General features: G+C 58.6%; 124 protein-coding genes, 2 tRNA genes and 2 pseudogenes (1 of these 128 cut by a window edge). 51 read left to right on the top strand and 77 right to left on the bottom strand.

Features of this window, described 5'->3' with window-relative positions; translation table 11 throughout:
• The 4 genes from KRR23_RS18340 to KRR23_RS18325 form a co-directional block, all read left to right on the top strand.
• Positions 1–656, top strand: the 3' portion of a protein-coding gene (locus KRR23_RS18340) for a transporter substrate-binding domain-containing protein (protein WP_253912161.1). Its footprint begins 202 nt before the window's first position; only the last 656 of its 858 coding nucleotides appear in the window; the start codon falls outside the window, past its left edge; its stop codon occupies positions 654–656.
• Positions 657–723: 67 nt separating this feature from the next.
• On the top strand, positions 724–1440 hold the full coding sequence (locus tag KRR23_RS18335) for an ABC transporter permease (protein ID WP_216743645.1): 717 nt from the start codon (positions 724–726) through the stop codon (positions 1438–1440).
• A gap of 21 nt (positions 1441–1461) precedes the next feature.
• Positions 1462–2199: an ABC transporter permease gene (locus KRR23_RS18330; RefSeq protein WP_216743644.1), complete on the top strand. Its 738-nt coding sequence runs from the start codon at positions 1462–1464 to the stop codon at positions 2197–2199.
• 18 nt (positions 2200–2217) lie between these two features.
• A complete protein-coding gene (locus KRR23_RS18325) occupies positions 2218–3009 on the top strand; it encodes an ABC transporter ATP-binding protein (RefSeq protein ID WP_054596118.1) in 792 nt (263 codons plus the stop codon).
• A 103-nt stretch (positions 3010–3112) separates the two neighbouring features.
• Here the strand turns inward: KRR23_RS18325 and KRR23_RS18320 are convergent, their stop codons facing one another.
• Positions 3113–4666 (bottom strand): PLP-dependent aminotransferase family protein, encoded by a 1554-nt coding sequence (locus KRR23_RS18320; protein ID WP_216743643.1) that lies wholly within the window; start codon positions 4664–4666, stop codon positions 3113–3115.
• Positions 4667–4855: 189 nt separating this feature from the next.
• Here KRR23_RS18320 and KRR23_RS18315 point away from each other — a divergent pair, with 189 nt between their 5' ends.
• Positions 4856–6073 (top strand): multidrug effflux MFS transporter, encoded by a 1218-nt coding sequence (locus KRR23_RS18315; protein ID WP_216743642.1) that lies wholly within the window; start codon positions 4856–4858, stop codon positions 6071–6073.
• A gap of 374 nt (positions 6074–6447) precedes the next feature.
• Here KRR23_RS18315 and KRR23_RS18310 read toward each other — a convergent pair whose 3' ends face one another.
• Both KRR23_RS18310 and KRR23_RS18305 read right to left on the bottom strand, forming a co-directional pair.
• On the bottom strand, positions 6448–6819 hold the full coding sequence (locus tag KRR23_RS18310; RefSeq protein ID WP_253912160.1) for a hypothetical protein: 372 nt from the start codon (positions 6817–6819) through the stop codon (positions 6448–6450).
• 175 nt (positions 6820–6994) lie between these two features.
• Entirely contained in the window at positions 6995–8785 is a 1791-nt protein-coding gene (locus tag KRR23_RS18305) for a reverse transcriptase domain-containing protein (protein ID WP_216743641.1), read from the bottom strand.
• Positions 8786–9234: 449 nt separating this feature from the next.
• Here KRR23_RS18305 and KRR23_RS18300 point away from each other — a divergent pair, with 449 nt between their 5' ends.
• The 3 genes from KRR23_RS18300 to KRR23_RS18290 all read left to right on the top strand — a co-directional run bounded on the left by KRR23_RS18300 (position 9235) and on the right by KRR23_RS18290 (position 11114).
• On the top strand, positions 9235–10263 hold the full coding sequence (locus tag KRR23_RS18300) for a DUF4238 domain-containing protein (RefSeq protein WP_216743640.1): 1029 nt from the start codon (positions 9235–9237) through the stop codon (positions 10261–10263).
• A 233-nt stretch (positions 10264–10496) separates the two neighbouring features.
• The gene (locus KRR23_RS18295) at positions 10497–10727 is read left to right on the top strand and encodes a hypothetical protein (protein ID WP_216743639.1); all 231 of its coding nucleotides are present in this window, start codon (positions 10497–10499) and stop codon (positions 10725–10727) included.
• Between the two features lie 135 nt (positions 10728–10862).
• Positions 10863–11114, top strand: coding sequence for a hypothetical protein (locus KRR23_RS18290; RefSeq protein WP_216743638.1), 252 nt, complete (start codon positions 10863–10865; stop codon positions 11112–11114).
• Between the two features lie 173 nt (positions 11115–11287).
• Here the strand turns inward: KRR23_RS18290 and KRR23_RS18285 are convergent, their stop codons facing one another.
• The 33 genes from KRR23_RS18285 to KRR23_RS18125 all read right to left on the bottom strand — a co-directional run bounded on the left by KRR23_RS18285 (position 11288) and on the right by KRR23_RS18125 (position 39380).
• Positions 11288–12082 carry a DNA adenine methylase gene (locus KRR23_RS18285; protein WP_216743637.1) on the bottom strand — a complete coding sequence of 265 codons (795 nt, stop codon included), beginning with the start codon at positions 12080–12082 and terminating at the stop codon, positions 11288–11290.
• A 150-nt stretch (positions 12083–12232) separates the two neighbouring features.
• Positions 12233–12778 carry a lysis system i-spanin subunit Rz gene (locus KRR23_RS18280; RefSeq protein WP_216743636.1) on the bottom strand — a complete coding sequence of 182 codons (546 nt, stop codon included), beginning with the start codon at positions 12776–12778 and terminating at the stop codon, positions 12233–12235.
• Entirely contained in the window at positions 12760–13419 is a 660-nt protein-coding gene (locus KRR23_RS18275) for a glycoside hydrolase family 19 protein (RefSeq protein ID WP_216743635.1), read from the bottom strand. The genes KRR23_RS18280 and KRR23_RS18275 overlap by 19 nt, the downstream gene beginning before the upstream one ends.
• Before the next feature lie 49 nt (positions 13420–13468).
• Positions 13469–14515 (bottom strand): phage late control D family protein, encoded by a 1047-nt coding sequence (locus KRR23_RS18270; protein ID WP_216743634.1) that lies wholly within the window; start codon positions 14513–14515, stop codon positions 13469–13471.
• 96 nt (positions 14516–14611) lie between these two features.
• Positions 14612–14818 carry a tail protein X gene (locus KRR23_RS18265; RefSeq protein ID WP_216743633.1) on the bottom strand — a complete coding sequence of 69 codons (207 nt, stop codon included), beginning with the start codon at positions 14816–14818 and terminating at the stop codon, positions 14612–14614.
• Entirely contained in the window at positions 14793–15638 is an 846-nt protein-coding gene (locus KRR23_RS18260) for a phage tail protein (RefSeq protein ID WP_216743632.1), read from the bottom strand. Before KRR23_RS18260 ends, KRR23_RS18265 begins: the two co-directional genes overlap by 26 nt.
• A gap of 9 nt (positions 15639–15647) precedes the next feature.
• On the bottom strand, positions 15648–18512 hold the full coding sequence (locus tag KRR23_RS18255; RefSeq protein WP_216743631.1) for a phage tail tape measure protein: 2865 nt from the start codon (positions 18510–18512) through the stop codon (positions 15648–15650).
• Between the two features lie 150 nt (positions 18513–18662).
• Entirely contained in the window at positions 18663–19262 is a 600-nt protein-coding gene (locus tag KRR23_RS29435) for a phage tail assembly protein (protein WP_216743630.1), read from the bottom strand.
• A 14-nt stretch (positions 19263–19276) separates the two neighbouring features.
• Complete coding sequence (locus KRR23_RS18245) at positions 19277–19780, bottom strand: phage major tail tube protein (RefSeq protein ID WP_216743629.1); 504 nt, start codon at positions 19778–19780, stop codon at positions 19277–19279.
• A gap of 12 nt (positions 19781–19792) precedes the next feature.
• Positions 19793–20959: a phage tail sheath family protein gene (locus tag KRR23_RS18240; protein ID WP_216743628.1), complete on the bottom strand. Its 1167-nt coding sequence runs from the start codon at positions 20957–20959 to the stop codon at positions 19793–19795.
• 104 nt (positions 20960–21063) lie between these two features.
• Complete coding sequence (locus tag KRR23_RS18235) at positions 21064–21504, bottom strand: phage tail assembly chaperone (protein ID WP_216743627.1); 441 nt, start codon at positions 21502–21504, stop codon at positions 21064–21066.
• Between the two features lie 2 nt (positions 21505–21506).
• Positions 21507–23102 carry a phage tail protein gene (locus tag KRR23_RS18230; protein ID WP_216743626.1) on the bottom strand — a complete coding sequence of 532 codons (1596 nt, stop codon included), beginning with the start codon at positions 23100–23102 and terminating at the stop codon, positions 21507–21509.
• Positions 23095–23703: a phage tail protein I gene (locus tag KRR23_RS18225; RefSeq protein ID WP_216743625.1), complete on the bottom strand. Its 609-nt coding sequence runs from the start codon at positions 23701–23703 to the stop codon at positions 23095–23097. The genes KRR23_RS18230 and KRR23_RS18225 overlap by 8 nt, the downstream gene beginning before the upstream one ends.
• Position 23704: 1 nt before the next feature.
• Complete coding sequence (locus KRR23_RS18220; RefSeq protein WP_216743624.1) at positions 23705–24586, bottom strand: baseplate J/gp47 family protein; 882 nt, start codon at positions 24584–24586, stop codon at positions 23705–23707.
• Positions 24583–24909, bottom strand: a complete 327-nt coding sequence (locus tag KRR23_RS18215) for a GPW/gp25 family protein (protein ID WP_216743623.1) — start codon at positions 24907–24909, stop codon at positions 24583–24585. The genes KRR23_RS18220 and KRR23_RS18215 overlap by 4 nt, the downstream gene beginning before the upstream one ends.
• Before the next feature lie 5 nt (positions 24910–24914).
• Complete coding sequence (locus KRR23_RS18210) at positions 24915–25166, bottom strand: hypothetical protein (protein WP_216743622.1); 252 nt, start codon at positions 25164–25166, stop codon at positions 24915–24917.
• Between the two features lie 54 nt (positions 25167–25220).
• Entirely contained in the window at positions 25221–25784 is a 564-nt protein-coding gene (locus KRR23_RS18205) for a phage baseplate assembly protein V (RefSeq protein ID WP_216743621.1), read from the bottom strand.
• Positions 25781–26293, bottom strand: a complete 513-nt coding sequence (locus KRR23_RS18200) for a hypothetical protein (RefSeq protein ID WP_216743620.1) — start codon at positions 26291–26293, stop codon at positions 25781–25783. The genes KRR23_RS18205 and KRR23_RS18200 overlap by 4 nt, the downstream gene beginning before the upstream one ends.
• The gene (locus KRR23_RS18195; protein WP_216743619.1) at positions 26286–26951 is read right to left on the bottom strand and encodes a hypothetical protein; all 666 of its coding nucleotides are present in this window, start codon (positions 26949–26951) and stop codon (positions 26286–26288) included. The genes KRR23_RS18200 and KRR23_RS18195 overlap by 8 nt, the downstream gene beginning before the upstream one ends.
• On the bottom strand, positions 26948–27268 hold the full coding sequence (locus KRR23_RS18190) for a hypothetical protein (RefSeq protein WP_216743618.1): 321 nt from the start codon (positions 27266–27268) through the stop codon (positions 26948–26950). Before KRR23_RS18190 ends, KRR23_RS18195 begins: the two co-directional genes overlap by 4 nt.
• Before the next feature lie 2 nt (positions 27269–27270).
• Positions 27271–28266: a major capsid protein gene (locus KRR23_RS18185; protein WP_216743617.1), complete on the bottom strand. Its 996-nt coding sequence runs from the start codon at positions 28264–28266 to the stop codon at positions 27271–27273.
• 62 nt (positions 28267–28328) lie between these two features.
• A complete protein-coding gene (locus KRR23_RS18180) occupies positions 28329–28673 on the bottom strand; it encodes a head decoration protein (RefSeq protein WP_216743616.1) in 345 nt (114 codons plus the stop codon).
• Positions 28670–29824 carry a head maturation protease, ClpP-related gene (locus tag KRR23_RS18175; protein WP_216743615.1) on the bottom strand — a complete coding sequence of 385 codons (1155 nt, stop codon included), beginning with the start codon at positions 29822–29824 and terminating at the stop codon, positions 28670–28672. The genes KRR23_RS18180 and KRR23_RS18175 overlap by 4 nt, the downstream gene beginning before the upstream one ends.
• Positions 29821–31299, bottom strand: a complete 1479-nt coding sequence (locus tag KRR23_RS18170; RefSeq protein WP_216743614.1) for a phage portal protein — start codon at positions 31297–31299, stop codon at positions 29821–29823. The genes KRR23_RS18175 and KRR23_RS18170 overlap by 4 nt, the downstream gene beginning before the upstream one ends.
• Positions 31299–31505 carry a phage head-tail joining protein gene (locus tag KRR23_RS18165; RefSeq protein WP_216743613.1) on the bottom strand — a complete coding sequence of 69 codons (207 nt, stop codon included), beginning with the start codon at positions 31503–31505 and terminating at the stop codon, positions 31299–31301. Before KRR23_RS18165 ends, KRR23_RS18170 begins: the two co-directional genes overlap by 1 nt.
• A gap of 1 nt (position 31506) precedes the next feature.
• Complete coding sequence (locus tag KRR23_RS18160; RefSeq protein ID WP_216743612.1) at positions 31507–33531, bottom strand: phage terminase large subunit family protein; 2025 nt, start codon at positions 33529–33531, stop codon at positions 31507–31509.
• A 4-nt stretch (positions 33532–33535) separates the two neighbouring features.
• On the bottom strand, positions 33536–34138 hold the full coding sequence (locus tag KRR23_RS18155; RefSeq protein WP_216743611.1) for a terminase small subunit: 603 nt from the start codon (positions 34136–34138) through the stop codon (positions 33536–33538).
• Between the two features lie 166 nt (positions 34139–34304).
• A complete protein-coding gene (locus KRR23_RS18150; RefSeq protein WP_216743610.1) occupies positions 34305–34649 on the bottom strand; it encodes a phage holin family protein in 345 nt (114 codons plus the stop codon).
• Positions 34650–34840: 191 nt separating this feature from the next.
• Complete coding sequence (locus KRR23_RS18145; RefSeq protein ID WP_216743609.1) at positions 34841–35323, bottom strand: hypothetical protein; 483 nt, start codon at positions 35321–35323, stop codon at positions 34841–34843.
• Positions 35324–35651: 328 nt separating this feature from the next.
• Entirely contained in the window at positions 35652–38348 is a 2697-nt protein-coding gene (locus tag KRR23_RS18140; RefSeq protein WP_216743608.1) for a bifunctional DNA primase/polymerase, read from the bottom strand.
• Positions 38345–38548: a TraR/DksA C4-type zinc finger protein gene (locus tag KRR23_RS18135; RefSeq protein ID WP_216743607.1), complete on the bottom strand. Its 204-nt coding sequence runs from the start codon at positions 38546–38548 to the stop codon at positions 38345–38347. Before KRR23_RS18135 ends, KRR23_RS18140 begins: the two co-directional genes overlap by 4 nt.
• On the bottom strand, positions 38541–39029 hold the full coding sequence (locus tag KRR23_RS18130; protein ID WP_216743606.1) for a phage regulatory CII family protein: 489 nt from the start codon (positions 39027–39029) through the stop codon (positions 38541–38543). Before KRR23_RS18130 ends, KRR23_RS18135 begins: the two co-directional genes overlap by 8 nt.
• A gap of 141 nt (positions 39030–39170) precedes the next feature.
• Positions 39171–39380, bottom strand: coding sequence for a Cro/Cl family transcriptional regulator (locus KRR23_RS18125; protein WP_216743605.1), 210 nt, complete (start codon positions 39378–39380; stop codon positions 39171–39173).
• 116 nt (positions 39381–39496) lie between these two features.
• On the opposite strand from KRR23_RS18125, the gene KRR23_RS18120 reads away from it, so the two are divergent.
• From KRR23_RS18120 to KRR23_RS18070, 11 genes are all read left to right on the top strand, one after another.
• Complete coding sequence (locus KRR23_RS18120; RefSeq protein WP_253912159.1) at positions 39497–40219, top strand: XRE family transcriptional regulator; 723 nt, start codon at positions 39497–39499, stop codon at positions 40217–40219.
• A gap of 158 nt (positions 40220–40377) precedes the next feature.
• The gene (locus KRR23_RS18115) at positions 40378–40578 is read left to right on the top strand and encodes a hypothetical protein (RefSeq protein WP_216743604.1); all 201 of its coding nucleotides are present in this window, start codon (positions 40378–40380) and stop codon (positions 40576–40578) included.
• Positions 40575–41147: a deoxynucleotide monophosphate kinase gene (locus KRR23_RS18110; protein ID WP_216743603.1), complete on the top strand. Its 573-nt coding sequence runs from the start codon at positions 40575–40577 to the stop codon at positions 41145–41147. Before KRR23_RS18115 ends, KRR23_RS18110 begins: the two co-directional genes overlap by 4 nt.
• Before the next feature lie 10 nt (positions 41148–41157).
• Positions 41158–41433: a phage antirepressor KilAC domain-containing protein gene (locus tag KRR23_RS18105; protein WP_216743602.1), complete on the top strand. Its 276-nt coding sequence runs from the start codon at positions 41158–41160 to the stop codon at positions 41431–41433.
• A complete protein-coding gene (locus tag KRR23_RS18100; protein ID WP_216743601.1) occupies positions 41430–41813 on the top strand; it encodes a hypothetical protein in 384 nt (127 codons plus the stop codon). Before KRR23_RS18105 ends, KRR23_RS18100 begins: the two co-directional genes overlap by 4 nt.
• On the top strand, positions 41810–42052 hold the full coding sequence (locus tag KRR23_RS18095; RefSeq protein ID WP_216743600.1) for a pyocin activator PrtN family protein: 243 nt from the start codon (positions 41810–41812) through the stop codon (positions 42050–42052). The genes KRR23_RS18100 and KRR23_RS18095 overlap by 4 nt, the downstream gene beginning before the upstream one ends.
• Positions 42053–42110: 58 nt before the next feature.
• Entirely contained in the window at positions 42111–42455 is a 345-nt protein-coding gene (locus KRR23_RS18090; protein WP_216743599.1) for a hypothetical protein, read from the top strand.
• 51 nt (positions 42456–42506) lie between these two features.
• Entirely contained in the window at positions 42507–43328 is an 822-nt protein-coding gene (locus KRR23_RS18085) for a YfdQ family protein (RefSeq protein WP_216743598.1), read from the top strand.
• 77 nt (positions 43329–43405) lie between these two features.
• On the top strand, positions 43406–43825 hold the full coding sequence (locus KRR23_RS18080) for a hypothetical protein (RefSeq protein ID WP_216743597.1): 420 nt from the start codon (positions 43406–43408) through the stop codon (positions 43823–43825).
• A 166-nt stretch (positions 43826–43991) separates the two neighbouring features.
• A complete protein-coding gene (xisR, locus tag KRR23_RS18075; RefSeq protein ID WP_008036021.1) occupies positions 43992–44207 on the top strand; it encodes an excisionase family protein in 216 nt (71 codons plus the stop codon).
• Positions 44204–45418, top strand: coding sequence for a DUF3596 domain-containing protein (locus tag KRR23_RS18070; RefSeq protein ID WP_216743596.1), 1215 nt, complete (start codon positions 44204–44206; stop codon positions 45416–45418). Before xisR ends, KRR23_RS18070 begins: the two co-directional genes overlap by 4 nt.
• 46 nt (positions 45419–45464) lie before the next feature.
• On the opposite strand, the gene KRR23_RS18065 is transcribed toward KRR23_RS18070, so the two are convergent.
• The 7 genes from KRR23_RS18065 to dapA all read right to left on the bottom strand — a co-directional run bounded on the left by KRR23_RS18065 (position 45465) and on the right by dapA (position 51087).
• Positions 45465–46235, bottom strand: coding sequence for an HIRAN domain-containing protein (locus KRR23_RS18065; RefSeq protein ID WP_216743595.1), 771 nt, complete (start codon positions 46233–46235; stop codon positions 45465–45467).
• On the bottom strand, positions 46235–47140 hold the full coding sequence (locus KRR23_RS18060) for a HipA domain-containing protein (RefSeq protein ID WP_216743594.1): 906 nt from the start codon (positions 47138–47140) through the stop codon (positions 46235–46237). Before KRR23_RS18060 ends, KRR23_RS18065 begins: the two co-directional genes overlap by 1 nt.
• A gap of 259 nt (positions 47141–47399) precedes the next feature.
• Positions 47400–47489, bottom strand: a tRNA-Ser gene (locus KRR23_RS18055).
• Between the two features lie 84 nt (positions 47490–47573).
• On the bottom strand, positions 47574–48284 hold the full coding sequence (gene purC, locus KRR23_RS18050; RefSeq protein ID WP_019692525.1) for a phosphoribosylaminoimidazolesuccinocarboxamide synthase: 711 nt from the start codon (positions 48282–48284) through the stop codon (positions 47574–47576).
• A gap of 28 nt (positions 48285–48312) precedes the next feature.
• Positions 48313–49071, bottom strand: a complete 759-nt coding sequence (locus KRR23_RS18045; RefSeq protein ID WP_123582164.1) for an MBL fold metallo-hydrolase — start codon at positions 49069–49071, stop codon at positions 48313–48315.
• Positions 49072–49075: 4 nt separating this feature from the next.
• Entirely contained in the window at positions 49076–50191 is a 1116-nt protein-coding gene (gene bamC / locus KRR23_RS18040) for an outer membrane protein assembly factor BamC (RefSeq protein ID WP_103319985.1), read from the bottom strand.
• Between the two features lie 17 nt (positions 50192–50208).
• Positions 50209–51087 carry a 4-hydroxy-tetrahydrodipicolinate synthase gene (gene dapA / locus KRR23_RS18035; protein ID WP_054596114.1) on the bottom strand — a complete coding sequence of 293 codons (879 nt, stop codon included), beginning with the start codon at positions 51085–51087 and terminating at the stop codon, positions 50209–50211.
• A gap of 330 nt (positions 51088–51417) precedes the next feature.
• On the opposite strand from dapA, the gene KRR23_RS18030 reads away from it, so the two are divergent.
• Together KRR23_RS18030 and KRR23_RS18025 are read left to right on the top strand one after the other, a co-directional pair.
• Positions 51418–51978, top strand: coding sequence for a glycine cleavage system protein R (locus KRR23_RS18030; RefSeq protein WP_019692529.1), 561 nt, complete (start codon positions 51418–51420; stop codon positions 51976–51978).
• 10 nt (positions 51979–51988) lie between these two features.
• Complete coding sequence (locus KRR23_RS18025) at positions 51989–52462, top strand: peroxiredoxin (protein WP_216743593.1); 474 nt, start codon at positions 51989–51991, stop codon at positions 52460–52462.
• A gap of 107 nt (positions 52463–52569) precedes the next feature.
• Here the strand turns inward: KRR23_RS18025 and KRR23_RS18020 are convergent, their stop codons facing one another.
• Together KRR23_RS18020 and KRR23_RS18015 are read right to left on the bottom strand one after the other, a co-directional pair.
• Positions 52570–53640, bottom strand: coding sequence for an AI-2E family transporter (locus tag KRR23_RS18020; RefSeq protein ID WP_216743592.1), 1071 nt, complete (start codon positions 53638–53640; stop codon positions 52570–52572).
• Between the two features lie 31 nt (positions 53641–53671).
• A complete protein-coding gene (locus tag KRR23_RS18015; RefSeq protein ID WP_216743591.1) occupies positions 53672–53911 on the bottom strand; it encodes a sulfurtransferase TusA family protein in 240 nt (79 codons plus the stop codon).
• Positions 53912–54008: 97 nt separating this feature from the next.
• Between KRR23_RS18015 and KRR23_RS18010 the strand changes: the two genes are divergently transcribed.
• Positions 54009–55442 carry a M48 family metalloprotease gene (locus KRR23_RS18010; RefSeq protein WP_216743590.1) on the top strand — a complete coding sequence of 478 codons (1434 nt, stop codon included), beginning with the start codon at positions 54009–54011 and terminating at the stop codon, positions 55440–55442.
• Between the two features lie 65 nt (positions 55443–55507).
• Here KRR23_RS18010 and KRR23_RS18005 read toward each other — a convergent pair whose 3' ends face one another.
• From KRR23_RS18005 to rpoE, 4 genes are all read right to left on the bottom strand, one after another.
• On the bottom strand, positions 55508–56935 hold the full coding sequence (locus tag KRR23_RS18005; protein WP_216743589.1) for a DegQ family serine endoprotease: 1428 nt from the start codon (positions 56933–56935) through the stop codon (positions 55508–55510).
• 247 nt (positions 56936–57182) lie between these two features.
• Entirely contained in the window at positions 57183–58142 is a 960-nt protein-coding gene (locus KRR23_RS18000) for a MucB/RseB C-terminal domain-containing protein (RefSeq protein WP_216743588.1), read from the bottom strand.
• An 8-nt stretch (positions 58143–58150) separates the two neighbouring features.
• Entirely contained in the window at positions 58151–58738 is a 588-nt protein-coding gene (locus KRR23_RS17995; RefSeq protein WP_054596107.1) for a sigma-E factor negative regulatory protein, read from the bottom strand.
• Between the two features lie 31 nt (positions 58739–58769).
• Complete coding sequence (gene rpoE, locus KRR23_RS17990; RefSeq protein WP_019692537.1) at positions 58770–59351, bottom strand: RNA polymerase sigma factor RpoE; 582 nt, start codon at positions 59349–59351, stop codon at positions 58770–58772.
• Positions 59352–59908: 557 nt separating this feature from the next.
• Here rpoE and nadB point away from each other — a divergent pair.
• Positions 59909–61525, top strand: a complete 1617-nt coding sequence (nadB, locus tag KRR23_RS17985) for an L-aspartate oxidase (RefSeq protein ID WP_216743587.1) — start codon at positions 59909–59911, stop codon at positions 61523–61525.
• Here the strand turns inward: nadB and KRR23_RS17980 are convergent.
• Both KRR23_RS17980 and KRR23_RS17975 read right to left on the bottom strand, forming a co-directional pair.
• Positions 61494–61943, bottom strand: coding sequence for a protein YgfX (locus KRR23_RS17980; protein ID WP_216743586.1), 450 nt, complete (start codon positions 61941–61943; stop codon positions 61494–61496). The genes nadB and KRR23_RS17980 overlap by 32 nt on opposite strands.
• 146 nt (positions 61944–62089) lie before the next feature.
• Positions 62090–62344, bottom strand: a complete 255-nt coding sequence (locus KRR23_RS17975) for a succinate dehydrogenase assembly factor 2 (protein WP_007944081.1) — start codon at positions 62342–62344, stop codon at positions 62090–62092.
• 149 nt (positions 62345–62493) lie between these two features.
• Between KRR23_RS17975 and KRR23_RS17970 the strand changes: the two genes are divergently transcribed.
• Both KRR23_RS17970 and KRR23_RS17965 read left to right on the top strand, forming a co-directional pair.
• A complete protein-coding gene (locus KRR23_RS17970) occupies positions 62494–63435 on the top strand; it encodes a folate-binding protein YgfZ (RefSeq protein WP_216743585.1) in 942 nt (313 codons plus the stop codon).
• A gap of 36 nt (positions 63436–63471) precedes the next feature.
• A complete protein-coding gene (locus KRR23_RS17965) occupies positions 63472–64293 on the top strand; it encodes an HDOD domain-containing protein (protein ID WP_216743584.1) in 822 nt (273 codons plus the stop codon).
• Positions 64294–64489: 196 nt separating this feature from the next.
• Here the strand turns inward: KRR23_RS17965 and KRR23_RS17960 are convergent, their stop codons facing one another.
• Positions 64490–65875 carry a sensor histidine kinase gene (locus KRR23_RS17960; protein WP_103319998.1) on the bottom strand — a complete coding sequence of 462 codons (1386 nt, stop codon included), beginning with the start codon at positions 65873–65875 and terminating at the stop codon, positions 64490–64492.
• A complete protein-coding gene (locus tag KRR23_RS17955; protein WP_019692544.1) occupies positions 65868–66539 on the bottom strand; it encodes a response regulator in 672 nt (223 codons plus the stop codon). Before KRR23_RS17955 ends, KRR23_RS17960 begins: the two co-directional genes overlap by 8 nt.
• Before the next feature lie 234 nt (positions 66540–66773).
• On the opposite strand from KRR23_RS17955, the gene KRR23_RS17950 reads away from it, so the two are divergent.
• Genes KRR23_RS17950 through KRR23_RS17930 form a run of 5 tightly spaced genes read left to right on the top strand, consistent with a single transcriptional unit; the run spans position 66774 to position 72173 of the window.
• Positions 66774–68066: an OprD family porin gene (locus KRR23_RS17950; protein ID WP_216743583.1), complete on the top strand. Its 1293-nt coding sequence runs from the start codon at positions 66774–66776 to the stop codon at positions 68064–68066.
• A 54-nt stretch (positions 68067–68120) separates the two neighbouring features.
• Complete coding sequence (locus KRR23_RS17945) at positions 68121–69110, top strand: tripartite tricarboxylate transporter substrate binding protein (RefSeq protein ID WP_216743582.1); 990 nt, start codon at positions 68121–68123, stop codon at positions 69108–69110.
• A gap of 58 nt (positions 69111–69168) precedes the next feature.
• On the top strand, positions 69169–69627 hold the full coding sequence (locus tag KRR23_RS17940; RefSeq protein WP_216743581.1) for a tripartite tricarboxylate transporter TctB family protein: 459 nt from the start codon (positions 69169–69171) through the stop codon (positions 69625–69627).
• A gap of 1 nt (position 69628) precedes the next feature.
• Positions 69629–71143 carry a tripartite tricarboxylate transporter permease gene (locus tag KRR23_RS17935; RefSeq protein WP_103320006.1) on the top strand — a complete coding sequence of 505 codons (1515 nt, stop codon included), beginning with the start codon at positions 69629–69631 and terminating at the stop codon, positions 71141–71143.
• Positions 71136–72173 (top strand): AbrB family transcriptional regulator, encoded by a 1038-nt coding sequence (locus tag KRR23_RS17930; protein WP_216743580.1) that lies wholly within the window; start codon positions 71136–71138, stop codon positions 72171–72173. Before KRR23_RS17935 ends, KRR23_RS17930 begins: the two co-directional genes overlap by 8 nt.
• 188 nt (positions 72174–72361) lie before the next feature.
• Here KRR23_RS17930 and ung read toward each other — a convergent pair whose 3' ends face one another.
• Positions 72362–73054, bottom strand: coding sequence for a uracil-DNA glycosylase (gene ung, locus KRR23_RS17925; protein WP_216743579.1), 693 nt, complete (start codon positions 73052–73054; stop codon positions 72362–72364).
• A gap of 131 nt (positions 73055–73185) precedes the next feature.
• Between ung and KRR23_RS17920 the strand changes: the two genes are divergently transcribed.
• Entirely contained in the window at positions 73186–74298 is a 1113-nt protein-coding gene (locus tag KRR23_RS17920; protein WP_216743578.1) for an enoyl-CoA hydratase/isomerase family protein, read from the top strand.
• Between the two features lie 53 nt (positions 74299–74351).
• On the opposite strand, the gene KRR23_RS17915 is transcribed toward KRR23_RS17920, so the two are convergent.
• Together KRR23_RS17915 and KRR23_RS17910 are read right to left on the bottom strand one after the other, a co-directional pair.
• Positions 74352–74768 carry a hypothetical protein gene (locus KRR23_RS17915; RefSeq protein WP_216743577.1) on the bottom strand — a complete coding sequence of 139 codons (417 nt, stop codon included), beginning with the start codon at positions 74766–74768 and terminating at the stop codon, positions 74352–74354.
• A gap of 248 nt (positions 74769–75016) precedes the next feature.
• A complete protein-coding gene (locus KRR23_RS17910) occupies positions 75017–75274 on the bottom strand; it encodes a hypothetical protein (protein ID WP_216743576.1) in 258 nt (85 codons plus the stop codon).
• 239 nt (positions 75275–75513) lie between these two features.
• On the opposite strand from KRR23_RS17910, the gene KRR23_RS17905 reads away from it, so the two are divergent.
• The 4 genes from KRR23_RS17905 (at position 75514) to KRR23_RS17890 (ending at position 77969) form a co-directional block, all read left to right on the top strand.
• Positions 75514–75720: a cysteine-rich CWC family protein gene (locus tag KRR23_RS17905; protein WP_216743575.1), complete on the top strand. Its 207-nt coding sequence runs from the start codon at positions 75514–75516 to the stop codon at positions 75718–75720.
• A 37-nt stretch (positions 75721–75757) separates the two neighbouring features.
• Positions 75758–76450, top strand: coding sequence for a pseudouridine synthase (locus KRR23_RS17900; RefSeq protein ID WP_216743574.1), 693 nt, complete (start codon positions 75758–75760; stop codon positions 76448–76450).
• A 312-nt stretch (positions 76451–76762) separates the two neighbouring features.
• Positions 76763–77647: an alpha/beta fold hydrolase gene (locus tag KRR23_RS17895; protein WP_216743573.1), complete on the top strand. Its 885-nt coding sequence runs from the start codon at positions 76763–76765 to the stop codon at positions 77645–77647.
• A 248-nt stretch (positions 77648–77895) separates the two neighbouring features.
• Positions 77896–77969: transfer RNA gene (locus KRR23_RS17890), tRNA-Gly, on the top strand.
• 252 nt (positions 77970–78221) lie between these two features.
• On the opposite strand, the gene KRR23_RS17885 is transcribed toward KRR23_RS17890, so the two are convergent.
• From KRR23_RS17885 to KRR23_RS17860, 6 genes are read right to left on the bottom strand one after another with little or no spacing between them, the layout of a single operon-like run.
• Positions 78222–79193: a fatty acid desaturase family protein gene (locus KRR23_RS17885; protein WP_253912158.1), complete on the bottom strand. Its 972-nt coding sequence runs from the start codon at positions 79191–79193 to the stop codon at positions 78222–78224.
• Positions 79174–79797 carry a phosphatase PAP2 family protein gene (locus KRR23_RS17880; protein ID WP_216743571.1) on the bottom strand — a complete coding sequence of 208 codons (624 nt, stop codon included), beginning with the start codon at positions 79795–79797 and terminating at the stop codon, positions 79174–79176. Before KRR23_RS17880 ends, KRR23_RS17885 begins: the two co-directional genes overlap by 20 nt.
• A 51-nt stretch (positions 79798–79848) precedes the next feature.
• Entirely contained in the window at positions 79849–80943 is a 1095-nt protein-coding gene (locus KRR23_RS17875) for a hypothetical protein (protein WP_216743570.1), read from the bottom strand.
• Positions 80940–81674, bottom strand: coding sequence for a diiron oxygenase (locus KRR23_RS17870; protein WP_216743569.1), 735 nt, complete (start codon positions 81672–81674; stop codon positions 80940–80942). The genes KRR23_RS17875 and KRR23_RS17870 overlap by 4 nt, the downstream gene beginning before the upstream one ends.
• A complete protein-coding gene (locus KRR23_RS17865; protein ID WP_216743568.1) occupies positions 81671–82705 on the bottom strand; it encodes a hypothetical protein in 1035 nt (344 codons plus the stop codon). Before KRR23_RS17865 ends, KRR23_RS17870 begins: the two co-directional genes overlap by 4 nt.
• Positions 82706–82758: 53 nt before the next feature.
• The gene (locus tag KRR23_RS17860) at positions 82759–83820 is read right to left on the bottom strand and encodes a glycosyltransferase family 2 protein (protein WP_216743567.1); all 1062 of its coding nucleotides are present in this window, start codon (positions 83818–83820) and stop codon (positions 82759–82761) included.
• 401 nt (positions 83821–84221) lie between these two features.
• Here KRR23_RS17860 and KRR23_RS17855 point away from each other — a divergent pair, with 401 nt between their 5' ends.
• Both KRR23_RS17855 and KRR23_RS17850 read left to right on the top strand, forming a co-directional pair.
• On the top strand, positions 84222–85136 hold the full coding sequence (locus KRR23_RS17855) for a hypothetical protein (RefSeq protein ID WP_216743566.1): 915 nt from the start codon (positions 84222–84224) through the stop codon (positions 85134–85136).
• Entirely contained in the window at positions 85117–85692 is a 576-nt protein-coding gene (locus KRR23_RS17850; RefSeq protein ID WP_216743565.1) for a hypothetical protein, read from the top strand. The genes KRR23_RS17855 and KRR23_RS17850 overlap by 20 nt, the downstream gene beginning before the upstream one ends.
• 61 nt (positions 85693–85753) lie before the next feature.
• On the opposite strand, the gene KRR23_RS17845 is transcribed toward KRR23_RS17850, so the two are convergent.
• Positions 85754–86698 (bottom strand): hypothetical protein, encoded by a 945-nt coding sequence (locus tag KRR23_RS17845; protein ID WP_216743722.1) that lies wholly within the window; start codon positions 86696–86698, stop codon positions 85754–85756.
• 374 nt (positions 86699–87072) lie between these two features.
• Here KRR23_RS17845 and KRR23_RS17840 point away from each other — a divergent pair, with 374 nt between their 5' ends.
• Both KRR23_RS17840 and KRR23_RS17835 read left to right on the top strand, forming a co-directional pair.
• Positions 87073–87342 (top strand): hypothetical protein, encoded by a 270-nt coding sequence (locus tag KRR23_RS17840; RefSeq protein ID WP_054596089.1) that lies wholly within the window; start codon positions 87073–87075, stop codon positions 87340–87342.
• Between the two features lie 310 nt (positions 87343–87652).
• A complete protein-coding gene (locus KRR23_RS17835) occupies positions 87653–88213 on the top strand; it encodes a magnesium transporter (protein WP_216743564.1) in 561 nt (186 codons plus the stop codon).
• Between the two features lie 44 nt (positions 88214–88257).
• Here KRR23_RS17835 and KRR23_RS17830 read toward each other — a convergent pair whose 3' ends face one another.
• From KRR23_RS17830 to KRR23_RS17810, 5 genes are read right to left on the bottom strand one after another with little or no spacing between them, the layout of a single operon-like run.
• Positions 88258–88575 carry a cytochrome C oxidase subunit IV family protein gene (locus KRR23_RS17830; protein WP_216743721.1) on the bottom strand — a complete coding sequence of 106 codons (318 nt, stop codon included), beginning with the start codon at positions 88573–88575 and terminating at the stop codon, positions 88258–88260.
• 33 nt (positions 88576–88608) lie between these two features.
• A complete protein-coding gene (locus KRR23_RS17825) occupies positions 88609–89322 on the bottom strand; it encodes a heme-copper oxidase subunit III family protein (protein ID WP_216743563.1) in 714 nt (237 codons plus the stop codon).
• Positions 89323–89328: 6 nt separating this feature from the next.
• Entirely contained in the window at positions 89329–90021 is a 693-nt protein-coding gene (locus KRR23_RS17820; protein ID WP_216743562.1) for a cytochrome c oxidase subunit 3, read from the bottom strand.
• Entirely contained in the window at positions 90018–91793 is a 1776-nt protein-coding gene (ctaD, locus tag KRR23_RS17815; RefSeq protein ID WP_216743720.1) for a cytochrome c oxidase subunit I, read from the bottom strand. The genes KRR23_RS17820 and ctaD overlap by 4 nt, the downstream gene beginning before the upstream one ends.
• A 48-nt stretch (positions 91794–91841) precedes the next feature.
• Positions 91842–93299, bottom strand: coding sequence for a cytochrome c oxidase subunit II (locus KRR23_RS17810; RefSeq protein ID WP_216743561.1), 1458 nt, complete (start codon positions 93297–93299; stop codon positions 91842–91844).
• Between the two features lie 448 nt (positions 93300–93747).
• On the opposite strand from KRR23_RS17810, the gene KRR23_RS17805 reads away from it, so the two are divergent.
• The 3 genes from KRR23_RS17805 (at position 93748) to KRR23_RS17795 (ending at position 95032) form a co-directional block, all read left to right on the top strand.
• Positions 93748–94086, top strand: coding sequence for a hypothetical protein (locus tag KRR23_RS17805; protein ID WP_216743560.1), 339 nt, complete (start codon positions 93748–93750; stop codon positions 94084–94086).
• A 324-nt stretch (positions 94087–94410) separates the two neighbouring features.
• On the top strand, positions 94411–94593 hold the full coding sequence (locus KRR23_RS17800) for a type II toxin-antitoxin system HicA family toxin (protein WP_095082823.1): 183 nt from the start codon (positions 94411–94413) through the stop codon (positions 94591–94593).
• Positions 94594–94624: 31 nt separating this feature from the next.
• The gene (locus KRR23_RS17795; protein WP_071551463.1) at positions 94625–95032 is read left to right on the top strand and encodes a type II toxin-antitoxin system HicB family antitoxin; all 408 of its coding nucleotides are present in this window, start codon (positions 94625–94627) and stop codon (positions 95030–95032) included.
• A gap of 35 nt (positions 95033–95067) precedes the next feature.
• Here the strand turns inward: KRR23_RS17795 and tam are convergent, their stop codons facing one another.
• Both tam and KRR23_RS17785 read right to left on the bottom strand, forming a co-directional pair.
• Positions 95068–95838, bottom strand: a complete 771-nt coding sequence (gene tam, locus KRR23_RS17790) for a trans-aconitate 2-methyltransferase (protein ID WP_216743559.1) — start codon at positions 95836–95838, stop codon at positions 95068–95070.
• Positions 95839–96171: 333 nt separating this feature from the next.
• The gene (locus tag KRR23_RS17785) at positions 96172–96501 is read right to left on the bottom strand and encodes a YXWGXW repeat-containing protein (RefSeq protein WP_145021012.1); all 330 of its coding nucleotides are present in this window, start codon (positions 96499–96501) and stop codon (positions 96172–96174) included.
• Between the two features lie 306 nt (positions 96502–96807).
• Between KRR23_RS17785 and KRR23_RS17780 the strand changes: the two genes are divergently transcribed.
• From KRR23_RS17780 to KRR23_RS17760, 5 genes are all read left to right on the top strand, one after another.
• On the top strand, positions 96808–98340 hold the full coding sequence (locus KRR23_RS17780; RefSeq protein ID WP_216743558.1) for a DUF1800 domain-containing protein: 1533 nt from the start codon (positions 96808–96810) through the stop codon (positions 98338–98340).
• Between the two features lie 21 nt (positions 98341–98361).
• On the top strand, positions 98362–99558 hold the full coding sequence (locus KRR23_RS17775; RefSeq protein WP_216743557.1) for a DUF1501 domain-containing protein: 1197 nt from the start codon (positions 98362–98364) through the stop codon (positions 99556–99558).
• Positions 99559–99572: 14 nt separating this feature from the next.
• The gene (locus KRR23_RS17770; protein WP_216743556.1) at positions 99573–99755 is read left to right on the top strand and encodes a hypothetical protein; all 183 of its coding nucleotides are present in this window, start codon (positions 99573–99575) and stop codon (positions 99753–99755) included.
• Between the two features lie 315 nt (positions 99756–100070).
• Positions 100071–100574, top strand: a complete 504-nt coding sequence (locus KRR23_RS17765) for an inclusion body family protein (protein ID WP_054596081.1) — start codon at positions 100071–100073, stop codon at positions 100572–100574.
• Between the two features lie 122 nt (positions 100575–100696).
• Entirely contained in the window at positions 100697–101236 is a 540-nt protein-coding gene (locus KRR23_RS17760; protein ID WP_216743555.1) for an AidA/PixA family protein, read from the top strand.
• Between the two features lie 73 nt (positions 101237–101309).
• On the opposite strand, the gene KRR23_RS17755 is transcribed toward KRR23_RS17760, so the two are convergent.
• The 4 genes and pseudogenes from KRR23_RS17755 to fos form a co-directional block, all read right to left on the bottom strand.
• A complete protein-coding gene (locus KRR23_RS17755) occupies positions 101310–101834 on the bottom strand; it encodes a DUF4142 domain-containing protein (RefSeq protein WP_216743554.1) in 525 nt (174 codons plus the stop codon).
• Between the two features lie 129 nt (positions 101835–101963).
• Entirely contained in the window at positions 101964–103307 is a 1344-nt protein-coding gene (locus KRR23_RS17750; RefSeq protein ID WP_216743553.1) for a sensor domain-containing diguanylate cyclase, read from the bottom strand.
• A gap of 105 nt (positions 103308–103412) precedes the next feature.
• Positions 103413–103613 (bottom strand): annotated as a pseudogene (locus KRR23_RS17745) (LysE family translocator); the annotation flags it as partial.
• Between the two features lie 21 nt (positions 103614–103634).
• Complete coding sequence (gene fos, locus KRR23_RS17740) at positions 103635–104048, bottom strand: fosfomycin resistance glutathione transferase (protein WP_216743552.1); 414 nt, start codon at positions 104046–104048, stop codon at positions 103635–103637.
• A gap of 126 nt (positions 104049–104174) precedes the next feature.
• Here fos and KRR23_RS17735 point away from each other — a divergent pair, with 126 nt between their 5' ends.
• A complete protein-coding gene (locus KRR23_RS17735; protein WP_054596077.1) occupies positions 104175–104414 on the top strand; it encodes a CopG family ribbon-helix-helix protein in 240 nt (79 codons plus the stop codon).
• Entirely contained in the window at positions 104404–104688 is a 285-nt protein-coding gene (locus tag KRR23_RS17730) for a type II toxin-antitoxin system RelE/ParE family toxin (protein WP_081013749.1), read from the top strand. The genes KRR23_RS17735 and KRR23_RS17730 overlap by 11 nt, the downstream gene beginning before the upstream one ends.
• Before the next feature lie 13 nt (positions 104689–104701).
• On the opposite strand, the gene KRR23_RS17725 is transcribed toward KRR23_RS17730, so the two are convergent.
• Positions 104702–105442: a hypothetical protein gene (locus tag KRR23_RS17725; protein WP_216743551.1), complete on the bottom strand. Its 741-nt coding sequence runs from the start codon at positions 105440–105442 to the stop codon at positions 104702–104704.
• Positions 105443–105774: 332 nt separating this feature from the next.
• On the opposite strand from KRR23_RS17725, the gene KRR23_RS17720 reads away from it, so the two are divergent.
• Positions 105775–106956 (top strand): multidrug effflux MFS transporter, encoded by a 1182-nt coding sequence (locus KRR23_RS17720; RefSeq protein ID WP_216743550.1) that lies wholly within the window; start codon positions 105775–105777, stop codon positions 106954–106956.
• Positions 106957–106965: 9 nt separating this feature from the next.
• On the opposite strand, the gene yiaY is transcribed toward KRR23_RS17720, so the two are convergent.
• On the bottom strand, positions 106966–108114 hold the full coding sequence (gene yiaY / locus KRR23_RS17715) for an L-threonine dehydrogenase (protein ID WP_216743549.1): 1149 nt from the start codon (positions 108112–108114) through the stop codon (positions 106966–106968).
• Positions 108115–108269: 155 nt separating this feature from the next.
• On the opposite strand from yiaY, the gene KRR23_RS17710 reads away from it, so the two are divergent.
• Positions 108270–109289: a DUF4917 family protein gene (locus tag KRR23_RS17710; RefSeq protein ID WP_216743548.1), complete on the top strand. Its 1020-nt coding sequence runs from the start codon at positions 108270–108272 to the stop codon at positions 109287–109289.
• 173 nt (positions 109290–109462) lie between these two features.
• Here KRR23_RS17710 and KRR23_RS17705 read toward each other — a convergent pair.
• Positions 109463–109705, bottom strand: a pseudogene (locus KRR23_RS17705) (cupin domain-containing protein); the annotation flags it as partial.
• Between the last annotated feature and the right edge of the window lie 228 nt (positions 109706–109933).

Genomic DNA, 109933 nt, shown 5'->3' with positions numbered 1-109933 from the left:
AGCTCAAGTGCAACATTGTCGTACAGAACTGGGACGGGATGATCGCCAGCCTCAATGCCGGTAAATTTGACATGCTGATGGACGCCATTGTCATCAACGAAGAGCGCCAAAAGGTAATGGCCTTCTCGATTCCTTACGCCCAGACACCTGCCAGTTTCGTCTCGTTGAAAGCCGATCTGTTGCCGGGCAAAACCGGTGCCGAAGCCGCCATCACTCTGGGTACCGATGCCAAGGAAGTACGCGCCGGCGTTGAAGAGCTGCGCAAGGCACTCAAGGGCAAGACCATTGGTATCGCCTCCGGCACCATTTACACGTCATTCATTGATCAGAACTTCAAGGATGTCGCGACCATCCGTGAATACGGCAGCTCGGCCGAAGCCATTCTCGACCTGCTGGCCGGCCGCATTGACGTCGCGTTCGATGACGTGACCTTTTTCAATTCGGTGATGGACAAGCCGGAGAACAAACCGCTGGCCTTTACCGGCCCGGTCATCAAAGGCCCGATCTGGGGTGAAGGGGAAGCTCTAGGCTTCCGCCAGACAGACCCTGAGCTCAAAGCCAAGTTCGACGCAGCTCTCAAGGAAGCCATGGCTGACGGCACGATCAAGACACTTAGCGAGAAGTGGTTCAAAGTAGACCTCACACCTAAGTCTTGACCCCTGAATTGCCCGGCACCGTGAAGGTTGCCGGGCTGCTTAAACCTTCTCAAGAATGGGAGCCTCTATGAACCTCTTGCAGCTACTCAGTTTTGGTGACTCAGGCTGGGGAATGGCGCTGCTCAAGGCAGCGGGCATGACCGTGATATTGACCCTGGCAGCGCTGCTGGTGGGTGCGGTATTTGGCAGCCTGGTCGCGGCTGCCAAGCTATCCCGTCGACGCAGTTTGCGCTGGCTGGGAGATCTGTATTCGATACTGTTCAGGGGGATCCCCGAGTTGCTGGTGATCTACCTGTTCTACTTTGGCGGAGCCAGTGTGGTGACGGCGGTTGGCCACTGGTTCGGGGGTGAAGGCTACATCGACGTGCCACCTTTTCTAGTCGGCGCGTTGGCAGTCGGGCTGATTTCCGGCTCCTATCAGGCTGAAGTCTACCGTGGCGCTTTTCTCGCGGTATCGCGGGGCGAACTGGAAGCCGGCCTGGCCATAGGCATGTCCCGCGCGATGCGCTTCAAACGTATTCTGGTCCCCCAGGTGCTGCGATTTGCGCTGCCCGGGCTGGGAAATGTTTGGCAAATGAGCCTGAAAGACTCGGCGCTGATTTCAGTCATCGGCCTGGTGGAATTGATGCGTGCCAGCCAGGTCGCGGCCGGTTCCACTCGTCAATATTTCACGTTCTACATCATCGGGGGCGTCGTGTACCTCATTCTAACCGGCTTGTCCGGTCGGCTTTTCAATATGGCTGAGGCTCGCGTGCGTCGCACGCGGCAGCGCAGTCCAGTCTAGTTCGAGTCGGGAGCGCTACGTATGATCGATTTTCCGTTCCTCGCTGACACCATGCTCAAGCTTTTGGCAGCGCTGCCCACAACACTGACGCTGTTTTTCAGCTCATTGGTGATCGGCCTTACCCTGTCTGTCGGCATTGTCAGCCTGCGGGTCAGCCGCTGGTGGTTTTTCAGCTATCCGGCGCGGTTCTACATCATGTTGTTTCGCGGTACGCCGCTGCTGATTCAAATGTTCCTGATTTACTACGGGTTGGGCCAGTTCCCGGCCATTCGCGATAGCTTCGCCTGGGTACTGCTCAAATCACCCTATGGCTGCGCAGTGGTTTCACTGGCCTTGTGTACCGCCGGTTACACCGCCGAAATTATTCGCGGTGGGCTGCTTAGCGTGCCACAGGGGCAGATCGAGGCGGGCAAGGCCGTGGGCATGTCGCCCTGGGAACTGCTACTCCGGATCATTGCTCCGGTCACCCTGCGCCAGGCCCTGCCGGCCTACTCCACCGAAGCCATTTTGCTGGTCAAGTCCACGGCTCTGGCTAGCCTGGTGACTGTGTGGGACGTCACTGGCGTCGCGCAACAGATCATCCAGCGTACCTATCGCACGATGGAAGTGTTCATTTGCGCGGCCCTGATCTATCTGGTGCTGAATTTCCTGGTCGTCCGCGCTGTCGCCTGGCTCGAGTATCGCCTCTCGCCGCACTTGCGTGAGCGGCCAGTTGACGCCATCAAAAAAGCCAGCCCCTCGCTGCCTTCCCATTCCTGATTTGATACGGAGCATGCCATGAGCACTCAGCCCGCTTCAGCCTTGTCGGTAACTAACATTCAGAAGTCCTTCGGCAGCGCACATGTCCTCAAGGGCATTTCCCTGGAAGCCCACAAGGGCGACGTGATCTCGATCCTCGGTGCAAGTGGATCAGGTAAAAGTACCTTCCTGCGTTGCATCAACCTCCTGGAAACACCCGATCAAGGCATCATCAGCGTCAATGGTGAAGTGATCGAAATGAAGCAGCATGCCGACGGCCGCCAGACACCAAGCAACAGCCGCCAGGTCGAGCGCATGCGCAGTTGCCTGGGTATGGTGTTCCAGAGCTTCAACCTCTGGTCGCACATGACGGTGCTGCAAAACGTCATTGAAGGCCCGATGCGGGTTCTCAAACGTTCCCGTGCCGAATGCGTTGAGGAAGCAGAAGCCCTGCTGCACAAGGTCGGCCTGTACGATCGCCGCGACTATTACCCGGCGCACCTGTCCGGTGGCCAGCAGCAACGCGTAGCGATAGCCCGCGCACTGGCGATGAATCCACAAGTCATGTTGTTCGACGAACCGACCTCGGCACTTGACCCTGAACTGGTTGGAGAGGTGTTACGCGTAATGCGCTCTCTGGCTGAAGAAGGCCGCACCATGCTGGTGGTCACGCACGAAATGGGCTTTGCCCGACACGTGTCAAATCGGGTGGTGTTCATGCATGGCGGCCTGATCGATGTGCAGGGTACACCGACGGAACTATTCGAAGGCTTGCCCACCGAACGCTTTCGGCAATTCGTCTCCAGCCATCATGAGAGAAGTGCCGAATAAGCACGGCCCGCGGAAAGCGCGCCAAGCCATAAACCCAAAAACGAAAAAGCCCCGTAGCGTGTTCAGCTACGGGGCTTTCATGTATTGCGTACAGCATGATTTGTCATACGCCGAAGCGCTGGAAACCTTCAGTAGCACGCAAGCAGCCAGAATCCACGACGCCTGAGCCTGATGCGAGAAATACCGCCTGCCCGGCCAACAGCTGCCCGAGCTTGCGGCCGCTGAACCGGATCTGCGACAGGCTCAGCGCAGTGAACCCAATCATCACCGCCGCCGGCCGTCGCACCTCCTGACAGAATTCGCTGACCGGTTGCAAGACCAGCCCGATGGCGCTGGCACGGCGACAGAAGTCGAATTCATCGCTGCCCGCCGGCAACTCCAGGACGAAGTGCAGACCGGCATGGTGCCCGGAAACCGAGTAACCTCCCGGCGCCTGTTCCGCCAGACAGGCCAGCAGCGCGTCACGGCGTTCCTGATAGGCCTGGCGCGCCGAGCGCAGGTAACGCACGAACGCCCCACTCCTCATGTATTCCGCCAGCGCCGCCTGCTCGGTGACCCCAACGGAGCGGCCGGTGGCCTGCAGGGTCGCCAGCAGGCCATTACGCAACGCCCCGGGAACCAACATGAAACCGACGCGCAGCCCGGCGAACAAGGTCTTATTGAAGCTGCCGCAATAGATCACTCGGTCATCGCGGTCCAGGGCCTTGAGGGCCGCCAGTGGCGCGCTGTTGTAGTTGAATTCGCTGTCGTAGTCGTCCTCCACCACCCAGGCTTCGGTCCGGCTGGCCCAGTCCAGCAGGGCCAGGCGCCGCGACACCGAGAGGGTCACCCCGAGCGGCGACTGGTGCGCGGGCGTGACATAGACCAACCGGGCATCGCCGTGCTGGCGCAGTGCTCCATCGTCGATGCCATCTTCGAGGACCGGGATATACACCAACCGCGCTCCAGCCATGGAAAAGATCCTTTTCGCCGACAGGTAGCCCGGATCTTCGACACACACCTTGTCACCCTGCGTCACCAGGCTGCGGGCCACCAGGTCCAGGGAGTGGCGAATGCCCGTGGTCACGATCAGGTCATCCGGCTTGCAGCGGATGCCACGGTACTTGGCCAGGTAATCGGCAATCTGTTCGCGCAGGACCAACATGCCACCGGGGTCTGGCGAACAGAGCAACTGCGCCGAGGCTTCGGCCATGGCCTTGGCCACCGCCCGCGACCAGACGCGAATGGGGAACAGCGTCGGGTCCGCCAGGCGCGCCACAAAGGGCAGCCCCACCCTGACCGCGGTTTCCAGCGTCGGCGGCGAAGCCACTGACGCCTGCTGCTCTCGCGCATGGAGGGTCGCCTGAACCTGCGGCGCGCGGATAAAGAGATCGGGGACCACCGCACTGACCCGAGTCCCCGAACCCGACACCCGGGTCACGTAACCTTCGCTGCGCAAGCGGTCGAAGACCATTTCCACGGTCCCCCGAGACAGCGACCAGCGCTGCGCCAGGGTTCGCGTAGAGGGTAACTGGCTACCGGCGGGCAGGAGTTTTTCCAGAATCGCGCCGCGCAATGCCTCATAGGCGCTTTCCTGTTTGGTCAACACCCGGCTGCCATCGCTCAGGCTGCCGGGCTGAGGCAGATCAAGGGGAACGGAAACCTTTCCTCGGCTCATAGTGGTCCAGTCGAAATACTAATTAACGGCTCTCGGAATTAAACCACAAAGCGCTTAACGTCACGGCCCTGTAACGGATACCCAAGAGCGCAACGGCTTCTACACCCTCCCCGAATTCACCCTCGCAACCATTGGCGGCCCGAGCCTGACTTGCCACTGGATGTCATGCTCGCCCCTACGGAATAACCCATGCCTGTAAAATCTAACCTGGCGCCCTGGATCTGGTCCGCGCTGTTGCTGGTGGTCGTCTGCCTGCCACGCGTCACCATCGACATCTACCTGCCCTCGTTGCCGGCGATGGCCGATGCCCTGCGTGCCAGCGATGCCCAACTGCAACTGACCCTCACCCTGTACATGGTCGGGTACGCCTTTTCGATGCTGATTGGCGGCCCGCTCTGCGATCGTTTTGGCCGGCGGCCGGTGCTGATCGGCGGCACGGCGCTGTACCTGGCGGCGACCCTTATGTGTGTGCTCGCCCGCGATGTCGAGGTGCTGATCGCCGCCCGAATGCTCCAGGCCCTCGGTGGCTGCTGCGGCACGGTGATCGGCAGGGTCATGGTCCGCGACCGTTTCGACCGCCATGAGCAGACCCGCCTGCTTAGCCGGATCTCCATGGGCATGGCCATTTCGCCGATGGTGGCCCCCATTATCGGCAGCCTTATCGAAACCGCCTTCGGCTGGCGTGGGGTGTTTGTGGTCCTGAGCGTGATTGCCGCGCTAACGCTGATCCTGATCAGCCTGCTGCTGCCGGAAACCCGTCCGTCCACCCGGCCCGATACGCGCCAGCAAGGCACTCTGCATATTTATGCGCGACTGCTGCGCGACCGCTATTTCCTGCGCTACTCCCTGGCCATAGGCTGCGTGTACTGCACCTATTTTCCGTTTATCGCCGAGTCCTCGACCCTGCTGCAACGCACCCTGCACCTGTCCTCGATGGAATATGCCCAAGTGTTCGCCGTCACCGTGGCCGGTTATGTGCTGGGTTCCAATCTGTTCCGCCGCCTGTCCGTCAGACACGATGCCGATACCCTGATCGGCTACGCCATCGCCCTGAACCTGGTGGGCTCGTCGCTACTGATCATGGCTACCCGGCTCTGGCCCGAGGCGCTGCTGTCGATCGTCTGCCCGATGCTGCTGATCATGCTCTCGGTAGGGATCGCCATCCCAGCCTGCCAACTGGCGGTACTGCAACCCTTCTCGGCCATTGCCGGCACCGCTTCGGGACTGTTTTTCTTTATCCAGATGGCCATGACCGCGGTGTGCGGCTTCGTCACCGGCAAACTCTCGGATGGCAGCGTCTACCCGATGATGATCATGACCTCGATCTACAGCATCAGCTTCTGTCTGGTCTGGCTGCTGTTCAAATCAGAGACTGCCCCGCTGGAGGAGGCGCTGGGCGAACGCTGAAGCGGCGCACCAGGAACGGCTTTTTGCGGCGCGCCGCAGCCTGAACCGGCACTTTGCGTGTGGCAAACAAAACGCCAGAAACGAAAAAGCCCCCGTAACTTTTCAGCTACGGGGGCTTTTTCTATGTAATGGCGGAGAGATAGGGATTCGAACCCCTTCTGTCGTCACACTAGGCCGCTTCTGGCCATGGAATACGGGCACTTCGTCGTCAGCCATTGGCATGAGGCGGCCTATTGCGGCCCTCTATTTGCCCTAAATTTGCCCTAAGCGGGCTTGTGCGATCATCCCAGAAACCCTCCTCTCGGGCGTCCCCTATCGGCCAGAAGTAGTCATTCGATGTGTCTATGAAAACTCAGGGCAATTCACCGGGCGAGTCAAGTGCGTACCAACTCTGGGTCAAGCCAAACGTCTTCAAAATTATTGCCGTCGATGTAAAAACGATAGCCTGGCGGCAAATCGAGATATCCGACAACTTCCGGTAGATAGTCCGTGATGTGCCCTACATGCAGGGGTGAAAAAAAATCGTCAGCCTCAGACCACTCCATACCGCACCACAGGTACCAACCGTTCGTACCGTTTTCCGGATTAACCCTTAACCCATTTATGGGCTGAAGCCCCAGGGTCCCCAACGCTATTCCGATTTTTGACCCAGATTGTGGTCGATCTGGGGTAACCCCCTGCCATTCACAAATGCTTTGCTCCTTCCTTACTCGCACGGCGATTTTCTCCACAAATTTGGGTGCCATACAGTTCGCACTCTCATGGCTGGGGTCTACCTGTCACGACTGGCCCGAGTGGGTCGATGTCGGTCAATCATAACAGGCAGAAATCGGCCAATAGCTGCCTTTCGCTAAGACTGCAAAAGGCTAAGAACAGTCTACAATTATGTCAGTTTTGGAATTGCAGAACAGTCAACACCGCCTACTCCTGCAGCCGAGCCGTTACTCGCTCAATTCTCTGATGATGAATCTCAGTGAAAACTCCGTCGCCACTACGTTTTGGTAAAGCCTTAAGAAGGCAGCCCCCTAATAAATCATGTAATTTTTTATAAAAAACAAAATCTTTTCTAATAATGAATGTATTTAAACTTTCCAATGGAATGAATCCAAATAGTGCTGATTCGATATTGTTTTTAGCTCCCCTTGCTGCAACGCCAATGACCTCCATGGAGTCGTTGAAGAAGGGGCCGCCACTATTCCCTTCAAAGAGAGTAAAGTCTACTAGCCAAAGATCTAGATCAACTTGTCTACGACGCTGAGTTGTATGCCCTCTAGCAATATAGTGTGCGGCTCCATCTCTATGCCTAGGAAATCCAATTGATAGAACTGACTCCATCGGTCGGATTATTGATCTCTCGGCTCTCCGTAGAGAAGGGATGCTACGAAATTCCGCGTTTGGATGAAATATAGCCAAGTCTGCTTTTTTATCAGAAAGGATAAGTTCTGCGGTGTACTCTTTCTCTTCGTTAGCTCGCTGGAAGGAAATCATATGAGGCGCCATGGATTTTGATACGCCGCGTACAACGTGCTCGTTGGTAACGATTCCAACTCCATCCAGCAGGAATGCGGTTCCCTGGCTGTCATCAGTCATATTGTTAACTACGAATATCGAGTTCCCCAAAACTTCTTCAGGAGTCTTTTTGAACTCTGGGTTTGCTTTGCCGATAGCGACGGTAAAGTCGTAGGCTAGCCGGCGATAAACCTTGTCTCCACGCCCGCGGATCATTTGAATGTAATTAAGACGGCCTTTCACAACCTTGATGAAAAAATCGCCCGCATTATCTTTTGTTCTAATGATCTGTCGTGGCTGTAAGGGATGGCTTTCTCCCTTCAAAAGCTCCAAGTATTTAGCTTCTGCCAACTCACATCCATGTCGCTTGAGAGCATTAATCATTGAGCTTGTAAGGCGAACGAATTCTCTAGTAACGTTCGGCCTTTCATTCACGATAAGGCCGGTCACCATTTGGCGTTGAGATCGATGTTGGAGTCGTGTTTTTTCAGGATTAATCATGAAGCCATTGGCTTTGATGATTTCCTCCAATTCTCGCCCTGGGATAGCCCTACGGTCTTCAGAAACCTCGATTATATCTTTTGGTAGGTATTTTAACGGGGTAGTAAAAGAAAAAGTTATATCATCTGCATAGCGTGTGAAATGGCATTTTCCTGTTTTCGCTAAAGCTTGAAGCTGCGCATCAAGTTTGCGGCAGATCATGTTGGATATTAATGGAGAGGTTGGCGATCCTTGCGCTAGCCGACCATCACTACAACAGATATGTGCAATCACGGTTGCTACGTTCCGTGGTGCATTGAACGGTTGGGCCATGAATAAATTTCGTACCCGGCCAAAGTGAATACTTCCAAAGAAATCTTTTAAGTCGATATTGAATACGTACTTTTTCCCCGAATGGATTTGAGCATTGGTTTTAATGCTTCGACCTTCAACAAATCCATGGGTGGAGGATTTTGGTGTGTAAAATTTTTCGAGATGTTCTAAGAGCTCGCGCTGAAGTCTCTTCAATACGCGCTTAGGAGCCACGATAGCCCGCGGCGTACCATTTCTCTTAGGGATGGAAAAACTTACATAGTGACTTGAGTTCTTTTTGTACAAAAAACTGAGTAGTTTCTTTTGGTCAACTTTTAAAAGCCGGCACAGGTTGTCAAGGTCGCTGAATCCTGGACGAAATAAATTTTTAAAAATCTCTTCGATATTCATGGTGATAACCGGGTCTCGGGGTCATTTTCTCTTTTACACATCGCCAACGTTAACAACATCGTTAAGCGCGAATAGGCAAAGCTACCCTTGCATTGGCCACCGCATATAGTCAGTGGAAAGTTAAATCGTACCCCGAGCCCGGAGGCAAATTGATATCATATGGCTATAGCGTAGTCAAGGCGGTTTTACAGCTAGCTAAAACGTTCATACTGTTGGACACAACCTAATGGTGACCTTTAGGAAAATGAACTGCCGTTTGTGAACTGCTCGCACTAACTAGTGCACCTGTTCCCGCCACTGCCCCTTCTGGGCAGCTAACGCTATGCTTCTGTCGCTTTCTACGAGTTCTCGTTCACACTGGAGTGGTTCATTTGGCATCGGACATCGGGTATCTGACACACCCTGAATAGGGCTGTCTCATGACAGATTAATGAGGATGAAGCGCCACGATGGAAGGCATCAAAAAAGAAAACCACTATGTACCGCAGGCCTACCTGAGGCAATGGGTGATCAATGGCAAAATTCTCACTTACAGGCTCCTAGTGCCGCATGAGAAGTGCGAGCATTGGAAGCCTCATTCCCCCAAAGGTATTGCTAAACACCAGCACCTTTATACCTATTTCTCGGGCTCTAAAGACAGCGATGAGATTGAGCGCTGGCTTGATCGTGAATTTGAACGGCCTGCATCGGTGTCGATAGCAAAGGTAGTTAATGAGACTCAATTGAGTGTCAAGGATTGGAACAATTTGTTCCGCTTCGCCGTAGCGCAATCGATCAGGACGCCTACAGGCATGCAGAGCTTCATGAAGCGCCAGAACGAAACGCTTGAGGCTTTTTTGTCTGAGTCGATGGAGGGATCGGTTGCCAAAGTTGAAGCAGCTTTGGCGTCTGGTATCAAACTTGAGCCCGCATCAGCTGTAGACCCGTACAGCAAGCTGCCCCTTAAGCTCCATCGCGTGAAAAATCAGGATGGCTCAGAAGGTATCGAAGCACGGGTACTGAATGGGCGGAAGTTTTGGATTTGGCAACTCGAACACATCCTCAAAAACACAATCCATCGTATGCCAACTCATCGATGGACCATCCTGCACGCCCCCACTGGAGTCACTTGGCCAACAACAGATAATCCGTTCACAAGGCTGGGAGTGGGGGCGAACGGAGAGCTGAGCCTTGAAGGCGGCTGGGGGGTACAAGGAACAAGACTTTTCCTTCCTCTCAGCCCCAAGCACCTCCTATTCGCTTGTGTCGGCCAGCGCCCCCCTCCACGAGGCAGTACGGTAAGCCTCTCCGACGCGGCATTTTTTCGTACGATGATCATCAATGGCGCCAGCCGCTACATATTTGCGACGGATACACAGGATATCGTTGAGTTCAGGCCACGCACCGTCTCACGTGAGCTATTTGATGCAGAGGCTAAGCTGTGGGCGGATTGGCATGCAAGCCAATCAGAAGAGGAAGCACAGTACCCCAACCTTTAACCTATTTTGCCCCCGAGGCGGTTGATAGCGGGGAGTGAGTTGCCGTGTATGGTCGCGGGATTGCCCTTCGCTAACGGCAGCTATGGGTTGTGGATTGCGGCCCTTCGTGACAGGCAGCAATTGGCCGAATTCTGCCAGTCATTCTAAGAGTTCTGGTTGATCAGGAGCGCCCCCAGGTAGCAGCGTGGGGCGGCCTATACTGCGTTGATCATTAATGGGGGTCGGTGAGTTTGATGAGTAACGACAGCAATCACAGGGAAGGCAAGAGCCTGGTCGACAAGATCAAGGAGGGTGAACCATTGATGGCACGGGCGGTGGATGCGCTGCGGCGGTACCACGAGGCGCAGGGGACGCAATCAGCAGACGAAATCGAGAGACTGCGCCTCGAAGCGGAAGCGCTGTTCACAGCTGTCAACGAGTACCAGCGCCAAGCTCTTGGTGGGGCTCCGCCTCCGTTACATTGAGCGAAACTCCGAGTTGCAACGGCAACAATCAACCCATAGCTGACACTGGCGACTCGCTGAATGTAGTGGTCAAAACAGAGGCCGTTCAAGAAAGAGTGTTTCAGGCCATACGGCGAGAGGGCTATGGCCTCTCTCGTGGACTACTACGACCCCTCCACCTTTCATGGCTCATTTGACGACAAGCGAGCAGTTTTCAATAAGCGGGATGTATATTCCCACCAACGAGAGTACAGATTTGCTATCGACCGGGGAGTAGAGGAAGAGGCCCGCTACACCCTCAATGTTGGGTCACTGCGCGACATCTGTTTGGGCTGCCGTACATCGGACGTCAACAAATTGATCCGCGCATATCTCTACCAGATGAAGGCACAAGGGGTGTTTGGCTAAGCACTGGCGGTCAGCAGAGTAGATGGCCTGCCAGGGGACACAACATCTAGCAAGAGAATTTCAGGAGCCTGCAAGCCCAGCCCCCAAGTCGAGAGCTGGCTGCCAGCTTGGGGCAGAAAATCAAACAACGGCTGTCTTTGATGCGAGCCGAGACTAGTGAAGACGCGCCGGTGTCAGAACAATCCTCCCAAAGCAGCCGGCTCCCAGTTCATGACTATCAGCTCCCCGCTCACCTCGGCCTTTCCTTGTCGTTGATTGGCGGTGCTGTAGCGGATGTCTAACGTCTCGAAGTGAAACCCCTCAAACACCCGCCGAATATCCGGGTGGTCGTTGATGCTGACCATCACCCTGCCCTTGCAGCGGCGCATGAAGTCGGCCATGCGCTCATAATTCTCGAACGGAAAGTCCACGCCGTAGCCGGCGGTCTGCCAGTAAGGCGGGTCCATGTAGTGGAAGGTGTGGGCACGGTCGTAACGCTCAGCACATTCAAGCCAAGGGAGATTTTCGACGTAGGTGCCGGACAGACGTTGCCAGGCGGCCGAGAGGTTCTCCTCGATCCGCAACAGGTTGATAGCCGGGCCGGTGGTGGCGGTACCGAACGTCTGCCCGGTGACCTTGCCGGCGAAAGCATGGTGCTGCAGGTAGAAGAATCGGGCGGCGCGCTGGATGTCGGTGAGGGTTTCGGGGCGGGTCATCTTCTGCCACTCGAACACTTGGCGCGAGCTCAGCGCCCATTTGAACTGGCGCACGAATTCTTCCAGGTGGTTCTGCACGACGCGGTACAGCGTGACCAGGTCGCCGTTGATGTCGTTGAGGACTTCCACCGGCGCGGCCTGGGGCCGCATGAAGTACAGCGCGGCGCCGCCGGCAAAGACTTCGACGTAGCATTCGTGAGGTGGGAAGAGCGGAATGAGACGGTCGGCCAGGCGGCGTTTGCCGCCCATCCACGGGATGATGGGTGTAGACATAAAAAGCAAGACCTTTACTGTATAGATAGACAGGTGCTAGGCTCGCCGCGCTTTGTGCACGAAGCGAGAGCCTTGGCTGGACTTGCAGGGACAATCTGCAGGGACGGCGGCCGAGTTGGATGTTGACGCATCCACCCCGGCCGCTCTTTTTTACTTCGGTGTTGAGATTTCTTTGGCGTAGGCCTGACAGCCCGCCAGCGCGATCAATCCTTGATCGCCGTCACCGGTGATGGCGACAATTCGCTGAGCATGCGCTGGGTCAAGTTCGGCTCGCGCGCTTCCATGAACCACGCCGCCGGCGCTGGCAGTGGCTGACACGCCGTCAGCACCGACGCGGCCGGTGCCGGTGGCAAGTAGGACTGACAACCGGACATCAGCAGTGGCAAGACGATCAGACAGGCGTTGCAGAGCTTTCTTTGCATCGGACAGTTCCTTGTAATGGGTGTCATCATTGGTCTTTAGCTTCGCCTCAAGGGCCAGGCGCTTGCCCTGCTCAAACTCCAAGGTGGCCAGCGCGGCATTAGCGCGACCCTCGGCACTCTCGGCAGAGAACGCCGCCTGATCCGCCTGTAGCTTCCCGTAACGCCATTTCTGAACCTGCCAAGCACCAGCAGCAGAGACGCCGGCAACCAACAGCAGCACCAGGGCAATTGCCCAGGGGCGAACGGGCGCCGGGATCAGATCGAGGACGGACATAGCACCCCCTTGGCCGCCGCCCAAAGCTGACGGCGCTCGACCTGGCCGTTGGTGCCGCCATTGATCACCCGCGTGATGCGGTCGAACAGCCCCGCATCGGCCAGCTCGTTAAGACCTCGATCCCACCAGTACCAAGCCGCCGACAGCGCGGCGAACTCCGGTTGCTCAAGCAGCTCGGGCTGTTCCAGTAACGGCAAGCCCAGGGCCATACCGCACAATCGGTAGTTATCCCGGCCGGTGATGCCGATCAAGCCCCGCGCGCGGTAGCGGTAGCCATCGCCCGACGCTTCTGGGCCGTTGCCCATGCGCCCGCCGTAGACGCGGTTGGCCAGTTTTTCAGAGTTGCGCAAGTAACCCTTGGCGTCCTCGATCTCGGCCGGATCTACAAGGCCGTTGTGGTTCAGGTCAAAGCCATATTTGAACATCCGAGCAACCCGCTCGGCGTCTTTGTAATACAGGCTTTCCGACAACGCCCTGAGCTGGCCCGACTCGTGGCCCACCTGGGCGAGAAAGGCCGCCTGGCGCACCGGCGACGAGATATCGAAACGCGCCATGGCTCGGTTGAGCGCCGGCACAAAAACGCCCGCGACTGGGCGGGCGTTGGGGAGGATTTGCAGCAACTGCTGCTGAGTGATGGGCATACAAACTCCAGACATAAAAAAAGCCGCACTCAGGCGGCGATGGGATGCGTTACAGCTTCTCGACGCTCACAACCTTGAGCGGCTTCGTTTCTTTCTTTTTCTTACCTTTTGATTTGCCTTGTTTGCCGGCATTGCACTCGACCGTGGTCGACCAACCGGATTGGGTAAAAACCTGCTCGACCGAATCCGCCAGGTACTCACCATCGAGCCCGACTTTGAAACCCTGGGCATTGATGGGTCGCTCGGCAAAGATGTCCGTCCGGCCGGGCATTTCAAGCCGCACGTCAGCGGTTGAGCGATTGAACGCCGCCAAACGCGCCTTGGCGGCCGACTCGGCGGCGGTCTTGTTCGGGTAGATATGCCGGTCGGTATGCACCGCCGGCAAGCCAGCCGGGGCGTCGTCATTGTTCACTGTGACGACCGCCAGCTTGCCGTCCTTCTTGTTCTGGTGTTTGGTCGCCACTGCCTTGTGCGAATTGCGGTCGCCCAGACTGAACTGCCAGCGACTGAGGTCGCTAGGCGTCAGGGTGATCGCGCCGAACGCCTTGCCGCTGGCGGTCTGCCCGCCTTGACGCGGCATCACCAACAGCTTGCCGTCAGCGACCTTGGCCGTGCAGTCGTATTGCTTGGCCAGGCGCGTGATGAAATTAAAATCGGACTCGCTGAGCTGATCCACCCGGGCGACCTTTGTCGTCACCGGGCACACCGGCTGCCAGCCATTACGCGCGGCGACGTCGGCCACGATCTTCGACAGCGGCACGTCCTCCCAGCTCCCGCTGCGGATGGTCTTGCCACTGCCGCGCATGTCGCTGGCCTTGCCCTTGATCACGATGGTGTCCGGCGGACCTGACACCTCGATCGTGTCCACGGTGTAACGCCCCATGCGCGCCAAGGACGTTTCGGCATAGCCCAGGTAGACCTCGATAGAGCTGCCGCGCCGAGGTAGCTGCACCTGGCCGTCACGGTCATCAATGCGCAGCTCAAACTCGTCGGAGTCCATGCCCGGCTTGTCAGAGGTGCGCAGCAACAACAGCCGATCATTGATCAGCGCCGTGACATCGGCGCCATCGGCAACGATTCGAAAAGTGGGAGTCATGGATTTCGTCCAAAAAAAACCCGCACAAGGCGGGTCAAAAAACAAAGTGTCGTTACGCGTAACGCAGCGCGCCGCCGGCGGCGGTGCCGTCCGTGGTCAATCCCACAAGCTGATCCCCTCCTCGGTCGGGCTGGGCAGATCCGGCAACACGAACACCACCCCAGCGCGGTAGGGTTGGGGCTCGTCCGCCAGCCCCTGATTGGCATCCAGCACCGCCTCGGTGGAGCCGTTCAGATGGCCATAAACGTTGTGGCAGATGACATCGAGCATGTCCCCGTCAGACGTTCTGCATGTCGTCGCCATAGCGCGCAAACTCCAGTGTGAACCCTTGTTTACGGGGAATCCCGCCATGCAACAGCGCGCCCTGCTCCTCGTTGATATTCTTCAGGCACCAAGTCCCCATCACCTCGCCATAGCCCGTGGTCAGGGTCAGCGGCTGAAGCCTGGCGCCAATGCTGCGCAGCGTATCGAGTTGCTTGAGACCACCCTTAAAGCCCGGGTAAATCGTGCCTTTGAGCGTTAGCTTTTCCTCCCCCATGCCAACGGCCTGCTGGGCCGGACGGCGCGACAGGCGTTCCTGAGAGGCCCAGCGGAACTCGGTCGAGCGGCTCAGCTCGTCGAAGGCTGCCGTGTCCAGATTGAAGTAGTAGGGCTGCAACTTGGGGTCACGAGGCTGGATGATCAGCAAGTGCGGGAACGGCTTCACCGCTTCCGGTGCCGGCGTTGCATCCACAGCAAAGGAGCTGGTGGGCACGATGTTGGCCAGCGACGGGCTGACCTTGCCGGCGATGTTGTTGATCGCCGTCGCCGCCTTGCCCGCCTGCTCCTTCAGCGTGCCCAACCGTTCCTGTACTTCAGTGGCCGCCCGGGTCGCACGGCCGTACACCGCCACCACTTGGCCGACCTTGGCCTGGGCGGCGTCTACGCCGCGCATCACCCGCTGAAGCTTGGCCCCAATAGCCGGCCCCACAAACGGGATATTCTCCAGCTCGGACGCCGCGCCAGTGATTTCGCTGATCGCTCCGTTGACCGGCCCCAGCATGCCGTCCGCACTGCGCCGGCCAGCTTCCCCCGCTTCCACCAGGTACTTGAGGCCCGATTGCAACTGCTCCATATAAGCCATGAGGCCTCCTTACACGTGGGGTTCGTCGTACAGCTTGGCGGCGTTCTGTTTCGCGGTATCCGCCATCATCCGCTGCATGTGCGGCATCAGATCCTGAGCCAAGCGTTGCGGGTCTTTGACATCCCCTTGCACCGTGACCGGCATGTTCAGCGAGTACTGAAACTGCTGATCCACTTTCGTTGGTGCCGGCTTCTCCGGCTCTTTGGGCTGGATCACCACGGCCGCCGGCTTGGCCGGGGCCTGAACCGCCAACGAGCGCGCGACATCGCCCAAGACAGGCCCTTGCGGGGCCGGCGCTTGAGCCATCAACAATGCGCCAGAACCGTTCGACCCATTGAGTGGCTGGGTCAGGGTGGCCAAGCTGGGGACCGCCGGACCAGGGCGCGGCGCCATCAATAACGGCGTGATCGGTGCTGCCGGCTTTTCTTCGGGCTTGTCATCTTTGCCACCAAACAGCGACTTACCCAAGGAGCCGCCCAACGCCTCGCCGCCCTGACTGCCGAGATAGGCGCCAACCAATCCGCCGATGGCGGTGCCGATAATCGGCACTACCGAGCCAATGGCCGCCCCTGCCGCCGCGCCGGCCATGGTGCCGGCCAGGTTACCGGCGGCCGCGCCATAACCCTCGGCCTTTTCGTCCTGGGTCTTGGCCGTCTGGTAAGTTTCGAATGCCATGGCGCCGGCATCCATCAGCGAACCACCGGGGATCATCTTGGCGGCTTTGCCGATTTTGCCAACCGCTTGCACCACCCCGCCGAGCCTGGCCATCGCACCGCTTGGAACCGGCACCGGTGGAATCGGCGGTCGTGGTACGGGCACCGGCGGCCGTGGTACAGGCGGGCGTGACCGACGACGCGAAGGATTACGTCTTGCACCGCGACCACGGCGGCGCGTTTCGCCAGGACCTTCAGCGGCGCCTCCCATGGCCCCCGCGTTGACGACGAACACCTTCTTGACGCCGTCTTCACCCGATCCTGCCTCACCGTCCTCGCCACCCCCTGAAGTCGCCTCCTTCGCCAGCGAAACCACCTTGAGGCCGGTCGCAACCAGATCGAATTTTCCGGCCTTCTTGTCGTCGCCTTCGCCCTCCGCTTCGGCGTCGCCATCGGCAGGCTTCCCCTTGAGGGCCGCTACCGCCTTGAGCCCGGTTTCCACCAGCGACAGCGCTTTGCCGGCCTTGCCCTTGGGCTCTGCATCCTTGTCGTTGCCATCGCCATCGCCGTCTTTGGCGTTGGTCACAAAGACCTTTTGCACTTCGCCGGCTTTGCCACCACCCAACGAACCGCGCGCCAGGTTGAACAGCCCTTTACCCATCTTGAACGAACTGAACAGGCCCTTCAGCGTGATCAATCCACCACCGACCGCCACGATCCCCGTTACCACCCCGGGCGAGCTGTCGGACAGCGCGGTAATGCTCTTGGTGACTTTGGTCAGCGTCTCCGCCACGGTATCCGTGACCGGGCGCAGCGCATCCCCCACGCTGCGCATGGCGTCATCCATCGACTGAGCCATCTCGGCCCACTTCTGCGACGACGACTCACGTCGTTCGCTGAGGTTTTTATCGAGGATGCCGGTTGCATCGCGTGAATCGTTTTTAAGCTGGCTGTACAGCGCCTTGTTCTGCATGTAGGCCGACAGTGCGGCCTTGACCTGCATGTCGGCGAACAGGTCGCCGGTGCGTAACGACTCCTCCAGGGAGGCCATCATGGCCTTGGCTTTCTCCGGATCGGCCTCCTTGCTGATCTTTGCCGTCGCCTCGGCCATCGCCGCCGCGCGCTTCGGATCGGTGGCCTGAATGTACTTCTGAGCCAACGCCATGCTGGTTTCCAGCGTGGACATACCGTTCTGCAGACCGGTCTGCATCGAGCCCTTGTAGTCGATGCCAGCCTTTTTGTAGGCCTGGACGGTATCGGTCGAACCGATTTTGCCCATCCAGTTCTTGAGGTTGTTGGCCGCCTCGTCCGAGCTACCGGCCGTCTTCATCTGCACTTGCAGCATGGCGCCCAACTGAGTCACCGCATCCATGCCGGTGATCCCATTCTTGCCCATTTCCGCCAACAGCTCAGGGAACCACTTAGCCATGTCGGCCGCTTCAAAGCTGCCCGCCTGCCCTTGATAGGCAATCGCCTCCAGCGCCTGCTGCATCTGTTTGGGGTCGGTGATCTTGGCGTTTTGTCCCATGGCGTTGATCATCTTCGCCGTGTCGACGCCACTCGACCCTTGCCCCACGACAAACTTGGCCGCGACGGGCGCGTATTCCAGGGCCTTGCTCAACTCCATACCGGCGCCAACCAACTGGTTGACCACGTCGGCCACGTCGTTGCGCGCCATACCGGTGTCGCGCGAGGTATCAATGATCTTGCGCGACATCTCCTGTTCTTGTGGCTTGTTGGCAATCCCGGCCTTGATCGCGATGTCACGAACAATGGCCCCGAAGTCCGCGCTGACCTTCGTCGGAACCACCAGAGCCCCCACACCGACGACAGCCGCGCCGACCGCGCTTTTCATCCCGGCCTTGCCGGCATCAAGCTGTTGATGCCCCTTGGCCTTGAACTCGGCCTTGTTGGCCGCCTGCCCCATGGACCGATAGGCCTTTTCCAGCCGGCCAACTTCAACGCCCTGCTTCTTCAAGCTGTCGAGGTTGGAATTCAACCGCCCCAGCAGCTTGGACGCCCCAGCGGAACCGCTGTCATGGGCCTTCTTCCACTCATCGCGCAAGCGGATGGTGTCGCCGATCGCCCGCTGTAACACACGCGCTTTTTTGCCTTCATCCTCAAGACGCTTGATGCGCCCGGTGACGTCCTTGAACGCGGCGCCGACCGTCGAACTGACGGCGCCGCCAATCACCAGCCCGAGAGCGAGTTTGTTCGCCATGTCATGGCCCCCATTTGCACAGCCTTACCGAAGGCGGCTCAATCCGTGAGCCACCACACCATCTCAGCAAACGGCATCGACAGAATCTCAGCGGCGGAAAATCCGGTTTCCGCCGCTAGACGTTTCGCGGCCATTTTTATGACGCTGGGGTCAAACCCCGTTGTCTTGGTCCATACGAAAATAGCCGGCCTGCAAGCGGTTGAAGTCCACCAGCTTTAGGCCCTCCAGATCAGCGACAGGCGCACCGGACAGCTCGGCAAACAGCACCAGCTCGCGCTGCTCGTCATCGCCGCCCGCCTCACGATTCGCCGAACGAACGTCACGAACGGTTGGGGAACGCAGGGCCAACTTATCGACCGTTACGCCGTTGATTTCGCTCGGGCACGACAGCGTGACCATAACGTTATCGGTGGTGATCGACAGCCACGCCGGCATCGACGGCGAGTAATCGGTATCAGGCGCCAGGCGCGAATAGGCCGCCTGTACACGGCGATAGTCCACCAGCTTCAGGCCTTCCAGATCCTTGAGGCCCACCTCGGCCAAGCCCGCGAACAACATCAGCTCGCGCTGCTCTTCATCGCCATTCGAGGCCCGGTCGGCCGCCCGCACTTCGCGCACGACCGGGGCTCGCAAGGTCAACGTATCGACCTTGATCCCATTGGCATCACTTGGGCGCGAGAGCGTCACGACGGCGCGCTCAGGGGTGATCGACAGCCATTCCGGCAGCTTCTTATCAGTTGCTTGAGTCATCTGAATCTATTCCCTTAGAGGCCGAGTGCAGTGCGCACTTCGGCGAGCTGGTCTTTGCCGTCGATCACCTGAACGCCGGCAACCATGTCGATTTCGTACATCAGGCGGCCGTCGATTTCGAGCTTGTAGTAGGTGACCGCAATCGCGTGCTTGATCTCTGCCGGGTCGCCGGCCTTCCAGTCGCCCAGGTCGACCTCTTTGAGCCGGCCGCGCAAGGTGGCGACAACAGCAGTAATCGCCCCCTTCTGCCCCTTGAAAGCAGCCCGAAAAGTGGCATTGAAGGCCGTGCCATCGGCCAGGCCGAAGTGCTTCAGCGACTCACGGCGCACGCCCTTGGTGACAAAGGACGCCTCCATCTTTTCCAAGCCCTGATCCATCTCGATGGCACCGGCCATGCCGCCGGCTCGATACTCGTCAGTCTTGGTGGCCAGCTTGGGCAGCGTCAGGCTTGGCACGTCGCCGGCAAAGTTCACCCCGTCGACGAACAGGTTGGTGTTAAACAAAGTTTGAGGAATCATTGACTAGGCCCCTTAGGCTGCTTCAAGAACTTCGGTCATCCATTGATCGGTGACTTCGAAAAGGAAATTCGGGTTTTCAGCCGGTGGCACGTCGGTGAAGCGAATGCGCCAATAGACTTTGCCCTCGGCGATTTGGCTGGGCGTGTTCAGCTCGGTGTCCGGGAACACTTCGAAATTGATAATCGCGCCCTGGGCTTTCAGGTCGCGCATGAACGCATCCAGACCGTTAGTCACATCACTGACGTAAGTCTTGGTGATCGAGCGGTCAACGGCCCACTTGTGACTGGCTTGAACCGCATCCATGAGGATGAACAGCGTGCGAACGCGGGTGACGAATGCCCACTTCGGATCGCTCGACAGCGTGCGGTTACCCCACAGGCGGTAGCCATCGTCGCGAATGAACGTCGCGATATTCGCGTTGTTCAGCAGGTTGGCCCGGCACGTCTCGTCGCCGTCCAGGTACTCGACGGCGCGGGTCGTGCCAGTGATGCCGGTTAACTCCTTGTTCGACGGCGACGCCCAAAAGCCGTATTCCGCATCAGTCCAGGCGAACAAGCCCGCCGCCCAGGCCGAACCCGGTGCATCGACCGTCTTGCTGAGGCCGGTGTCCCAGTACTGGACGCCCGGGTCGACCATGAACAGGTTGCGACTGCCGAAGTTCTCGGCGTAGGCCATGGCAGCCTCATCGGTGGTGCCAGGCCCGTCGATGATGCCGATGGCCCGCAGCTTCTGCGCCAGGCTGTCGAGCGCGGTGGCCACCGCTTGCGTGGCCGTATGGCCCGGCGCGATCAGCAGCCGCGGCTGGGCGTTGAACAGGCTTTTGCCATCGAGCAAGGCCTGTAGGCCGGTACGCTGACCCGAGGCCAACACCCCGCCAATGATCGCCGAGGTTTGCAGCGCGGCGTCTTCCAGCTTGGGCACGCCGATGGCGACGATTACCGCCTTGGCCTTGCTGTAGATCGCCTTACAGGCCTTGGTGATCGCCGAATCAGCACCAAAAGCGGCAATGGCTTCGCGCTCGGTGGTGATCAACTTCAGCTCGCCAGCCTTGGCGGTGCCACCCCCGAGAACGCCCGGGGTGAAGGTGTCGCAGAGGCCAATGATCGAAGACGACGGCAACGAAATGGTGCGCGCACCGGTCTTGACTTCGGTGGTCGTAACGCCGTGAAAGAAACTCATAAAGCTCAATCTCCAGAAACGAAAAAGCCCCGCATGAGCGAGGCTGCGAGGGATGTTCGTGTTACGCGTAACGGAAAAGAAAACGCCCCGTCAGTGCGGGGCGTTTATTGGAGCTGGGGGATCAGCCAAGGCGGGGCCGCAGGACGGTGATCAACAAGCGGAAACTCGTCACCTTCTGGCCAGTTTCGAAGCGCCCGACGGAACGCTTGCAGCTCGGCGTATTGCTCGGTGGCAAGGGTTGTTGCTCCGCCCTCATCTTCCAGCTCGTCGCGGTGCCGCGCCACCAAGCTGTCGGTTTGCGATAGCTGGGCATCGCGCCATGCTCGCTCAGCTGCAGCTAGTGCTTCATTCGATAACCCAGGGCTATCAACAACGAGCGGCAAGCCGTCCTCGCCGGGCACTACGACCTTACCGGCCGGGAGCGGCTCCGCAAACAGATCCCGGTATACATCATCCGAAATCGACAGCGCATCATCAGGAATCTCGGCGTGAAACCCCTTGCGATAGCCCCCCCCCGTTGAGGCTGAGTACAGATACTTGCCCATGTTTAATTCCCTATAGCAATGTATGAAAGCACCGGATTAAGTCCCGATTGACCGCAGGCGTAGTACCAAGACGCACCGGCTTGACTGCGGCCCTCGACCGACCAATTTGTAAAGCTATTTGCGGCAATACCAGTAATGATCGATCCACCGACCCCCCTCACCGCATTAGGGAAGGCCATTGGCCAAGCAATCGGCGTAGCCATGTGCACGTTAGCTGTGCCGTAAGTCGGGGCAAACACCGTGCCCCACTGAATGATCCACCCGCCAAGCCATGTCGGAAATGCAATGTAGCCGTTGGTTGCCAAGCTGATTGCAAACCCTCGGCGCAGCTTTTTAGGTGTGACAATGGTCGTGTCATCCAAACCCTCGTTGACTTGGGCCTGAGTCGCGACCTTAACCGTCCCCTGATTAGTTTCCGTGGCTTGGGCGGCCAACGTAACCAGCGCGGCGACATCAATGTTTCCCTGATTGATCGGGGCGTTCCAGGCCTTGATGCACCACATAACCGAGAGGTTACGCGTGCGCACGGCCCTGCCGGTGTCAACGTAGGACGCAGTATTCGTCGTGACGCTCGGCTGACAGACCGTCAGATCTCGAGTGATCCGCCCGGCCAGATCCTCGTCCTGAACTGAAGACGCCAACCGATTAGGCGTAGATAGTTGGCCCAATGTGTCATAGAGGTAGGAAGCGCCCTGATAGGTGCCAATACCACGCCCTGCATCAATACCGCGCCCATGATCCCAGCCACGCAGATACTCGCCGCGCGACTCAGGCAGGCGGAAATTGCCGGCGCCCTCATCGCCCTTGTTGAACGCAGCTCCCAAGAACGTCGCAAGATCCGGATAGACCGCAATGCTCTTTATGCTGCCATCGATCTCCAGAAACCCGGGCGGAACCTTGTTCACCGGATACGCCACCATAGTGCCGACAGGCAACGCCGAGGCCTGGGCAATCATCGACTCGACTTCGGCCTTGGTGTAGCCGTCCTTGATGCCCATCCCGGCCAGCGTGTCAGGGTTATCGCCCGACACCACAAGCCCGCGATCGCTGACCTTAATCCGCGTGAATTCGCCGGGGGTTTTGTTCTTCGGCAGCACTTCCAGAATGGCCGCTTCGACGTAGGCCCGCGAGGCCAGCACAATCGCCGGATCGATCTTGAGTGTGATGTTGCCGGTGCTGCTGACAATGAAGTTCATCCGCACGATTTGCGTGCGGCCCGAGCCCTGCGACAGCAACGGCTTGAAGCTCGGCGCGCAGTTGGCCACCGCCACCAGATCGCCATCCGCATCGTAGAGGCCGATTTCGCGAATCCACTTACCGCCCTCATCGGCCGGAATGATCTGCTCGGCGATGATCACCGCCGGGTTGACCGGGTCGATCTTGAGCTGGTTCAGCGGCTTTCGGCGCCACTCGTTGAGTAGCTTGGGTTGAGTCGGAGACGGAACCGGGTTAGGCGGGTTTTCCACCCCGCCCGGGTTGGCATCCCCTACCCCCATTTCGGTGATCTTCCAGGGAATGCCGAGCGCGTCGGCGTTCGCCTGTTTTGCCATCCCCACGTTCGTGAGGATCGCAAAAAACTGCGAATTCGCATCAATCATAATAAACGTCCAGGGTGTCTATGGAGTGTTCGCGACCGACCACACCGAAACGACCCGTGACCTCGATGTCACGCATCACCGGCGGGTAAACGTCGATTTCGTCGCCCTCGTACAGGGAAACGGCAATATTCAAATCGCCTTGGGTTTCCAGGCTGATCGCCAGCCCCGTCAGATGCCGAGTAACCGGCTTGGCGTCATCGATCAGGCGCTCAAGCTCCTGATACATTTCTTCGGTGATACCAGTGTCGAGCACGCCGACCTTTAGCGCGAACGTGCCCGGGATGCCTTCCGGCACCGTCTTGAACCACTCGATAATCTCGATCAGGTAGCCCAAGGGCTCGACCACCCGACGCAACGCGCCGATGGTCCCTTTGTGGGCATGGATGTAGTAAGAAGCCTTGATGGCGGCGCGCTTGGTCGCCTCGGTCCATCGGTAGTCCCAGCGATCCACCGACCAGGCCCACGCCAGATGCGGCAGCAAATGCACCGGGCAGGTATCGGCGTTGTAGAGGTCGCGCAGCGGGATAATCGTTTTCTCGAAAAAAGCGGCCTCCATGGCCCGCTCCAGTTGCGTGCTGTTGATCGGCAGTAGGCTTTTCATATCAGCCCGCCAGCTTCACGGTGTAGTCCGTACAGAACGCCGCCTGAGCCTTGGACGGGGCCAAGTCCTGCCAGCCAACCAACTCAACCCGAGAAACACCGGCAACGTGCAACTGAGCGTCTACGCCGGACCGTGCAACCTCAACGCCCAGCCGCTTGCGCGGATTGATCCAGGCCGCCAATCGACTTTTCGCCTCGGCCAAACTGGCATCCGCTTCGGGGCCGGCGCTGGCCATGTGCAGAATCGCGTTAATTTGGTAGCGGATCACCTGGGCGCTCTGCACCGTCACCCGATCACCCAATGGCCGCACGTTTTCGTCATTCAGCGCGGCGGCCACCGTGGCCAGCAGCTCCGACGACGCCTCGCCTTCCCCGTCCAAACCCAGCACCGTTACCGTAACGCAACAAGGCGCCGGACTTTCGGCCGTGGCATCCGCCACCAATCCCGAGGCGTTACGCGCGTGCAGGATGTAGCTGTTACGCGGGCCGGCCGTGGTCAGCCCCTCATAGGCCAACTGGATGCGCTCACGATATGGGTCGTCTTCTTCTTTGACTTCCGGTACCGGCGGCACTGCCAGCAGATCCTCGGCCTGAATCACCAGGCGCGGCAGATTGACATTCGCCCCCAGGTGATCGAGGTCGCCGCGAATGGCATGCGCCAGTAACAGCCCCTTGCCAGCGTCATTGACCCGGGCGCGGTTGCCGACCTTGATGTAAGCAGCGACCTCCAGCACCTTAACCACCGGATCGCTTTCAAGGGCGGCGGTCCAGTTGCCGCCCATGTACCCGCGAAAGACACCCAGCTTTTCCTGATACATCTCCTCGAAGTCCAAAGGCTCCAACACGGTCGGCGCCGGTAACGACGACAGATCCACGATACTCATACGGCTACCTCCAGCGTGACGCCGTCGCCCCGGTACTGCCCGACGATTTTCAGGTTGATTTGCCCGCCGATAACGGAAATGACGCGCACCTGATCCAGTTTCAAACGCGGCTCCCAGCGTCCCAGGGCGCGGGCGACTTCCGCCTGTACGGCACTTTTCCAGCCCTCATTAACGGGCAAGTCAACAAACCGCCGGAGCTTGCTGCCGTACTCCAGCCGATGCCGGCGGCTGCCCAACGGCGTGCCCAAAATGTCTGGAACGGATTGCCGCAAGTGCGCGATGCCGGAAATGGGTTGGCCGGTGTGGCGGTCCATTCCGATCATCTACGTCACTCCTTAAACGGTTCGAATTCTTCGTTGGTTTTCAGGAACTTGACGGCATCGAGGTCGGACACCGGAACCTCTACAACCGCCTTGTTAACCGGTAAGGTGCGGTCGGTACCGGGAACGATCAGCAGCCGCGACGTATAGACCTTGTCGCGAAACGTCAATCGCTCCGGTGTCGTTAGCAGTAGCGGTTCCCGCATCGGTGATGCAGACACCTGTTCCTCGGTGACAAGCGTGTCAACGATCTTGGCCATGTGTTTCTCCAGGCATGAAAAAGCCCGCACTGGGCGGGCTGTCGTGAGTTGAAATTAATGCGAGTGGTGGTTGCTATTGCCACCGGCGTCGATGATCGCGCCGGCACTGGTGATGCCCTTCGTGACGTGTAACGCGCCGTCGATCATTACCGCCGCTTTCAGGTTGATGTTGCCGGTGGTCACGTTCACGGCGCTGTCCGTGATGACCGCTTCCGTGCTGGCAACCTTGATGCTCACCGTGCCACTGGGCATGGTGATGCTGTAGCTCTTGGCCTGCCAGTCGTAGATCAGCGAACCGCCATCATCAAACCGCCAGACTTCCACATGGTCGCGGTTATCTGGTGGGGGACCGGCACTACCGTACAAGCCAGGGATAAACGTGCCTTGTGACACGTCACCGCTGGTACTGATCAACGCCCCCTGCTCGCCCATGGACGGCGCCCGCCAGTGCCTGGCCTTGCCGGCGGCGATGCTGTACCAGCGCACCCAGGCGCTGATCCACTCGCCATCGGATACGCGACACACCGGCGGGGAGGCAGCCAGATCGACAGCCACCACAAAACAATCCTTGACCACTCCCGCGAGCATGCGGTCATGCTGGGCGGTTGCGTAACTCACGGCAGATCCTCAGGCTTAAATGGGCCATCACCCGGGTCAACGTCGAACACCAGCATGCCCGGCGGCTGATCAGGCCAAGGCCACTCCTCGAGGCCGAGGTACACCTGTTGAGTCCACTCCACCAGCCAGACGGTGTAGCCATCCAATACCGGCTGGGTCCAGTCCTGCTGGGCTTGCACGAACTCGGCCGGATCGACCGGCAACCCCCACGTCTGTGCACGCAGCAACACGGCAAGCTGGGTCGCCAATTGCACGGCCTGTTGATGATGGTGCGGCTTGATCGGGTCGACGATGATGCGGGCCTCGAACTTACAAACCAGGGAGGTTTCGCCAGTGCCGATATCGGTACCCGGTTCGATCTCGGCCAGTTCCAGAAACACCGCTGGCAACAGCACGCGATCTGAAACGTTCGGCCAGGCTGTGACAGCCTGAACGCCCGGCAGGTGGGTACGCAGATGCTGTTCAACCGCCTGATAAAGTTGGTCCAGGCTGAAGGGTTCGTCAGACATTGCCTATCCTCTTGAGGTACTTCTGCAGCTCAAAGTTGAGTTCTTGTTTGAGAATCGCCAGCAGGATCTCATCTGCCTTTTTGACCCAGCTTTCGAAATGCGGCCGGGCTTGTTCCAGCGACACCTTGGCCTTGGCCAAGGGGAAGCGACTGCCGTGTTCGGCGACCCACCCGGAACTCGGCCCCCGACCGGGAGATACTGTGCTGTCCGGATAGTCGTCCGCGTTAAAGTGCTTGCTGGCCGTGCGAATCCAGATATCGGGCTTGTTGCCGTAGACTTTCTTCAGGAACGCCCCCTGGTAACGCCGCCCCGCCACCGACACGCCGCTGCCGGTCTGTCGTGCTCGGCCGATCCGGCTGGACTCGATAGCGTTGAGCCCAAACCACAGCTTGCCGCTCGAAGCCCCGCCGGACACCGGGTAACTGCGCAACCGCTGACGCACCGCCGCAACGGCAATGCGTTCTTGCCGGCTGACGGCTCGGGCGATGTGCGTGCGCAACCTTCCCAACGTCTTGTTGATCGCGCGCCGGTGCGCCGTTGCCGCAGCCTTGGGTACCAACTTGGCAAAGTCCTGAAACGCCTGAAGCTCCGTGGCCGAGGACTGGATGGAGATCATCCCGCCGCCGGCCGAGGGTTTGAAATGGCTACCAACACTCATGGGCGCATCCTCAGAATCAAGGCGACCAGGCCGTCGCCGCTCGGCTCCAGCTGAAACAAGTCGTAGTCGCCACCGCCATCCAACGCCGGCAATTCGATACGAACCAACAGGCCCGGCTCCAGGCCATGCGAATCGCTGACGCGGATTTCGAACCGAGGCTCACGGAGCCCGGTGTTGAGCTTGCCGAACTTCGGCTGCAGCCAGGGCGCGGCAAACATTCCGAACACCGGTTCTTCGCGACCCTCGATCCGTGCGGTGTCGCCCAGCGTTTCGAACACCACCGCGTCGACCTCGGCGACCAGGTCGCGAAAGCCCACGGTCAGAGCTCCAGCAGGATCTGGGCACGTGGTCGGGTGCACAGGTGCAGCGGGTTGGACTGGGCTTCACCGGCCATGCCTTTGTTGAACGGCAGCGGCTCGATCATGCTGTAGTACGGGATACCCTGGGTGTTGACCGTTTCCATGTAGTCAGCCGGTGCGAACACCGAGATGTACAGATCCGGCACACCCTCAGGGACCAGCAGCGCCTTGTCGTCGTGGACGAAAGACACACCAGCGACTTTGCCACGGTAGCGCTCCCAGATAATACCGCCGAATTCGAAGCTTTCCCGGGCGTCGCCCCGCAAGGCTGCCGCCTGCTGGCTGTTGAGGTAGGTCTCTTTGACCGACTTGTGAACAATCAGCTTGTTCCAGAAGTTTTTGCCGCAGAAAGCGCGGGAACTGGTGCTGGTCACGCTGCCAAGGGCATCTTCTTGCATATCCAACGCTTCGCCGCATTTGACCCGCAGCTCCGTGCTCGGGTCGGCCAAGCCCATGGACAACTTCTGACGCTGCACACCGAAGCGGTCATACAGGTCCAGCAGCACCGTCGAACCATCGGCATCGAGAATCAGGCCATTCAGTGCACCCATCCGCTGGAATTCATGGGTCGCGTCCAACTGACGGCGCGCTTTGGCCAGACGGGTATTGACCACGTCTTGCACCGCTTGCAACTCAGTGCGGGTACCGAAGGCGCGGATGCCCTGGATCTCGTCGGCCTTGATGGTGAAGCGCTCCGGCAGGTGCACGGTGTTGAACGGGATCAGGTTGCGCTTACTGGCCGCGACCACCAGGCCAGAGCCACCCCGTTCACCGGCAGGCACCAGTGCGAGGGTGTCGCCGTCCTTTTCGATTTGCACGGTCAAGGTGGTGATGCCTTCCTCGCTGAACAGACCCAGGGCGCTGATGCGGCCCGGCAGGTAGGGTTGATCGTTGAGTGCAGCAGTCAACGCGGTAACGGTAAACGCTTCGTCGTCAAAAATGGCGATCTCGGCCATGGGTACTCTCCAGAAATGAAAAAACCCGCTCAAAGCGGGTTGGGTAAACGTGACTGACGGACTTAACGAACGATCAGGAAATGGGTCGCCAGATCCTTTTCGGCCTCAGGGTCAAGTCCGGTCAGGTGCGCTTCGCTGACTTCAGCCAAACGCACCACGGCGCGACCACGACGCACAATGTCCGACTCGCCCAGTGGCCCGTAAAGGATCGCCACGGCAGACTGGGTACCGTCTTCGGCGGTCGGGTGATACGGCGCGAACTCACCCGTGGCCGTCACCCAACCGAGGACTTGGCCCGGGTTCAGCGCAGGGCCTGCGGCAACGTTGATCGTTTCCCGTGAAATGTTCCCGGCGCCCTCGGACAGCAGGAACTCACCCCCGTGGATCGGCTCTTTTTTGATGGTCATTGTCTTGCTCCTTTCGCGCCGTGCGCAGTTCCGGACTGAGCCGCTTGTCGCGAAGCCCAGATCGAGGTTGGATCAGGTTGTTTGGCCAGCACCTTGGGTGCTGGGTCGTTGTCCAGCGGCAGACTGTTGTCGATTTCAAAGCCCTTGCCACTGCTGACAATCTTGTCGAACAGTCGCGCTCGAACAGCCGCTGCATCCAGCCCCGCTGAAACGTACTCGGCACTGAATTCCGGTAAGCGCGCCGCCACGCAGAGGTCATTCACCGCCTTGGCGCGTGCCAGGCCAGCCAGAACGATCTCTTCGCTTTCGAGCTGGGTCGAGCTGAGCAGCGGCTCGACCAGGTTGCTAATGCCCGCCGCCGTGCAGCGCTGGGTGATCATCAGTGCCAACTTGGCCGAGTCGACCACCACCGGCACCAACGGCGGATCGATCGGCTCCAGGTCCGGATCTGCTTCGGGTGGTTCGTCGAGTTGAGCCAGCAATTCGGCCGGCGCGTGCTGGTAACGCTGTAGCACACCACCCTGGCCGAGGCAGGCCTTGACCTTGATGCCGTCGCCGACTTCATCGGCCAGGCCCAGCTCTACCGCTTCATTGGCGGTGAGCCAAGTTTCAGCGGCGACCAGCCGACGCAGTTCGACCTCATCGATGTCCGGCGCCTTTGCCTTGTACGCCGCAATGATCGCCTCCATCGTCTGATCAAGGACGTCGGCCACTTTGCGAAAGTCTTCGGCGTCCCCTGCCGCATAGGTCCAGGGGTTGTGGATCATCAGCATCGCATTGGCTGCGATCACGACCTTGTGCGCGCCGCACACCGCCACGCTGGCCGCACTGGCGGCCAATGCATCGATACGGCCGGTGCAACGCTCGCCCAGACGTGACAGCGCGTTGTGCATGGCGAGCCCGTCAAACAAATCACCGCCGATGCTGTTGAACGCCGCGATCACCTCCGAGGTGCCGTCGTCCATGGCACGCAGGTCCTGCACGAACTGATTGGCGGTGATACCCCAGGCGCCGATCTCGCCATAGACGAAGACTTCGATCACTCGCTCGGCGGCCTCGCCGCTGGCCTGCACGGCATACCAGGTTTTGTCCTGAACCTGCACCTGCTGGCCTGCCCGGTTGTAAACGCGCGGTCGCGCTTTCTTGCTCATGGTTGCTCCTTGTCGTCGGTTGTTTCGACGGCATCCAGGGTGTTGTAGTTGAGGCCCAGTGCTGTGGCCCGCGCCAGATCGGCGGCGTTTTCCTGATCGACCGTTTCGGCGTCGTAGCCGGTGCGCAGAACCATCTCGCTGCGCGAGGCAAAGCCGGCCTGCACTTCCATCCGTCGAGCCTGAACATCCTGTACAGGTTGGATGTAGGCCCAACCTTGCGGCACCCAACGGGTACGCAGGTAGTCGCGGCGCTTTTGCGCGTAATCGCCCAGCACCAGGACACCGGACAACACGGCCATGTCCATCCAGGCCGCCCGCACAGGGCGGCAGAGCTGGTGGACATACACACTGAATTGCAGTTGTTCCAGGCGGCGTCGAAACTCGTTGAGCACCACACGTAGCGCCCGGTCGTTGATCCCACGCATGTCGCCGGTGAGGATCTCGTAAGGCGTACCAGAACCGGCAGCTGCGGCCATCAGTTGCTGCCGCATGAAGTCCGGATAGTTGTTGCCCGCATCCGGTGGTTTGGAGAACTCCACCTCTTCACCCGGCCCCAGCTCCTGCATGGTGCCGGGCTCCAACGCGACCATCGGCGTGAAGCCATCGCGATCCGGGTTAAGCGGCGCGCCGGTCACTGGATCTCTGGGAACCGGCCCAGACTCTGGCGTGGGCCGTTTGATAAAGCCGGCAAACAGGTTGGCCACCTCCTGGCGGAACAACACCGCGTCATCGTAGTTGTCGAGACTGCGCAGACGCTTGAGCACCGGTGACAGGCGCGGAACCCCGCGCAGTTGGCCGGGTTCGACCGGCTCAAAGATGTGCAGCACCTGGGCCGCCGGCACGCGTACCAGCTGGTTGTAGCCTACGTTCAGCGATGCCGCATCGCGTGGATGTGACAGGTACATCCAGTACGCCACCCGCTTGCCGCCGGGGTTGAACTCGATCCCGGCGCGGATGGTGTTACCGGTTTTGGTGGTTTCGTACTTGTCATGCGGCACGAACTCCGGCGCCAGAATCTGGAGCTGCAGCGGAACCGCCAAGCCTTCATCCAGGCTCCGAGGACGCAACCGCACAAAGCACTCGCCCGAGGTTTCAACCGTGCGCGCCACCAGGGCTTGCTGGCCGTAGAAGTCGGTACGCTCATCCGCATCCGATTCATCGACCCAATCCGCCCAGAGCTCCTGCAGCAGTTTGCGTAAAGCATCATCGTCGGTCGTCGGCCGAGGGGTGATGCCCGTGCCTATCAGGTTACTGACACGCTTGTCGATCACGTTGAAGGCGTACGGGTCATTGCGAACCGCTGCCCGGGAGCGGGAGCGCAGGTTGCGCAATGCCGGGGTGTTGATGCTGTTGATCCCGTTGTCGGGAGCATCCCAGCCAGCGGAGCGGCGGCCCTCTCCGGCGCCTTCGTAGCTGGCCTTGATGTTCGACGGCAACACGAATCCGTTACGGGTCAGCGTCGGATAACGAGCCATTAGAGTCCTTTGCCTCCGTGGTACAGCCGAACCGCACGCGAACGTGGCCCGGCGGCGCTGGCCAAGGACGAACGAATCTCTTCGCGAGCCTTGAGGAGCTCATCGACCGTGCGGTACTCCACGGTGCGGTCGGTATAGCGCACGACTTTTTCACCACGTGCGATGGCCGCCTCAACTGCATCGAGGTGCTTCTGGGTAAATGACATATCAGCGTCTCTTCAGGTAACCGCTGCTGGAGCTGCGGCGTTGAGGTGGTGTTGCTGCTGGTCTCGATTGCACGACCGGAGCAGCGATTGACGGAGCCGGTTGCGCGACAACGGGCGCTGCTTGATCGGCACTGCTGACCCGTTCGCCTTGAACGGGCTTGATGCCCAGGGCTTCGTCAAACAATCCGGACTGTGCCAGGGACTGACGCACACGCTCCCAGTCGTGTTCCTTGTAGCGATTCAGGCCCAGGTAATGCGCCATAGCCAGGCAATACACCATCAGGTCGAGCGCTTCGTTGCGCTCGGCCTTGCCTTTGACCCACTCGATGCGCTTGTGACCGCGCACGTAGCGGGCGACCTTGCGCTCCGCGACGCACTGGTCAAAGAAGTCGTCCGGCAGGTCATTGGCGAAGTGCAACGCGCCCGGCCCGGACTCGAACGGGTAGCGGTTGTAGATCCAGTCCTTCGCCGTGTCGGTACCCACGAACCAAAGCTCGGCACCGTTGCGTTCGGTCTGGCCTTTCCAAGTCACGTCGACCATGGACGGGCGTTGAGCAATGACCGGCTTGCCGGGTTTGCTCGCTCCCTTGATTGCGAACACATTGCGCCAGCGACGAACGCGGCAGAACTGGTAGACCTCATCGGTGTGGTGACCACCGGAGTCGACGGCCACCGCGAGAATGCCAAGACCGACACCGCACGGATGGCGATATTTAGCCTTGAGCAATTCATCCAGCGCCGCCCAGGTGCGGTCGTCTGCAGGATCGCCCGAGACCACCTGATAATCCACGACCCAACGCTCCATGCCGACGCCCCAGCCCATGGCCATGAACTCCAGACGGTTGGCCTGAACGTCGACGGCACCGGTGATCATCATCACCGCCGCCGGCAGCGAGCCGAGGGTGTAGCCTTCCAACCGCGCCCGCTGTCTGAGCACGTCCGCTTTGGTCTGCTCTTGAGCCGCATCCCAAACCTTCGCCAAACGGGTGTTATAGAACACCTGCATGGGTTCAAGATCGCCTTTGGCCTGGGCCTTTTTGGCCTTCTCGTATTGCTTGGCCAGCGACTTCCAATCCATCCAACCCAACGGCGAATACAACGCGTTGAGGTGGAAGCCTACCGTCTCACCGTCACCCTCGGCGTGGGCGCGCCACTCGCCTTTGGCGAGCATTTCACCCTTGTGGTACTCATCAATCAGCACGTCACAGTCCATTCCGGACGCCGCACACTTGTAATGCACTACGCTAAAGTCGGCCGAGTAGAGAAGGTTTTCCCACTCAAGCACCTGCATGTGACCACAATACGGGCACGGCACGTAGTAATGACGCTGGTCACTACCGTCGAACAGATCAGAGATTCGCGAGGCGCCCTTGATCGTCGGCGAGCTGGAGAAATAGAACTTGGCGTTGCGGCCAAAGGTGCTGCCCCGGGTTTCCGCCAGCTCGATGGGATCGCCCTCCTCGCCGATGTCGACTTCCCAGCGGTCGATCTCGTCGCCGTAAACGTAGCGCGCCGATAACTCCGACAGGTTGGCCGCCGATCCGGCGGTGGTGACATACAACGTACCGCCCTCGAACTCCTTGGTATCCATGGTATTGCGCGAGTCCCGCGACCGGTTGGCCGCCACTCGCTCCCGCAGTACGGGCGTGGCCTTGATCGTTTTGCCGATCCGCGACGACACCCGTTTGGCCAGGCCGAGGCTGGGCAGCAGCGCCAGGATGTTCGACGGCGCCATGTGCATCAGGCCGCCGATCCAGTTCAGTCCGATCTGGGTTTTCATCAACTGCGACGCGACCATGGTGATCACGCGCTTGCAGGGGTGAGCCGGCGACAGACAACGCATAGGCTCGCGGGCATACGGCGTGCGCGAGGTGCGGTACTGGCCTGGCTCAGCGGCACCGGTGTCACGCGGAATCCGCATGTACTCGTCGGCCCACTGATCGATCCAGACGTCCGGGTCGGGCCGTAGCCCACGGAAATACGCCTCGCGGTACACCTCTGCACCGTCAGGAATTTCCGTGGGCATGGGCTTAACTCGTGGTCAGTGCGTGTTCAAGGTCCGCTGAAGACATGCGTTCGGCGTCTTCCAGCGAGCGGCGAATAGCCGCCGTGAGGTGTTTTTCGATTTCCCAAGGGTCGGTCATGGATGCCAGTTCGGGAGCCAGTTGTGGAGGCATCCCCAACAGTTGATCGCGCAGCATGCGACCGGCGTTGTAGGCACCTGTCTGAACAGCCGACAGAGCCACCAGCGAGCCCTTGGCCTTGTGCAACTCGATCTCGGCGAGCTGCGCCAGGTTGTGCTCGCGCAGTGCGCGGGCCTTCTGGAAGTCGGGGAGCTGCCCCGCAGGGGTGATCGCGAGCGGCGGCGCAGCCGTTGAAGTCGGCTCGGCCTGACTGGATAGCTGGCTGTAAACGTCACGCTGAAGCCGGTCCTGATGGTGGCGGTCAGCGACGGCGATCTTGCTGGGGTCAGCGGTGTCGCGAATCAACGCTTCGCTAGCCGTTACATCGACCTGTTTACCATCGGCGCTCAGCACCAAGCGGTTGTTGTTTTTCAACCAGGTGATGTAGCTGGGCGCCCTGCCGATCCGAGCCGCGAAGGCGCTCTTCGACAGGTACGTTGGTTCTGTCATAAGCCCTCCTTTCAACGGCTTTTCAATGGGAACCTTTCAATTTCAATGGATTGAATTTCAGTAAGCTGGCAACCCTGCCGCTAACACTTTCCCGCGGGTTTCCGACCCCGTACCCCTCAAATAACCCCAGGGTCCCCGGCAGATTTCGGCGCCCCAAACCGGTGCATTACCCCTGCTCACCACTAACCGGTGGCACTTCGGAAACGCCCAGCCGCTTGGCAGCCCACCGCTCGTAAAGACCGATGGCGACATCGGCGCCGGCCATCGCGGTCAGGCAACCTAAGCTGCCGGCCGTCCAGATCGTCATGCCCGCGCCGATCATCAGCATCATCGCCGACACGCCGCAGACAATGCAGGCCCCGGATCGAAGTGCCAGGCGCCGCAACAATGCCCAGCCCCGCGCCCCGTCTTTATCTGCTCGCCACATTTCACCGGATACGCCACCGACCAAGGCCAGGACGATCACTAACCAGATCGGCATCTCTGCCAGCGCTTGCTGCTCATTTGTCATGTTGTGCCTCAAGTGGAAGAGCGTGCCAAACACAAAAAGAAAACCCCGCCGGAGGGCAGGGTTCTCAGTGTCGTGGCGCTTGCCAGGACGGAGTGCACAGCACGTGCTCGGGGGAAGCGCCGAGGCGCAGAATTCATATCTTGGTGACTTTTTACCCCCAGAGTACGGAACCGAAAAGAGGGCATTTTCGGTTAACCGACTCGACGCAACTTTGACGCAACTTTGAGGAGACTTTGAGGTAAAACGCCCCGACCAGCGGTAAGCCACTTGCGTGCATCTTTGCGTTCGGCCAACACCTCAAAGAGTCGCACATGAAGACTGTGCACAAGGTCGTAGTATGTTTGCTTCGCTTTGGACACATACCCCAGCTCATGCATCTGCGAAATCCAAGTCGGTGCCGGGTCGTCGCCATAGCGCAAGACCGCCAATTGCTGCAGCCTTTCTCCCCGTCCATCTTGTCGGGCGATCTCGGAAAGAGCCGCACCGACTTCCTGAGCAACTGCATCAGGCCCCGCACCAGCCCCCATAATGATCCGAGATCCGGGAGTGCCGCGCGGTGCACATCCGCCCCACTCGATGATCGTTGCCATCGGGCTACCCATGCCACCCACCTCACCATTACGCCGAAGTTGCTCGCCCCAGTGCTTCAGCAGCACTTCCATTGCCTCGATCATCGCCCTATCCCCCGAAAAACCGAACCCAACACAAAAAAACCACCACCCAACACAAACCCAACACAACTAAATCCCTTTAAAATCAATATCTTTAACAACATTGTGTTGAGTGTGTTGGGTTTGTTGGGGTTTTCTGCCATCGCATAAGAAAAAACTCTTCCGGTTGCCAACCATTGAAATAACGTCACGCAGGCGCGCACGCGAAGCCAAACCCAACACACCCGACACAAAGCCCGGAAAGACGCGAAATATAAGGGTCCCAACTGTGCTGGGTAGCCCAAACCAACCCGACACGCACCCAACACACCCAACACACTTTTAGGCGTAGTCATGCGGCAGCCGCCTTGATGTGGTCCCAGCTGTCCACGTGCCAGCCCGCAAGCCGCGCCTTGGCCCGCCAATTGACGACCATCACACCCAGCTCGGCCGACTTCAGTGATGGGGGCGGGGAAGCGTCCTGGTCGACAGGGAAGAAGAACGCGCCGAACTTCCGGTTGTTGCCATCGGTCCAGGGAATCGAGCGCGTCTTGTCCACCTCGGAGCTGATAAACAGCGAAAACTTCGTCTGACTCATCACATGCTCTTTGTTGCGCTGACACCACTCAAGGAACAGCGAATACAAGTCAGTGGACAGACACGGCCCCCACATACCCTGGCCGAGTTCGTTGTACTTCCACAGGTGCAGGAACGTTTGCCACCCGGCCCGACTCAATGCCACCAAACGCTCACGGGCATCGGTCGAGGGCGGTCGCGTCCGCTGGTTGAAGTCACCCAGATCGACCGACAACAACCAACCGTACAGCGCTGCGACACCGCCCTGCTCCAATTCCCGCCCGATCGCCTTTTGACGTTCAACCGGTAAGGTTTCCATAGGCCACATCACCAGCATCCGCCGGTCACTGTCGCTGATTGGCCACGGCAAAATTTCGTTGCTCAGGAACACCGCGTTCATATGGTTGGCCTCCTCCCAACCGTTGATGAACTTCGATTCCATCCGAACCGTTTTACCCGTGACCAAGTGTTTGATCTTGCCCACCTGGTTGTAACGCTGATCACGACTCACCACCTCTTCAAATACCGCCCACAGCTTGCGGCTTTGCCAGGCGTTGAAATTGCTCTCCAACTGAGTCTGCCCCACCGTCGCGGCATACTGGCCGTACAGCGCGCCCAACGTGTCGGCAAAAAACAGGCTTTTACCTGAGCCCTCCATAGTCGAGTGCATCAGCACCGCGGTATCCATCTTCGCGCCCAGGTGCTGAAGCGGATAAGCCAACCAGCGCGTTAGCCACCGAGTCGCGTCTTCATCATGGTTACACAGGAACGAAATCAGCCACCGCAAGTTGGCGCAGGCTTCATCGTCCCTGACCGGCTCCAGCGGCAAGCCGTCAAAGGTATTGATGTACACGGCCGGGTCTTTGGTCATCGTCGGGTCAAACACAATGTGCTCGACATCCACCGTGCGCCGCTCACTGCTGTTCAGCCACAGCGGGTAGGTATCGCCCAGCGCCATCTTCACCGCGCCCTCGGCAATGCGCCGCTTCTTCTCTCGATCCCAAACGTCCTTGGTCCCATCGATATACACATAACGATCGGTTGGCGGCATGCCCAAGGCTCCACCCTTCTTTCCCGCCATGCGTCGTGACTGCTCGATATCGCGAACATGGTCATCGGAGATCAATCGTTTTTCCGTATTGTCCAACCACTCCTTGGCCAGCGGCTTGCCCACTCGAGCCTCAAAAGCCGACTTCTTCATCACCCGCGATTGATCGCAGTCCCACACATGCGTTGTGCCCTCAACCAGCGCAAATCGACGCAGCACCTGGTCAATCGTCAGCGCCTCCCCCGCGCCCCCGTCTGGAGCCGGAGCGGCCTCGCTGGGCGCGCTGTCATCGACCTGGCTCGGCTCACTCGGGTCACCAGATGGGGTGGGGGGAAGATCACGCGGATCCGGGCGCGACGAATACTGCATACCCAGCAACCGCGCCGCGTCCTTCACCGCCCGCGCCTGATCGCCGCCATGCTGCAGCAAACAGAACACCTCGAACGCATCGTTCTGATGTCCGTTCGCGAGCGGATCGGCTCCGTGGTGCGAATACACCTTGTCGTCGCTGACCGTCACACCCGGCAGCCCGGTGCTGCTGTGTGGATACAGCCACTTACTGCCACGCTTGATGTAGTCGTGGGCACGCAACAACTCTTCAACGTCGTGGCAGCGATTGAACTCATCGATCACCGACGGCTTGCCTGCCGCTGGCGGTGCCCGCTTGATGACCTTGGCCACCGGCTTCTTCGGCTTGGGCGCCCACGGGCACGCCGCTTCGGCATCGCGTTTGAAGAGGTCCCAGTTTTGCCAGATCGCCAACAGCTCGGTGGTCAGCGTGGGCAAACCGTCCGTGGTGTTCGGCGGCGTTCGCCAGGTGTATGGCTTGCCGGTGCCCGGGTGAATCGACGGCGGGAACACATCCTGCACCGGGCCGGCGCGCAGCTCGAACACCGTGAAGCGCTTGTAGTCCTCGGCTTCTGCCTGTGCCGCCGCCTCACCTGCCGTATCGCCCTGCTCTTTCGCCGCTTTGGCTTTGGCCCCCAGCGCCTTGAAAATCGAACCGTCCGGGTCATTTTGATTCGGCCACGAAAGCGAATGCCGAGTCAGATCAACACCCTCCGGCAGCTTGAACAGCACCCGGAAGCGCAGCGGGTTACCCACAATGGTCGGATACACCACCGCCATCGCATCCAGATCGAGACCCAGCTGCTCGTACAACACGTGCCGCGTCCACTGCACGTCATCCACGTCCAACGAACAGACACGACTCGGCCCCAGCACGACGCCCAGGTTGTGCTTGGGGTTTCTTCGCCAGAATGCTTCGGCAGCTATCGGGTCGGTGATGTAGCCGCCCGGCTTGTTCCAGCCCTTGCCCTTCGGACCTTTCTCTCCGGGCTCTATCGGGACTAGCGCCCAACCAAACGTATCGATGTAGAACTGAGCCCAGTCAGCAGTAGGCAATCCATTGTCTTGATCACTCATCTGCGCCGCTCCCGTAACCCCTGACAACTGACGCAGGTTTCGCAACCCACAATCGTCTGTTGCCGAAGTAACGGGATCGGTTCGTCGCAGTCCTCACAGAACTGCGCACTGACGGCGCTCGCCGGACGCTGACGGCGCTCAAGGGCAAGTTGCAACAGGTAGTCGGCGTGATCGTTAGCCAGGTCGATGACATCAGCCATGTTCATGACCCTCCATCGCCAAACGTGCACCGGCCATGATGCCCAGCACCGCCTGAATGACGTCGACCCCATACTTGGCCAACTCGGCAACCTCGTGAGGCTCCCAAACGTTATCCGCTGCCCCGGCATGCATACTGGAAACAAACTCGCCGGTTCTTTCGAGCAATTTGCCCACTGACTTCAACGCCTGGGCAGTGGCCGGTACCGGAGTCGGCTTGTACCAGACCACTCCCGCCGGACGCATCAATGCATCCAACAACAGTGGGCTTTTGGTCAGCCTGACAACCTCTTCCAGTTCATCGGGACTCAGCCACCGACGTTCCTCGTTGAATTTGAGCTTCTTCTGCAGTTCGTCGTAGTCCATGCACATCGCATGGCCCAGCGCCGTGATGCCGCCGTGATAATCGCGCCCGGCACGATAAAGCGCCTCACGCAAAGAAAGGACCGGGCCAGCGCCCGGCAATAGATCTGTGCGACTCATAACCGTAAATACCCCGTTTACGGCCTAGCCATAGGAAAGGGTACGACCTATCCTACGACCACGACCGATGTGCATGTGCTGTGTATCGTCGTAGCTGGGCTGGGGGATTCTTTGGTGAGAGGCCCCAGCCCGGCACCTTTTTTAAGCTGCAAGTGGCTTTCGGCGACTTCCAACCGGACGAATTTCAACCGCCCGAAGCCCACCGTCAGCTTTACTGACCACTCGGATGTCTCGCTCAGAGAGAATCATTTGAGAAACGGCGCTTTGGGTCACACCGATGACGCCAGCCACTTCAAGCTGGCTCTTACCCTTCGCGAACTCGCGCAAAGGAGTTCCATATTCAACCGTCATTCGCAATTCCTCGGAATGGATGCAGGGCAGAATATTAGTTCGACTCATAAAATCAAGCAAGAAAAAAACACTAACACTCTTTGTCGAATATAAGTGCTACTTCTAGAATCGACGACATGACGAATAAACCGACCTACATTGCTGAAGAAGCCTCACGCCTCAAAAGCATCTACAGAGCCAGAAAAGCGGAAGACCGAAGCCTGAATCAGGAGAAGGTCGCCGAGGCTTGTGGCTGGTCGGGCCAAAGCGCTGTCAGTCAATACATGACAGGCAAGATCCCCCTGAATCTCCCCGCGTTATTAAGCCTAAGTCGTGCGTTACGTTTCGCTCCCGAGAGCGTCAGCCCTCGGCTGGCAGAAACGATGATGACGGCAAATAACGTTCCGATGATAAACAGCCCTGGTACTGGGGACTGGCATCGGAACACCACGGATATGGGACCGGCGGGGAGGCTGTTGCCTGTGATCGGATATGTAAAAGCTGTAGCTTTTTTGAAGGCAGATAAAAGATTTCAAGCAGACGATGCTGAAGAATGGGTAGAAGCAGGCGGACCTGCGGGCCCACGCGCATTCATCTTGCGCGTTGAAGGAAGAAGTATGGAACCCGATTTCAAATCTGGCGATAAGGTAGTGGTCGATCCAGATATGCCTTGGAAGTCAGGCGACTTTGTTGTTGCCAAGCGCACAAGCGATAAGGCTGTCAGCCTTAAACAATTGAGTGAAGAAGGCGGCGAAGCTTACCTGTATGCCACAAATCCTGATTGGCCAGATCGGGTACTGAGAATCACCGAGGAATGGCAGGTTTACGGTCGCGCCCGTAGAAAAATTGTAGACCTCTGACAGCTCGAAGCTGAATATCACCTGAATGAAGCCCGCAAATCGCGGGCTTTTTTGTGCGCGCGGACAAATAAAACAGTAAATATCAGCAATGCTATTGACAGATTAAAACACTAACACTAATTTTAGTCCCGTATCCCTCTCACCAAAGAGTACGAGACATGCAGTCAACACAGCACAGCAACACCCGCTGCCCGGTGTACCTACACCCGACAGCAATCACCAGCCCCACCGCAGTCGAAGCCATCCAACAACACACCGGCCTGCTGGTGATCATCAACATCGGTCGACCCGCTACCGCCCTTCCTGCCAGCCCTGTCGCAATTGACGACATCGGCCCATGGGGAGGCTACGCAGCATGACACCTCTTCTTATTGGCCTTGCTGGCCGCGCACGATCCGGTAAAGACACCGCCGCCCAGCACCTAGTGAACCATCACGGGTTCCAGTCCTATGCCTTTGCCGATCCGCTGCGCGATGGCCTGATGCACATCCTCAACCTGAGCCCGTGCGACTTCGAAAGCGAACAGAAAGAACTCCCGCTGCCATGGCTGGGCCGCTCGCCACGCGAACTGATGCAGTCCCTTGGCACCGAATGGGGCCGCAACACCGTCCACCCCGAACTGTGGCTGCTACTGGCCGCGCAGAACCTTGACCTACTGGCACGCACTCACGACACCGCACGCGGCTTTGTGGTCAGCGACCTGCGGTTCGAGAACGAAGCAGAGTTCATCCGTCAGCGTGGAGGTGTCGTGATTCATATCTCCCGCGAATCCGCCACGGAAGTGAATCCCCATGTCAGCGAGGCCGGTATCCAACCCGCCTACGACGACCTGACTTTGTGGAACGACTACGCCCTCGAGGACTTGTATGAAGACCTTGACCTCCGGGTAGCCCATCTTCTGCACGCCAGAAAGTCCGCAGCAGCCTGAGGACAGCGCCATGAACCGCACCGTGGACGAAACCGCCGCTTTGCTCGGACTCAAAACCCGCGCCTTCCGCACCAGGTTGCGGGAGCTGGGCATCTTGAACAGCAGCGGCGACCTTGCCAGTCAGCACCGCGACCGTGGCTACCTGTACTCGGACCCGCGCAGCACCTTGATTCCGTCGATCAACCAGTATCGTCATTACTCTGTGGTGATGGTGAAGGAAGACGGCGTGGATTGGCTGGCCAAGAAGCTGGGAATCACCATCACTAAAAAGGACGCCGCCGCATGAAAACCAACTACCTCAACGCTTACACGCAATCGCTCGGCGCCCTGAAGCTGATCCCGATCTACCTCAACTGCCCCGGCGTGATCAGCCGCGCCACACTGCTTGGCGCCTCGACCGAAGCAATCCAGCTGCTGGGAGGCATGCCAGCGCTCAGCACCGAGTTGGCCGAAGTGTTCCGCTGCGTCAATAACGTGATCCACGAAGGTCAGGTCGCCTACGTCACGCCGACCAACTCCCCCGAATACCCTTTCGGCGCCGTTGTCGCTGATGCCGAGGGCCATGTCTGCGCCGCAGGTACGGGCAAAAGCAAAGAGAGCCTGGCCGAATTGATCCGGCTGAAGTTGGGCCACCCATCGGTGGGGTCCGGGGAGGCTGCCGCGTGAGCGAGACCCTCGACCAACTGCGCAAACAGTTCGCCACACCCTGTCCGTCCCTGACGGCCGTTCGCGAACAGTACTTCACGCACATCGCTACCGACCGCTACCTGCTGAGTGAAATCAAGGCCGGTCGCATCAACCTAGTCGTGAAACGACACCACTGCTCGGCCCGTGCCAAACCGGTGGTGTACCTGCACGACCTGGCCGCCTTCCTCGACGCTCAAGCGACGAAGGCGGCAGCCTGATTCAACGGTGGCCCCTGCCGTCCAGGGGCAACAACTTGCATTGAATGAGGCACAGCACATGAGCAAAGCACGTCCCTTCATCGACACCCTGCGCGACATCGAGGCCGGCGGGTTGCTCGATGAACTCAGCGAAACCCAACACCGCCTGATCGATGCCATCCGCCTGACCGGCAAGGGCGGCGAACTGACCATCAAGCTCGTCTACAAGCCAGACGGCAGCGGCCAGATGACCATCAAGGCCGACGTCAAAGCGAAGGAACCGATCCTGTCTCGCGGCACATCGCTGTTCTTCCTGACCTCCGAGGGCAACCTGACCCGTCGCGACCCACGACAACAGGACTTGCCGCTTCGCACCATCAGCGAAGAGCCAGCGCCGGAAAAATTGCGCCACGTCGGCCAGTAATTCCTGTTCCACCAACCTCTCACCACTGCATCACCCAATGGAGCACATCCTATGCAACAAGCACTTCAACAACTGTTCACCTTCGCCCAAGCACTCGGCAAGCCGATTGATCACCCTAGTCTGGCGGCACCCATTGCGCTGCTACCCGACGGGGTAAGCGTCGAAAACCTTGAACACCTGCTGCCGGCTCCCAGCCGCACGCGCCAGAAGCTCACAGTATTGGACGCAGAATCCTTTATTGAATACGTGAACCGCTTCGCCAACCCCGCCACAGCAGTGTTCTGCAACGGTCCGGAAGGCCGCACTTTCGCGGCAGTCATCGACTACCACCAACCGGCAGCCCCTGCCTGGCTCGGTCACGTGGCCACGTACCGTTGCCCGACCACCGTCGAGTGGGGTCGCTGGAAAGAGAACGATCGTAAGCGCATGGATCAAGCCACCTTCGCCGAGTTCATCGAAGAGAACGTCAAGGACATCACCCAGCGCGAAAACGAAGCAACCGACCCATGTGCTGCCGACATGCTGGAAATCAGCCGCACGCTGGAAGCCAAGAAAAACATCACCTTCCGCCAAGGCACCCGCCTCGACAACGGCCAGGTTCAACTGACCTACAACGAAGAAATCGACGGGCGTGCCGGCGAAGCAGGCCAACTTCGCATCCCCGAACAATTCTTCATTGCCGTGAAACCGTTCCTCGGCGGTGACGCCTTCTGCGTCCCCGCCCGCTTCCGCTACCGCATCCTGGAAGGTCGCCTGCAAATGTGGTTCGAACTGGTACGCCCCGACAAGGTGCTGGAAGAGGCCTACAACGCTGTTCGCCAGAAGATCCAGACCGCAATCGGTGACGTGCCGCTGTACGAAGCCACCTTGTAACTGAACCCAAAGCAACACCCCGCCGCCGGCCTCTCACCAATGATCCCGGCGGCGGGCTCTACCGAGGTACACAGCACATGACAGCAATTCAAATCTGCGCACTGATCAGCATCATCATTGCGGCAGCCCTGCTCTACTGGGCCGGCTATCGAGGCGGCTTGGCTGACGGCCGCATCGAAGGAATTGACGAAGGCACCAACAATCAGCGTGCCGAAAACGCCAAAGCCATCTACGAACTTGAAGCATCCCTGCAGTTCATTCGAGCCGATCACCAGCGGCTTGCCCAGCATTGCAAAAAACTCAAGGACAGCACTGTTCTCCGCGAAAAGCATCATCTAATCCTGCTGGAAATCGCCGAAAAACTGCGTATCGCAGCAGAGACCTTCAGTGCGTTTAAAACAGGCAAGAAACTGGAACGGGACTCACGCCTTCTGCGCGACAAAGCTTTAGCCATGGCCGACCTTCTGAAGCCGTCCGCGCCTGGGGTTGCCGCATGACTGCACTTCGACGAACTGTCCGAATTCGCCGTGGACAAATGCCACCCCTCGACCTGATCACGATCTGCGACAAGTGCAATAAGTCACGGGCACACGGCAACCATCAAAAATGCAGCAAGAAGCGCCAGGCGGAAGGCATCGCGCGCCGCGCCCAGGGGAAAGCACAATGAGTGCCGCAGAAAAGCTCGACTTCCACATCACTCCAGGCGCCTGGTTCCGCCAAGACCTGCTGTACCCGGTGTTCGGCCTGAGTACCGAAGCCGTACGCAAGTACCGTACTCGGGGACTTTGGCTTGAGGGCAAACACTGGCGCTACGACCCAGCCAACGTAATCGTCTACAACCGAGCGGCAATTGAACGCTGGATGGAAGGGAAACCATGACTGACAAGATGCCGACCGGCGTTGAGATGAACGGCAAGCAGCTGCGCATATGGTTCATCTTCAATGGCCAACGGTGCCGAGAGCCGCTGGAAGGGATCTCGAAAGTAAACAAAGCAGCCATTGCCTACGCTGACAACAAGCGCCGGACCATCCTAACGGAGATCAAAGAGGGCCGCTTCGACTATGCGGCCCATTTTCCAAACTCACCCAGAGCGGCCATGTTCACTGGCACCGGCGGCCCCTCACTCAAGCGCACCGTGAAGGAAGGCATTGACCGATGGCTGGAGGTTCAGCGCGCACTTAAAGCAACGAGCACGGTAGTCAACTATGTGAGCAAGGCTGTACACGTCAACAATAAATTCGGCAAACGTCGAATCGTCGACATCAGTAAAAGCGACATCGAGTTGTTTCAAGCGCAATTGCTCAAGCAAGGCCTGGCCCCAAAGACAGTGAACGATATCTTCACCGTCGTACGTGGGGTCTGGGCTGACGCCTTCGGCGATGGCATCCTGAAAGCCAACCCGCTCGACAGGATCAGCAACGTCGGATCAGACGTCGACCTGGAACACGCCGACCCTTTCAGCCGCACCGAGATCGAGTTGATCAGCAAAGCGGATCCCGTCCGGCGGGCTGATGCCAGAATGATCGAGTTCAATTGCTGGGCCGGGCTGTCGCTATCCGAAGTCATTGCGCTTGCCGTCGAAGATGTCGACCTTGATGCTGGCCTGGTGCACGTCCGGCGCGCACTGGTCATTGGTGAATTCAAAGTCCCCAAAGAACGCTCCAGGGTGCGAGTCGTCGAACTGATAGACCCAGCTCTTGAACTGATACGGGAGATTGTTGCCGCCGCCAAAGAAGCACCCGCCGTTGATATCACGGTGATTCAGCGCGACAACATCACCTCGAAGAAGATGAAGGTCAGGTTTCTTTTCCATAGCTCCACCAGTGGTTTGCTCTGGAGCGGGAAGACATTGAGCAACTGGTTCACCGCCCATCTAAAAAAAGCGGAAGTCCGCCATCGAGGGGCCAACCAGTGTCGCCACACCTTCGCTAGCCAGATGCTGTCGAGCTACGTCCCGGTTGAATGGGTCGCCCGGCAGCTCGGACATGCTGATACAACGATGGTGAGAAAACATTACGGGAGGTGGATACCGAAGGACACCAAGAGCATGGCGGGTATCGTGTCAAAAATGCTTGGGTTTAGGCACTGAAACAGATAAAACCAGCCCGACGGACGCTTCACGCCGGGCTGAGTCGTCACGACAGAGTCTCGAACTCAGTAGAGCTCATCATTGCCTGACCAGCTGGCAAACGTCCCTTCAATTCTACAAGAAACCTCTGGTTCAACGGAGCAGGGGCTGCATTAACTTTTGTCACAACCGCACTTAAATACTCCTGATCATCACTCTTTCTAATCGAATGTAAATCAGGTAGCAGGTAACGTGGCACATACCCAATAATCTGTGGCTTATCAATGGTTTGTAATTGAATCGCCCATCCAGTGGCTGGGTTGTTAGCCTCAAAACAAACTCTCAGCTTCTCACCGACGGAAAGATTATTCATGGCCACATTCGAGGACTCATGCATAAATCTGCTGCCGTGAATAAAGAACCGGCAGACAAAATCTCCTTCTGGAGATGTGGTAAGAAGCGGAAAAATCTCAAGGGTATCAGTCTGCCTTGCCCCGCCAGAAATTGACAAAATTCTGAAGGGATCAGCTTTATCTTCCAGATCCATACGTTCGACAATTTCTGAAAAGTCAGAACGCCGCGGATTTGGGATCCGATTTGAAAATACAGAAAAAAGCTCGGATGACGTGTACACCTCGCTCAGAACCGGAAAAGCCTCAAGCGGGCTGAATCCGGCGACCGACGTTGCAATTTTGGCTCCTTTTAAATAGCGAAAGGTATAGAGCTCATTGCCATTTTCAGTTCGGTCGAGCCGGCCAATTGGAAACCAACTAGCTTTCGGTGGCGTGACAGAGTCCACCGTGTACCCAGATCTCCATGCTAGAAATAAAGTGTTCATCATCTGATTCCTGTCAGCTCACGGTAGGTATACCTGAGTAGGTCTGCGGTAAATTCCCGGCATGGCTGCTGAATGTAGCCATCAGGAATCTCGTCTAGCAACCTACAGAGCTCGTCAATATCAATCCTCAAGAGCCGCTCAAGCCATGGCGTAATCATTTCCGGCCATTCGCCGTATGCCAGTCTGAGCAGTTCTAGGGGATTAGTCCCTTTTGAACCAGAGGAATTCCAATATATCGCTCCCCTAGCTTTATTTACGTACCACTCACCTCGATTAGCAAGGCCTGAACGCAGCCAAGAATCAATCTTTCCCGGATTCAGCTCCCGTCCAAGCGAGGAAGCATGATCGAAGGATGGACCAATGGAGTGTTTTACGCCATCTTGTTCTCGTGATCGGAAGACACACCAATTTTCATGGTGCCTATCAACATTAACGATCAGCGCATCGAGCGTAACCATTCCACCTATTGCAATTGCTGCCTCAGCCTTCGCTTCACGGGTCGACATCAGTGAAACGGCTGTACTCAGAATATTCTTGAGTGTGTGAGTGCTAAGCCCATAGTTTTTGGCTTGGTCATAGCCCTGAATGGCACCTGCAAGCAATTCGTTACCGTGTACAAGCTCAACCCCGTCTGCAAGCTGGCTAAACTTCCGACTTAAGCAACCAGGCTGACCGTTAAAGCACGCTAGCTCGACATCCGCGCAAGGGACGCCAATGATTTTGGCTATCTCACTTGCCAGTTTTTCAGACCAGTGCTCCCCAGCGAAAAACTCACCAGAAACCCTAGAGTGCTTGAACAGCCAGATCTCTCCGTCTGGAGGAATGGATACCCAAAATTTGGTTTTTGTACCCATCCATTCTTCATCGACAACCCAATCTTCCTGGACCTCGATAACCTTAAACATGTGTCCGCAGGTTCCTTTGCGTGGCCTTTGCGTAGGCAATCGACAGCCACGCAATTTACATGATTGAACGCAATATAGAAGAGCTTCCCCCAATAAACGATCAATGGCCAGGCAAAGATCTTCGGCCATCCGGATTGCGGCGGTCCTGAGCGGTATATCGTCCGGCATTTCTGCCCTAAAAATGCCCTAAACAAAACACCAGAAACGAAAAAGCCCCTGTAATCATCAATGATTACAGGGGCTTAGTCTTATTCAATAATGGCGGAGAGATAGGGATTCGAACCCTAGGTACCGGTGAAGGTACAACGGATTTCGAATCCGTCCCATTCGGCCACTCTGGCATCTCTCCAACGGCGCGCATGATAACAGCACATTCACCGGAAGCGAACCCCCCAAGTGAAATTTTTTCCGTGCTATCAGATGCTTGCGTCGATTACAGCGGTACGCCGAGGCGCTTGGCGACTTCTTCGTAGGCTTCGATGACGTCACCGAGGCCCTGACGGAAGCGGTCCTTGTCCATTTTCTTGCCGGTGGCCTTGTCCCACAGGCGGCAGCCGTCCGGGCTGAACTCGTCGCCGAGGACGATTTCACCGTGGAACACGCCGAATTCAAGCTTGAAGTCGACCAGCAGCAGGCCTGCGTCGTCGAACAGTTTGCTCAGGACTTCGTTGACCTTGAGCGACAGTTCTTTCATGCGAACCAGTTGCTCGGCCTTGCCCCAACCGAATGCCACGACGTGGGATTCGTTGATGAACGGGTCGCCCTTGGCGTCGTCCTTCAGGAACAGTTCGAAGGTGTAAGGGTTGAGCTTCATGCCCTCTTCAACGCCCAGACGCTTGACCAGGCTGCCGGCGGCGTAGTTACGCACGACGCATTCGACCGGGATCATGTCGAGCTTCTTCACCAGGCACTCGTTGTCGCCCAGCAATTTGTCGAATTGGGTCGGCACGCCGGCTTCTTCGAGTTTCTGCATGATGAAGGCGTTGAACTTGTTGTTCACCATGCCTTTGCGGTCGAGCTGCTCGATGCGCTTGCCGTCGAACGCCGAAGTGTCGTTGCGAAACAGCAGGATCAAGCGGTCAGCGTCGTCGGTCTTGTAAACCGATTTGGCTTTGCCGCGGTAGAGTTCTTCACGTTTTTCCATGATGGGCTCCGCTTGCTAAGTAGATGGGCTAGGCGATATGTCGCCAGTCGAGCCCTGAATCTTGATCGGCCAATTGCAGCCAGTCCGGGTCGCACCCGAGGGTGTCGACAAAACATTGCCGGGCCAGCTGCGGCAGGTTGTTCTTGCTGCTCAGATGGGCCAGTACCAGGTGTTGCAGGTCCTGCCAGCCCAACTCGGCCACCAGGTTTGCGGCCTGATGGTTGTTCAAATGTCCCAGTTCACCGCCTACCCGCTGCTTGAGAAAGTACGGGTAGTGACCGCGGGCCAGCAGGTCGCGGCAGTGATTGGATTCGATCATCAATGCATCGAGATCCCGATAACCATCCAGCACCGTGGCGCAGTACGAACCGAGGTCCGTCAGCAGGCCGAAACGCCGCGAACCGTCACTGAAGACGTACTGCGTCGGTTCCTGCGCATCGTGGGCCACGGCAATGACGCCGATACTCAGCCCGCCGATCTGCAACTGATCACCACCGGCGACAAAGCCTGCCGGTTCAACCGGCTTGCGCATCCCGCGCAGGGTACCGCGACTCAGGTAGACAGGAAGATTGTAGCGCCGAGACAGCAAACCCACGCCATGCACGTGGTCGGCATGTTCGTGGGTCACCAGTATCGCGCTCAGCTGCGTCGGGCTTACACCCAGGCGCAGCAGGCGTTTTTCGGTTTCACGCAAGGAGAAACCACAATCGACCAGGACGTACGTGTCATCACTGGCTATCAGCGTGCCATTCCCTTGGCTACCACTGCCGAGAACGGCGAAACGCATCTGATCAGCCCAGGTTGTCCTGAATCACGCCCAACACTTTGCGCGCCACTTCAGCGGGCGCAACGGTGTTGATGTTCTTCTCGACGGTCACTTGTACGTTCTCGCCAACCTTGCTCAGGCGAACCTGATAACGCTCGGCGCGGGCTTCAACTTCTTCCTTGCTCGGCGCACTGCCGAACAGGCTGCTGAAGAAACCTGGCTTCTCGTTTTTCTTCTCGGCTTTTTCGGAAAGGTTGATGTAGTACAGGCCCAGGCTGCGGTTGATGTCTTCAACACGCCACTCACCCTTTTCCAACGCACGCCCTACGCTCGACCAGGCGCGGTCAAGGTCGGTACCGACGTTGAGCACTGGGTTACCGCTGCCGTCTTCAGTCAGGCTGACACGGTTTGGCGTATCGAAATCACGCGAAGCGAGCATCGAGACCGAACCGCCCTTCTCCGACGTGCGGCTCATGCTCGCGAGCATGTCGTCGATCAGCGCAGCGTCCAGGCCAGTGTTGACCGAACGGTTGGTGAACGCGACATCGGCGGTGCTACCGGCAGGACGCTCGGCGCTGACCACGTAGACTTCACTGGTGTTGCGCTGCACGCCTGGCTCGATGCGCACCCGCACGCGAGTCTGGCTGTCAGAACCAACGCCGGTACTGCTCAGGCGCTTGGCCATCGTCGCGGAAAGCTCGTCAGGACGCTGCCAGGCCGTGGTGAACTCGCCGGTTTGCGGACGCTGTTGATCCAGACGGAAGCCGTTGTCCTGGAAGAACTGCACAGCCACTGGCCAGACTTCAGCCGGTGGATGCTGGGCCATGACCCAACGCGTATCGCCGCTTTTTTGCAGGCTGTAATCGCTGGCATCGGCAATCGCCGACAACGGCTGCGGACGAGGAACGACGTATTCGCCCTTGAACGTGTCATCGGCGACGTTGCGCGGAATCGGCAGCAACGGGTCCAGGCGCTTGGAGGTATGGACATCCGGCGGCAGTTGCATCGGTGCAGTCTGTTGCGCTTCCAGGTAATCGCTACCACGGTCACGGAAGTAACCTTCCGGGCCCCAGATCCATCCACAGCCACTGGTGCTGGAGATAATCAAGGCAAGTGCGGAAAGTCCGGCCATTCGCTTCATGCGTTGTACTTCCTCAATTAAACCAATACGCCGGACTGGCGCATGGCCTGTCGCAGCGGTTCGTGACAGGCTTCGCTGAGCCAGGTGAGCGGCAGACGGATACCGTCCGGCATCAAGCCCATTTCATGCAGCGCCCATTTCACGGGGATAGGGTTGGATTCAATAAACAGGGTTTTATTGAGCGGCATCAGCTTTTCGTGGATCGCGCGGGCTTTCACGGCATCACCGTTCAAGGCGGCGATGCACAGATCGCTCATGTCACGCGGCGCAACGTTGGCGGTCACCGAGATATTGCCTTTGCCGCCCAGCAGGATCAGCTCGACTGCGGTGGCGTCGTCACCGGAAATCACCAGGAAGTCTTTGCTGACACCGTCGAGGATGGCCTTGGCGCGCGAAAGATCGCCTGTGGCTTCCTTGATGCCGATGATGTTCTTCACGGTCGACAAGCGAATAACCGTCTCGGCCTGCATGTCGCACGCGGTACGACCCGGCACGTTGTAGAGGATCTGCGGGATGTCGACAGCTTCGGCGATGGTCTTGAAGTGCAGGTACAGGCCTTCTTGCGTCGGCTTGTTGTAGTACGGCGTTACCAGCAGGCACGCATCGGCGCCGGCGGTCTTCGCATTGGTGGTCAGTTCGATCGCTTCGCGCGTCGAATTGGCGCCTGTACCGGCGATCACCGGAATACGACCGTTGACCTGCTTGACCACGCGACGAATCACTTCGATGTGTTCGTTCACGTCAAGGGTCGCAGACTCACCTGTGGTGCCGACCGCCACAATGGCGTGGGTGCCGTTTTGCAGGTGAAAGTCCACCAGTTTGCTCAGGCTGTCCCAGTCAAGACGACCCTGTGCATCCATGGGTGTGACCAGTGCCACCATACTGCCCGCAATCATGCAACCGCTCCTGCCGGAAAAAGAGAACGGTAATGGTACTGGCGCCAAGATGCTTGTACAAGCGAAGTACTGCGCTCGCGCCATTCCCCTGAGCGCCGGTTTTCGCTACCCTTCAGACTTTAGATCAGTACCGACAGGCTCGTACGCCGGGTTCCAGCCTCCACTTTCGGCCTCACAAGCCCCGATCCTGCGTTGCCGCCTACCCGATCTCGCCTCACTGGAGCTCGTCGCAACCATCTGGCTCGGGCTTTTTGATTTCGCATCCGGACGCCCACTCCGACGAATCGGCCCTTGATAAGTACCGACCGCTCATCGCTTTAGGAATGCTGCATGTCCACCCCCACAGTTCGCGAACAATTCCTTGTCATCAGTGCCCTTGGCGCCAACCCCATGGAGCTGACTAACGTCCTGTGCCGCGCCAGCCATGAAAACCGCTGTGCCGTGGTCACCTCTCGCCTGACCCGTCATGGCGAGTGCAGTGCGTTGGTCCTCGAGATTTCCGGTAGCTGGGACGCGCTGGCGCGCCTTGAAGGCAGCCTGTCGAGCCTCGCCAAAAAGCACGCCTTCACGGTCAACGTGGTCCGCAGCGCGGCGCTGGAGAACCGTCCACAGGCCCTGCCGTATGTCGCCTATGTCAGCTCGGCTTACCGCTCGGACATCATCAACGAGCTGTGCCAGTTCTTCATGGACCACAACGTCGAGCTGGAAAACCTGACCTGCGACACGTATCAGGCACCGCAAACCGGCGGCACCATGCTCAACGCCACGTTTACCGTGACGCTACCGGCGGGCGTGCAGATCAGTTGGCTGCGCGATCAGTTCCTGGATTTCGCCGACGCGCTGAACCTGGACGCGCTGATCGAACCGTGGCGCCCACAGAACCCAATGTAAGGAAACTCCCATGGCCGTTGCTATCGACCAACCTGTCGCCGACTTCGAAGCGCCTGCCACCAGCGGGCAGACCGTCAGCCTCGCGGCCCTCAAGGGCAAGCACGTGGTGATCTACTTCTATCCCAAGGACAGCACGCCGGGTTGCACCACCGAAGGTCAGGGCTTTCGCGACCAGTATGCGCAGTTCACCGCGGCCAACACCGAAGTGTTCGGTGTGTCGCGTGACAGCCTGAAATCCCACGAGAACTTCAAGTGCAAACAGGAGTTCCCGTTCGAGCTGATCAGCGACAAGGACGAAACCATCTGCCAGCTGTTCGACGTGATCAAGCTGAAAAAGCTCTATGGCAAGGAATACATGGGCGTTGATCGCAGCACTTTCCTGATCGACAAGAATGGCGTGCTGCGCCAGGAATGGCGTGGTGTGAAAGTGCCAGGGCATGTGGATGCGGTATTGGCTGCGGCCCAAGCCTTGAACAAAGCCTGAGTTATTTACGTTCTGTAGGAGCAGAGCTTGCTAGCGATGAACGATAACGCGGTGTGTCAGGTACACCGTCATCGCGGGCAAACCTTGCTCCTACAGGTCAGCGGTGATTACAACAACGGCGCGACTATCGGCTCCTTGCGCGGCCAGGCATCCAGCACTGCCTTGAACAGGGTGGCCAGCGGAATCGCGAAAAACACGCCCCAGAACCCCCACAGCCCGCCGAACAGCAACACTGCGCAGATGATCGCTACCGGGTGCAGATTGACCGCCCCCGAAAACAGCAGCGGCACCAGCACATTGCCATCCAGCACCTGAATGATTCCGTAGACCGCCATCAGGTAGATGAATTGGTCGCTCCAGCCCCATTGAAACAAGGCGATCAGCAGCACCGGCACGGTCACCACCACCGCCCCGACATACGGCACCACCACCGAAACGCCGACCAACAACGCCAGCAGTGCGGCGTAGTTGAGCCCCAAGGCAACGAAGCCGATGTAGGTCGCCCCGCCGCAAATGACCATTTCCATGACCTTGCCGCGAATGTAATTGGCGATCTGCCGGTTCATTTCTTCGGCAACGCGGGTGATCAATGCACGCTCACGCGGCAAATACCCGCGGATCCACTGCCCGATCATCACCCGGTCCTTGAGGAAGAAAAACACCAGGATCGGCACCAGCACCAGATAGATCATGATGTTCACCAGCAGTGGCAAGCTGGACAGCGAGAACGTCAACGCCCACTGACCGAACTTGCCAATCTCGCCACGCGCCACCTCGATGGCCTGCAGCACCTGTTGATCGGACACCAGATGCGGATAGCGCTTGGGCAGCAACAGCAGCAACGACTGCCATTTGGCGAGCATGCCCGGCAGTTCGTTGAACAGGGCAATCAGTTGATGCCAAAGCAACGGCAGCACCACGACCAGAAATAGCAGCAACATGCCCATGAACAACGCAAACACCAGCCCCACCGCGGCAGCACCGGGCAAATGCAGGCGTTCAAGGGTACTGACCAGGCCTTGCATCAGATACGCCAGCACCATCCCTGCCAATACCGGCGCGAGCATTCCACCCAGCGTCAGGACCGCGGTGAAGGCCAGAAAGAGCAGCACGGCCAGGACCACGGCCTCCTCATCGGAGAAGTAGCGCTGAATCCAGTCGCGTAACACTTTGAACATCGATATTCCCTAACATTGAACGCCGCAAAATTCAGGCTTTTTTCAGCCAGTAGCGATAAACGCCAGCTTCGTCTTCTTCATGAAGCAGCGTATGACCGGCCAAACGGGCAAAGGTGCGAAAGTCGCGTTGCGAGCCGGCATCGGTAGCGATGACCTTGAGTACCGCGCCGCTGGGTAGGTGATTGAGCTCCAGCTTGGCCTTGAGCAACGGCAATGGACAGTTCAACCCGCTGGCGTCCAGTTCGGCGTCATGCTCTACAGCGTCGGTCATTGTTTCGCTCCGGATAGGTGGTTGAGTGGTCTAGAATATCTGGTCGCAACGCATGTGTCCGGCTACAGTAAGGTCTTTGTCGACTAAGGCTTCGTGCATGACTTTTCTGCGCCCCACCCTGCTGACGCTCGCTTGCCTGCTAGCCTCACCGGGCTTTGCCGACGACCTGCCGTCACTTGGCGATGCCAGTTCTGCCATCGTATCGCCACAGCAGGAATACCAGTTGGGCCGCGCATGGCTGGCGATGCTGCGCAGCCAGGTGTCACAACTCAACGACCCACTGCTCAAGGATTACGTCGAAACCAGTGTCTATAAACTGGTGGAAACCAGCCAGGTCAACGACCGGCGCCTGGAGTTCATTCTGATCAACAGCCCGCAACTCAACGCCTTCGCCGCACCTGGCGGGATTGTCGGGGTCAACGGCGGCCTGTTTCTGAATGCCCAGACCGAAGGCGAATACGCCTCGGTACTCGCCCACGAACTGGCTCACGTGTCGCAACGCCACTTTGCTCGCGGCGTCGAAGCTTCGCAACGCATGAAAATCCCGATGATGGCCGCTCTGCTCGGCGGGATCGTCGTGGCAGCGGCTGGCGCTGGAGACGCCGGTATCGCTGCCATCGCCAGCACCCAGGCAGCGGCCATTCAGGAGCAACTACGCTTCTCCCGGGAGAAGGAGCAGGAGGCCGACCGTATCGGCATGCTCAACCTCGAGAAAGCCGGTTACGACCCGCGCTCGATGCCGACCATGTTCGAACGCCTGATGCGCCAGTACCGCTTCGATTCCAGACCACCCGAATTCCTGCTGACTCACCCGGTCACCGAATCGCGGATCGCCGACACTCGCAACCGTGCCGAGCAGCTCAAGCCAGGTGGCAAGGAAGACAGCCTGACCTATCAATTGATTCGCGCGCGCGTCCAGTTGTTCTACGAAGACAGTCCAGGTCTTGCTGCTAAACGCTTTCGCGCCCAACTCGATGAAAACCCGAAAAGCGAGGTGGCTCGTTATGGCCTGGCCATCGCCCAGATCAAGGGCAGCCTGTTCAACGACGCCCGCGAGAACCTCAAGCAGTTGCTGGCCAAGTCGCCTGACGAAATCATCTACAACCTGGCGCAAGTCGATCTGGACATCGCCAACAATCGTCTGCCGGATGCGCAGACCCGGGTCGACCGGATGCTCGTGCAGTACCCGCGCAACTATCCGCTGAATCAGGTGCGGGTCGACTTGCTGCTCAAGCAGAACCGCCCGGCTGACGCCGAGAAAGCCCTTGAAGCCTTGCTCAAGAACCGCCCGAACGATCCGGACGTCTGGTACATGGTGGCCGAGACTCGCGGCCAGTCCGGCAACATCATTGGCCTGCATCAGGCCCGCGCCGAGTACTTCGCGCTGATCGGCGACTACCGTCAGGCGATCCAGCAGCTGGACTTCGCCAAACGCCGCGCCGGCACCAATTTCCCACTGTCGTCACGCATCGATGCGCGTCAACGGGAACTGATGGAGCAAGAGCGCTTGATCAAGGACATGATGGGCTGACATTTCTTTGAGCCCAAAAAAAACGCCTCTTTCGAGGCGTTTTTTTTATTCAGCGACTAACCGGTTTACTCGGCCAGCTTGAAGGTAATGAAGCTGGCACGACCTTGACGCAAGACCCGCATCGACACCGAGCGATTCTTCGGCAGTGCCTTGGCGATATCCGTGAACTCCTTGGTCGAACCAATCGCTTGATTGTTCAAGTGAGTAATCACGTCGCCTGGCTGCAGGCCGATCAGGGCAGCAGGACCGTCCTGCACTTCCTTGATCACCACACCACCCTTGAGGTCGTAGGTTTTCTTCTGCTCATCGCTCAGCTCGACCACGGCGACACCCAGTCGATTGCTGCTGCGCTCGACACCGGATTTGGCCAGGGTATCGAGCTCCTTGCCTTCTTCCGGAATCGCGCCAACCGTCAGTTCGACGCTTTTATGCTTGCCGTCACGAATCACTTCAAGATTGGCCTTGGCACCGGCCTTGAGCGCGCCAACCAGATGCGGCAGATCCGCTGACATGATGATCGGCTGACCGTTCATGCTCAGGATCACGTCACCGACCTGCAAGCCACCTTTGGCGGCCGGGCCATCTTCCTGAATCTGAGCCACCAGCGCACCGGCCGGCTTCTCCAGGCCAAAGGACTCGGCGAGATCCTTGCTCACTTCCTGAATGACCACACCCAACCAGCCTCGGCTGACTTTGCCACCGCTTTTCAGCTGATTGGAAACATCCATGGCGACATCGATCGGGATCGCAAACGACACACCCATGAAACCACCGGAACGGGTGTAGATCTGCGAGTTGATCCCTACTACTTCGCCCACCAGGTTGAACAGCGGACCACCCGAGTTACCCGGGTTGATCGGCACGTCGGTCTGGATGAACGGCACATAGTTTTCGTTCGGCAGGCTGCGACCAACGGCACTGACGATGCCCTGGGTCACCGTGTGGTCAAAGCCAAACGGCGAACCGATGGCAACAACCCACTGCCCGGCTTTCAGATCCTGGGATTTACCCAATTTGAGCACCGGCAGACCTTTGCCCTCGACCTTCAGCAACGCCACATCGGAACGTGGGTCAGTGCCGATCAACTTGGCTTTCAGTTCACTGCGATCGGCAAGACGCACGATGATTTCATCAGCATCGGCGATCACATGGTTGTTGGTCAGAATGTAGCCATCAGGCGAAATGATGAACCCCGAACCCAGGGATTGCGCTTCACGCTGGCGACCACGAGGCGCACGCTGCTGTGGCGGCATGCCACGCTCGAGAAACTCGCGCAGCGCCGGCGGCAAGCCTTCCAGATCCGGAAGATCCTGATTGGAGACCTTACGGTCCGGTAATTTCTGCGTGGTACTGATGTTCACTACCGCAGGCGAGGCTTGCTCGACCAACTGCGTGAAGTCAGGCAGCTCGGCCGCCTGGGCACTGACGGCCTGACCGAGTACCAATACAGCGGCAAAAATGGAGAGGTAGGATTTCAAACGTGGTATCGACATACGGCTCCCGTTACGACGAGCATGGTTAAGCGATATGGAGCAAGGAATACCGGGAAACATACACCGGTACTTTTGTTCCGGGAACAACAAACAAGGCCAGAGCCGTGGGGCTCTGACCTATAGAAAATTTTTGGGGATTTTGCAAATAGAAATGCTCACCAAACATTTCAACATCTCAATTGTGCAGTGGACAATTGCTGGCCTCTTTCACAACCAACCGACTGTCCGATGAGCATCCCGGATCAGCTCACTGCTTGGCCGCAGTGGTATTGGTACGCATGGAGAGTGCAATACGCTCAGCGGTGCCGATCGGAATTTCGCCGACTACAGTGACCATCATCTCGCCTTCAGGCGTGGTCAGACGTCGAGAAACCGCTACGGTCGGGCCTAACTGAGTACGTGTATCGGTAACCACCGCGCCATTCAGTGGCTCCAGGAACACCGAAAAACGCGCCAGGCCATCGTCATACATCAAGCTGCTGATCTGGACCTTGGTCTGCGGATCTTGGCGTGCACTACTGCTGCTGAGCTCGAAGCCAGGTGGCAACCAGTCGGAATGCCATACCTGAGCGGTTTTCACCGCTAATGCCTTGTCGCTGTCGAGCGTCACAGCTTTGCACTCGGAAGTGGCTTGCAGATCACGCTCAGTCGGCATGTCAGCCGTATCCAGTCGAGTAAACTGGAAACGCTCCAGCAACTGCCCCTTGTCATTCAACAGCAATGATTTCAACGGCAAGCCGGTTTCGCGGTCCAGGTGCAATTCAAAGCCATAACGATGCTGATCGCGCGGCGTCAATGAAACAATGACCGCCGGGCGCCCAGCCACGCGCGACTTGCCGATGACGGCAAGATCGTACCAATTCTTGAGCTTTTGTGGATCGAGCGTACGAGCAGAAGAGTCGGGAGTATCCCCCAGCCCCGCTACCAGGCTGCCACTGACGCATTGAGTATGCCCATCAATGCGTACGACTTCCTGAGCAGAACCGTCAAGCTGAAGCAAACGCTCGCGGACTTTGCCATCCTGGACGCGATGCCAGATGTTGTGGGTAGAAAAACTACCGTTACGCTCGTAGACGAAAGTGCCTTGGAAACTTTGCTGTTGTTCGGCTTGGCTCAGGCGGGTCAACCAGTCCTGAGCCTCATCGGCATAGGCTGGAACAACAAACCAGCCAGTCACCAGCAGCGTAAGTAGAGGGATGGCGCGCATGATCCTCCTTAACGGTTTTCCAGGCTTGCCGCACGAGCATAAGGCAGAGCACTTTCAGTGCCTTTCAGTGCAGCTTGTTGAGCATGTTGGCGCAAGTAGCCTGGCAGACGCTGATCATGCCAGCCCGGCTGACCTTGCAATACGCCATTGGCCATAGGACCAGTGGCTTCCGAACTCTCATTGTAGCCTGCCAAAACGGCTGGACCTTTTACTTGAGGAACGGCCAGACCCGGTTGAGTGGAGTGCTGGGCCAATTCGACACCGGCAATCTCATCCTGGTTGTACAGACGCACGCCAGCCAGAACAGCAAGGGTCACCGATGCGGCCACCGCCAGCCGACCCACGGTACGCCATGGACCACGAGTGGTCTTGACCGGTACGGCTTCGTCAGCCAGGGCAGCAGAAACGGCCGAAGCAAGATCCAGCCGAGGGATCAGCAGGTCCTTGTGCATGACTGCCCGAGCGACTTGGTAACGGGCCCAGGTTTCGCGGGTTTCAACATCGTCAAAGGCATTTAATACCCGACGCAATTCCAGTTCGTCCGCTTCGTTATCCATCACTGCGGACAGCGATTCCTGCAGGGCTTCACGACTCATGGCGGTTCCTCTCTTGGCTGTCGCCGCTGTCTCAGCTTTCCTGCAACAACGGCTGCAGGGCTTTATCGATGGCTTCCCGAGCGCGGAAAATCCGGGAGCGCACGGTACCCACCGGACACTGCATGACGCTCGCAATGTCCTCGTAACTCAGACCATCGAATTCACGTAAAGTTAACGCCGTACGTAAATCTTCTGGCAGTTGCTGGATGGTTCGATGGACGGTGCCTTCGATCTCATCACGCAGCAATGCACGTTCCGGCGACTCGAGATCCTTGAGGCCATGATCGCCATCGTAGAACTCTGCATCCTCTGAACTGACATCGCTATCCGGCGGCCGACGGCCGCGTGAAACCAGATAGTTTTTCGCCGTGTTGATGGCGATGCGGTAAAGCCACGTATAAAACGCGCTGTCGCCGCGAAAATTTCCAAGTGCACGGTACGCCTTGATAAAGGCTTCCTGTGCGACATCCTGGGCTTCATGGGTGTCGTGCACGAAACGCACGATCAACCCGAGAATTTTGTGCTGGTATTTCAGCACTAGCAGATCGAAAGCGCGCTTGTCGCCGCGTTGAACGCGCTCGACCAGCTGCTGATCCTCTTCCTGGGTTAGCATGAACACTCCTCGATAAGCTCGGAGGAGGCTTGCATAACTAATCGATCAGGCTTGCAAACATAGACTCGGGCTTTTCGCAAAAGTTCTCCCCCTCCAAGCAAGTTTCCTGCGCGCTCTGATTTGGCACACACGAAAGACGCAGCACGGGCTGGGCCGGCTACGCGAATAATCTTTTCGTCGAATCCACCCGCAATGACCAAAACACAAATCCTGCGTGAAGCCGACGCTGTTCCTTGTTTCAGGCAACCTTCTATTGAGCTTGGACGCCTTGCAAAGTTCCCAAGCTTTATAGTCGCGCGATACGAATAATGTATGACCATGCGGCGAAAAACAGCGCTTCATCGGCGATCAGGCTGTCTTATCGTCGATCCCGCGTGTAAATTGTCCTACACAGCCATCTGTCTTTTCCGTCACAGTAGTTTCACATTGCCACGTAGGCCCGACTATTGTGCCGATCCACCCCTCTATATACTAGTGCGCTGTGTGGCTGTCTCGACTCGCCGATTCAGGTGTCTTGCGCCAACCCCGACCCGGGTCGCTTTGAGCGGAATCCTGAAATGAGCCAACAGTTTCAACACGATGTTCTGGTGATTGGCAGCGGCGCTGCCGGTTTGAGTCTGGCATTGACCTTGCCCGATCATTTGCGCATTGCCGTACTGAGCAAAGGTAACCTCGCCAACGGTTCGACGTACTGGGCCCAGGGTGGTGTCGCTGCCGTGCTGGATGACACCGATACCGTTGAATCCCACGTCGATGACACGCTCAACGCTGGCGCAGGTCTGTGCCACGAAGACGCCGTGCGTTTTACCGTCGAGCATAGCCGCGAAGCCATTCAATGGTTGATCGATCAGGGCGTACCATTCACCCGCGATGAACAGTCCGGCACAGAAGACGGCGGTTTCGAGTTTCACTTGACCCGCGAGGGCGGCCACAGTCATCGGCGCATTATTCATGCCGCCGACGCCACAGGCGCTGCGATTTTCAATACCTTGCTTGATCAAGCACGGCAACGGCCGAACATCGAGTTGCTGGAGCAACGGGTCGCCGTTGATCTGATCACCGAAAAGCGCCTGGGTCTGGACGGTGATCGCTGCCTTGGCGCCTATGTGCTCAATCGCGGCACCGGCGAAGTCGATACCTATGGCGCGCGGTTCGTGATCCTCGCCTCCGGCGGTGCCGCGAAAGTCTATCTCTACACCAGCAACCCTGACGGCGCTTGCGGCGACGGCATTGCCATGGCCTGGCGTTCGGGCTGCCGGGTGGCGAATCTGGAGTTCAACCAGTTCCACCCCACCTGCCTCTACCACCCACAAGCCAAAAGCTTCCTGATTACCGAAGCCCTGCGCGGTGAAGGCGCACATTTGAAGCTGCCGAACGGCGAACGCTTCATGCCGCGCTTTGACCCGCGTGCCGAGCTGGCGCCACGGGACATCGTTGCCCGGGCAATCGACCATGAAATGAAGCGCCTGGGTATCGACTGCGTGTACCTGGACATCAGCCACAAGCCTGAAGCCTTTATCAGGTCGCACTTCCCGACGGTGTACGAACGCTGCCTGGAATTCTCTATCGACATCACCAAGCAGCCGATCCCGGTGGTTCCGGCGGCGCACTATACCTGCGGTGGTGTCATGGTCGACCAACACGGTCGTACCGACGTGCCTGGCCTGTATGCGATTGGCGAAACCAGCTTCACCGGCCTGCACGGTGCCAACCGCATGGCCAGCAACTCGCTGCTGGAGTGTTTCGTCTATGCCCGTTCGGCGGCGGCAGACATTCTTGAACAACTGCCTCAAGTCGAGATTCCGAGCACCCTGCCCGCCTGGGACGCCAGCCAGGTCACCGACTCCGACGAAGACGTGATCATTGCGCACAACTGGGATGAGCTTCGGCGGTTCATGTGGGACTACGTGGGCATCGTGCGCACCAATAAGCGCCTGCAACGCGCCCAGCATCGCGTGCGCCTGCTGCTGGACGAGATCGACGAGTTCTATAGCAACTACAAGGTCAGCCGGGATTTGATCGAACTGCGTAATCTGGCCCAGGTGGCCGAACTGATGATTCGCTCAGCCATGGAGCGCAAGGAAAGTCGCGGCCTGCATTACACCCTCGATTACCCGAACATGCTGCCAGAAGCGCTGGACACTATTCTGGTACCGCCCACCTACGCCGACTGAACTTGAGCCGGACCCGCAGGCGTCGGTGAACATCCGCCGCCTGCGCATCACGCGGCACGCAGATCGCCCGGACCCGCCGCTCGCCGAGCAAACGAAAACGCAACACGACGACCAACGGTAGCGCCAGGCTGTCTGGACGTAATTGCACAGCTTGCCAACCCGACGCCTGATTCCACAATTGCCAACCATCGGCGTCCCGGCGCAAGCCGCGAAATGCCTGCGGGTGCGTCAGCAGAATCTGTCGCGGCAACACCCAAAAACCGTGAGCCACGCACAGCGCAATGCCGAGCAAACTGGCCCATAGCGGTATAGAGAGCAACGACAGCGAACCCAGCGCGAACAGCTGGGCGAGAAGATAAGCCGCCAGCAATTGCCGCGAGGCATGCCAGCGGCATTCAAACTGGGTGTCCTTTCTCACAGTTACGTTTCTCTTTTGGCGAGTGGCTGTTGTTGCCAGGCAAGGCGCCGCGACGAGTCATAGCCCGCTATGGCGAGGAGCGGCAACGCGGCATGGCGACAACAGACGCCGTCAAAAAGAAACAGTAACTGTGAGACAGGACACTCTCACTTGGGTTGGACACGGTCCAGAATCATGCGAACCATGCGCTGCAGCTCAGGGTCTTCCGACTCGGCGCGTTCCATGAACCAACCGAACATGTCCTGATCTTCGCATTCGAGCAGTTTGCGGTAGCAGTCGCGATCGACATCGTTGAGGTGCGGATAAACCTCTTTGACAAACGGCACGAGCAACACGTCAAGCTCGAGCATGCCGCGGCGGCTGTGCCAGTAGAGGCGATTCAGTTCAACATCTTCGACCATGGAGCGCTCCTCAAATAGAGCGCAAGTATACAGCCCCAATCCCTGTCGAACAGTCGGCTTTGGTCGGGCACGTTCGAACCTTTGTGAACTACCCATTTCAAGGGCGCCCCCTTATGATGTCCCCCAGACTCTTTACCCTGCGATGACCCATGGCTGATTCTGCTTTTTTCTGCACCTTGTCCCATGAAGGCGTGCTCGCCGTCCGCGGCTCCGATGCCAGCAAGTTCCTTCAGGGACAATTGACCTGCAACCTCAATTACCTGAGCGACACCCAGGCCAGCCTCGGTGCACGCTGCACCCAGAAAGGCCGCATGCAGTCGAGTTTTCGCATCCTGCTGGAAGGTGATGGGGTCCTGTTGGCGATGGCCAGCGAGTTGCTGGAGCCACAGTTGGCGGACCTGAAAAAGTACGCGGTGTTCTCCAAATCCAAATTGACCGACGAAAGCGCTGCCTGGATTCGCTTTGGCCTGCAGCACTCAGAAGCCGTCCTGTCCGGCCTGGGCCTGGCGCTTCCCCGGGAAGACGGCGCAGTTGCCCGCGCGGGCGGCCTGATTGCCATTCGAGTGTCATCCGATCGCGTCGAACTCTGGGCGGCGGCCAGTCAGGCCGGCACCTTGCGCAACACGCTGGCCGCATTGCTGCCTGAAGGCGACCTGAACCAGTGGCTGCTCGGGCAGATCCGCGCCGGCATCGGCCAGGTCATGCCGCAAACCCGCGAGCTGTTCATCCCGCAAATGCTCAATCTGCAAGCGGTGGGCGGCGTGAGCTTCAAGAAAGGTTGCTACACCGGCCAGGAAATCGTCGCGCGCATGCAGTACCTGGGCAAACTCAAGCGTCGGCTGTATCGCCTGCAACTCGACGCCACCGAACTGCCCGAGCCAGGCACCGCACTGTTTTCCCCAACCCATGGCAGTTCCATTGGTGAAGTGGTGATTGCCGCTCATGCCGAACAGAACATCGAGCTGTTGGCAGTGCTGCAAGCCGAAGCCGCGGACAGTGGCGATGTGCATCTTGGCGCCCTGGAGGGCCCGGCCCTGCACCTGCTTGATCTGCCTTACTCACTGGATCGTGATCGCGAGATCCAGCGTTAACTGCAGCATTTTTTTGCAATGCCCTAGAGAAACTAAATGAGCGAGCTGGCGGAAAAGGTCCAACAGGATTTGGTTGAGGCCATCGATAACGATGACCTGGTTCTGCCAACGTTACCGGAAGTGGCCCTGCAGATTCGCAAGGCCGCCGAAGACCCGGAAATCAGCGTCGCCGACCTGAGCAAAGTCATCGGCCGCGACACCGCGTTGTCCGCGCGCTTGATCAAAGTGGTCAACAGTCCGTTGCTGCGTGCCGCTCAGGAAGTGACCGACCTGCACACGGCAATCACCCGACTGGGCATCAATTACAGCAGCAACCTGGCTATCGGTCTGGTCATGGAACAGATTTTCCATGCCCGCTCCGAGGTGGTGGAACAGAAGATGCGCGAAGTCTGGCGCAAGAGCCTGGAAATCGCCGGTGTCAGCTATGCGCTGTGCCGCACTCATACCCAATTGAAACCGGATCAGGCGGCCCTTGGCGGGCTGGTGCATCAGATCGGTGTGCTGCCGATTCTGACCTACGCCGAAGACCACTACGAATTGCTGTCAGACCCGGTCAGCCTCAACCATGTGATCGAACACATTCATCCGCTGCTCGGTGACAAGCTGCTGCAGGTCTGGGAGTTTCCGGAAATGCTGGTGAAACTGCCGGGGCTGTATCTGGACTTCAAGCGTCAGTCCGAGCAGGTCGATTATGTCGATCTGGTGCAGATCGCCAGCCTGTATTGCCACAAGGACACCGATCATCCGTTGTCCAAAATTGACGTGCTCAACGTGCCGGCATTCAAAAAACTGGGGATTGATCCAGAGAACACGGCAATGTGCAGCGATCTGGATGAGTCACGATCGATGTTCTACTGATCACTGCAGAGGAGCTTCTGTGGCGAGGGGGCTTGCCCCCGCTGGAGCGCGAAGCGGTCCCAAGATGGTCACCGCGTTTTATCTGAATCAACGACTCAGCCGATTTTACGACTGCTTCGCAGCCGAACGGGGCGGTGCGGCGTTCCGACAAGCCCCCTCGCCACAGGTGTTGTGTTTCGCTCGCAGGAAATCAGCCCTACCCGGCGATAAAACTGACCCGAACCTTCAGCCCACGTTGCGCGCCATCGTGCAGGCTGATCTGGGCCAGATGGGCCCGGCAGATTTCACCGACAATCGCCAGGCCCAGGCCTGAACCCGCCACCTGCTGATTACGCCGGTAGAAGCGTTCGAACACCCGGTCGCGCTCCTCAAGCGGAATCCCCGGCCCATCATCCTCGACCTCCAGCACGGCGGGCGCACTGACGCGCAAGATCACGTTGCCGCCGGGGGGCGTGTGAGCCAAGGCGTTATCCACCAGATTACTCAGCAGTTCATTCAACAGCGTTGGTTCGCCGCGCAGCCACACCGGTTCCTCAGCCTCCAACGCCAACGCGACGCCTCGCGCGTGGGCCAACGGCGCCATGGCCATGCCCAATTCGCGAGCCAGTTGACTCAAATCGAGCAACTGCGCCCCACCCTCGGCAATCGCCCGCGCACCGTTCTCGACGCGTGCAAGCGAGAGCAATTGATTCGCCAGATGAGTCAGCCGATCGGTGCCCTGAGCAGCGCTCTCCAACGTATTTCGCCAGATTTGCGGCTCGCCCGCCCGCAGTCCTAATTCGAGCCTTGCTTTAAGAGCCGCCAACGGCGTTCGCAACTCATGGGCGGCATCGGCGATGAACTGCGCCTGACGCTCGAACTGCCCGCGCAAGCGCTCGGTAAAGTGGTTAAGCGCGCGTACCAGCGGCCACAATTCGCGCTGCACTTCTACCAGTGGCAAAGGCCGAAGGTCATCCGATTGCCGCTCCTCCACCACCGTGCGCAAACGCTCGATTGGGCGCAGTGCCGCGCTCACCGCAAACCACACCAACAGCAACGCCCCCACTGCCAGCAGGCCCAGACGCAGCAAGGTATCGGTCATCAGGCTGCGAGCCATGCGGACGCGGGCCTCGTCGGTTTCCGCCACGCGGATTTCCGCCATGCCATTCATGTTCGGTTCGGTCACCGGCTTGAGCAGGCTCACTACCCTCACGTTCTGCCCTTGGTAAATGGCGTCATAGAACCGCGCCAGCGCTGGATAATCGTCGGTTCGCGGCGTGCCTGGCGGTGGTCCGGGCAGGTTTTCGTAACCGGAAATCAGCTGCTGATGGATGTCGTTGACCTGGTAGTAAATGCGTCCGGCGCTGTCGTAGGCGAATGTATCCAGCGCCACGTAAGGCACATCGGCGCTGAGGCTGCCATCGCGCTGGGAAAGCCCGGCGGCGATGGTTCGCGCCGAGGCCAGCAAGGTCCGGTCATACGCCGTGTCGGCCGCTTCGCGACCATTCCAGTAGGCACTCAAACCGCTGGCGATCATCAGCACCACCAGCAGCAGTGCGAGATTCCACAGTAACCGCCAGCGCAGACTGCCGGGCTTATGCATCGCGGGCTTCCAGCAGGTAACCGAGCCCCCTGAAAGTCACGATTGCTACTGCATGGCCGTCGAGTTTCTTGCGCAAACGGTGGACGTAGATTTCGATGGCGTCAGGGCTGGCCTCTTCATCCAGACCAAACACCTGGGAGGCCAACTGCTCCTTGCTCATCACCCGCCCAGGGCGCGCGATCAACGCCTCGAGGACCGCTTGCTCACGGGAAGTCAGGGTCAACAGCTCATCGCCGAGGGTGAAGCGCCGAGTGTCCAGGTCATACACCAACACGCCGCAACGTTGCTGGCGCTCGCCGCCGAGTACGCTGCGCCGCAACAGGGCCTTGACCCGCGCTTCCAGCTCGGTCAGTTCAAAGGGTTTGGCCAGGTAGTCGTCGGCGCCAAGGTTGAGCCCGTGAACCCGATCCTTGACGTCGCTGCGGGCCGTCAGCATCAGCACCGGCAAGTTTTTACCACGGCTGCGCAAACGCGCCAGCACCTCGAAACCGTCCATGCGCGGCAGGCCGACATCAAGGATCGCCACCGCGTATTCCTCGCTGTTCAAGGCCAGGTCGGCAGCCACCCCATCGTGCAGCACATCGACGGTCAAACCGGTGCTCTTGAGCGCTTGGGCGACACTTTCGGCCAACTGCAGATGGTCTTCGACGAGAAGAACACGCATGGTTTTTTACCTCGTTCGGGGATGGTCGACGCCATTCTTTGGCGCCGAGTTTACAGCCGCATCCGCCTCTGTGAAGACCGAAAACAATGAAAGTCGGCTGAAAGGTTGGAGAAAGGTTAGCCCGTTAGAGTCCAGCCACGGACCGTTTCGACTGCCGTGACCATGAAGCGCTGCAACCGAAAAACGCCTCGAAGCGTTTTCGTCAAATAAGAACAATAAATGGAGTATTTCAGCATGCTGTCCACACAGCCTCAGGCTTGCCCGCCTGCGCGTTTTTCCCGCCTCGCCTCCACCGCTCTCGCCAGTGCCGCCGCCCTCGCCGGCTTTTCGCCCGTCAGCCAGGCTGCCTTCTTCGAAGACAGTAGCGCGACCCTCGAAACCCGCAACATGTACTTCAACCGCGACTTTCGCAGCGGTACCAGCGCCCAGCAATCCAAACGTGACGAATGGGCCCAGGGCTTCATGCTCAACGTGCAGTCAGGTTACACCGACGGCACCGTGGGTTTTGGTGTCGACGCGCTGGGCATGCTCGGGGTCAAGCTCGATTCCAGCCCCGACCGTACCGGCACCGGCTTGCTGCCAACCCACGAAGACGGGCGTGCCGCCAATGAGTACTCCAAACTTGGCCTGACCGGCAAAATGAAGATCTCTGCTACCGAGCTCAAAGTCGGCAGCCTGATACCTGAATTGCCGACCCTCAAGCCCAACGACGGGCGGATTCTGCCGCAGACCTTTGAAGGCGGCCTGATGACTTCAAAGGAAATCAAGAACCTGACCTTCACCGGCGGGCGCCTCGATAAAGCCAAGGACCGCGACAGCACCGATTTCGAGGACATCGCCCTCAACAACAAGAACAGCCGTTTCGCCGGTACCGTGCCCGGCACGCATTTCGATTTCGGCGGTGTCGACTACAAGTTCACCGACAAGATCACCGGCAGTTACCACTTCGCTCAACTGGGCGAGGTCTACAACCAGCATTTCCTTGGCCTGGTCGCCTCGCAACCGTTCGGCCCGGGCACGTTCGCCACCGACCTGCGGCTGGCCATCAGCAATGACCAGGGCCAGGCCCGCGGCGGCAAGATCGACAACAAATCCCTCAACGGCCTGGTGAGTTATGCCTTGAGCGGGCATAAACTCACCGCCGGTTATCAGCACATGTCCGGTGACAGCGCCTTCCCGTATGTCGATGGTGCCGACCCGTATCTGGTCAACTTCGTGCAGATCAACGACTTTGCCGGCGCCGAAGAACACTCCTGGCAGGCGCGTTACGACTACGACTTCGCCAAGCTCGGGGTTCCGGGCCTGAGTTTCATGACCCGTTACATCAGCGGTGACAACATCAAGCTGAAAAACGGCGCCACCGGCGAAGAGTGGGAACGCAACACCGAGATCAAATACGTGGTGCAAAGTGGTGCCCTCAAGGACGTCGCCGTGCGTCTGCGCAATGCCACCTACCGCTCCAACTACTCTGCCCGTGACGCTGATGAAGTGCGTTTGCTGGTGAGCTATAGCGTTGCCCTTTGGTAATTGATTCAACAAACGACAGCTCCTACACAACAACAACTCCTGTGGAGACGAAAAATGGACTTATCACTGCGTAAAGTTGCATTAGCCGCTAGCTGCCTGCTGTTCGCCGGCCCACTGTTCGCCGACGTCACCGGCGAGCCCAAGCGCCCGGAATGCATTGCCCCGGCATCCCCCGGCGGAGGCTTCGACCTGACCTGCAAACTGGCTCAAAGCGCGCTGGTGAACGAAAAGATCCTGACCAAACCGATGCGCGTGACCTACATGCCCGGCGGTGTCGGCGCGGTGGCTTACAACGCCGTCGTCGCCCAGCGCCCAGCCGATGCCGGCACCCTGGTGGCCTGGTCCAGCGGCTCGCTGCTGAACCTGGCCCAAGGCAAGTTCGGTCGCTTCGACGAAAACGCCGTGCGCTGGCTGGCAGCGGTGGGCACCAGCTACGGTGCCATCGCGGTGAAAAGCGACTCGCCCTACAAGAACCTCGACGACCTGGTTCAGGCGTTGAAGAAAGACCCGAGCAAAGTAGTGATCGGCTCCGGCGGCACGGTGGGCAGTCAGGACTGGATGCAAACCGCGCTGATCGCCAAGGCCGCCGGGATCAACCCGCGTGACCTGCGCTACGTGGCCCTCGAAGGTGGTGGCGAAATCGCTACCGCGCTGCTCGGTGGTCACATACAGGTCGGCAGCACCGACATTTCCGACTCCATGCCGCACATCCAGAGCGGTGACATGCGCCTGCTGGCCGTGTTCGCCAACGAGCGTCTGGACGAGCCGGAAATGAAGGACATTCCGACCGCCAAAGAGCAAGGCTACGACATCGTCTGGCCAGTGGTTCGGGGTTTCTACCTCGGGCCAAAAGTCAGCGATGCGGAATACGCCTGGTGGAAAAACGCCTTCGACAAACTGCTGGCCTCGGAAGACTTCGCCAAGCTGCGCGATCAGCGTGAACTGTTCCCGTTCGCCATGACCGGGCCAGAGCTGGACACCTACGTGAAGAAGCAGGTAGCGGACTACAAACTGCTGGCCAAAGAGTTCGGCCTGATTCAGTAATCGCCTCTGTCTCGCGGCCAGCCCCTTGCGCATCAAGGGGCTGGCCCAGGAGTTTGTCATGCTCTTACAACGCATTTTTGCCTCGGTGCTGTTACTGGCCTGTCTCGGCCTGGCACTGATGGCCTGGCCGTATCAGGCGGCTTTTTCCTATGAACCCGTCGGCCCCAGAGCCTTCCCGTTGTTGATGCTCGGTTTGATGGGCGCGGCGCTGCTGTACATGGTGTTTCGCCCTGCACCGATCAAACACAGCGAAGACGAGCCGCCACTGGACCGCGAAACCCTGACCAAGATCGGTATCTGTGTCGTTCTGCTGCTGGTGTTCGCCGGAACCTTCGAACCCCTCGGGTTCATTGTTTCGAGCATCCTCATCGGCGTACCGATGGCCCGTTTGTATGGTGGCCGCTGGTTGCCGAGCGTGGTGATCATCAGCTTGATGAGCGTCGGTCTGTACATGCTGTTCGACCGATTGATGGACGTGCCACTGCCGTTGGGTCTGCTCGACGTTCTGGAGAACTGATATGGATACCCTTAACTACCTCGGCCAGGGCTTCGGTGTCGCACTGACCCCTTACAACCTGGTCACCGCGTTGTGCGGCACCTTGATCGGCACTGTAGTCGGCTTGTTACCGGGCCTAGGGCCGATCAACGGCGTGGCGTTGTTGATCCCGATTGCGTTCGCTCTCGGCCTGCCACCGGAGTCCGCGCTGATCCTCTTGGCTGCCGTCTACCTGGGCTGCGAATACGGCGGACGTATCAGTTCGATTCTGTTGAACATTCCGGGCGAAGCGTCCACGGTCATGACCACCCTCGATGGCTACCCCATGGCCCGCCAAGGCATGGCCGGCGTGGCGCTGTCGTTGTCGGCCTGGAGCTCGTTCATCGGCGCGTTCATCGCCACCTGCGGCATGGTGCTGTTCGCCCCGCTGCTGGCGAAATGGGCCATTGCCTTCGGCCCTGCGGAATACTTCGTGCTGATGGTCTTCGCCATTGTCTGCCTCGGTGGCATGGCCGGTGATCGACCGCTGAAAACCTTCATCGCCGCGCTGATCGGGTTGTTTCTGTCGTGCGTCGGGATCGACGCCAACAGCGGCGTGTACCGTTTCACCGGAGACAACATCCACCTCACCGACGGTATTCAATTCGTGGTGTTGGTGCTGGGTCTGTTCTCCATCAGCGAAATCCTGTTGCTGCTGGAAAAAACCCATCATGGCCAGGAAGCCGTGAAAGCCACCGGGCGGATGATGTTCAACTTCAAGGAAGCCGCCTCGGTGTTCGTGGTGAACATCCGTTGCGGCGTTCTGGGGTTCATCATGGGCGTATTGCCGGGTGCCGGCGCGACGCTGGCCAGTGCCGTTGCCTACATGACCGAGAAACGCATCGCCGGCGCCAGCGGCACCTTCGGCCAGGGCGACAAACGTGGCCTCGCGGCACCGGAAACCGCCATCGGCGGTGCAGCCTGCGGCGCACTGGTACCGATGCTGACCCTCGGCGTACCGGGTTCGGGTACCACGGCGGTGATGATCGGCGCCCTGTCGCTGTACAACATCACCCCGGGGCCGCTGTTGTTCCAACAGCAACCAGACATCGTCTGGGGCCTGATCGCCTCGTTGTTCGTCGCCAACGTCATGCTGGTGATCCTCAACATCCCGATGATCCGCATCTTCACCCGCATCCTTGCCGTGCCGAACTGGGCACTGGTGCCGGTGATCGCGATCATTACCGGGATCGGCGTCTACGCCGTGCATGCGACGACCTTCGACCTGTTCCTGATGATCGGCATCGGCATCTTCGGCTACATCCTGCGCAAGCTGGATTTCCCGTTGTCGCCGGTACTGCTGGGGTTCATTCTCGGCGGCTTGATGGAACAGAACCTGCGTCGTGCGCTGTCGATTTCCAACGGTGCGCTGGAAATCCTCTGGTCGAGCCCCATCACCTTCGGTTGCTGGGTACTGACGGCAATCATGTTGCTGATGCCGATCCTGCGCATCTGGCGCAAACGCTCCGTTGCACGGCGTGCAATCGCCGATGTCTGATCGGCCTTTCAAAAGCTGGTGGGGAACACCGCTGGTCGGTCTGCTGGGCGGGTACCTCGCCAGCCAGATCGGCTGGCCGCTACCGTGGATGGTCGGCTCGTTGCTGGCGATCATCCTGGTGCGCTGCCTGACACCCTGGCAATTGGCGGAAATTCCTGGCGGGCGTAAATGCGGCCAGTGGATTGTCGGAATCGGCATTGGTCTGCACTTCACCCCGCTGGTGATCGAGCAGGTCTTGAGCCACTTTGGTCTGATCTTCTTCGGGGCGCTGGTCACCAGCCTGTCGGCAGTGGTCGGGGTCTGGTTGCTGCGGCGCACCGGCGAGGATCGCGCCACTGCATTTTTCTCCAGCATGCCGGGCGGCTCCGGTGAAATGGTCAACCTTGGCGCACGCAATGGCGCCGTGCTCAGCCGGGTGGCGGCAGGGCAAAGTCTTCGGGTGCTGGTGGTGGTGCTTTGCGTGCCGGCAGCGTTCAAATACCTGCTTGGCGACGGCGTCCCGCAACTGCATCCGGCCAGCGTCGATTGGCGCTGGCTGGCGGTGTTGTTTCCGGCCGGTGCCCTGCTCGCCTGGATCTGGCAACGGTTGCGCCAGCCCAACCCCTGGCTGTTTGGCCCGTTGCTGGTGAGTGCCGCCGTGAGCATTGGTTGGGATTTACACATCAGCCTGCCCCACGGCGGCAGTCAGATCGGCCAATGGCTGATCGGTAGTGGCCTGGGCTGTCACTTCAATCGGCAGTTCTTTCGTCGAGCACCGTCGTTCATGGGCCGGACCCTGATCGGTACGGCGCTGACCATGCTGATCGCCGCACTCGCGGCGCTGGGGCTGAGTGCGCTGACCCAACTGGACCTGCGCTCACTGACTCTGGGCATGATGCCTGGCGGCATTGCAGAAATGAGCCTGACCGCTGAAACCTTGCAACTGTCGGTGCCCTTGGTCACAGCGATGCAAGTGATGCGCTTGTTGTTCGTGCTGTTTCTGGCGGAGCCGTTGTTCAGGTATTGGAACCGGTTGCCGGATGAAACCTGAGTTGATCACCTGTGGCGAGGGGGCTCGTCGGAACGCCGCACCGCCCCGTTCAGCTGCGTAGCAGTCGTAAACCATATGTCTGTGGTGTGTCTGACGAAATGCAGTGGCTGGTTTTGGGGCCGCTTCGCGACCCAACGGGGGCAAGCCCCCTCGCCACAGAAGCCCCTCCCCTTCACTTTCGCGTCGTTTCAGATCGGTGGCAACCGCCAGTCGATCGGCGTCTCGCCATTCTGTTCAAGATACTTGTTGGCTCGGCTGAAGTGCCCGCAACCGAGGAATCCGCGGTAAGCGGACAGCGGCGACGGGTGCACCGACGTCAGCACCAGATGCTTGGTCGCATCGATCAGTTTCTGTTTGCTCTGCGCATGAGCGCCCCACAGTAAAAACACCAGATGGGGCTGATGCTCGCTGACGACCTCGATAATCCGGTCGGTAAAGTGCTGCCAGCCCTTGCCCGCATGGGCGTTGGCATTGGCCCGCTCCACGGTCATCGTGGTATTGAGCATCAGCACGCCCTGATCGGCCCAGCTTTGCAGGTAACCGTGGTTCGGGATGTCGATGTTCAGGTCGCGCTTCAACTCTTTATAGATGTTCACCAGCGACGGTGGTGCCGGTACACCCGGTTGCACCGAGAAACACAAGCCATGGGCCTGACCCGGGCCGTGGTACGGGTCCTGGCCGAGGATCACCACTTTGACCTTGTCCAGCGGCGTCGAATTGAGAGCGTTGAAAATCATCGGTCCCGGCGGATAGATTTCCTTGCCTGCGGCGTTTTCCTGCCGCAGAAACTCGCGCAACTCAGCCATGTAAGGCTGGTCGAATTCGGCACGCAGTGCTTCCTTCCAGCTCGGTTCGAGTTTGATACGGTCTTCAACAGTCATGGTTACACCCGAGGATTCAATGGGGCGAACCCTAGGAAAGCCCACCGCGCTTGTCAATTGATCTGACGCAGATCCAGCACTTTCTCGTACAGCGATCATACTGAACGTTCAATTCAGTCATCGAGGTCAAAATGAATCTGCACTTCGAAGAACTCACCGGCACGGACGGCGCACGCATCGGTATCGCCAGCCTGGATGCCGAAAAATCCCTGAACGCCCTCTCGCTGCCGATGATCAGGGCCTTGAGCGATCAACTGGAGGCCTGGGCCAAAGAGCCACAGATTGTCTGCGTGCTGTTACGCGGTAACGGCGCCAAGGCGTTTTGCGCCGGCGGTGAAGTGCGCAGCCTGGTAGACGCCTGCCGAGCGCATTCCGGTGAAGTGCCGCCCTTGGCCGCACAGTTTTTCTCGGCGGAATATCGCCTTGATTTTCGCTTGCACACCTACCCTAAACCGCTGATCTGCTGGGGCCACGGATACGTTCTCGGTGGCGGCCTGGGGTTGCTGCAAGGCGCGAGCATTCGCATCGTCACCCCAAGCAGCCGCCTGGCCATGCCCGAAATCAGTATCGGCCTGTACCCGGATGTTGGCGCCAGTTGGTTTTTGTCACGATTACCCGGCAAGCTCGGCCTGTTTCTTGGCTTGACCGGCGCGCAGATGAACGCACGCGACGCCATTGACCTGGACCTGGCTGACCGCTTCTTGCTGGATGAACAGCAGGAGGAGCTCATCGAAGGTCTGCTGCAATTGAATTGGCAGGAGCAAACGCCAATGCAGCTCAACAGCCTGCTCAAGGCCTTGCAACAAGAAGCCGTCGGGAATATGCCCGAGGCCCAATGGTTGCCACGACGCCAGCAGATTGATGAGTTGCTGGATGTCAGCGATGTACGCTGTGCCTGGCGCGCCATCAGTCTGTTGCGCGATCACCGCGACTTGCTGCTGGCCCGTGCGGCAAAAAACCTGCACGAGGGCTGCCCACTGACTGCTCATTTGGTCTGGGAGCAGATCCAGCGTGCTCGGCACCTGTCATTGGCCGAGGTATTCCAGATGGAATACACCATGAGCCTGAACTGCTGCCGGCACCCGGAATTCAGCGAAGGTGTTCGTGCGCGTTTGATCGACAAGGACCAGAAGCCGCACTGGCATTGGCCGGACATCAACGCGATACCTGAAGCGGTCGTCCAGGCGCATTTTCATAAGGTCTGGGAAGGTCGACATCCGCTGGCGGATTTGTCGGGTTACTGAAATTTCAGGCATAAAAAAGCGGCACTGAATGCGCCGCTTGTTCGTTGCTAGGCCTAACGGTGGCCGTCCCAATTGCGGCGGCCATCGCGACCATCACGGTCACCCTGTCTGTCGTGATCACGCCCGTCACGATGCCCCCGATCATCCCATTCCCGGCGGCCATGGCCACCCTCTTCGCGATGACCCCAGCCATGGCGGTCGCGGTCATCCCAGCCACGACTCTGGTAAACGCGGTACTCGACTCGCGGTGGTGCCTGGTAGTAACGCGGCGCTGGCTGGTAATAGCGCGGCGCTGGCTCGTAGTAACGCGCAGGCGGTGCGGAGTAATAGGTTCCACCTCCGTAGTAATAGGCCGGCGCCGGCGAGGTATAGACCTGAGGGCCGTAATTACCGGGACCTTCGTCGTAATAGGGTACACAAGCAGAAAGCGTCAAACCCAATGAAGCGATAAGAAGAAGTCGACGATACATGGCGGCCTCCTGGACCGCGAATGAGCCATACCAGCGACGCTGGTCAGCGGCAGCCAATTCATCTGGCTGACGAAACATCTGACAGCAAAATAGGAATCTGGTGCGATTTAGAAACAAATTTAAGCAAGTAGCCGATAACGCTTCTCGACCGCAGGAAGCCGGCATGAAAAACGGCGCTTCCTTCACCAGAAAGCGCCGCGCAATTAGAGAAACCCAACACGATCAAAGCGGCTCTACTCGCCACCGTTTCAGTGATGCCCGTGATACCCCCCACCACCGTGATAACGCCCCCCATAACCGCCGTAGTGATAACCATGGTAACCACCGTAGTAATAGCGGGGGCCATAGTAGAAACCACAACAGTAGTAAGGCGCATAGTAACCGCCGTAGTAATACGGTGCCGGAGCCGCATACACCGCAGGACCGTAATAGCCTGGATCGACATAGTAATAACAGGCGGAAAGACTCAAACCCAGCAACGCACCAAGCAAGATTCGACGATACATGGCGGCCTCCTGGACCGCAGACAGCGCATACCAGCAACGCTGGTCGGCGTCAGTCGGAACACTGAGCGGCTGACATCTATTAAGACTCTGAAACAACCGCCAAGTGCCTCACCGCGCACGCCTTCAGATCGACGGCCAGACCACCTGCCCTGCACAGCCTGCTGTCACGCGCGCCCCAGACAATGTACCGTGCCAAATCAACCGTCATCGAACCTGCACAGAAGTGCCCCATTCCAGCCATGAAAAAACCTGACCTCTGCCCGGCCTGCGGCGCCAGCAACGATTGCAGCCTGGCCGACCCGCGAACCGCCGACCAGGCCTGCTGGTGCTACGCCGTGGTTATCGACCCGGCAGTGCTGCTGGCGTTGCCCGCCGAACTGCGCGACCAGTCGTGCCTGTGCCCGAGCTGCGCTCAAGTCGAGTCGCAGCTGCAAGCAGCCCTATAGGGTAAGATGCGCGCCCTTTTCCGATCTGCCGACCGTCATGCGCGTTGACCGCTTCCTCAGCAACCTGCCCCGTTTCAACCGCAAACAGGTGCGCCTGCTGCTGGTCGAACGGCGGATCAGGGTCGACGGGCAGATCGTCAGCGATCCGCACTTCGAAGTGCGCGAGTTCAGCCGTGTCGAGTGCGACGACGAAGTGCTGCAAGCCGGCAAACCACCGCGTTACTTCATGCTGCACAAACCGCCGGGTTGTGTCAGCGCCACTCGCGACCCGGAACACCCGACCGTCCTCGACCTGATCCTTGAACCTGACAAGGATGACCTGCACATCGCCGGGCGTCTGGACTTCAACACCACCGGGCTGATGCTGATCACCAACGACGGATCCTGGTCGCGGCGCCTGACCCAACCGCAGACCAAGCTGCCGAAGGTCTACTACGTCGAAACCGAACAGCCGATAACGCCAGAGTACGCACAGACCTTCGCCCAGGGCCTGTACTTCGCCTTTGAGGATCTCACCACCCAGCCCGCCGAGTTGGTGCTGCTGGGCGAAAAATCTGCACGGTTAAGTATCGTCGAAGGCCGTTATCACCAGGTGAAACGGATGTTCGGCCACTTCGATAACAAGGTCTTGCGCCTGCACCGCGAACGCATGGGGCCGCTGGTACTCGACGACGCATTGAGACCGGGTGAGTACCGCCCGTTGAGCGCCACAGAGATCCAGCTGATCTGAAGCAAGCGACCGCTGAGCAGATGCTGTCGAACAATTTACGAACTGCACTTGCGCGATGGCCACTCCCCTGCTTGAATCAGGACGTCGGCCGAAATGTGACCGGCAAGTCATAACATACTTCTAAGAAACTTTTTGTCGGCAGAGAGCCTCGCAGATTCCACCTCTCCCGACAGACTGCCCGCCAATAACAATACCCGTCGACCAGCCTTCACCGGATCGACATGGGCTCAAAAATTCCAGGCGTATGCCTACCTGTCACAAAGCTCGTGCAATCTCATTGCGCGCATACCCGCTTGCCAGGAGTCTTACGACATGAGGCCAGAAATCGCTGTGCTGGATATACAAGGTCAGTACCGGGTTTACACGGAGTTCTATCGCGCAGACGCCGCAGAGAAGACCATCATTCTGGTCAACGGCTCGATGGCCACGACTGCATCGTTTGCACAAACCGTGAAAAACCTGCACCCGCAATTCAACGTGGTGTTGTACGACCAGCCCTACGCGGGCAAGTCAAAAGCCCACAATCGGCATGAGAAAATGCTCACCAAGGAAGTCGAAGGGCAGATCCTCCTTGAGCTGATCGACCATTTTGCCGCGGAACACGTGATGTCATTCTCGTGGGGTGGCGCAGCCACCATGATTGCTCTGGCACAGCGCCCGCGCCGGATCGAAAAAGCCGTGATCAGTTCGTTCTCGCCAGTGGTCAACGAGCACATGCGCGATTACCTGGAGCGCGGTGTCGACTACCTCGGCAAGCTCGACCGCGACCGTGTCGGCCATCTGGTCAACAACACCATCGGCAAGCACCTGCCATCGCTGTTCAAACGCTTCAACTATCGCCACGTCAGCACCTTGGCCGAACACGAATACGGGCAAATGCATTTCCACATCAGCCACGTGCTCAACAGCGATCGCCTGTGCTACTTCAAGGCAGCCAAGCAAATCAACGTGCCGGTGCTGTTCATGAACGGTGAATGGGACGAATACACCGCTGCCAGCGATGCCCACCTGTTCGCCAGCCATGTGCAACACAGCACATTCAGCACCATCCGGGCCACCGGGCACTTTCTCGACATGGAGCACAAAGCCGCCTGCCGAGACAGCCGCCATGCACTGCTGGGTTTCCTGAAACCGGCTCATCATGAAGGCCGAACGCGCTCCCACTTCACCCAGGACCACCATGCACTGGCCATTTGAAACAGCGTCCTCGCGAGCAACCTCGTCTTCCTAGGTACATGCACTACTTGCCGGAACGAGGCTTGCCCGCGACAGACCGCAACACGCTTTCAAACCCTGCGTACCACCGCCATCGCCAGCGCTGAGCCCAGCGGCCGACGAGACATGCCCCTGCCCGTCCGAACCTGCAAAAACTCACGTAAACACAGATCCGCCAAAGAAAAACTTCAAATCCCCGGCCACATCTGGTACAAAGTCAGCCGCTCTGAGCGGGTGTCGTATAATGGCATTACTCCAGCTTCCCAAGCTGATAACGAGGGTTCGATTCCCTTCACCCGCTCCACTATTTTCAAGGCCTCCAGCGGTATCGAGGTAGCGTCAAGCGGGACTGGTCACAGTTTCGGTGACAGTTACCCCATTTGCGTGGATGCGCCAGCCTGGCACCCTCCCCCTCCCCCGTGCAATTCCCCGTTTTCGGTTACCAATTGATCCCATACGTCCCAAGTCAACGAAAAAAGCACTTAAGCTCATTTGCTGTCCCAATCTCATGATCCACCGTCTCGGTCGCTCGGCGTCTTGATACGACCAGGAAGAGTCAGCGTGCTGGCGATTTCAGTGTCGGATAGCTGACATCCCGCAGCACCTCGATGTAGCTTTTATAGAGATTCTCGGCAGTCAGCAGCTGCCGCGCCGCCAGTTGCTGATGAGCGCTGCGCAAATGGTAGAAAGGCATGCGCACATAGAGGTGATGCTCGATGTGGTAGTGGATGGAATGGGGACCGAACACAAAGGTCTGCCAGTTCGGGCGCACGATGCTGCGGGCGTTCTGGCTCTGGTCATCGTTGGCCGGTAGGCCGGCGTGCTCCATTATCGCTCGGACGCGCCCCATCAAGGGCAGCAAGGTAATGGCCGGCAGCAACCACAAGCCGGGGTAGAGCCAGGGGTGGCCGCATCCGCTCAGCAGGGCGAACAGTAAGCCGTTGCTGGTCAGCATTGAAAATACTTCCCAAAGCGCATGACCAGTGGATTTATCGACCTTGGGCATGATCGCGCGGTAGTCGCCCCGGGCAAACTTGAAGGCACTGATGACGTAGCCCACCCCAGACAAATCAGCCAGTAGCCGCGTGGCCAGCCTGCCCCGAGGCAGCGGGTAATCCCCCAAGCCAAAGACCGCGACCACCGGGTCGTCATGCTGCATCGGTTGTCGATGATGCTTCAGGTGACCGGCACGGTAGGTTTGCAGGGAAAGAAACAACGGGCCCGCGGCAAACAATTGCCCGATCAAGTCGTTCAGTTTCTGCCGGCGCAGCAGCACGCCATGGGCGCTCTCATGCATGATCACCGCCAGCGCCAACTGGCTGCGGGCAATGATCAGCGCCGCCAGCAGGTAGGTGACGGGGTGCGGCCAGAGCGCGACAAAGGCAAACGACGCGGCGATCAAGCCCCAGTCGGCCAGCAGCGCCAGCAAGCTGATCCAGGGTTTGAGTACGAACAGCTTAGCGGCGGGGACAAAGGCATTCAGCGCCCGATTGTCTCCGGCATGGGATTTAGGCTGGGACACGGGCATTGCTTCCTTGTCGTTGGGTGGCCAGGGCGCATGCCAGGGCCAGCAGCACACCGCCTGCGACATCGATCAGCGTGTGCTGTTTGAGGGTCAAGGTCGACAGGCAGATAAGCAGGCCCGTGATCCCGGTCAGCCATTTATAGTGACGAGACCAGAGCGCGCGGCAGGCCAGGCAGGTCACCGCCACATGCAGGCTGGGGCAGCCATTGGACGCCAGGTCCAGCTGCCACAGCCGGCTCAGTCGCTGGCGCAAAAAGGCGTTGTCGATCGAGCCGATATCGGGCCTGGGCACGTATTCGGGGAACAGCCAGAAGCACAGGATGGCGACACCAAAGGCAATCCCGGTGGCGTTCTTGAAGGCCCTGAAAGCGTTGGCGCTGACGTAGGCCGCCGCCAGCAGCACAAAGGGAAAGAACAGCACATACGCCCACCACGATTGCGCAATGAACGGGATCAGTTCATCCAGCGGCGTGACCCAACTGTAACGCGGCGTAATCACCCGCTGCAGACCACAGAAAATGCTCAGGCCCAGCAGCAGCCCAAGGAGCGCAACTAGCGCCTGTCGATAATTGGGACTCGGGGTCAGGCTCTGCAAGGGGTTGCCCATGGCTGCTCGCTTACGGGATGCATGAGTGTATGACGGCCCACAGCGGCACATTCACAGGTTGAGCAAGCAGCTGACCCAGGCGTCGATCCGCGCCTGGGCGCGCTCCCTGCCTGGCGCACCTGTAGGCTCAGGCGCGGCAGCTGCGGTCAGTTGCACCGCCGCCTGGGCCACCTGTCGCTGAAAGTCACCGGCGTCGCCGCGCCAGGTCACCACACGGTGCAGCAACTGCAACTGAGCGGCGCGCGCAGCATTGGTGGCCTGTTCGGGCTGGTCGCTGAGGACCAGGATAATCGGTCGCTGATAGACCCGGGCGATGGACAATGCGGCCATGCCCGGTGCAGACACTATCAGTTGCGCCTGCGCCGCGCGACTGGCCCAGAGCGGGTCGACCCCGAGCCAGTCACTGCACCCCCCGTAGCCCTCACCCACCAGGTGCGCACCCAGGCCGGCATCGCCCAGGCCCGCACTCAAGGCATCGGCCAGGCTGGGCTCGCTGAAGTGTGGATTGAGGTACACCGCAGCGCCAGCGGCGGCCTGTCCTGGCAACTCGGCGGCCAATGCCACCGGGGTCGGCAAGCGATACAGCATCGGCGCCTTGGCGTCGTCGACTTCATAGGCAAAATCATGCTCGATGCGGGCCCGCGCCGCGTCTATCTGGCGGCCGACAATCCAGCCGAACAGCCGTCCGAACCAGCGTGGCGACATGCCTTCGAAATTGTTGAGCAGCGCCACCTTGAGGCTCGCCCCGTACACGTGCACGATCTTGCGCCGCCATCCCGGCAGCATGCCCATGTACAGCAACGCCGGGTGAAAGGAGTCGTTGATCACCAGATCCGCGCTGCGCAGTCTGCGCCCCAGGCGGATGATATCCCGCAGCATCCGGCCAGGGCGAAACAGGTAATGCGCGACATTGCGATTGGTGGCCTGGCGCAGCATGTTCTGCTCGCTGTCAAACTGCACCGCATAGTGCTGGGAGAGGAGTTCGGCCTCGATGCCGAAGTGTTGCAGAAAGCGCTGCCCCTGCTCCGAGGTGGTCAGCACTTCGACCTGCGCCCCCGCCTCTCGCAGGGCATGCACCAGTAACTGCGCGCGCATCAAGTGGCCGCGGGCATCGGCGGTAGCCAGATAAAGAATGCGTGAGCTCATCGGGCAGCACCGCCCACGCCGCCAAGCATCCAACCGGCGACGTACATCGCCAGCGCGCCGGTAACGCCAAAACTGGAGTCGACGGTGCGAATGTCTTTCAGCAACAGGGCCAGGTGCGCCAGTTCATGGGGGGCAACGATGCGCCGCAGCGTGTTCTCGCACAACCGTACGTGAGCTTTCTCGTCGGCCAGAACCCGTGACAAAAGCGGGTACAGCCTGTGCTCGGTACCTATGACCGTGCAGTGGCGACTCAATACTCGCTCGGCCATCTGCTCGGCACAGAGTCCGGTGGCGTAGGCCGGCACCAGCAGGCCATGCTCGAAATGTGCCGCGTAGCGATGCGCCAGGCGTTGCCAGCGCAAGATCTTGCGCCGGCTGAGCCAGTCCGGCTCCAGGCGGGTTGCGCCGTCATCGCCAAGAACGCGCAAGGCTTCGGCAAACAGCGTCACGTGTCGACGCTCATCGGCCAAGTGCTGTTCGACCTGACGTTCGAGCCAGGGCGGCGACTGCGGCAGCAGCTCTTCCAGCAGCGTGCGTTCGGTCGCGTCTTCGCCGGCCAGGTACATGCGCAACAACAACCGTTCCGCACGCGGGCTGCGGTGCAGGCGTAGCAGCGCGGCGCGCTTGATGCTATCCACCAGGCGCACTTGCAACGCACCCAGGCCCTGGGCCTTAGGCATGCTTAGGCAACTGAAGCCCGTCTCGGTTGTGGCAGGTTCGCCCACACTCATTGCGCGGGCTGCAGGGCAGTGTCGGTAGCCGCGGATGCCGTCGTCGCTTGCGGGCTGTGGCGCCAGGCCAAGATCATGCCGATAAAGCTGTCGCGCATAAAGGCGGAGCCAGACGCGTAGGCCGCGGGGAAGCTTTCTTCACGACCGTTGTAACGCAGGTAACCCTTACCGTTCACGGCGCCCAGCTCCAGGGTGTCGCGCTTGTTCAAACCGCGCTGGCGCACGTCCTTGAGCAGCGGGCTGTCTTCAAGACCAAACACAAACAGTTGGCGCTGTACCACCCACACCGGGATCTGGCTGCTCAGGGCCTGCAGGTTAAGGCTCCAGGTCCCCTTTTCCGGTAACTGATCCAGCTCGGCATTGCCCAGTTGCTCCGAGGTAAAGCTGGCGCGCATCAGTGATTTCGACACACGCCCGACGCCAAGGGCGATAGTGATGTCGTCGGCGGCCGGGTTGTGCGCATCGCTGGGGCGCACCACCACGAAATAGCTGGCCACCCGCGCGGCGATTGACGGCTGCGCCAATACATCTCGCGCCTGCTCGGCGGTGAACAGCAAACGTTCGCTGGCGCCTTCGCGGACGCTGATCTGATAAGGGTCAAGGACGATGTCACCGAACTTGCCGCGCACCGGCGAGTGCACGTAGGTGTCGGACTTCCACACCTTGCCCGAGCGCCGCAGCAGCACATGCAGGCTCAGGGGCACACGCTGGCCATCAGCGGCGATGCCACTGCCGTGCAGCAGGACGTCGCCAATCACGGTTTTGCTGTCGTGACTGGCAGCGGCGCCAATCACGATGGCGTGGGATTGGGGGTCGACGCTGGCATGGGCGTCCGCCACATCCAGGGCGATGCGGTTGCAGTTGCGATCAATGCTACTGGTGGCGGCTGCAGCACAACCACTGTTCGAAGCAAAGTGATACACCCCGCGACCGCTGAACTCGGAGAGCGCGGCATTGGCCTGACCGCTCAGCGCCAGCAATGCCAGGCACACCACGGAGTAGCCGAATGAGGTAAGCGAACATGTTTTCATGAGGACTTCCTGTGGGCACGCTGCCTGCGTGCGAAGATACGGCGCTACGCGGATCAATCCAGGTTGCGGTGATAAGACAGCGCCTCACTGTGACGGGCGCTCGCGCGACCGGCGTTGATACCCAAGCCATGGACCACCGCGCCAGCGGTGTCGAGCAACGATATGGCGATCACGATTGCCGCCGCGGCAAGGCGCCGTACCCCGCGCAGAGGCGGCAGGTCTTGATGGTTGAGGGCGCGCAGGCTGTAGCCCAATCGCCCGACCATCACGCACAAAGGCCCGATAGGACCGCTGCGCCCGAGCCATTGCAGCCAGCCCGGCATATAGGCGCGTACCAGATACGGCGTAAGGTCGACACTGTCGCCGCCCCTGAGCCAGCGCAGCTTGACCACTTCGCCATGGCTGTCGGGCAGCCGATGCTCGGTATGCGCGCCTGACGCATAGACAACCGCCACGCCCGCGGCTTGCAGGCGTAGGCCCATGACCTGGCAATGGGCGCGGTAGACGCCATCGAGCGGCTCGTAGCGGTACTGCTCGAAGGTGTCACAGCGAAAGGCCACGTTGTTCGCATAAAAGTTACGCGTGGCGCCTTGGCGCAGGGGGCTGGGGAAGTACATGAAGTCGATGGCGGTCAGCGCAGTGCCGGTGACGCTCGGCGCATAACTGGTGCGCCCCGCGACCGCCAGCGGCGCGTCGGACTGTGCAAAGGGTGCGAGCAATTGCTCCAGCCAATGGGCACAGGGAATGCAATCGGCATCGGCAAAGACCACGTACTGGCAGCGCGCCTGGTCGACACCGTCGAAGCCGACATTCTTGGCATCGTAGTAACCGGTGAGGGCATCGATTTCGACGAAATCCAATGCCCGCCCGGCCAGTACACACAGCGCTTGGCGCGCCTGCAGATCAAGGCCATCGTGGGTGATGACCCACTGGGCAAAAGACTGGGGTGACACACTTTGCCGGGCAAGCCGGGTGATCAGACGCTTGAGGCTGCTCAGGCCCTCCACAGCATCCTTGCCACCGCGCAGATTGTTAGTCTCCAACACCAGCGCCGTATTGGCGACTATACCGTCCAAGCGCTTGAGCATGTCGTCGTTGGGAGGCAGCACAGACATCCTGGTTGTCGTTTCTTCACTATCCATTTCAATGCATCTCTGAAAAAGGCAAAGTTGCTCGCCGGCCTTGTTTGCCCAGTGTGACAAGCAGCTCGGGGTGTCGCGGGCGCAATCACAGCATTACTCTTGAGACGATGCAAACACGGACTTCGCCGGCCCATGCTCCCGTGCCCGCCCCGCTCATCGACAGCGGGTTTCCGTAGTCAGTTGAATTGGTGCTTGGCCCACACGGCGGATGCTGATTCGTTGCGCGAGAATGCTACACCAGGCCAAGCTTAACCATCGCTGCCCACTAAGCAAAGACATGGCTCAAAGCCGGCCTTTGCCCATGCTCCCGAAATGGCTATTCTTCTTCGTTCTAAGTAAAGGATTGCTGAAGCTTTTTTATTTCACCAAGGACGATGAATGATTCCCTCTGCTCGCTTGGGCGACACACACGCTTGCCCATTGCCTGGACACGGCACTACACCGATTACCCGCCGGAACCTTCTGAACCGAAGACACCCGAATTGATCGCCGTTGCCGGTAGTCAGCATGACGAATCTCCTGCCAATAAGATGATGTTCATTGCCCAAGCCGTGCGCCAGTTGGCTGAGTTCAAACGAGACAAACCGAATATGAAACGGACACTGGTGATCTTCACACCGTTTTATACCGAGAGCATGCTCAGTGCAGCACGAAAGTCTGCGCAGGAATACAGCAGTGGTTTAGTTACCGTGACGGATGCCGGGGGACTGATTAATTACCTCAACACCGGGAAAGATCGGAGCCAGTCACCTATCGAGCATCTGGCCGTCTTCAGCCATGGCGTACCGCAAAGTGTGGCCTTCGGGTATCAACTTTCGGAGGGGGATTCGATGGCTCTCGATGTGTTGAATTACGAGCGGATTTCGCCTTTGGCTTTCTCAAGCTCCGCGCGGATCGACAGTTACGCCTGCCGAACGGGTATGGGTAATAAGCCGGATTACCGGATTGAGGAAGTGATTCAGTTTTTTCCACAGACCAATGAAAGTCTGGCTCAGCTGTTGGCTAATCACCTGGGGATTAAGGTCGGTGCCTTTGTTCGTCGATCTGATTACAAAAATACCTGGGGCACGTTTGAGGAGCGTCAAAAGGGCAAGCTTTGCACGCTCACTGATAACGCAGCGCCTTCGAGTAAGTGGTGCACAAAATGGGATCAGTTGAACACAGAACGAAAACGCTCCAAACGTAATAACAATTTTACTTATCAGTCGGTTGGTGCAATCAACCCGGTGATTTCAGGCGATACACCGTTGGCTTTGCCCGGAGGTTTCTTTGAGTTTTCGCCAGAATAAAGGGCGGTTGCTTGCTCTGATTATTGCGTTTGGTGTGCTGTTGGTCGTTGGCAATTATGGGTTCAAGATCATGACGAGTATTTACAAACAGGATGATGGCAATGGTGTCGTTGTCTATGCCGATGACTACGTGAAAACGGGTCAATGGGTTTTCGACTGCCTAAATTCACGGCTGATCAATCGTAAGCCGCTGCCAGTGCCGTTTGCTGACCTAGAGAAGACCGGCAAGCTCGCCATTGGTAGTGCCTATCTGAAGGAAGAGGATAAGCAGCCAGCGCGGGAGGCTCTGCGTGCGATTACAGGCGTTCGTGACTGGTATCGTGGCCTTCGTTATCTTTATTCGGGCTTGGATGACGAAAGCAATGTGCGCTCGCACACGTTCGATTTGGTTGCTAGATATGCCAATCGGTCTTGGGCGCTGAGGGTTGAGCAGTGGATTGGATACGATGGGAAATCCGTCTTCACCGTGACGCCGCTGCCGTATGATCCCGCTACCTATGTTGACTACAACCGGGCACTTCAGGATGCATCAACAAGCTGTCCAGTACGCCAGTAAAAAATACTCAGAACTTGGCTCAACTGCTTGAGCTCAATGCCCGCCAATAGGCGGGCGTTTGCTATCCAGTGATGGTTTTCATCTTCCCGGCCAGCTGTTTGGCTGACCCTGCCGCAGCCGTGAACGCGCCAGCATTGTCGGGCGGCGACGTTGGCCCGTGTGTATGCCCAGCCAACTGATTGTTCATCTGCTCCACCAGATCGAGCAAATCACATAGCACCTGCAACACGTTTACCCCGCTCGATCCGATCCAGGTCTTCGGCGCCTCCAGCCGCTGACTGACTTTGGCCACGCTCTTACGCAGCCCCTGAATCCGTTCCTGCATGTCACCACCCACCGTGGCGTTGTGCTTCTGTCCCACCACCAGGTTCAAATCGCGGCCGGTGGCCTGGTGCAGATCATCCACGGCCGCCAGGCTCGCCGATCCGCCCGACAACAGCTTGAGCGCACCCAGGGCTTTGATTTTCTTGATCCCGCCCACTGACTCGGTTGAGTGATCGTCAATTGTCTGGGTGTGGTTCTGGAACGGCTCGCGGTTCTCCAGCGCCTCAACCTCGCGCTCAATCGCCTTGTCTGTGATCTTGCCGTCGGCCTGGCGCAGCCAGTTGCCATCGGCGTCGACGCGTTGCTGGGCGGCCTCGCTGTATTGCCAGACCTGATCGCCTTTCGGCACCTTGGGCATGCTCAAGCCGTGAGGCAGGATCGTCTGGATGCAGGGCTTGTTCGGCAGACCATAGGCAAAGCACACCACGACCTGAGTGCCCTCCTCCGGAAAGGCATACATACCCATTTCCTCGCCACCGGTGGGCAGTGGCAACGCGGGGGCGGGCTCGCCGTCTGGTCCCAGTACCTCGATATCGACCGCGTAGCGCGGCCGGAAGTCGTCGCAGATCCCGGCGCTGGCGGGCGCGTCAGCCACGGCAATGACGCGGGCAAAGAGTGGCAGATGGTTGCCGCCGGTGAGTTCGGGGAATTGCCGTTCTACGCTGTGGCGGATTAACGCCAGCCAAATTCAGTGTCGCCCCCCCATTTACTGGTGGCACAAAGAAGCCAATTTCCGAAAAGGCAATGTCCCACACGACACTGGGAATTGTCCGTACACTTGCGCATTGCTGTGCATTTGCAACGAGGCCTATAGTCGAGCCGGCGCCAAAATGGCGCTTCGGGTTTGGCGACTCGATGCCAATGTACAAAAGCCTCCGATCAGTTTTCGGAGCACTTTAAAGCACTTAGCTGCCTGCTTTTTGGTAGCTGTGCGCGGGAGATCTTCGGGTCTGCCGGGTTGTCCATTGTCCGGTTCGCCAACCTGCGTACAGCTGCCACCCTTTTCGTTTGGCGACGATTGAGTGGTAGACCTCTTATCTCAATGGAACTCTACTCATGAATGAATACATGGCCTTAACCAGCAACGCCGACGACCTACCCTCCCTGTTCGTCAACACCACTCAACCGCTGCATTCACTGCTCAGCACGGCCAGTTACAGAATCCGAGCCGTGACGCAGATTCTTGAAAACCTCGCGATGCGGGGAGACATCACCACTGACTCGGTCATTCTCAGCGACTTCGCATTGCTCTGCTGCATACCTTTGCGCGACGGTTGCGATGTGCTGGATGTGATTGCGCGACGCATGGATGCAGAACCGTCCTGACGTCACAAGGGGGCGCTGTTTCGGCGCCCCTTGTGTTCTATAGACCAAGTGTTGCACTAGCTGTGCATCGGAAGATCCGCCATGTCGCCGCCGTTGCATCATTCGCAACCTCTTGACCCAATCACACCAGGCCCTAACGCCGCACCCAGAGCTTGATACTGAAATTCACGCATGCTAGCGAATGCTATACTTCTTTCGAATTGCATGAAGTCTGCAACGTCCCCTACCGCTACAGATACCGACTGCAAATCTCAGTTAACGGCTGCAGGACAGAGGAGGTCTACAGCAAGCACGAGATGGGAGGTGTGGTATGAATCGGCACTATTACATCAGTGACAATCTCGACGATCTTGAAACCGTTGAAAATGAATTGGAAGCCAACGGCATCAATACCGAACAAATTCATGTGCTCAGTGAAGAAGTGGCTGATGTTGAAGAGCATCACCTCCACGAAGTTAACTCGTTAATGAAACAAGACACTGTTCACTCTGGCGAGATTGGTGCAGTGATCGGTGTGCCACTCGCGGCGCTGGTCCTGGGTGGCGCCTATTGGCTGGGCTGGACCGAATCCGCCGCAGGCTGGATGCCTTTTATCTTCCTGGCGATTGTTATCGCGGGCTTCTCCATCTGGGAAGGCGGTTTTTTTGGTATCCAGGTGCCAAACACGCACTTCCGCAGTTTCAAACAGGTGGTAGACGAGGGCAAACATATCTTTTTCGTGGATGTTGAGCCGGATCAGGAATCGGTACTGGACCGGGTTATCGAACATCATCCAAGACTGAAGATCGCCGGCATGGGAACGGCAGCCCCCCACTGGACAGTCGCCTGGCAGCACAAATGGCATCAGTTCAAGCGAGTGATATCGGGTTAGCCCCGCAGGCTTGAGGGCGTCCGGAAGTGCCATCCGGACGTCGCTTACTGGCCGAAGAAAATCACCCGGCTGAGGAACACATAATCAGCCTCGGTGGCCATCAGTCCGACGAGTACCAGTAAACACAACGGTGGCACCAATATGGCATAGACCATGGCCAACCGTTCCCAGGCCATGTGCATGAAGACGGAGACAATTAAACCTGCCTTCAACAACATGAGCGTGATGATCAAGGACCACCGGAGGTAGCCCTGGAAGTGAAAATAGTCGACAAGATACGACAGCGTGCTGAGGACGAATAACAGCCCCCAGATTTTCAGGTACAAACTGATTGGATGTTGCTGACCCTGGGCATGCGCCATCATCAGTGCTCCTCTTCAGAACCTGTTCACGACCTACCATAAATAGAAGAAAGCAAAAATAAACACCCACACCAGGTCCACGAAGTGCCAGTAAAGCCCGGCTATCTCGACGATCTGATAGTTTCCGGAGCGCTCATAATCTCCGCGTAATACTTTCATCGCCACAATGCTGAGGTAGATGACGCCGACTGACACATGCAGCCCGTGGAAGCCGGTAATCATGAAAAAGCTGGCGCCAAATTGCGCCGCCCCCATGGGGTTCCCCCAGGGACGCACCCCTTCTGCGATGAGCTTGCTCCATTCAAATGCCTGCATGCTGACGAAGGTCACACCGAAGGCTGCTGTCGCCAGCATCAGGGCAGCGGTTTTCGCGCGATCATGGCGATAGGCGAAATTGACTGCCATGGCCATGGTGCCGCTGCTACTGATCAGCACAAAGGTCATGATGGCGATCAGAATAAGCGGGATTTCTCTACCGCCGATCGTCAATGCGAACACTTCACTGGGGTTCGGCCAAGCGCTGGTGATCGTCATGCGTACCGACATGTAGCCGGTTAAAAAACAGGTAAATACAAACGTATCGCTGAGCAGGAATATCCACATCATCGCCTTGCCCCAAGGCACCTGCCTGAAAGCCTCTCTGTCCGAGGCCCAGTCGTTGGCGATGCCCTGCCATCCCGTTGCAGGCGGCGAGCTGGGTGGGTTGGATGAACTGGACTCGACTGGGGCTAGCGGGTGCGATGCCATGGCTTTTCACCTCAGGCCGCAGAATCTGGCAATGGCTTCATAGGTTGCCGGCGTACTGGTCAGCAGCGCGAATAGCACGAACCAAAGACCCAGTAAGTAATGCCAATAGATGGCACAGAGCTCTACGCTGGCGCTGAGTTGCGGCAACGGCACGTGATGCAGGAATTTAGCGACGGTTCTGCTCCAGGCGATCAGCCCGCCCAGCAGGTGGAACCCGTGCAGGCCGGTCAACAGGTAGAAGAAACTGTTGGCCGGATTACTGGCGACAAAGTAGCCCCAGGCGACAAACTGCTGCCAGACCCAGAGTTGTCCTGTCAAAAAGGCAACTGCAAATACGCCCCCCACTGCAAAGCCAATGACTGTTGCGTCCAGTCGCCCCTGTCGGGCGGCCATACGCGACCACTGCAGTGCGATGCAGCTGAATACCAGAAAAGCCGAATTCAGCCATAGCTGCCATAGATTGGCTAACGGCGCCAAGGGCTCCGTCAGGGGTTGCCAGTCGGCCATTTGCGAGCGTTCGATAAAGGCAACCAAGAAGATAAAGAATAACGAACTCACCACGGCCAGAAACAAGCGCAGGCCGACTCTTGCGTTTTGGATTCTATCGGCAGCCTCAGCGGCCTGAATATCCTCAGGACCACCACTCCAACTACCGCCGGGGTCAGCACCGTCGGCGTTTCTCAATAGCAGCCTGTTCATGTCTTAACGTCCGCAATACTGGCTCCGGCACTGAGTTGCCGCATCTGCTCCAACGCCTCGTCGGAGACCGTTTGCGGAACGAAATCCTGGTCTATTCCCGGCATGCTGTAGTCATAGGCCCAGCGATGCACGACCGGCAGCTTCGCGCCCCAGTTACCGTGTACCGGCGGGGTGTTCGGCGTTTGCCATTCCAGACTGGCCGCGCCCCAGGGGTTACTGCCTGCGGGCTTGCCTTTGAAAGTGCTCCAGGCCAGGTTGAACAGGAACAGCAGTTGGGAAACGCCGACGATCAATGCGACCACCGTAATGAAAGAATTCAAGTCTTGCGCCGACTGCGGGATGAACGCGTAGTTGTCATAGGCGTAGTAGCGGCGTGGCATGCCCTGGAAACCCAGGTAGTGCATGGGAAAGAAGATGGCGTAGGTGCCGAGAAAGGTAATCCAGAAATGCAGCTTGCCGAGGATGTCGTTCGTCATCCGCCCGGTTACTTTCGGGAACCAATGATAAATGCCGCCGAACACCACCAGTACCGGTGCGACCCCCATGACCATATGAAAATGGGCCACGACGAAATAGGTGTCCGAGAGCGGAATATCCACGATCACATTGCCGAGAAACAACCCGGTCAGACCGCCGACCAGAAAGGTGACGATAAAGGCCAGGGCAAACAGCATCGGTACGGTCAGATGAATGTCGCCCCGCCACAGGGTCAGAATCCAGTTGTAGACTTTCAGTGCGGTCGGCACCGCGATGATCAAGGTGGTGGTGGCGAAGAAAAAGCCAAAGTAGGGGTTCATTCCGCTGACATACATATGGTGAGCCCAGACCACAAAACTGAGCACGCCAATCGCAATAATGGCCCACACCATCATTCGGTAGCCGAAGATACCTTTACGCGCATGCGTGCTGATCAAGTCGGAGACCAGACCAAACGCCGGGAGAGCAACGATATAGACTTCCGGGTGGCCGAAGAACCAGAACAGATGCTGGAATAATATCGGGCTGCCACCTTGGTGATCGAGCTGCTGCCCCAGCGAGATGATCGCCGGCATAAAGAAGCTGGTGCCCAACAGCTTGTCGAACAGCGTCATGATCGCACTGACAAACAACGCCGGGAAAGCCAGCAAGGCCATGATCGAGGCCATGAAGATTCCCCATACGGAGAGCGGCATGCGAAACAATGTCATGCCGTGCGTGCGCGCCTGCAACACCGTGGTGACGTAGTTCAACCCGCCCATGGTGGTAGCGACGATAAAAATCGCCAGTGAGACGAGCATCAGTACGATGCCCCACTCGGTCCCCGGTGTCCCCTTGGTAATGGACTGTGGCGGATAGAGCGTCCAGCCCGCACCGGTGGGGCCGCCAGGAACAAAGAAACTGGCGAGCAACACCAGTACCGCGAGCAGGTAGGTCCAGTAACTCAGCATGTTGACGTAGGGGAAGACCATGTCACGGGCCCCCACCATCAGCGGGATCAGATAGTTGCCGAAGCCACCGAGAAACAAGGCCGTCAGCAAATAAATGACCATGATCATGCCGTGCATGGTCATCGCTTGATAGTAAGTACTGGCGTCCATGAACCCCAAACTACCGGGGAAGCCTATCTGCAAGCGCATCAAGTCGGACAACACCACGGCGATGATGCCCACGAATATAGCCGTCAAGGAATATTGAATGGCGATGACCTTGTGGTCCTGACTCCAGATATATTTGGTCAGGAAACTTTTGGGCTCGTGCAGTGCTTCTGTTTCGGCTTGCTCCGCATAGGCCATCACGTCATCCTCCAACTGAAGTTTCGGTGTATCGCTGGCTGCTTACGGCTACTTTCCTGGCTCCGCCTTGCTCGCATCAGCGTCGGCATTCGCTTTGGACTTGATAAAAGCGATCAGTGCGCTCAACTCCGTATCACTCGGCGTAAAGGCGGGCATGATGGGCGCATAGCCCTTGACGATTTTGGCGTTAGGCTTAAGAACCGATTCTTTTATATAGTCCTCATCGACCTTTATCCTCGTACCGTCCTCAAGGGTTTCTGTCTTGCCATACAGGCCCTGCCAGCTGGGGCCGACGCCCTTGCTGCCATCGACACTGTGGCAGGCCACACAGCCGAACGACTTGGCCAGCTGCTGTCCCTGCGCCGCCAAGTCTTCACCCGCGGCAGAAAGCTCATCGCTTTGGCGCGCGGTACCCAGTGATTTGATCAGGGCAACGAGAGCACCCAGTTCATCTTCATTGAGAGTATAGGCCACCATGACCGGCGGGTAGCCCTGTACCCTTCGGGCCTTCGGATCGAGGATCGCCGATTTAAGGTAGGCCTCATCGACCTGCACACTGGTGCCATCGGCAAGCTGTTCGGTGCGGCCATACAAGCCCTTCCATCCCGGGCCGAGACTGGCACTGCCATCCTGGCTATGGCAGGCGTTGCAGCCGTACTTCTCGACCAACAGCCGGCCTTTTTCCAACATGCTGTCCCGACTGGGTTTGGCAGCTGCCGCTAATGTCTGCGCAAAAGTCGGTTGACTGCTCAACCATTGATCGAAGGCGTCCTGTTCGTCGACGATCATATGGCCGCGCATGTTGTAATGCCCCACGCCACAATATTCAGCGCACATGATTTCATATTGCCCGGTTTTAGTTGGCGTAAACCAAAAGTACGACACCATCCCTGGCACCATGTCCATCTTGCCGCGCATTTGTGGTACATCGAAATCGTGCAGCACATCTTTGGAACGCAGTAAAACTTTTACCGGCTGATCGAGCGGAAGGTGAACTTCATTGTTTAGTACCAGTATATCGTCCTGCCCTGCAGGATCCTTGGGATCAAGACCGAAAGGGTTGGTGGAATCAGCAAACTTGATATCCGACTTGCCTAACTTTCCGTCCCGACCGGGAAAACGAAAAGCCCACTGCCACTGCTGGGCAACCACTTCAAGTTCATAAGCTTTTTTCGGCACCCGGACGAAATCACTATAAACAACCAGGCCTGGCGCCAACATCGCGGCAATACCGACCGAAGTAACGATAATTAACCATAACTCCAATTTTTTATTGCCTGGCTGGTAGGCCGCCTTGGCACCGTCCTTGTGACGATAACGCATCACGGCGACCGCCATAAATACCGTGACGGCGATGAAAAATATTCCGCTGATGACCAGGGTGATGAACTGGGTGGTGTCTATTGACCCCCAGTTGGACGCGGCCGGCGTCGCATGCCAAGGCGCCAGGATGTTGAACAACACTGATGCAACAACGATTAGAATCAAGATAATTGCTGTTGCCATTTTCTCTTCATCCTATTCCTGTCACGCGTGGATTATGCAAAAGCATCGCCACTTAACAGCATCGTCAAATTAATACTAATCTGACGTCCCAGCAGAGCAGACAAACACCACTGCTCCTGACGGTAAAGTCAGCAAGAAGTATAGTGCAGGAACGGAGCAAGCGCTTTTCCTGAAGTACCGTGACGCACGAGCATTCAAACTCCAACAGTAAGTTAATTATTTAAATCCATTCGCCACCTATAGCTAAAGATATTCAGCATCACGTCTCCCGGCACTAGATTGGGCATAGCGACTTGTTTCCGATCAGTCAAAATCATCAGGATCGAGCCCCACGCCCCCAAGCGAGGCTCGGTTGCCAGCTATACTTAATTTCTGATTACGGACGGTAGAGATCGACCAGAAGCGGCCCGAGCTACAGAGTCCAGCAGTCCACAACGGAGGTTTCGTCATGAGTGCCTTGACGATCGAAGGCTGGTGCAAAATCAGCGGCAACCAAAAGTCCATCCCGGTGGGGGAGATCCATTTTGACGTCGACGGCCCTCTTCATCTGCGCCTGGAGGAAGCTGAAGAACATCTGCAGCAGACCCATGAGCCTGAAGCAATGGTCGACGTGAACATGAGTTCAATGGATTTGATCATCCCAGAGGGATACGGCCCCTTGTCCGACTGCCAAATGCGCGTCTATCTGCAACACTCGCGCGGTCAGTTCCATCTGGTCGGGCATCGAGCGAGCGATGGAAGCTTGATCTATACCAACGCGGTTTTGATTGATCAGCTGCTTGAGTAGCGACTACGTGATTCTCGGCATCGATTTTTCTCTGTGGGGAGCGCCGTGCCGAAAACTCACCTTTTAAACAGAAGATGCAGAGACAAGAAAAAACCGGTCTTCAGTGACCGGTTTTTCATGCCCGCCGTTCAGCAGCAACACGCGTTGAACTGGCGTTGAAGGAATCAGAAACACTCCAGCGCTGCTCCTGGACACCGCGTTTTGCAGTGGTTCCTACACTGTCCCCTACCACTCATCCATTCTGTCGCCACCAGCGGTGGTTATAGTGTTGATAACTTATTTTCAGTAGGTATAGTAACCACCTACACAGCACAGGGACGTGATGTGAATAGCCGATATTTGATAACCCAAATCGTCGCAGACGGCTGGTATCTGGTACGGGTCAGGGGCAGTCACCACCACTTCAAGCATCCCACGAAGCCCGGTCTGGTCACCGTCCCACACCCGAAAAAGGATTTACTGACCAAAACGGCCGTCAGCATCCTGCAACAGGCCTTGCTGTATTGAGTCGGCGAACAGCACCCGGAGGACAACATACATGCTTTACCCAATTGCGATTTCAATGGGCGATAACGAACACGCCTGGGGCGTGGAAGTGCCGGATATACCGGGCTGCTTCTCGGCCGGTGATGACCTGGACGATGCGATCGCCATGGCACGCGAAGCCATTGAAGGCCACTTCGAGATACTCGCCGAAGACGGCTCGGCGATTCCGCCCGCCAACAAGGTCACCGTGCATGCAGCCAATCCGCAATACGCCGGCGTTACCTGGGCATTGGTGGACATCGATGTCACCAAGTACCTGGGCAAGGCGCAGAAACTCAACATCACTCTGCCCGGCTATCTGCTGACCCGTATCGACGAATACGTGCTGCATCACCCGGAAGAAAAAAGCCGTTCCGGCTTCCTGGCCTCGGCGGCGTTGAAAGTGTTGCAACAGGGCTGAGGGCAACAGCTTCAGGCCTGATGCAACAACAGCCTTTAGCGGGTCGCCACAATGAATAAACGCGGGAACGGCAGCAACACCGAATCATCGGCCTGCACCGGGAAGAATGGCTCTAACGCAGCCAGATAGTGCTCGAGGTACTGAGCTTTTTCCGCCTCGTCGAGCGGTTCAAGAAACGGCCGCAAACCGCTGCCCTTGAACCACTCGACCACGGCCGCGGGACCGCCCGCCAGCGGGTGATGGTAGGTGGTGCGCCATACATCGACCCGCGAGGCGCACGAACACAGCATCTGGTAGTAAGTATTGGCATCGTCCAGGGTCGTCCGTTGCCCGGCGACGTCCGCAAGCTTGCTGGCCCAAGGCCCCTTACTGGCGACTTCACGCATCATCCGATGCGACGGTTGATCGAGGTTGTCAGGCATTTGAATCGCCAGGCTGCCACCCGATGCGAGCTTGGCCACCAGCGACGGCAACAGCGTGGCGTGGTCGGGTAACCACTGGAATACCGCATTGGCGAAAATCACATCGAACGGGCCGGGCTCGCTCCAGGCGGCGATATCGGCAGTGTCGAAGCGCACGTTCGGCAAGCGTTTGCGGGCGGCGTCGATCATGTCGGCCGAGCTGTCCAGTCCACGCACCGTAGCATTGGCAAAGCGCTGCACGAGCAATTCGGTAGAGTTGCCGGGGCCGCAGCCGATGTCGATCACCGAACGCGCATTGGTGTTCGGGATAGCAGCCAGCAAATCGCGCGCCGGGCGCGTGCGCTCATCTTCGAAAGCCACATACTGTTTGGCAGACCAGCTCATCGCGTACTCCTGTAACGGATCAGGATATGAGCGACGCGCTAGACTCTGCGTTTCGCTCATGGGGCGCCAGTAAGCGACGACCCTGCCAAGTTCGTCAAGATTCGGTGGGTGGGTGATGTGGTGAAGGTGGTTACGCCGATGTCCCGTGGACCTGGTCGGTAACGCCTGCGGCCATCCTTGCGACGAGGGCGCGGCACACAATTCGTAGCAGCTGCCGAACGCAGCCTTCGGCAGCTGCTACGAAATCAGTGTCAACTCTGCGAAATCGTGACAACAGCACAAAAAAAAAGCGACCTGCAAAGGTCGCTTTGTTTGTTCGGCGAAACGCTGGACCTAGTGAGCCCAGCCCCCGCCTTGCCAATGCCAGCCATCGTTGCGCGGTTCCCAATGCGGGTGCACGTAACGATAGCCTCGGCGTTCCGGTTCCCAGTGCCCGCGAACGGCGACATAACGCCCGCCTTCCCAGCGCCAGTAACCGCGCGACCAGACATAACCCGGCCGGCCCGCGGGCTCCACTTCGATCACCTGGACCGGTGGTGGCTGCGGTGCGATGACTTCGACGTACTCGCGTGGCGGCGGACGCCGGTCGTGAACCACCCGCTCCTGTACGCAACCGGAGGCCGCGATGACCACTGCTACCAATGCCGCGTAACGTAACAACATGCTGCCTCCTGAGGCTCATCGGCCAATAGAGTAACCCTGTAAAACCATGCCCCCTTTACCGCCGCGCTCCTGCTTGGCGTATGAATATTTGTACCAGCAGATATCTTTCTAATACCTGAACCCACCCACAGGAACTGTGTAAAGAAAAGTTGACCTTCCACAGCTCGCAGAACCTGCAAGAAAAAGTGCAACGTCTTCTTTGTCGAGCTGTTCTAGATGTACGTTATTCAGCATAGCGTCAGCTGCACGGGTGGAAACTACACTGGCTGCTGTCGACGTCTCTCTTGATACTCGGGAACCTCCTACATGCACATGCCACATGCCGTTTTTCGCCCGTTGTGCCTGTCGGTCTGCTTGTTGTTTCCCGCACTGGCCTCGGCCGGTACACCCGCCGCGCTCAATCCGAGCGACATTGCCTGGCTGCGCCGCGATGGCTTCGATCTGGATGCCGCCAACCTGGCGCGCTTGCGCAGCATGGGACGCGAGGGCCTGCTTCAAGCCCAATTGGCCGACCGCATCAATGACCCGCTGCCACCGGCAATCAACGCGCTGTTGCACAGTTATCCGGTATTGAGCACATCACCCGAATCCTTGTTGCTGGCATTCAAGAGCCAGCAGGAACAGCTCAAGGCCATGCCCGAAGGCGACGCCAAAAACGCCGCGAAAAAAGACGCACAACAACAAGCCAACGAACTCGCAGAACAAGCGCGTGAAGCCGTGCTGTTGCGTGCGGTGTATGGGCCCAATCAGCTCAAGGAGCAGTTGGTGGGTTTCTGGCTCAACCACTTCAGCGTATTTCAGGGCAAAGGTCGCATACGGGTGCTGACGGAGGACTACGCAGAACACGCAATCCGCCCACACGCGCTGGGTAAGTTCAAGGACCTGGTAATGGCCACCCTCAAGAGTCCGGCGATGCTTGAGTACCTGGACAACGCGCAAAATGCCAAGGGCAAGGTCAACGAGAACTACGCCCGCGAGTTGATGGAGCTACACACCCTGGGCGTCGGCTCAGGTTATACCCAGCAAGACGTGCAGCAACTGGCGCTGATTCTGACCGGCGCCGGGCTGATGCCGCTCGACGGTCGTACGCAGAAGTTTGCTCCTCGGTTACAGGCCTTGGTGGTGCGCGAAGGGCTGTTCGAATTCAATCCTCGTCGTCACGACTTTAGCGACAAGGTGCTGCTCGGCCATCCGATCAGGGGCAGCGGCTTTGACGAGATCCGTCAGGCCGTGGAGCTGATTACCCGGCAAAAAGCTTGTGCGCATTTTGTCTCGCAACAGCTGGCCAAATACTTCGTTGCCGATCAGCCGCCGCCCGCGCTGGTGGAACGGATGGCCAAGACCTTCCAGGACAGCGACGGCGATATCGCCCAAGTGATGCGGACGTTGTTCGAGTCGAAGGAGTTGCTGCAAAGCACTGGTACCAAATTCAAGGACCCGATGCAGTTCGTGGTGTCGGCGGTGCGGCTGGCCTATGACGGTAAGCCGCTGGCCAACGCGAGGCCGATGATCAATTGGCTCAATCAGTTGGGGCAGCCAGTATTCGGTCGCGTGACACCGGACGGCTGGCCGCTGGAATCCAGCGGTTGGTCGAGCTCGGGGCAGATGTCCAAACGCTTCGAAATCGCCCGGGCAATCGGGCGTGGGGATAACCGATTGTTTACCCCGCAAGGTAGCAACCTGCCCGGCCCCGGGTTTCCGATGATCACCACACCGTTGTTCTACGAAGCCATCTCTCCACACCTTTCAGTAGCGACCCTTGGCGCGCTGAACAAGGCCGTGTCGCCTCAGGAATGGAACACCTTTTTGCTCGCCTCACCTGACTTCAATAACCGCTAAGTTGCGTTACGAGGTACCGCCATGAATCGTCGAGAACTGCTGATTGCCGCTGCGGCAGCCGCGACGCTACCGTCCTTGTCGTTTAGTGCAAAGCTGTTCGCCGCCCCTGTTTCGGCACCGCGCTTTCTGATCGTTTTTCTTCGCGGCGGCTACGATTGCAACAACCTGCTGGTGCCCTGTTCCAGCGACTTTTACTACGAGTCGCGTCCGACTCTCGCCATTGCCCGCCCAGACTCACATAACCCCAACAGTGCCATTGCACTGGACAGCCATTGGGGCCTGAACCCGGTTTTACGTGACTCGATCTATCCGTTGTGGCAACGCAAGCAGATCGCCTTTGTACCGTTCGCCGGGACCGATGACGTGTCCCGCAGTCACTTCGAAACCCAGGACAACATCGAGTCTGGCGAACCGAGCCAACAGCGTAACCGTTACGACTCGGGCTTTCTTGCACGCTTGTCGCGTCAGGTGCCGAACAGTGCGCCGATTGCCTTCACCGATGCCTTGCCCCTGAGTTTTCAGGGCGGCAACGCCATCCCTAACATCTCGTTACGCGGCACCTCGAAACCGGCCTTCGATGCTCGGCAATCGGCGATTCTCTCGTCGATGTACAAAAATACCCCCTACGCAGCCTCCGCAGCCGGTGGCCTTGAACTGCGCCAGCAGGTGTCAAGGGATCTGCAAGAAGAGATGATCAAGGCCAATCGTGGTGCGCCGAATGCGCAGAACTTTGCTGCCCAGACCCGGCGCATGGCAACACTGATGCGCGACCAGTATCGACTGGGTTTCGTCGATGTCGGCGGCTGGGATACCCACGTCAATCAGGGCAGCACCAGCGGCCAGTTGGCCAACAACCTGGCGAACCTCGGTGAAGGTCTGGTTGCCTATGCCCAGGCTCTGGGTGATGAATGGAACAACACTACCGTGGTAGTGGTTTCGGAGTTCGGCCGCACCTTTCGTGAAAACGGCGCCAGGGGCACCGACCACGGACATGGCACGGTGTACTGGGTACTTGGCGGCAACGTTCGCGGTGGACGCATCGTGGGTGAACAGGTGGCGGTCAACCCACAAAGCCTGCTGCAAAACCGCGATTACCCGGTGCTCAACAATTATCGGAACCTGCTCGGTGGTTTACTTGGCAGGACCTGGGGCTTATCCGCTTCGCAGTTGCAGAGCGTATTTCCCGGTGCGCGTCCGGACGCATTGCAGTTGCTCTGATCGGCGTAAGAAATATGCAACGCATTACGTTAAAAGACCTCAAGGCACTGCTGGTCGCAAGCTCCGGACTCAAGGCCATCAGCCTGGGTCGAACATCGGCGCAAGGCCTGCTCAAAACCATCGACGGTCAATTCTCCGACACCCTGGAAGTGAAGCTGCCGGGATCGGTAATCGTTGCTCAATGGCACACAATTTAGAGGGAAATCAACGCTTGGGAAACGTTCTGGATCACCATTTTCTTATCGCCAAATCATCGGAAATTAGAAGAAAAACGACCGCTCGTCGAGTGAAGTGCCCTCTGTTTTGACAGCTTCAGATCGGCATCTATAGTGCAGACGCGGCCTGTTGGAAGGAACCCGGGCCGGTCACTTTTATAGGCAAGGAGCCAGGCCAGCTCGTACCCTGTGATCGGTGGGTTCCCCGTAGTAGCGCGCTTACAACAGCCGCAAGGCAATCAAGCGTTGTTGCGTCTGGTAGATGCCAGGCGCTCACTATGATCAAGGAGCTTTACTATGTCTCGAGTCACGGATGTGCTTGTTTCGATCGACACCGAATCCATTCTGAAAAACTACCCGAACATCAGCAAAAATCCCAACGCGCCAACGCTTATCGATGTCAGTCATGTGTACATGGTCACCAACCGGGACAACGTGATCAATGGCCAGGCTGGTGGCGAACTGAATCTGAAAGCCTCCGTCGGTGACCTGATTCGCTGGCGCGAAACCAGCCTGTCGCAGAGCTTCGAAACAGCGGTAATTTTCTACAAGTTCATCGGTAACGCGGGTAATGAGCTGATCTCGACACCGACGCCACGCAAGGCCACCGCGTGTGTTGCCGTGCCAAACACCAGCAACCCGTCAGTGCCTAGCTGCCAGAAAGTCGATAACCATTACTGGTCTTCGGAAACCCTGGCCACCGGCAGCGTGACCTATCACTTCAACTTCCTGATCGTGAACCGGGACTGCCAGATTGTAGGTTGCTGCTCGTGGGATCCGTTCATCACCATCCGTAACTGATCTGGACGGCCCCTTGGCGACAAGGGGCTTTCCCCTCTGCCTCGCGCCCCGACTGGAACTGGATGTCTTGCGTAAGCCGCAGCGGTGGCCGCGACCCACCCACATCATGAAAGGAAGCCGTGATGTCCACAGATACCAGCGCAACCCCGTCACCCACCACTGAGCAGGCAACCAATGTGTTGCTTATTGTCGACGCCGAAACCCTGCTCACCCGCTACCCACAACCGAGCCTTGATCCCCAGAACCCGACCGCGATCGAGGACGGTTTCATTTTCACCTTTGGCGCGCCCCAGGGGGCAACGCCAAAGTCCAAGAGCACCTGCCTTGAACTACCCGTAAGCTCAACCAAAACCTTCCACATCCGTGGCCGAACCGTCGGCCTGCACGCCGAACACAGCGTGGTATTTTACAACCTGACTGTGGGCGACGCCGGTGTGTTCTCAAAACCGCATCTGGTGGTGCATAACGGCCAGACCTTGCCCGCCCCCAATCCCGAATCCCCCACCGAACCGCTCGCGGTAAAAGCCGATGATCACTACTGGCATTGCCAGCAGCTGAGCACCGGTGTCGAGCAGTGCGAGCTGAGCTTTATGCTGGTGAACAGCAGCTGTGAAGTGCTGGGGTATTTCAGTTGGACGGTTGGGGTGAAGCTGTCGAGCTAAACAAAAAAACCGGCTTCAATAGCCGGTTTTCAGTTTTTCCTGCGGTGATCAGCCGTAATACCCATCGTCCGCCTCAACCATCCACCCGACCCGATTGGCTGTTGGTCTGAAGAGCCTTGGCCATTTTCAGGTGGCTTTCGAGTTTGGGCAGGGTCTCTGCGGCGAAGGCCTTGATCTCCGGCACGTCGGTGGTTTGTGCTTCCTGCTTCAACTGCTCGATGGCTTCCTGGGTGGTCTGTACCTGGCTGGCGGCAAAGGCCGTGTCGAACGAGTCGCCGTCCTTGACCTCAGGAATCAGCGCCTTGGCCTTGCTGGCCACCTCATCTCTGGGGGCAACGGGCAGATCGAGTTTTTTGGCGATTTTCGCCAGATGCTGGTTAGCCGTGGTGCGGTCGTTGATCACCACAATCGTGTAGTCCTTGACCTCTTTGGACTCGGTTTTCTGGTGAGCCAGGCGGCTGGCTTCGATGTCTGCCATACCTTTGACCGAGGTGTCATTGATGAAGTCGGTTGGCGACTGGGCAAAAGCGTTGCTGGCGCCCAGGCCCAGCAACACGGCAAAACTGATGGTCGATAATCGGCTGGCCATACGGCTCATGGTCGCGCCCTCCTTGAACAGGCAAATGAGTGCAGCGGGTTTCCCCGCCTGACGTCTGAAGTTAAAACACCGCAAAGGTTTAGAAAAGTTGAGCCTGCCGCGACGAACGGCGCCCGCGTCAAAGTCGAATCAGGCGCGGTCCAGGCGCCCGCTCAAGCGCTTGGCAGCGTACATGGCCTCATCTGCGTGCTTGAACAATTGCTTTTCCTCACTGCCATGTTCGGGGTAAAGCGCGATACCGATGCTCGGCATGATGTTCAGGCTATGGCTGTCCAGACGCATCGGCTGGCCGAGCACCTGACGGATCTTGATCGCGACCCGCGCCGCGTCTTCGGCCGCCTGAACACTGTCGAGCAGGACGACAAACTCATCACCACCAATGCGCGCTACCGTGTCGGTCTCACGCACGCAGCCTTGCAGTCGATTAGCCACGGCTTGCAGTAACATGTCACCGACGCCATGGCCGTAGGTGTCGTTGACCTCTTTGAAATGATCCAGATCGACGTACAGCAGCGCCATGCGTCCGCACTCTTTTCTGGCTTTGCCGAGCGCAGCTGACAGGCGCTCACGCAACAGTTCGCGGTTAGGCAAACGGGTCAATTGGTCGTGCTGTGCCATGTATTGCAGCCGACTGTGCAATTGCTTGCGCTCAATGGCCGCCGCAACCTGGGCACAGACGTATTGCAGCAGCTCCTTGTCGCGCTCGGTATAGCGTTCGCCACCGGGGACGCTTTTGACAATCAGCGCCCCGATGGTGCCCTTCTGTGAGTTCAGCGGAACGCCCAGCCAGCAGGGTGAGTCCTGGCCATTCATGACCTCGCAAATTCCGGGCATCGCGGCAGGTTGGTCGGGCGTCACCAGCACCGACTGCCCCGTGCGAATGACTTCGGCGCAGAGCTGGCCAGTAACGGTAAACACCGGGTCGTGCTCGTGATCGTCGACGTGGTACGGGAAATTCAATTGCTGGCAGTGCTCGTCGTAGAGCGCTACCGAGAAGTTCAACGCCGGCAACCATTCGCCGATCAGTTGATGAATGCGTTTGAACAGCGCCAGCAGATCCTCAGCGGCATGGGCAGCTTCGGAGATCGCGTACAGTGCGGCCTGTCGGGACTCAGCCTGCTTGCGCTCGGTGATGTCACGGGCTACGGCGATGCGCAATTGGTCGACTTCAGACCAACGCGCCGACCAGAGAAGATGCACCACCTGGCCATCCTTGCGCAGGTAGCGATTTTCAAAGTTCGGGTTGGGCTGGCCGCGCATGATTTCCCGGGCAGCGTCCAGGGTTCGCTGGCGATCGGCCGGGTGGACCATCTCGATCATCGGCTGGCCAATCAGCTCGTCCTGGGTGTAACCGAACACTTGCTCGCAGGCGGCGCTGACAAATACGAAACGCCCCTGGCTATCGACCGCACACACGACGTCGAGCAAAAGATCGATGTAGCTTGCCAGCGGCGCGGAATTTCTGGTGCTCATCAAAGATGGATACTGTCCAAAAGTGCAGCCGTGAGTATCAATCCCTGGACCCGGCATCGCTGAAACGGATGTCCTGATGCAGCTGTCGCAGCCCTGCGCGCAGCCTCAAACCTTGTTCGTCAGCAACCCTGGCACCTCGTGCAGCAAGGCATAGATGGCGAAACCGGTGAACATTACCCCGCAAATCCGGGTAATTGCCAGCTCATGACGCTGATACAACATGCGCACCCGACGAGTGCCCACAATGCCGATCAGAATAGCGTATGCGGCGATACCGCCAACGAAACTCGGAAAGATCAGCTATGGACATGCCGGGAGTGCGCCCGGTCACGGAGTGAAAAACTTCATCCCGGCATAAGGTCTCTGGCGGCACGCCTCAAGTCGCGACACCAGATCCCCGACATGGAGTTCAAGCTTGTGCCCATCCGGATCCAGGAAATAAAACGACGCGCCTTCGCTGCGATTGTCCCGCCACTCTAAAACACCCACAGCTCGCAGTCGTTCAACCAATACCGGGAAGTCGCTGGCGGCTACGCTGAATGCGTAATGGGTGTAATCGACCGCCGTCTCAGGCTCGCGCAGCGGATCGAGAGACAGGCACAGCCACAACCCCGGCAACGACAGATAGGCGCCGCCGTCCCAGGTGACGTCGAGGCGCAGCTGCAACAGGCCACGATAGAACGCCACGCTGCGGTCCAGATCAGTGACCGCCAGGGTCAGATGGTTGAGGCCGGAGAGCATGCTGGAATACCTTGTGGGTGATGTTTTGAATCAAAGGTTCTGGGGGCAACAGACAAATGGAGCTAGCACCGCCCCCCTGACAGCGATGTAGTATGTTGTATTACAAACCACTACATCGAGACTGCCATGTCCGTCATGTCTTTGCGCCTGCCAGACGAAATCGCCGAGACCCTCGCCAATTTGGCTAAAGCGACAGGCCGCAGCAAATCTTTTCTCGCCGTAGATGCGCTACGTGAATACCTGGCTAGAGAGGCCTGGCAAATCGAAGAAATTCAACATGCCTTAAAAGAGGCTGACGCTGGAGACTTTGCCAGTGACGAAGACGTAAATGCCTTAGCCCGCAAGTGGGCAAACAATGCGCGTTGAGTGGCTGAAAACCGCACTAAAAAATATTGATGACGAAGCCGCTTACATCGCGCTGGAAAGTCCAAAAGCCGCAGCTGACTTCGTCAAAGCCATCTTCACCAGTATCGAGCACCTTGCCCAATTTCCTGCGATTGGCCGTGAAGGCCGTCTGCCCGGCACTCGAGAGTGGGTACTAGCCGATCGCCCCTACGTCATCCCTTATAGAGTCCGCCAAGGGCGTTTGCAGGTTCTGCGAGTGTTCCACACCCGCCGTCTACCCCCCGGAACATGGTAGGTCTCAACCTGTGTCATGAGCCCTGCAATTCTTTCGGAACAACATACCGCTGACCGTCATACCGCAGCGTCGTCAGTACCGTTTTCCCCACTGTATCTTTGGATTCGCATTCGCCATTTTTCACCGAGTCTTGCGAGCCAGTGGTCACCGATTTAACGATCAGGTCGGCGAAACCGTGGCTGCTGGTTTTGGCTATATCCAGAGTGCGTTTGATGTTCGAGAACTCGCCCGCACAGTTGGTATCCCACTCACCGCCACCGGATTCGATCACCAACTGCTCCAGGACCGGGCGCAGTGTGTTGCCTTCGCGAACATACAGCGACAGCCGGGACTCGCCGAAAGGATTGGCCCGCGACAAGCCGGTGAAACCTGCCCGCACGCCGAACGCTCGCAGATCGGAGGTGAGTTTGTAGCGTGCGGTATCGATGCTCAGCCCATCGAACCGGATGGCATCGGAGCTGAACACCGAGGCTTTGGAATAGTGGGCCAGCGGCTTGCCATCGACGTTGGACACCACCGCCAGTTTCAAGTCGTACATACCCATGCCGTCAGGCTCATCGCTATGAGTCGAGTCCGGCTCAATCTGCGACAGTGCAGTGATGGTCTGGCCGCTGTAGGCCGGCCAGTCCTTGCACACCGAATAACCCGGTACACCCTCGGGCAATGGCGGTGTTACACACTCGGCATATGCCTGGGTCGCGCCCAGCGCACCACTCATTGCCACACATCCCAACCAGCTGTATTTCAAGGTCATTCCCTGTTCCTTGCGAACGTCATCAATCGATAAAAGATCAGCCCTGCACTATCGCCTGCCCGGTCTGTCGTTTCAACCCGTTCAATGCCTGATCGTCACCATGACGCGAGGGTTGCGATGCCGGGTGCATCCATCGAATGACACTGAGCCTTCTAACTTCAGGTTAATATCCAACGCTTTATAAGCCTCATACGGATCGGGCAGCACTGAAGCAATGACCTTTGGTGCGGACATGGAACCCACGCGGGTCAGCCGTTTTTTGCGAGCTGATCATCGACCTATTGCGCGCTCACAGCCGACACACCGGCCACTGACCCTCCAGGAAACAGTCCTTGAAAAGCAGCACAACACTCGTCATCACTTGCTCTACGGTTTTTCTCGCGCAGTTGGGCATGAGCATTTACCTCCCGGCCCTGCCGGAGATTGCCCGGTACCTGAACAGCGATGCTTCGCACGTCTCCTGGGGGCTGGCGGTGTACCTGATCGGCATGGCGCTGCCCATGTTGTTCTGGGGCAGCCTGAGCCAGCGCATTGGCCGCAAACCGGTGCTGATCGCGGCGTTAGGCATCTATGGGCTGGGTAATCTGGCCTTGCCCATGGGCACCACCCTGGAGTCATTCCTTGCACTACGGTTGGTTCAGGGTATTGGCGCCAGCGGGATTTCAGTCATGGCCCGAGTGCTGATTCGCGACAGCTTTCGCGGAGATCTGTTAGCCAAGGCACTGTCCTGGATTTCGATTTCCTTTGTGGTTGCGTTGGGGATCGGACAATACCTGGGATCACTGGTACAGGTTGCACTGGGCTGGTCAGCGATCTTTTATTGGCTGGGCGGCACGAGCCTGTTGATGGGGACAGTGGTGGCACGGGTCACCTTCCCGACATTGCCAGAAACGAAAAGTCAGGCATCCAGCTGGCCCATTTACTGGCGCATTCTGCGTCATCGGCATTTTCTGCTTCCAGCACTCGCCGGTGGTCTCGGTTACGGCGTAATCGTCGCGTTCAACACCGCCGCACCGGCAATTCTGCAAGGTACGTTCAACTGGTCTGCGGTCGAGTACGGCCTCTTGGGATGGCCAATCAGTGCAGCCTATTTTTTCGGGGCGCTGGTGATCAATCGCTACGTCCTGCACACCGGTCAGCAGCGGTTGATGAACGCGGGGGTGGGCTTGGTGTTGGTCGGCAGCGCGGTCATGTTACTGGGTAGCCTGCAGGCAACTGCGCTGGCGTTATTGCTGTGGTTGCCTTACTGCGTTGCGGTGCTCGGCCAATCGTTGATTTATCCCATCAGCCTGTCCCTGGCCAACGATGGCTCGCCGGTCAGTGGTGCTTATGCAATGGCCTTGAGCGGCTTTATCCACCAACTGATGGCCGCCATCATCGGTGGCATCGCCAGCCTGCTGGTCAGCCAGCAGGCTTGGCCGTTGTCATTGTTATGCAGCCTGTTGGCCCTCGGCGCGATGCTCTGCGTAACGCTTGTGCCGCGTCCCGAAATCATCGAACAAAGCGCCCGGTAACACCGCCATTCAAAACGCGCTGCGAAAGATCTCCTCGATCTGCCGCTGATCTGCCGCCCGTGGATTGGTCAGGCCACAGGCATCTTTCAAGGCGTTGGCGGCGAGGATCGGAATGTCTTGCAACTTGGCACCGAGATCACGCAAACCACCGGGGATTTCCACATCCCTGGCCAACACGCGGATCGCCACGATGGCTGCTTGAGCGCCCTCTTCCGGACTGACACCGAGGGTGTCGGCCCCCAGAGCCTGCGCCACCACCGCCAGGCGTTCGGCGCAGACCGCAGCGTTGAAGCTCTGCACGTGCGGCAGCAGTACCGCGTTGCACACGCCGTGGGGCAAGTCATAAAAACCGCCCAACTGGTGCGCCATCGCATGCACAAACCCCAACGAAGCATTGTTGAATGCCATGCCGGCGAGGAACTGCGCATACGCCATGTTTTCCCGGGCGATCATGTCGCTGCCGTCGTGCACGGCCAGGCGCAGGTTGCGGCTGATCAGCTCGATGGCTTTCAGTGCGCAGGCGTCGGTAATCGGGTTGGCGGCCGTGGAAACGTAGGCTTCGATGGCGTGGGTCAAGGCGTCCATGCCGGTAGCGGCGGTCAGGCCCTTGGGCATCGCCGCCATCAGCGCCGGGTCGTTGACCGACAGCAGCGGCGTGACGTTGCGGTCGACGATGGCCATTTTCACGTGACGCGATTCGTCGGTGATGATGCAGAAACGGGTCATCTCGCTGGCAGTGCCGGCGGTGGTGTTGATCGCGATCAGCGGCAATTGCGGCTTGGCTGATTGGTCGACGCCTTCGTAATCGGCGATCTTGCCGCCGTTGGTGGCGCACAACGCGATGCCTTTGGCGCAATCGTGGGGCGAGCCGCCGCCCAGGGAAATCACGCAATCGCACTGGCTGCGCTGGAGCAGTTCCAGGCCGCTCTCGACGTTGGCGATGCTCGGGTTCGGTTTGGCACCGTCGAAAATCACCGAGTCGATGTCCTGCATCGCCAGTTTTTCAGCGATCAACCCTGCCACGCCAGCCTTGGCCAATCCTGCGTCCGTCACGATCAAGGCCTTGCGAAATCCATAGTTGCGAATGGCATTCATGGCTTCGTCGAGGCAACCGGTGCCCATGATGTTCACGGCAGGAATGAAAAACGTGCTGGTCATCACCAATCCTCTTCGATAGGGCCGAACCGGCAACCCCGATTCAGCGGAGGCCCAGAGGATCGCCCCATCCGTTACCGCGCATCTTGATCTGGCTCAACACCCGGTCGTGATAAAGTCTGCGCCCTGCACTCCACCCGTTTGAGATGACCGACGCGATGACCGATTTCCAGGAATTTGATGCCCGACTAGAAGACTGGAATGCGTTGCGCGCAACCACCCCGTTCAGCGCCCTGCTGGTGGGCAACGGCGCCAGTCGTGCGGTGTGGGATGATTTTGGTTACGACTCGCTGTTCGAGAACGCCCGCACGGTCGAAGAAAAGCCGTTGAGCCAGTCCGAGCTGAGCGTGTTCGACGCGATGCAAACCCGCAGTTTCGAGCAAGTGCTGGGCGCACTGAAAACCACCAGCCGAGTGAACAAGGCCCTGGCCGTGAGCTCCGCCGCACCGCGCAATCGCTACTACGCGATCAAGGAAGCGCTGATCAACACGGTACACGCCGTGCACATCCCGTGGCGCCTGGTGCAACCGTCAAGCCTGGCGGCGATCAATCAGGAATTGAGCACCTATCCAACGGTGTTCACCACCAACTACGACCTGCTCAATTACTGGGCGACCCAGCACCAACCCGATGCCATCAGTGACCTGTTTCACGGCACCGAGCCGAGCTTCGACCTGAGCGCCAGCAGCGCGGATAAAACCCGCCTGCTCTACCTGCACGGCGGCTTGCACCTGGTGCGAAACCAGGACGGCACCGCGCGCAAACTGACCTCGACGGAGGGCACGCTGCTGGGCAGTTTTGCGATCAACAACACCATCAAGACGCTGGACGACGTGCCGCTGTTCGTCAGCGAAGGCAGTTCTGAAGACAAGCTCAAGACCATCCGCAGTTCGGATTACCTGTCGTTCTGCTACGACCAGCTACTCAAGCAAAGCGATGCGCTGTGCATCTTCGGCCACAGCCTGGGCAAGCAGGACACTCACATCGTTCATGCGCTGCGCCAGGCGCAACCGAAAACCGTGGCAGTCTCGATTTACCCGCGCAGCGCGGCGTTCATCCAGAGCCAGAAACGGCATTATGCGAAGGTGTTTGAAGGGACTGGCGTGGCGCTGAGGTTTTTTGATTCGAAGAGCCATGCACTAGGTAGCCCGAAACTCAGTGTGCCGGTCGAACGCTGACACCTGTGGCGAGGGAGCTTGCTCCCGCTCGGTCGCGCAGCGGCCGCAAACCAGAATGCGCGGTGTGTCTGACGCAATCGTGTTGCTGATTTCGGGACTGCTTCGCACCCCAGCGGGAGCAAGCTCCCTCGCCACGAAAGCTGTGCTCTCAAGTCAGAACTTGCAGCTCCAGCTCACTCCTCGCCGCTATGCACCACCACCAGCAACTGTGCCTGCACCTCGCCCACCGAGCGCAGGCGATGCGGTTTTTGCGCGTTGAAGTGCAGCGCATCGCCACGGTTCAAAATCACCCGTTCGCTCATGAAGTCGACTTCGACCTGGCCTTCATGGACAAACAGAAACTCCTCGCCCATGTGCTCCTTGAAGGTCTTGTCGCTGAACTATTTGGGCGGATAGATGATGAACGGCAGCAGGCTGTAGCTATCGAGGCTGATGGTCTGAAACCGGTCGCAGCCAACTGCAGGATTTGTTGGCCACATTGCACTGATCTTCAGGCACATGATCGTTCCCACGCTCCCGCGTGGGAATGCCTCTAGGGACGCTCCGCGTCCAGTGACGCGGAGCGTCACGTGCTGCATTCCCACGCAGAGTGAACTGACCCCCAAATGTTGGACACAACCTTTGGGGGTGTCATGGGGAAGTAC

Origin of the sequence: Pseudomonas sp. CVAP#3 (assembly GCF_018986375.1) — a bacterium.
GTDB lineage: Bacteria > Pseudomonadota > Gammaproteobacteria > Pseudomonadales > Pseudomonadaceae > Aquipseudomonas > Aquipseudomonas helvetica.
The sequence above is the reverse complement of the archived record's forward strand: the minus strand, read 5'-3'. Positions and strand labels throughout refer to the sequence as shown.

Coding starts and splice junctions, on each gene's coding strand:
- KRR23_RS17955 (WP_019692544.1), bottom strand. CDS start 66,539: ATGCGTGTTCTTCTCGTCGAAGACCATCTGCAGTTGGCCGAAAGTGTC.
- KRR23_RS18115 (WP_216743604.1), top strand. CDS start 40,378: ATGCAGTCAACACAGCACAGCAACACCCGCTGCCCGGTGTACCTACAC.
- KRR23_RS17915 (WP_216743577.1), bottom strand. CDS start 74,768: ATGTATCGTCGACTTCTTCTTATCGCTTCATTGGGTTTGACGCTTTCT.
- KRR23_RS18105 (WP_216743602.1), top strand. CDS start 41,158: ATGAACCGCACCGTGGACGAAACCGCCGCTTTGCTCGGACTCAAAACC.
- KRR23_RS17805 (WP_216743560.1), top strand. CDS start 93,748: ATGAGTGCCTTGACGATCGAAGGCTGGTGCAAAATCAGCGGCAACCAA.
- ctaD (WP_216743720.1), bottom strand. CDS start 91,793: ATGGCCTATGCGGAGCAAGCCGAAACAGAAGCACTGCACGAGCCCAAA.
- KRR23_RS18335 (WP_216743645.1), top strand. CDS start 724: ATGAACCTCTTGCAGCTACTCAGTTTTGGTGACTCAGGCTGGGGAATG.
- KRR23_RS17950 (WP_216743583.1), top strand. CDS start 66,774: ATGCTGTCCACACAGCCTCAGGCTTGCCCGCCTGCGCGTTTTTCCCGC.
- KRR23_RS18070 (WP_216743596.1), top strand. CDS start 44,204: ATGACTGACAAGATGCCGACCGGCGTTGAGATGAACGGCAAGCAGCTG.
- KRR23_RS18000 (WP_216743588.1), bottom strand. CDS start 58,142: ATGCGCGCCATCCCTCTACTTACGCTGCTGGTGACTGGCTGGTTTGTT.
- KRR23_RS18215 (WP_216743623.1), bottom strand. CDS start 24,909: ATGATCGGAATGGACCGCCACACCGGCCAACCCATTTCCGGCATCGCG.
- KRR23_RS18175 (WP_216743615.1), bottom strand. CDS start 29,824: ATGAGCAAGAAAGCGCGACCGCGCGTTTACAACCGGGCAGGCCAGCAG.
- KRR23_RS29435 (WP_216743630.1), bottom strand. CDS start 19,262: ATGACTCAAGCAACTGATAAGAAGCTGCCGGAATGGCTGTCGATCACC.
- KRR23_RS18270 (WP_216743634.1), bottom strand. CDS start 14,515: ATGACTCCCACTTTTCGAATCGTTGCCGATGGCGCCGATGTCACGGCG.
- KRR23_RS18200 (WP_216743620.1), bottom strand. CDS start 26,293: ATGTCTGACGAACCCTTCAGCCTGGACCAACTTTATCAGGCGGTTGAA.
- KRR23_RS18195 (WP_216743619.1), bottom strand. CDS start 26,951: ATGAGTGTTGGTAGCCATTTCAAACCCTCGGCCGGCGGCGGGATGATC.
- purC (WP_019692525.1), bottom strand. CDS start 48,284: ATGGAAAAACGTGAAGAACTCTACCGCGGCAAAGCCAAATCGGTTTAC.
- dapA (WP_054596114.1), bottom strand. CDS start 51,087: ATGATTGCGGGCAGTATGGTGGCACTGGTCACACCCATGGATGCACAG.
- KRR23_RS17725 (WP_216743551.1), bottom strand. CDS start 105,442: ATGACCTTGAAATACAGCTGGTTGGGATGTGTGGCAATGAGTGGTGCG.
- KRR23_RS18285 (WP_216743637.1), bottom strand. CDS start 12,082: ATGTCTACACCCATCATCCCGTGGATGGGCGGCAAACGCCGCCTGGCC.
- nadB (WP_216743587.1), top strand. CDS start 59,909: ATGAGCCAACAGTTTCAACACGATGTTCTGGTGATTGGCAGCGGCGCT.
- KRR23_RS18045 (WP_123582164.1), bottom strand. CDS start 49,071: ATGCGTTTCGCCGTTCTCGGCAGTGGTAGCCAAGGGAATGGCACGCTG.
- yiaY (WP_216743549.1), bottom strand. CDS start 108,114: ATGACCAGCACGTTTTTCATTCCTGCCGTGAACATCATGGGCACCGGT.
- KRR23_RS18170 (WP_216743614.1), bottom strand. CDS start 31,299: ATGGCTCGTTATCCGACGCTGACCCGTAACGGATTCGTGTTGCCGTCG.
- KRR23_RS18185 (WP_216743617.1), bottom strand. CDS start 28,266: ATGGCCGAGATCGCCATTTTTGACGACGAAGCGTTTACCGTTACCGCG.
- KRR23_RS17870 (WP_216743569.1), bottom strand. CDS start 81,674: ATGAGTGTGGGCGAACCTGCCACAACCGAGACGGGCTTCAGTTGCCTA.
- KRR23_RS18240 (WP_216743628.1), bottom strand. CDS start 20,959: ATGAGTTTCTTTCACGGCGTTACGACCACCGAAGTCAAGACCGGTGCG.
- KRR23_RS17935 (WP_103320006.1), top strand. CDS start 69,629: ATGGATACCCTTAACTACCTCGGCCAGGGCTTCGGTGTCGCACTGACC.
- KRR23_RS18220 (WP_216743624.1), bottom strand. CDS start 24,586: ATGAGTATCGTGGATCTGTCGTCGTTACCGGCGCCGACCGTGTTGGAG.
- KRR23_RS17965 (WP_216743584.1), top strand. CDS start 63,472: ATGAGCGAGCTGGCGGAAAAGGTCCAACAGGATTTGGTTGAGGCCATC.
- KRR23_RS17810 (WP_216743561.1), bottom strand. CDS start 93,299: ATGGCAACAGCAATTATCTTGATTCTAATCGTTGTTGCATCAGTGTTG.
- KRR23_RS17905 (WP_216743575.1), top strand. CDS start 75,514: ATGAAAAAACCTGACCTCTGCCCGGCCTGCGGCGCCAGCAACGATTGC.
- KRR23_RS18280 (WP_216743636.1), bottom strand. CDS start 12,778: ATGTCCGTCCTCGATCTGATCCCGGCGCCCGTTCGCCCCTGGGCAATT.
- KRR23_RS18065 (WP_216743595.1), bottom strand. CDS start 46,235: ATGAACACTTTATTTCTAGCATGGAGATCTGGGTACACGGTGGACTCT.
- KRR23_RS18300 (WP_216743640.1), top strand. CDS start 9,235: ATGGAAGGCATCAAAAAAGAAAACCACTATGTACCGCAGGCCTACCTG.
- KRR23_RS18080 (WP_216743597.1), top strand. CDS start 43,406: ATGACAGCAATTCAAATCTGCGCACTGATCAGCATCATCATTGCGGCA.
- KRR23_RS18315 (WP_216743642.1), top strand. CDS start 4,856: ATGCCTGTAAAATCTAACCTGGCGCCCTGGATCTGGTCCGCGCTGTTG.
- KRR23_RS17865 (WP_216743568.1), bottom strand. CDS start 82,705: ATGAAAACATGTTCGCTTACCTCATTCGGCTACTCCGTGGTGTGCCTG.
- KRR23_RS18150 (WP_216743610.1), bottom strand. CDS start 34,649: ATGACAAATGAGCAGCAAGCGCTGGCAGAGATGCCGATCTGGTTAGTG.
- KRR23_RS18295 (WP_216743639.1), top strand. CDS start 10,497: ATGAGTAACGACAGCAATCACAGGGAAGGCAAGAGCCTGGTCGACAAG.
- KRR23_RS17835 (WP_216743564.1), top strand. CDS start 87,653: ATGAATCGGCACTATTACATCAGTGACAATCTCGACGATCTTGAAACC.
- KRR23_RS18230 (WP_216743626.1), bottom strand. CDS start 23,102: ATGATTGATGCGAATTCGCAGTTTTTTGCGATCCTCACGAACGTGGGG.
- KRR23_RS17945 (WP_216743582.1), top strand. CDS start 68,121: ATGGACTTATCACTGCGTAAAGTTGCATTAGCCGCTAGCTGCCTGCTG.
- KRR23_RS18125 (WP_216743605.1), bottom strand. CDS start 39,380: ATGACGGTTGAATATGGAACTCCTTTGCGCGAGTTCGCGAAGGGTAAG.
- KRR23_RS18320 (WP_216743643.1), bottom strand. CDS start 4,666: ATGAGCCGAGGAAAGGTTTCCGTTCCCCTTGATCTGCCTCAGCCCGGC.
- KRR23_RS17710 (WP_216743548.1), top strand. CDS start 108,270: ATGACCGATTTCCAGGAATTTGATGCCCGACTAGAAGACTGGAATGCG.
- KRR23_RS17795 (WP_071551463.1), top strand. CDS start 94,625: ATGCTTTACCCAATTGCGATTTCAATGGGCGATAACGAACACGCCTGG.
- ung (WP_216743579.1), bottom strand. CDS start 73,054: ATGACTGTTGAAGACCGTATCAAACTCGAACCGAGCTGGAAGGAAGCA.
- KRR23_RS18145 (WP_216743609.1), bottom strand. CDS start 35,323: ATGATCGAGGCAATGGAAGTGCTGCTGAAGCACTGGGGCGAGCAACTT.
- KRR23_RS17860 (WP_216743567.1), bottom strand. CDS start 83,820: ATGTCTGTGCTGCCTCCCAACGACGACATGCTCAAGCGCTTGGACGGT.
- KRR23_RS18275 (WP_216743635.1), bottom strand. CDS start 13,419: ATGCCCATCACTCAGCAGCAGTTGCTGCAAATCCTCCCCAACGCCCGC.
- KRR23_RS17900 (WP_216743574.1), top strand. CDS start 75,758: ATGCGCGTTGACCGCTTCCTCAGCAACCTGCCCCGTTTCAACCGCAAA.
- KRR23_RS18310 (WP_253912160.1), bottom strand. CDS start 6,819: ATGGCACCCAAATTTGTGGAGAAAATCGCCGTGCGAGTAAGGAAGGAG.
- KRR23_RS18130 (WP_216743606.1), bottom strand. CDS start 39,029: ATGAGTCGCACAGATCTATTGCCGGGCGCTGGCCCGGTCCTTTCTTTG.
- KRR23_RS18330 (WP_216743644.1), top strand. CDS start 1,462: ATGATCGATTTTCCGTTCCTCGCTGACACCATGCTCAAGCTTTTGGCA.
- KRR23_RS18155 (WP_216743611.1), bottom strand. CDS start 34,138: ATGACAGAACCAACGTACCTGTCGAAGAGCGCCTTCGCGGCTCGGATC.
- KRR23_RS17735 (WP_054596077.1), top strand. CDS start 104,175: ATGTCCGTCATGTCTTTGCGCCTGCCAGACGAAATCGCCGAGACCCTC.
- KRR23_RS18160 (WP_216743612.1), bottom strand. CDS start 33,531: ATGCCCACGGAAATTCCTGACGGTGCAGAGGTGTACCGCGAGGCGTAT.
- KRR23_RS17730 (WP_081013749.1), top strand. CDS start 104,404: ATGCGCGTTGAGTGGCTGAAAACCGCACTAAAAAATATTGATGACGAA.
- KRR23_RS17940 (WP_216743581.1), top strand. CDS start 69,169: ATGCTCTTACAACGCATTTTTGCCTCGGTGCTGTTACTGGCCTGTCTC.
- KRR23_RS17995 (WP_054596107.1), bottom strand. CDS start 58,738: ATGAGTCGTGAAGCCCTGCAGGAATCGCTGTCCGCAGTGATGGATAAC.
- KRR23_RS17785 (WP_145021012.1), bottom strand. CDS start 96,501: ATGTTGTTACGTTACGCGGCATTGGTAGCAGTGGTCATCGCGGCCTCC.
- KRR23_RS18325 (WP_054596118.1), top strand. CDS start 2,218: ATGAGCACTCAGCCCGCTTCAGCCTTGTCGGTAACTAACATTCAGAAG.
- KRR23_RS18060 (WP_216743594.1), bottom strand. CDS start 47,140: ATGTTTAAGGTTATCGAGGTCCAGGAAGATTGGGTTGTCGATGAAGAA.
- KRR23_RS17875 (WP_216743570.1), bottom strand. CDS start 80,943: ATGAGCTCACGCATTCTTTATCTGGCTACCGCCGATGCCCGCGGCCAC.
- KRR23_RS18255 (WP_216743631.1), bottom strand. CDS start 18,512: ATGGCGAACAAACTCGCTCTCGGGCTGGTGATTGGCGGCGCCGTCAGT.
- KRR23_RS18010 (WP_216743590.1), top strand. CDS start 54,009: ATGACTTTTCTGCGCCCCACCCTGCTGACGCTCGCTTGCCTGCTAGCC.
- KRR23_RS17920 (WP_216743578.1), top strand. CDS start 73,186: ATGAATCTGCACTTCGAAGAACTCACCGGCACGGACGGCGCACGCATC.
- KRR23_RS18005 (WP_216743589.1), bottom strand. CDS start 56,935: ATGTCGATACCACGTTTGAAATCCTACCTCTCCATTTTTGCCGCTGTA.
- KRR23_RS17880 (WP_216743571.1), bottom strand. CDS start 79,797: ATGGGCAACCCCTTGCAGAGCCTGACCCCGAGTCCCAATTATCGACAG.
- KRR23_RS18225 (WP_216743625.1), bottom strand. CDS start 23,703: ATGAAAAGCCTACTGCCGATCAACAGCACGCAACTGGAGCGGGCCATG.
- KRR23_RS18110 (WP_216743603.1), top strand. CDS start 40,575: ATGACACCTCTTCTTATTGGCCTTGCTGGCCGCGCACGATCCGGTAAA.
- xisR (WP_008036021.1), top strand. CDS start 43,992: ATGAGTGCCGCAGAAAAGCTCGACTTCCACATCACTCCAGGCGCCTGG.
- KRR23_RS17770 (WP_216743556.1), top strand. CDS start 99,573: ATGCAACGCATTACGTTAAAAGACCTCAAGGCACTGCTGGTCGCAAGC.
- KRR23_RS17960 (WP_103319998.1), bottom strand. CDS start 65,875: ATGCATAAGCCCGGCAGTCTGCGCTGGCGGTTACTGTGGAATCTCGCA.
- KRR23_RS18235 (WP_216743627.1), bottom strand. CDS start 21,504: ATGGGCAAGTATCTGTACTCAGCCTCAACGGGGGGGGGCTATCGCAAG.
- KRR23_RS18135 (WP_216743607.1), bottom strand. CDS start 38,548: ATGGCTGATGTCATCGACCTGGCTAACGATCACGCCGACTACCTGTTG.
- KRR23_RS17750 (WP_216743553.1), bottom strand. CDS start 103,307: ATGAGCACCAGAAATTCCGCGCCGCTGGCAAGCTACATCGATCTTTTG.
- KRR23_RS18025 (WP_216743593.1), top strand. CDS start 51,989: ATGGCCGTTGCTATCGACCAACCTGTCGCCGACTTCGAAGCGCCTGCC.
- KRR23_RS18165 (WP_216743613.1), bottom strand. CDS start 31,505: ATGTCATTTACCCAGAAGCACCTCGATGCAGTTGAGGCGGCCATCGCA.
- KRR23_RS18210 (WP_216743622.1), bottom strand. CDS start 25,166: ATGGCCAAGATCGTTGACACGCTTGTCACCGAGGAACAGGTGTCTGCA.
- KRR23_RS18140 (WP_216743608.1), bottom strand. CDS start 38,348: ATGAGTGATCAAGACAATGGATTGCCTACTGCTGACTGGGCTCAGTTC.
- KRR23_RS17930 (WP_216743580.1), top strand. CDS start 71,136: ATGTCTGATCGGCCTTTCAAAAGCTGGTGGGGAACACCGCTGGTCGGT.
- KRR23_RS17885 (WP_253912158.1), bottom strand. CDS start 79,193: ATGCCCGTGTCCCAGCCTAAATCCCATGCCGGAGACAATCGGGCGCTG.
- bamC (WP_103319985.1), bottom strand. CDS start 50,191: ATGAAGCGAATGGCCGGACTTTCCGCACTTGCCTTGATTATCTCCAGC.
- KRR23_RS18030 (WP_019692529.1), top strand. CDS start 51,418: ATGTCCACCCCCACAGTTCGCGAACAATTCCTTGTCATCAGTGCCCTT.
- KRR23_RS17910 (WP_216743576.1), bottom strand. CDS start 75,274: ATGTATCGTCGAATCTTGCTTGGTGCGTTGCTGGGTTTGAGTCTTTCC.
- KRR23_RS17830 (WP_216743721.1), bottom strand. CDS start 88,575: ATGGCGCATGCCCAGGGTCAGCAACATCCAATCAGTTTGTACCTGAAA.
- KRR23_RS18245 (WP_216743629.1), bottom strand. CDS start 19,780: ATGATTCCTCAAACTTTGTTTAACACCAACCTGTTCGTCGACGGGGTG.
- KRR23_RS17755 (WP_216743554.1), bottom strand. CDS start 101,834: ATGAGCCGTATGGCCAGCCGATTATCGACCATCAGTTTTGCCGTGTTG.
- KRR23_RS18015 (WP_216743591.1), bottom strand. CDS start 53,911: ATGACCGACGCTGTAGAGCATGACGCCGAACTGGACGCCAGCGGGTTG.
- KRR23_RS17775 (WP_216743557.1), top strand. CDS start 98,362: ATGAATCGTCGAGAACTGCTGATTGCCGCTGCGGCAGCCGCGACGCTA.
- KRR23_RS17975 (WP_007944081.1), bottom strand. CDS start 62,344: ATGGTCGAAGATGTTGAACTGAATCGCCTCTACTGGCACAGCCGCCGC.
- KRR23_RS17820 (WP_216743562.1), bottom strand. CDS start 90,021: ATGAACAGGCTGCTATTGAGAAACGCCGACGGTGCTGACCCCGGCGGT.
- KRR23_RS18260 (WP_216743632.1), bottom strand. CDS start 15,638: ATGGCTTATATGGAGCAGTTGCAATCGGGCCTCAAGTACCTGGTGGAA.
- KRR23_RS17780 (WP_216743558.1), top strand. CDS start 96,808: ATGCACATGCCACATGCCGTTTTTCGCCCGTTGTGCCTGTCGGTCTGC.
- fos (WP_216743552.1), bottom strand. CDS start 104,048: ATGCTCTCCGGCCTCAACCATCTGACCCTGGCGGTCACTGATCTGGAC.
- KRR23_RS18085 (WP_216743598.1), top strand. CDS start 42,507: ATGCAACAAGCACTTCAACAACTGTTCACCTTCGCCCAAGCACTCGGC.
- KRR23_RS18265 (WP_216743633.1), bottom strand. CDS start 14,818: ATGGCGACGACATGCAGAACGTCTGACGGGGACATGCTCGATGTCATC.
- KRR23_RS17970 (WP_216743585.1), top strand. CDS start 62,494: ATGGCTGATTCTGCTTTTTTCTGCACCTTGTCCCATGAAGGCGTGCTC.
- KRR23_RS18120 (WP_253912159.1), top strand. CDS start 39,497: ATGACGAATAAACCGACCTACATTGCTGAAGAAGCCTCACGCCTCAAA.
- KRR23_RS18100 (WP_216743601.1), top strand. CDS start 41,430: ATGAAAACCAACTACCTCAACGCTTACACGCAATCGCTCGGCGCCCTG.
- KRR23_RS18020 (WP_216743592.1), bottom strand. CDS start 53,640: ATGTTCAAAGTGTTACGCGACTGGATTCAGCGCTACTTCTCCGATGAG.
- KRR23_RS17895 (WP_216743573.1), top strand. CDS start 76,763: ATGAGGCCAGAAATCGCTGTGCTGGATATACAAGGTCAGTACCGGGTT.
- tam (WP_216743559.1), bottom strand. CDS start 95,838: ATGAGCTGGTCTGCCAAACAGTATGTGGCTTTCGAAGATGAGCGCACG.
- KRR23_RS17765 (WP_054596081.1), top strand. CDS start 100,071: ATGTCTCGAGTCACGGATGTGCTTGTTTCGATCGACACCGAATCCATT.
- KRR23_RS17825 (WP_216743563.1), bottom strand. CDS start 89,322: ATGGCATCGCACCCGCTAGCCCCAGTCGAGTCCAGTTCATCCAACCCA.
- rpoE (WP_019692537.1), bottom strand. CDS start 59,351: ATGCTAACCCAGGAAGAGGATCAGCAGCTGGTCGAGCGCGTTCAACGC.
- KRR23_RS17855 (WP_216743566.1), top strand. CDS start 84,222: ATGAATGATTCCCTCTGCTCGCTTGGGCGACACACACGCTTGCCCATT.
- KRR23_RS17760 (WP_216743555.1), top strand. CDS start 100,697: ATGTCCACAGATACCAGCGCAACCCCGTCACCCACCACTGAGCAGGCA.
- KRR23_RS18090 (WP_216743599.1), top strand. CDS start 42,111: ATGAGCAAAGCACGTCCCTTCATCGACACCCTGCGCGACATCGAGGCC.
- KRR23_RS18180 (WP_216743616.1), bottom strand. CDS start 28,673: ATGACCATCAAAAAAGAGCCGATCCACGGGGGTGAGTTCCTGCTGTCC.
- KRR23_RS18305 (WP_216743641.1), bottom strand. CDS start 8,785: ATGAATATCGAAGAGATTTTTAAAAATTTATTTCGTCCAGGATTCAGC.
- KRR23_RS17840 (WP_054596089.1), top strand. CDS start 87,073: ATGAATGAATACATGGCCTTAACCAGCAACGCCGACGACCTACCCTCC.